General features: G+C 58.9%; 105 protein-coding genes and 1 tRNA gene (2 of these 106 only partly in view). 44 read left to right on the forward strand and 62 right to left on the reverse strand.

Annotated features, from left to right (window positions below; genetic code table 11):
• Window positions 1–61, reverse strand: the 5' end (the start) of a protein-coding gene (locus tag ABH912_RS14580; protein ID WP_033057435.1) for an APC family permease. 1,265 nt of this gene lie to the left of the window's left edge; only the first 61 of its 1,326 coding nucleotides appear in the window; its start codon is at window positions 59–61; its stop codon lies beyond the left edge, outside the window.
• Between the two features lie 242 nt (window positions 62–303).
• Entirely contained in the window at window positions 304–1,125 is an 822-nt protein-coding gene (locus tag ABH912_RS14585) for a carbon-nitrogen hydrolase family protein (protein WP_429510977.1), read from the reverse strand.
• A 125-nt stretch (window positions 1,126–1,250) separates the two neighbouring features.
• Between ABH912_RS14585 and ABH912_RS14590 the strand changes: the two genes are divergently transcribed.
• Together ABH912_RS14590 and ABH912_RS14595 are read left to right on the forward strand one after the other, a co-directional pair.
• Window positions 1,251–2,051 carry a helix-turn-helix transcriptional regulator gene (locus ABH912_RS14590; protein WP_008147857.1) on the forward strand — a complete coding sequence of 267 codons (801 nt, stop codon included), beginning with the start codon at window positions 1,251–1,253 and terminating at the stop codon, window positions 2,049–2,051.
• 163 nt (window positions 2,052–2,214) lie between these two features.
• Complete coding sequence (locus ABH912_RS14595) at window positions 2,215–3,834, forward strand: FMN-binding glutamate synthase family protein (RefSeq protein WP_429510978.1); 1,620 nt, start codon at window positions 2,215–2,217, stop codon at window positions 3,832–3,834.
• Between the two features lie 25 nt (window positions 3,835–3,859).
• Here the strand turns inward: ABH912_RS14595 and ABH912_RS14600 are convergent, their stop codons facing one another.
• The 3 genes from ABH912_RS14600 to ABH912_RS14610 are packed head-to-tail and all read right to left on the reverse strand — an operon-like array spanning window position 3,860 to window position 6,688.
• A complete protein-coding gene (locus tag ABH912_RS14600) occupies window positions 3,860–5,374 on the reverse strand; it encodes a glucosyltransferase domain-containing protein (RefSeq protein ID WP_429510979.1) in 1,515 nt (504 codons plus the stop codon).
• A gap of 1 nt (window position 5,375) precedes the next feature.
• Window positions 5,376–6,317, reverse strand: a complete 942-nt coding sequence (locus ABH912_RS14605) for a glycosyltransferase family 2 protein (RefSeq protein ID WP_429510980.1) — start codon at window positions 6,315–6,317, stop codon at window positions 5,376–5,378.
• Window positions 6,314–6,688, reverse strand: coding sequence for a GtrA family protein (locus ABH912_RS14610; RefSeq protein WP_429510981.1), 375 nt, complete (start codon window positions 6,686–6,688; stop codon window positions 6,314–6,316). Before ABH912_RS14610 ends, ABH912_RS14605 begins: the two co-directional genes overlap by 4 nt.
• Window positions 6,689–6,925: 237 nt before the next feature.
• Between ABH912_RS14610 and ABH912_RS14615 the strand changes: the two genes are divergently transcribed.
• Window positions 6,926–8,050 (forward strand): OpgC family protein, encoded by a 1,125-nt coding sequence (locus tag ABH912_RS14615; protein ID WP_429510982.1) that lies wholly within the window; start codon window positions 6,926–6,928, stop codon window positions 8,048–8,050.
• Window positions 8,051–8,110: 60 nt separating this feature from the next.
• On the opposite strand, the gene ABH912_RS14620 is transcribed toward ABH912_RS14615, so the two are convergent.
• Entirely contained in the window at window positions 8,111–9,529 is a 1,419-nt protein-coding gene (locus ABH912_RS14620; protein ID WP_429510983.1) for an amino acid permease, read from the reverse strand.
• Window positions 9,530–10,144: 615 nt separating this feature from the next.
• On the opposite strand from ABH912_RS14620, the gene ABH912_RS14625 reads away from it, so the two are divergent.
• Both ABH912_RS14625 and ABH912_RS14630 read left to right on the forward strand, forming a co-directional pair.
• Window positions 10,145–10,603, forward strand: coding sequence for an REP-associated tyrosine transposase (locus tag ABH912_RS14625; RefSeq protein ID WP_033057423.1), 459 nt, complete (start codon window positions 10,145–10,147; stop codon window positions 10,601–10,603).
• Between the two features lie 268 nt (window positions 10,604–10,871).
• Window positions 10,872–14,009 carry a transglycosylase domain-containing protein gene (locus tag ABH912_RS14630; RefSeq protein ID WP_033057421.1) on the forward strand — a complete coding sequence of 1,046 codons (3,138 nt, stop codon included), beginning with the start codon at window positions 10,872–10,874 and terminating at the stop codon, window positions 14,007–14,009.
• A 109-nt stretch (window positions 14,010–14,118) separates the two neighbouring features.
• Here the strand turns inward: ABH912_RS14630 and ABH912_RS14635 are convergent, their stop codons facing one another.
• The 5 genes from ABH912_RS14635 to ABH912_RS14655 all read right to left on the reverse strand — a co-directional run bounded on the left by ABH912_RS14635 (window position 14,119) and on the right by ABH912_RS14655 (window position 19,774).
• The gene (locus tag ABH912_RS14635) at window positions 14,119–14,577 is read right to left on the reverse strand and encodes a CS1 type fimbrial major subunit (RefSeq protein WP_429510984.1); all 459 of its coding nucleotides are present in this window, start codon (window positions 14,575–14,577) and stop codon (window positions 14,119–14,121) included.
• 29 nt (window positions 14,578–14,606) lie between these two features.
• On the reverse strand, window positions 14,607–15,347 hold the full coding sequence (locus tag ABH912_RS14640) for a molecular chaperone (protein WP_429510985.1): 741 nt from the start codon (window positions 15,345–15,347) through the stop codon (window positions 14,607–14,609).
• Window positions 15,348–15,400: 53 nt separating this feature from the next.
• A complete protein-coding gene (locus ABH912_RS14645) occupies window positions 15,401–16,636 on the reverse strand; it encodes a hypothetical protein (RefSeq protein WP_429510986.1) in 1,236 nt (411 codons plus the stop codon).
• 2 nt (window positions 16,637–16,638) lie between these two features.
• Window positions 16,639–19,167, reverse strand: coding sequence for a CS1-pili formation C-terminal domain-containing protein (locus ABH912_RS14650; RefSeq protein WP_429513111.1), 2,529 nt, complete (start codon window positions 19,165–19,167; stop codon window positions 16,639–16,641).
• A gap of 100 nt (window positions 19,168–19,267) precedes the next feature.
• Complete coding sequence (locus ABH912_RS14655) at window positions 19,268–19,774, reverse strand: CS1 type fimbrial major subunit (protein WP_429510987.1); 507 nt, start codon at window positions 19,772–19,774, stop codon at window positions 19,268–19,270.
• Window positions 19,775–20,293: 519 nt separating this feature from the next.
• Here ABH912_RS14655 and ABH912_RS14660 point away from each other — a divergent pair.
• Entirely contained in the window at window positions 20,294–20,875 is a 582-nt protein-coding gene (locus ABH912_RS14660; protein WP_429510988.1) for a PadR family transcriptional regulator, read from the forward strand.
• The gene (locus ABH912_RS14665; RefSeq protein WP_429510989.1) at window positions 20,872–21,657 is read left to right on the forward strand and encodes a siderophore-interacting protein; all 786 of its coding nucleotides are present in this window, start codon (window positions 20,872–20,874) and stop codon (window positions 21,655–21,657) included. The genes ABH912_RS14660 and ABH912_RS14665 overlap by 4 nt, the downstream gene beginning before the upstream one ends.
• Before the next feature lie 15 nt (window positions 21,658–21,672).
• On the opposite strand, the gene ABH912_RS14670 is transcribed toward ABH912_RS14665, so the two are convergent.
• Together ABH912_RS14670 and ABH912_RS14675 are read right to left on the reverse strand one after the other, a co-directional pair.
• Window positions 21,673–22,329: a Pr6Pr family membrane protein gene (locus ABH912_RS14670; protein WP_429510990.1), complete on the reverse strand. Its 657-nt coding sequence runs from the start codon at window positions 22,327–22,329 to the stop codon at window positions 21,673–21,675.
• Between the two features lie 2 nt (window positions 22,330–22,331).
• Window positions 22,332–22,562, reverse strand: a complete 231-nt coding sequence (locus ABH912_RS14675) for a VF530 family DNA-binding protein (protein ID WP_007944895.1) — start codon at window positions 22,560–22,562, stop codon at window positions 22,332–22,334.
• A gap of 283 nt (window positions 22,563–22,845) precedes the next feature.
• Between ABH912_RS14675 and ABH912_RS14680 the strand changes: the two genes are divergently transcribed.
• Window positions 22,846–24,228 (forward strand): carbohydrate porin, encoded by a 1,383-nt coding sequence (locus tag ABH912_RS14680; protein WP_429510991.1) that lies wholly within the window; start codon window positions 22,846–22,848, stop codon window positions 24,226–24,228.
• A 212-nt stretch (window positions 24,229–24,440) separates the two neighbouring features.
• On the forward strand, window positions 24,441–26,852 hold the full coding sequence (locus ABH912_RS14685; RefSeq protein WP_429510992.1) for a glucose/quinate/shikimate family membrane-bound PQQ-dependent dehydrogenase: 2,412 nt from the start codon (window positions 24,441–24,443) through the stop codon (window positions 26,850–26,852).
• Between the two features lie 303 nt (window positions 26,853–27,155).
• Here the strand turns inward: ABH912_RS14685 and ABH912_RS14690 are convergent, their stop codons facing one another.
• On the reverse strand, window positions 27,156–27,557 hold the full coding sequence (locus ABH912_RS14690) for a hypothetical protein (RefSeq protein WP_033057405.1): 402 nt from the start codon (window positions 27,555–27,557) through the stop codon (window positions 27,156–27,158).
• Window positions 27,558–28,338: 781 nt separating this feature from the next.
• Here ABH912_RS14690 and lon point away from each other — a divergent pair.
• The 6 genes from lon to cmoB all read left to right on the forward strand — a co-directional run bounded on the left by lon (window position 28,339) and on the right by cmoB (window position 34,435).
• Window positions 28,339–30,756, forward strand: a complete 2,418-nt coding sequence (gene lon, locus ABH912_RS14695) for an endopeptidase La (protein WP_429510993.1) — start codon at window positions 28,339–28,341, stop codon at window positions 30,754–30,756.
• 122 nt (window positions 30,757–30,878) lie between these two features.
• On the forward strand, window positions 30,879–31,271 hold the full coding sequence (locus ABH912_RS14700; protein ID WP_429510994.1) for a protease inhibitor I42 family protein: 393 nt from the start codon (window positions 30,879–30,881) through the stop codon (window positions 31,269–31,271).
• Window positions 31,272–31,273: 2 nt separating this feature from the next.
• Window positions 31,274–31,927: a lysoplasmalogenase gene (locus ABH912_RS14705; RefSeq protein ID WP_429510995.1), complete on the forward strand. Its 654-nt coding sequence runs from the start codon at window positions 31,274–31,276 to the stop codon at window positions 31,925–31,927.
• Window positions 31,928–32,057: 130 nt separating this feature from the next.
• The gene (locus tag ABH912_RS14710) at window positions 32,058–32,543 is read left to right on the forward strand and encodes a hypothetical protein (protein WP_033061509.1); all 486 of its coding nucleotides are present in this window, start codon (window positions 32,058–32,060) and stop codon (window positions 32,541–32,543) included.
• 159 nt (window positions 32,544–32,702) lie between these two features.
• Window positions 32,703–33,482: a carboxy-S-adenosyl-L-methionine synthase CmoA gene (cmoA, locus tag ABH912_RS14715; RefSeq protein ID WP_176471601.1), complete on the forward strand. Its 780-nt coding sequence runs from the start codon at window positions 32,703–32,705 to the stop codon at window positions 33,480–33,482.
• The gene (cmoB, locus tag ABH912_RS14720; protein ID WP_033061506.1) at window positions 33,479–34,435 is read left to right on the forward strand and encodes a tRNA 5-methoxyuridine(34)/uridine 5-oxyacetic acid(34) synthase CmoB; all 957 of its coding nucleotides are present in this window, start codon (window positions 33,479–33,481) and stop codon (window positions 34,433–34,435) included. The genes cmoA and cmoB overlap by 4 nt, the downstream gene beginning before the upstream one ends.
• A 131-nt stretch (window positions 34,436–34,566) precedes the next feature.
• Here cmoB and tadA read toward each other — a convergent pair whose 3' ends face one another.
• The 7 genes from tadA to treP form a co-directional block, all read right to left on the reverse strand.
• Window positions 34,567–35,064 (reverse strand): tRNA adenosine(34) deaminase TadA, encoded by a 498-nt coding sequence (gene tadA, locus ABH912_RS14725; protein WP_033061505.1) that lies wholly within the window; start codon window positions 35,062–35,064, stop codon window positions 34,567–34,569.
• On the reverse strand, window positions 35,064–36,440 hold the full coding sequence (locus tag ABH912_RS14730) for a multicopper oxidase family protein (RefSeq protein ID WP_429510996.1): 1,377 nt from the start codon (window positions 36,438–36,440) through the stop codon (window positions 35,064–35,066). Before ABH912_RS14730 ends, tadA begins: the two co-directional genes overlap by 1 nt.
• Before the next feature lie 333 nt (window positions 36,441–36,773).
• Window positions 36,774–37,073: a PTS transporter subunit EIIB gene (locus tag ABH912_RS14735; protein ID WP_429510997.1), complete on the reverse strand. Its 300-nt coding sequence runs from the start codon at window positions 37,071–37,073 to the stop codon at window positions 36,774–36,776.
• Window positions 37,074–37,075: 2 nt separating this feature from the next.
• On the reverse strand, window positions 37,076–39,604 hold the full coding sequence (gene ptsP, locus ABH912_RS14740) for a phosphoenolpyruvate--protein phosphotransferase (protein WP_429510998.1): 2,529 nt from the start codon (window positions 39,602–39,604) through the stop codon (window positions 37,076–37,078).
• A 62-nt stretch (window positions 39,605–39,666) separates the two neighbouring features.
• Entirely contained in the window at window positions 39,667–40,890 is a 1,224-nt protein-coding gene (locus ABH912_RS14745; RefSeq protein WP_429510999.1) for a maltoporin, read from the reverse strand.
• A 106-nt stretch (window positions 40,891–40,996) separates the two neighbouring features.
• Window positions 40,997–42,643 (reverse strand): alpha,alpha-phosphotrehalase, encoded by a 1,647-nt coding sequence (treC, locus tag ABH912_RS14750; RefSeq protein ID WP_429511000.1) that lies wholly within the window; start codon window positions 42,641–42,643, stop codon window positions 40,997–40,999.
• Between the two features lie 34 nt (window positions 42,644–42,677).
• Window positions 42,678–44,120, reverse strand: coding sequence for a PTS system trehalose-specific EIIBC component (treP, locus tag ABH912_RS14755; RefSeq protein WP_033061494.1), 1,443 nt, complete (start codon window positions 44,118–44,120; stop codon window positions 42,678–42,680).
• 237 nt (window positions 44,121–44,357) lie between these two features.
• On the opposite strand from treP, the gene treR reads away from it, so the two are divergent.
• Window positions 44,358–45,062: a trehalose operon repressor gene (gene treR / locus ABH912_RS14760; RefSeq protein ID WP_429511001.1), complete on the forward strand. Its 705-nt coding sequence runs from the start codon at window positions 44,358–44,360 to the stop codon at window positions 45,060–45,062.
• Window positions 45,063–45,199: 137 nt separating this feature from the next.
• Window positions 45,200–48,250: a membrane-targeted effector domain-containing toxin gene (locus ABH912_RS14765; protein ID WP_429511002.1), complete on the forward strand. Its 3,051-nt coding sequence runs from the start codon at window positions 45,200–45,202 to the stop codon at window positions 48,248–48,250.
• Between the two features lie 79 nt (window positions 48,251–48,329).
• Here the strand turns inward: ABH912_RS14765 and guaA are convergent, their stop codons facing one another.
• The 4 genes from guaA to ABH912_RS14785 form a co-directional block, all read right to left on the reverse strand.
• Complete coding sequence (gene guaA / locus ABH912_RS14770; RefSeq protein ID WP_033061488.1) at window positions 48,330–49,907, reverse strand: glutamine-hydrolyzing GMP synthase; 1,578 nt, start codon at window positions 49,905–49,907, stop codon at window positions 48,330–48,332.
• A gap of 94 nt (window positions 49,908–50,001) precedes the next feature.
• Entirely contained in the window at window positions 50,002–51,471 is a 1,470-nt protein-coding gene (guaB, locus tag ABH912_RS14775) for an IMP dehydrogenase (protein WP_008147785.1), read from the reverse strand.
• Between the two features lie 117 nt (window positions 51,472–51,588).
• Entirely contained in the window at window positions 51,589–52,137 is a 549-nt protein-coding gene (locus ABH912_RS14780; RefSeq protein ID WP_033061486.1) for a hypothetical protein, read from the reverse strand.
• A gap of 60 nt (window positions 52,138–52,197) precedes the next feature.
• Complete coding sequence (locus tag ABH912_RS14785) at window positions 52,198–52,965, reverse strand: sulfite exporter TauE/SafE family protein (RefSeq protein WP_033061485.1); 768 nt, start codon at window positions 52,963–52,965, stop codon at window positions 52,198–52,200.
• Window positions 52,966–53,163: 198 nt separating this feature from the next.
• On the opposite strand from ABH912_RS14785, the gene xseA reads away from it, so the two are divergent.
• Window positions 53,164–54,543 (forward strand): exodeoxyribonuclease VII large subunit, encoded by a 1,380-nt coding sequence (gene xseA / locus ABH912_RS14790; protein WP_033061484.1) that lies wholly within the window; start codon window positions 53,164–53,166, stop codon window positions 54,541–54,543.
• Between the two features lie 3 nt (window positions 54,544–54,546).
• Entirely contained in the window at window positions 54,547–55,368 is an 822-nt protein-coding gene (locus tag ABH912_RS14795; RefSeq protein ID WP_033061482.1) for a peptidoglycan DD-metalloendopeptidase family protein, read from the forward strand.
• 119 nt (window positions 55,369–55,487) lie between these two features.
• Here ABH912_RS14795 and ABH912_RS14800 read toward each other — a convergent pair whose 3' ends face one another.
• Window positions 55,488–55,844, reverse strand: a complete 357-nt coding sequence (locus ABH912_RS14800; RefSeq protein WP_033061481.1) for a hypothetical protein — start codon at window positions 55,842–55,844, stop codon at window positions 55,488–55,490.
• 398 nt (window positions 55,845–56,242) lie between these two features.
• Between ABH912_RS14800 and leuA the strand changes: the two genes are divergently transcribed.
• On the forward strand, window positions 56,243–57,922 hold the full coding sequence (gene leuA, locus ABH912_RS14805) for a 2-isopropylmalate synthase (protein ID WP_033061480.1): 1,680 nt from the start codon (window positions 56,243–56,245) through the stop codon (window positions 57,920–57,922).
• Between the two features lie 203 nt (window positions 57,923–58,125).
• Here the strand turns inward: leuA and ABH912_RS14810 are convergent, their stop codons facing one another.
• From ABH912_RS14810 to trmJ, 21 genes are all read right to left on the reverse strand, one after another.
• A complete protein-coding gene (locus ABH912_RS14810; RefSeq protein ID WP_429511003.1) occupies window positions 58,126–58,917 on the reverse strand; it encodes an amidohydrolase in 792 nt (263 codons plus the stop codon).
• Window positions 58,905–60,053 (reverse strand): pyridoxal phosphate-dependent aminotransferase, encoded by a 1,149-nt coding sequence (locus tag ABH912_RS14815; protein WP_429511004.1) that lies wholly within the window; start codon window positions 60,051–60,053, stop codon window positions 58,905–58,907. The genes ABH912_RS14810 and ABH912_RS14815 overlap by 13 nt, the downstream gene beginning before the upstream one ends.
• A gap of 291 nt (window positions 60,054–60,344) precedes the next feature.
• Window positions 60,345–61,814, reverse strand: a complete 1,470-nt coding sequence (gene der, locus ABH912_RS14820) for a ribosome biogenesis GTPase Der (protein ID WP_033061477.1) — start codon at window positions 61,812–61,814, stop codon at window positions 60,345–60,347.
• 139 nt (window positions 61,815–61,953) lie between these two features.
• Window positions 61,954–63,105: an outer membrane protein assembly factor BamB gene (gene bamB / locus ABH912_RS14825; protein WP_429511005.1), complete on the reverse strand. Its 1,152-nt coding sequence runs from the start codon at window positions 63,103–63,105 to the stop codon at window positions 61,954–61,956.
• Window positions 63,098–63,739 carry a tetratricopeptide repeat protein gene (locus ABH912_RS14830; protein ID WP_033061474.1) on the reverse strand — a complete coding sequence of 214 codons (642 nt, stop codon included), beginning with the start codon at window positions 63,737–63,739 and terminating at the stop codon, window positions 63,098–63,100. Before ABH912_RS14830 ends, bamB begins: the two co-directional genes overlap by 8 nt.
• 40 nt (window positions 63,740–63,779) lie before the next feature.
• The gene (gene hisS / locus ABH912_RS14835; RefSeq protein WP_033061472.1) at window positions 63,780–65,069 is read right to left on the reverse strand and encodes a histidine--tRNA ligase; all 1,290 of its coding nucleotides are present in this window, start codon (window positions 65,067–65,069) and stop codon (window positions 63,780–63,782) included.
• A 37-nt stretch (window positions 65,070–65,106) separates the two neighbouring features.
• Window positions 65,107–66,216 carry a flavodoxin-dependent (E)-4-hydroxy-3-methylbut-2-enyl-diphosphate synthase gene (ispG, locus tag ABH912_RS14840; protein ID WP_008147751.1) on the reverse strand — a complete coding sequence of 370 codons (1,110 nt, stop codon included), beginning with the start codon at window positions 66,214–66,216 and terminating at the stop codon, window positions 65,107–65,109.
• Window positions 66,217–66,219: 3 nt separating this feature from the next.
• Complete coding sequence (locus ABH912_RS14845) at window positions 66,220–67,248, reverse strand: RodZ domain-containing protein (protein WP_429511006.1); 1,029 nt, start codon at window positions 67,246–67,248, stop codon at window positions 66,220–66,222.
• Complete coding sequence (gene pilW, locus ABH912_RS14850) at window positions 67,248–68,006, reverse strand: type IV pilus biogenesis/stability protein PilW (protein WP_033061470.1); 759 nt, start codon at window positions 68,004–68,006, stop codon at window positions 67,248–67,250. Before pilW ends, ABH912_RS14845 begins: the two co-directional genes overlap by 1 nt.
• Window positions 68,007–68,018: 12 nt before the next feature.
• The gene (gene rlmN / locus ABH912_RS14855; protein ID WP_059403385.1) at window positions 68,019–69,167 is read right to left on the reverse strand and encodes a 23S rRNA (adenine(2503)-C(2))-methyltransferase RlmN; all 1,149 of its coding nucleotides are present in this window, start codon (window positions 69,165–69,167) and stop codon (window positions 68,019–68,021) included.
• Window positions 69,168–69,195: 28 nt separating this feature from the next.
• The gene (gene ndk / locus ABH912_RS14860) at window positions 69,196–69,621 is read right to left on the reverse strand and encodes a nucleoside-diphosphate kinase (protein WP_007903599.1); all 426 of its coding nucleotides are present in this window, start codon (window positions 69,619–69,621) and stop codon (window positions 69,196–69,198) included.
• Window positions 69,622–69,713: 92 nt separating this feature from the next.
• Window positions 69,714–69,914 carry a Fe-S cluster assembly protein IscX gene (iscX, locus tag ABH912_RS14865; RefSeq protein WP_429511007.1) on the reverse strand — a complete coding sequence of 67 codons (201 nt, stop codon included), beginning with the start codon at window positions 69,912–69,914 and terminating at the stop codon, window positions 69,714–69,716.
• A gap of 14 nt (window positions 69,915–69,928) precedes the next feature.
• Window positions 69,929–70,270 (reverse strand): ISC system 2Fe-2S type ferredoxin, encoded by a 342-nt coding sequence (fdx, locus tag ABH912_RS14870; protein ID WP_033061467.1) that lies wholly within the window; start codon window positions 70,268–70,270, stop codon window positions 69,929–69,931.
• A 2-nt stretch (window positions 70,271–70,272) separates the two neighbouring features.
• A complete protein-coding gene (hscA, locus tag ABH912_RS14875) occupies window positions 70,273–72,135 on the reverse strand; it encodes a Fe-S protein assembly chaperone HscA (RefSeq protein ID WP_429511008.1) in 1,863 nt (620 codons plus the stop codon).
• Between the two features lie 51 nt (window positions 72,136–72,186).
• Window positions 72,187–72,708 (reverse strand): co-chaperone HscB, encoded by a 522-nt coding sequence (gene hscB, locus ABH912_RS14880; RefSeq protein ID WP_008070981.1) that lies wholly within the window; start codon window positions 72,706–72,708, stop codon window positions 72,187–72,189.
• Between the two features lie 8 nt (window positions 72,709–72,716).
• Window positions 72,717–73,040, reverse strand: coding sequence for an iron-sulfur cluster assembly protein IscA (iscA, locus tag ABH912_RS14885; RefSeq protein WP_007903589.1), 324 nt, complete (start codon window positions 73,038–73,040; stop codon window positions 72,717–72,719).
• 34 nt (window positions 73,041–73,074) lie between these two features.
• Window positions 73,075–73,461 carry a Fe-S cluster assembly scaffold IscU gene (gene iscU, locus ABH912_RS14890; protein ID WP_003443374.1) on the reverse strand — a complete coding sequence of 129 codons (387 nt, stop codon included), beginning with the start codon at window positions 73,459–73,461 and terminating at the stop codon, window positions 73,075–73,077.
• Between the two features lie 84 nt (window positions 73,462–73,545).
• A complete protein-coding gene (locus ABH912_RS14895) occupies window positions 73,546–74,760 on the reverse strand; it encodes an IscS subfamily cysteine desulfurase (protein ID WP_033061463.1) in 1,215 nt (404 codons plus the stop codon).
• A 50-nt stretch (window positions 74,761–74,810) separates the two neighbouring features.
• Window positions 74,811–75,302 carry a Fe-S cluster assembly transcriptional regulator IscR gene (gene iscR, locus ABH912_RS14900; RefSeq protein WP_007903581.1) on the reverse strand — a complete coding sequence of 164 codons (492 nt, stop codon included), beginning with the start codon at window positions 75,300–75,302 and terminating at the stop codon, window positions 74,811–74,813.
• A 239-nt stretch (window positions 75,303–75,541) separates the two neighbouring features.
• Window positions 75,542–76,318 carry a serine O-acetyltransferase gene (gene cysE / locus ABH912_RS14905; RefSeq protein ID WP_033061461.1) on the reverse strand — a complete coding sequence of 259 codons (777 nt, stop codon included), beginning with the start codon at window positions 76,316–76,318 and terminating at the stop codon, window positions 75,542–75,544.
• Between the two features lie 2 nt (window positions 76,319–76,320).
• Window positions 76,321–77,091: a tRNA (cytosine(32)/uridine(32)-2'-O)-methyltransferase TrmJ gene (gene trmJ, locus ABH912_RS14910; RefSeq protein WP_429511009.1), complete on the reverse strand. Its 771-nt coding sequence runs from the start codon at window positions 77,089–77,091 to the stop codon at window positions 76,321–76,323.
• Between the two features lie 145 nt (window positions 77,092–77,236).
• Between trmJ and suhB the strand changes: the two genes are divergently transcribed.
• On the forward strand, window positions 77,237–78,052 hold the full coding sequence (gene suhB, locus ABH912_RS14915) for a type III secretion system regulator SuhB (RefSeq protein WP_033061458.1): 816 nt from the start codon (window positions 77,237–77,239) through the stop codon (window positions 78,050–78,052).
• A 252-nt stretch (window positions 78,053–78,304) separates the two neighbouring features.
• Here suhB and ABH912_RS14920 read toward each other — a convergent pair whose 3' ends face one another.
• The 6 genes from ABH912_RS14920 to queA all read right to left on the reverse strand — a co-directional run bounded on the left by ABH912_RS14920 (window position 78,305) and on the right by queA (window position 84,390).
• Entirely contained in the window at window positions 78,305–78,853 is a 549-nt protein-coding gene (locus ABH912_RS14920) for a glycine zipper 2TM domain-containing protein (protein ID WP_033061457.1), read from the reverse strand.
• 119 nt (window positions 78,854–78,972) lie between these two features.
• On the reverse strand, window positions 78,973–79,887 hold the full coding sequence (secF, locus tag ABH912_RS14925) for a protein translocase subunit SecF (RefSeq protein ID WP_033061455.1): 915 nt from the start codon (window positions 79,885–79,887) through the stop codon (window positions 78,973–78,975).
• 9 nt (window positions 79,888–79,896) lie between these two features.
• Entirely contained in the window at window positions 79,897–81,765 is a 1,869-nt protein-coding gene (gene secD, locus ABH912_RS14930) for a protein translocase subunit SecD (RefSeq protein ID WP_033061453.1), read from the reverse strand.
• Between the two features lie 63 nt (window positions 81,766–81,828).
• Complete coding sequence (gene yajC, locus ABH912_RS14935) at window positions 81,829–82,167, reverse strand: preprotein translocase subunit YajC (RefSeq protein ID WP_111450288.1); 339 nt, start codon at window positions 82,165–82,167, stop codon at window positions 81,829–81,831.
• A 43-nt stretch (window positions 82,168–82,210) separates the two neighbouring features.
• Complete coding sequence (gene tgt / locus ABH912_RS14940; protein WP_161990833.1) at window positions 82,211–83,326, reverse strand: tRNA guanosine(34) transglycosylase Tgt; 1,116 nt, start codon at window positions 83,324–83,326, stop codon at window positions 82,211–82,213.
• Between the two features lie 14 nt (window positions 83,327–83,340).
• On the reverse strand, window positions 83,341–84,390 hold the full coding sequence (queA, locus tag ABH912_RS14945; RefSeq protein WP_429511010.1) for a tRNA preQ1(34) S-adenosylmethionine ribosyltransferase-isomerase QueA: 1,050 nt from the start codon (window positions 84,388–84,390) through the stop codon (window positions 83,341–83,343).
• Between the two features lie 107 nt (window positions 84,391–84,497).
• Between queA and ABH912_RS14950 the strand changes: the two genes are divergently transcribed.
• From ABH912_RS14950 to ABH912_RS14960, 3 genes are all read left to right on the forward strand, one after another.
• Window positions 84,498–84,582, forward strand: a tRNA-Leu gene (locus ABH912_RS14950).
• Between the two features lie 152 nt (window positions 84,583–84,734).
• A complete protein-coding gene (locus tag ABH912_RS14955) occupies window positions 84,735–85,064 on the forward strand; it encodes a hypothetical protein (RefSeq protein ID WP_429511011.1) in 330 nt (109 codons plus the stop codon).
• Between the two features lie 148 nt (window positions 85,065–85,212).
• On the forward strand, window positions 85,213–85,713 hold the full coding sequence (locus ABH912_RS14960; RefSeq protein ID WP_429511012.1) for a DUF3916 domain-containing protein: 501 nt from the start codon (window positions 85,213–85,215) through the stop codon (window positions 85,711–85,713).
• 181 nt (window positions 85,714–85,894) lie between these two features.
• On the opposite strand, the gene ABH912_RS14965 is transcribed toward ABH912_RS14960, so the two are convergent.
• Both ABH912_RS14965 and ABH912_RS14970 read right to left on the reverse strand, forming a co-directional pair.
• Complete coding sequence (locus tag ABH912_RS14965) at window positions 85,895–86,392, reverse strand: DUF4411 family protein (protein ID WP_429511013.1); 498 nt, start codon at window positions 86,390–86,392, stop codon at window positions 85,895–85,897.
• Window positions 86,389–87,525 (reverse strand): ImmA/IrrE family metallo-endopeptidase, encoded by a 1,137-nt coding sequence (locus ABH912_RS14970; RefSeq protein WP_429511014.1) that lies wholly within the window; start codon window positions 87,523–87,525, stop codon window positions 86,389–86,391. Before ABH912_RS14970 ends, ABH912_RS14965 begins: the two co-directional genes overlap by 4 nt.
• 658 nt (window positions 87,526–88,183) lie before the next feature.
• On the opposite strand from ABH912_RS14970, the gene ABH912_RS14975 reads away from it, so the two are divergent.
• On the forward strand, window positions 88,184–88,495 hold the full coding sequence (locus ABH912_RS14975) for a DUF3077 domain-containing protein (RefSeq protein ID WP_429511015.1): 312 nt from the start codon (window positions 88,184–88,186) through the stop codon (window positions 88,493–88,495).
• Between the two features lie 271 nt (window positions 88,496–88,766).
• Here the strand turns inward: ABH912_RS14975 and ABH912_RS14980 are convergent, their stop codons facing one another.
• Window positions 88,767–89,126: a potassium channel family protein gene (locus ABH912_RS14980; RefSeq protein WP_429511017.1), complete on the reverse strand. Its 360-nt coding sequence runs from the start codon at window positions 89,124–89,126 to the stop codon at window positions 88,767–88,769.
• A 436-nt stretch (window positions 89,127–89,562) separates the two neighbouring features.
• Here ABH912_RS14980 and ABH912_RS14985 point away from each other — a divergent pair, with 436 nt between their 5' ends.
• The 4 genes from ABH912_RS14985 to ABH912_RS15000 are packed head-to-tail and all read left to right on the forward strand — an operon-like array spanning window position 89,563 to window position 94,695.
• Complete coding sequence (locus ABH912_RS14985) at window positions 89,563–90,039, forward strand: formate dehydrogenase subunit gamma (protein WP_429511019.1); 477 nt, start codon at window positions 89,563–89,565, stop codon at window positions 90,037–90,039.
• Window positions 90,036–91,598: a formate dehydrogenase beta subunit gene (locus ABH912_RS14990; protein ID WP_429511020.1), complete on the forward strand. Its 1,563-nt coding sequence runs from the start codon at window positions 90,036–90,038 to the stop codon at window positions 91,596–91,598. The genes ABH912_RS14985 and ABH912_RS14990 overlap by 4 nt, the downstream gene beginning before the upstream one ends.
• Complete coding sequence (fdhF, locus tag ABH912_RS14995; protein WP_429511021.1) at window positions 91,595–94,477, forward strand: formate dehydrogenase subunit alpha; 2,883 nt, start codon at window positions 91,595–91,597, stop codon at window positions 94,475–94,477. Before ABH912_RS14990 ends, fdhF begins: the two co-directional genes overlap by 4 nt.
• The gene (locus tag ABH912_RS15000; protein WP_033061439.1) at window positions 94,474–94,695 is read left to right on the forward strand and encodes a formate dehydrogenase subunit delta; all 222 of its coding nucleotides are present in this window, start codon (window positions 94,474–94,476) and stop codon (window positions 94,693–94,695) included. The genes fdhF and ABH912_RS15000 overlap by 4 nt, the downstream gene beginning before the upstream one ends.
• Window positions 94,696–94,887: 192 nt before the next feature.
• On the opposite strand, the gene ABH912_RS15005 is transcribed toward ABH912_RS15000, so the two are convergent.
• Together ABH912_RS15005 and ABH912_RS15010 are read right to left on the reverse strand one after the other, a co-directional pair.
• Window positions 94,888–96,240 carry an ATP-binding protein gene (locus tag ABH912_RS15005; RefSeq protein ID WP_429511022.1) on the reverse strand — a complete coding sequence of 451 codons (1,353 nt, stop codon included), beginning with the start codon at window positions 96,238–96,240 and terminating at the stop codon, window positions 94,888–94,890.
• Window positions 96,237–96,947 carry a response regulator gene (locus ABH912_RS15010; RefSeq protein WP_033061436.1) on the reverse strand — a complete coding sequence of 237 codons (711 nt, stop codon included), beginning with the start codon at window positions 96,945–96,947 and terminating at the stop codon, window positions 96,237–96,239. The genes ABH912_RS15005 and ABH912_RS15010 overlap by 4 nt, the downstream gene beginning before the upstream one ends.
• A gap of 147 nt (window positions 96,948–97,094) precedes the next feature.
• Between ABH912_RS15010 and ABH912_RS15015 the strand changes: the two genes are divergently transcribed.
• The 6 genes from ABH912_RS15015 to ABH912_RS15040 all read left to right on the forward strand — a co-directional run bounded on the left by ABH912_RS15015 (window position 97,095) and on the right by ABH912_RS15040 (window position 101,382).
• A complete protein-coding gene (locus tag ABH912_RS15015; protein WP_429511023.1) occupies window positions 97,095–97,886 on the forward strand; it encodes an MlaA family lipoprotein in 792 nt (263 codons plus the stop codon).
• Complete coding sequence (locus ABH912_RS15020; RefSeq protein ID WP_046056936.1) at window positions 97,876–98,139, forward strand: hypothetical protein; 264 nt, start codon at window positions 97,876–97,878, stop codon at window positions 98,137–98,139. Before ABH912_RS15015 ends, ABH912_RS15020 begins: the two co-directional genes overlap by 11 nt.
• Before the next feature lie 84 nt (window positions 98,140–98,223).
• On the forward strand, window positions 98,224–100,140 hold the full coding sequence (locus tag ABH912_RS15025) for an alkaline phosphatase D family protein (protein WP_429511024.1): 1,917 nt from the start codon (window positions 98,224–98,226) through the stop codon (window positions 100,138–100,140).
• A 44-nt stretch (window positions 100,141–100,184) separates the two neighbouring features.
• On the forward strand, window positions 100,185–100,694 hold the full coding sequence (locus tag ABH912_RS15030; protein ID WP_033061431.1) for an adenylate kinase: 510 nt from the start codon (window positions 100,185–100,187) through the stop codon (window positions 100,692–100,694).
• A gap of 182 nt (window positions 100,695–100,876) precedes the next feature.
• Window positions 100,877–101,131, forward strand: coding sequence for a type II toxin-antitoxin system prevent-host-death family antitoxin (locus tag ABH912_RS15035; RefSeq protein ID WP_082069261.1), 255 nt, complete (start codon window positions 100,877–100,879; stop codon window positions 101,129–101,131).
• Window positions 101,128–101,382 (forward strand): Txe/YoeB family addiction module toxin, encoded by a 255-nt coding sequence (locus ABH912_RS15040; protein ID WP_033061429.1) that lies wholly within the window; start codon window positions 101,128–101,130, stop codon window positions 101,380–101,382. Before ABH912_RS15035 ends, ABH912_RS15040 begins: the two co-directional genes overlap by 4 nt.
• Before the next feature lie 8 nt (window positions 101,383–101,390).
• Here the strand turns inward: ABH912_RS15040 and ABH912_RS15045 are convergent, their stop codons facing one another.
• Entirely contained in the window at window positions 101,391–102,566 is a 1,176-nt protein-coding gene (locus ABH912_RS15045; protein WP_429511025.1) for an aspartate aminotransferase family protein, read from the reverse strand.
• Window positions 102,567–102,668: 102 nt separating this feature from the next.
• On the opposite strand from ABH912_RS15045, the gene ABH912_RS15050 reads away from it, so the two are divergent.
• From ABH912_RS15050 to ABH912_RS15060, 3 genes are all read left to right on the forward strand, one after another.
• Window positions 102,669–103,574: a LysR family transcriptional regulator gene (locus ABH912_RS15050; protein ID WP_429511026.1), complete on the forward strand. Its 906-nt coding sequence runs from the start codon at window positions 102,669–102,671 to the stop codon at window positions 103,572–103,574.
• A 75-nt stretch (window positions 103,575–103,649) separates the two neighbouring features.
• On the forward strand, window positions 103,650–104,663 hold the full coding sequence (locus tag ABH912_RS15055) for a sensor domain-containing diguanylate cyclase (RefSeq protein WP_429511027.1): 1,014 nt from the start codon (window positions 103,650–103,652) through the stop codon (window positions 104,661–104,663).
• Window positions 104,660–105,064, forward strand: a complete 405-nt coding sequence (locus tag ABH912_RS15060) for a GNAT family N-acetyltransferase (protein ID WP_429511028.1) — start codon at window positions 104,660–104,662, stop codon at window positions 105,062–105,064. Before ABH912_RS15055 ends, ABH912_RS15060 begins: the two co-directional genes overlap by 4 nt.
• A gap of 12 nt (window positions 105,065–105,076) precedes the next feature.
• Here the strand turns inward: ABH912_RS15060 and msrA are convergent, their stop codons facing one another.
• The 3 genes from msrA to msrB are packed head-to-tail and all read right to left on the reverse strand — an operon-like array spanning window position 105,077 to window position 108,152.
• Window positions 105,077–105,784 (reverse strand): peptide-methionine (S)-S-oxide reductase MsrA, encoded by a 708-nt coding sequence (msrA, locus tag ABH912_RS15065; protein ID WP_429511029.1) that lies wholly within the window; start codon window positions 105,782–105,784, stop codon window positions 105,077–105,079.
• 31 nt (window positions 105,785–105,815) lie between these two features.
• A complete protein-coding gene (locus ABH912_RS15070; protein WP_429511030.1) occupies window positions 105,816–107,591 on the reverse strand; it encodes a cytochrome c biogenesis protein DipZ in 1,776 nt (591 codons plus the stop codon).
• A gap of 42 nt (window positions 107,592–107,633) precedes the next feature.
• Window positions 107,634–108,152, reverse strand: a complete 519-nt coding sequence (gene msrB, locus ABH912_RS15075; RefSeq protein WP_429511031.1) for a peptide-methionine (R)-S-oxide reductase MsrB — start codon at window positions 108,150–108,152, stop codon at window positions 107,634–107,636.
• Window positions 108,153–108,303: 151 nt separating this feature from the next.
• On the opposite strand from msrB, the gene ABH912_RS15080 reads away from it, so the two are divergent.
• The 6 genes from ABH912_RS15080 to ABH912_RS15105 all read left to right on the forward strand — a co-directional run.
• Window positions 108,304–109,020 carry a response regulator transcription factor gene (locus ABH912_RS15080; protein ID WP_033061418.1) on the forward strand — a complete coding sequence of 239 codons (717 nt, stop codon included), beginning with the start codon at window positions 108,304–108,306 and terminating at the stop codon, window positions 109,018–109,020.
• Window positions 109,017–110,534 (forward strand): sensor histidine kinase, encoded by a 1,518-nt coding sequence (locus ABH912_RS15085; protein ID WP_429511032.1) that lies wholly within the window; start codon window positions 109,017–109,019, stop codon window positions 110,532–110,534. Before ABH912_RS15080 ends, ABH912_RS15085 begins: the two co-directional genes overlap by 4 nt.
• A gap of 64 nt (window positions 110,535–110,598) precedes the next feature.
• Window positions 110,599–110,781: a hypothetical protein gene (locus ABH912_RS15090; RefSeq protein ID WP_429511033.1), complete on the forward strand. Its 183-nt coding sequence runs from the start codon at window positions 110,599–110,601 to the stop codon at window positions 110,779–110,781.
• Window positions 110,782–111,042: 261 nt separating this feature from the next.
• Window positions 111,043–111,747 carry a hypothetical protein gene (locus tag ABH912_RS15095; RefSeq protein ID WP_429511034.1) on the forward strand — a complete coding sequence of 235 codons (705 nt, stop codon included), beginning with the start codon at window positions 111,043–111,045 and terminating at the stop codon, window positions 111,745–111,747.
• 165 nt (window positions 111,748–111,912) lie between these two features.
• The gene (locus tag ABH912_RS15100) at window positions 111,913–113,118 is read left to right on the forward strand and encodes an ISL3 family transposase (protein ID WP_429510463.1); all 1,206 of its coding nucleotides are present in this window, start codon (window positions 111,913–111,915) and stop codon (window positions 113,116–113,118) included.
• A 246-nt stretch (window positions 113,119–113,364) separates the two neighbouring features.
• Window positions 113,365–114,673 carry the 5' portion of a PLP-dependent aminotransferase family protein gene (locus ABH912_RS15105; RefSeq protein WP_429511035.1) on the forward strand. Its footprint extends 122 nt past the window's final position, so 1,309 of the gene's 1,431 nt are visible here — the first part of the coding sequence; the start codon lies at window positions 113,365–113,367; the stop codon falls past the right edge of the window.

Below are 114,673 nucleotides of genomic sequence, written 5' to 3' on the forward strand. Positions count from 1 at the left end.
TGTAGGCGATGCCGAACAGCACCACCGAACCCAATGACAGGGTGCGTTGCAAACGAGCCATGAGCGACTACTCCGAATTTATTAGATTTATGGCAGAGCCGAGTTCGGCGCTAAATTTCGGGTGTTTCGTTGTTGTAATTGGGTGAACTATTAAACAGGTGTGACGACCGGGCGGGCCTCTTCGCGAGCAAGCCCGCTCCCACAGGTGTTATGTGTCGTTTACAAATGCTGTGTCCGCTGAAGATCCCCTGTGGGAGCGGGCTTGCTCGCGAAGAGGCCTGCCCTGACAACACAGGATCCGGATCAGCTCTGAGGAATCATCAGCTCCCGCAATCCACAAGCATGCTCAACAATCTCCCCCGGCAACCGCAGCCGCTGATCATCCAGATACCGATAATCCTGCCGCGCCGCCGTCAGCTGATTCAGGTCCAGCTCCACTGCAAACTGCCCTTCCTCGCGCCCGGCCTCGAACAACAAAGTCCCCAGCGGATCCACCAGCGCACTGCCGCCCGCGAACACCAACCCGCCATCGCCCTCTTCCACCCGGTTGACCATCAGCGCAAACGCCTGGTTTTCCTGGGCACGGGCCATGATCGCGGTGCGGTGAGTCGGGCCGTATGGGTCCATGTTGCCGTTGGTGACGATCAGCAGTTCGGCCCCCAATTGCGCCAGGGCCCGGGCGGTTTCAGGGAATTCGATGTCGTAGCAAATCAACAGGCCAACACGCACACCGTTCCACTCACACGTGGCGTAACGGTCTCCGGCCTCGAACACACCGCGATCCGACGCCCACAGGTGCGTCTTGCGATATTTCAGCGCGATACCTTCGGGGGTGATCAGCAGCGTGGTGTTGTAGAAGCGGCCGTTGTCGTTCTCTGCCATGCCGATCACCACGGCGATGCTGCGTTCACGGGCCGCAGCGAGCACCGCGCTGACGGTCGGACCGTCCAGCGGTTCGGCGGTTTCGGCCAGCGCCTCGAGGGACGGGAAGCCCATCAGGTGGGTTTCGGGAAACACGATCAGCTGCGTATCGGCAGCACAGGCAGCCATCGCCTTCAGAGCGCGTTCGAGGTTGTAAGCCGTGTCGTTGTCACGGCCCGCCAACTGGGCGAGTTCGACTTTCATGGGTATTCCTTGTTCTTAACCAGGCTGGCAGAAAGATTGCCCGGTCGGTGTCTGTGCGCCAGTATGCGCAGCAAGCCACCGGCCGGGAAATCACGCCGCTGGGGTAACCCGATAGGGGTAGAGGCATGACACTTTCGTTAGACGACATCGCGTGGCACCGCTCGGTCGGGCAACTGATCGACGCCCTGGACAAGCCCAATTTCTGGACGCAGCTGGTACGGTTGCTTGATCAGTACGTGACCTTCGACAGCTGGGTGGCGCTGCTTTTCAGCGCCGATCAGCACCCGCAAGTGTTCGCCGAATGCCCGGGCGCGGACGGCAGTCCCGATCAGTTGTTCCAGGATTACCTGCGCGGTTTGTACCTGCTCGATCCGTTCTACATCGCCTGTCGCGAGCAGTCGCGCACCGGGCTTTATCGCCTGTCGGAAGTGGCGCCGGAGCATTTCGAGTTGACCGAGTATTACCAGCGCTACTTTCGTCTGAATGTGGTGGCCGATGAAATCCAGTTCAATTGCCAACTCGAAGGCGACCGCACGCTGTGCCTGTCACTGGGCAGCAAGCAACGTTTCAGCGGCCAGCAGATTGCCTTGCTGTCGCTGATCCAGCCCTGGGTGCTCGGCCTGTTGCGCCAACGCCTGCCCTATGAAATCAACGAAGTCGTGGCCCTCGCACCGGCACCACCGCAAGTCGACTGGCGCGTGCAGCTGGAGGCGTCGGTGCAGCAACTCAAAGGCGCGCAATTGACCGCCCGAGAGCTGGATGTCGGGCGCTTGATGCTCAGCGGTTGCTCCAGTAAAGAAATCGCCCGCAAGCTGGAAATCTCTGTCGAAACCGTGAAAGTCCATAAGAAACACATGTACAGCAAACTGGGGATCAAATCCCAGTCAGAGCTGTTTTCGATTTTTCTCCAGGCACAGAACGCCTGACATTTTCTGTAGGAGCGAAGCTTGCTCGCGAAGAGGCCATCACATTCAACATTGATGCTGGCTGATATACCGCTTTCGCGAGCAAGCTTCGCTCCTACAGAGATTGATGTATCCAGGTTATGTAACGCGCCGACACAACCGAGTCCGAACCCAAGGAAACCGTATGAGCCTGTCACTCCTGAGCCGCTACGCCTTCTTTGCCGTCTGTGTGATGTTCACCCTCGCCAGCCTGCCCTTCCTGGAACACGACTGGCTCTGGCCAATCACAGCCGTCACCGGTGTGCTCAGCTTGATCGGCATTTTCGATCTGCTGCAAAGCCCTCACGCCGTGCGCCGCAATTACCCGATCCTCGGCAACATCCGTTATCTGGTGGAGGGTATCCGCCCGGAAATCCGCCAGTACCTGCTTGAATCCGACAGTGACGCCCTGCCCTTCTCCCGGGCCCAGCGTTCGCTGGTCTATTCACGGGCCAAGAACGAAAGCGCCGACAAACCCTTCGGCACGTTGATCGATGTGTATCAGTCGGGTTTCGAATTCATCGGCCACTCCATGCGCCCGGCGCCATTGAGCGACCCGAACAGTTTTCGGGTAACGGTCGGCGGCCCGCAGTGCACGCAGCCGTACTCGGCGTCCGTGTTCAACATCTCGGCCATGAGCTTCGGCTCCCTCAGCGCCAACGCCATTCGCGCGTTGAACCAGGGGGCAAAACTCGGCAACTTCGCCCACGACACCGGCGAAGGCAGCATCAGCGCCTATCACCGGGAAAACGGCGGCGACCTGACCTGGGAACTTGGCAGCGGCTACTTCGGCTGCCGCACCGCTGACGGGCGCTTCGACCCGGAACGCTTCGCCGCCCAAGCGCAGACACCCCAAGTGCGGATGATCGAAATCAAGATGAGCCAAGGCGCCAAGCCCGGCCATGGCGGGATTCTGCCCAAACACAAAGTCACCCAGGAAATCGCCGAAACCCGCGGCATCCTGATGGGCGAGGATTGCATCTCACCATCGCGGCACAGCGCGTTTTCCACGCCGATCGAACTGATGCACTTCATCCAGCAGTTGCGTGAACTGTCCGGCGGCAAACCGGTGGGTTTCAAGTTCTGCCTGGGCCACCCGTGGGAATTCATGGGCATCGCCAAGGCCATGCTGGAAACCGGCATCCTCCCGGACTTCATCGTGGTCGATGGCAAGGAAGGCGGCACCGGCGCCGCGCCCGTGGAATTCACCGACCACATTGGTGTGCCGATGCGCGAAGGCCTGCTGTTCGTGCACAACACGCTGGTCGGCCTGAACCTGCGGGACAAAATCAAACTCGGCGCCAGCGGCAAGATCGTCAGCGCCTTCGACATTGCCAGCGTCCTGGCCATCGGCGCCGACTGGGCCAACTCGGCGCGCGGCTTCATGTTCGCCATCGGTTGCATCCAGTCGCAAAGCTGCCACACCAACAAATGCCCGACCGGCGTCGCCACCCAGGACACCCTGCGCCAACGCGCACTCGTCGTCCCGGACAAGGCCCAACGCGTCTTCAACTTCCACCGCAACACGCTCAAGGCCCTGGCCGAAATGCTCGCCGCTGCCGGGTTGGAACATCCTTCGCAGCTATCAGCCAAACATTTGGTACGGCGCATGTCGGCAACCGAGATCAAATTGTTCTCGCAGTTGCATGTGTTCTTGAAGCCGGGAGAGTTGCTGACCGGTGAAGTGAATGGCGAGTTTTACTCGCGGATGTGGCAGATGGCGCGGGCGGACAGTTTTGAACCGAATGAGGTCGTAGCGGCCTGAACCCGACGGCCCCTGTCATCGCGCTTCACCAGTGAAGCGACTTAATCGGGGCCGGCTCTTTCATGACAATAAAACCGTAATCGCCGAGCAGATAAATCCGGTAGTACTGGCGCTCCAGCACCGGTGGATAGCCCTGATAACCCACCCTCGTCGCATTACGTCGCTCCTTCTCCGCAACGACGTTGGTGATCCCCACTTTCGGCAGGTTCTCGGCCAGCATGTAGAAGTCGATGTTCAGCAGATAGTGCAACACCGGCATCTGCTTGAACGAGCCCGCCGCCCCCAGCAGCCAGTGATCGGAATAGGTCACTGACATGTAAATGCGCTTGGCCTCGAGCAGCTGTCGATTCGACGCGATGTCGTGTTCAAGACTTAACAACGCGCTGGACGCGAAGGCTTTCTGCACGGTCAGCACACGCCCATAGGCATACGAAATTGAAAGCATTGCCAACAATGGCACCATCAACAACAGCGGTAATCGCTGGTGGATTCGTGCCAGCGCCAGATGGCTCAAATAGAACAACAGCACCAACAGAACCGCGAAGCCCATCAGGGTCCTGGCCCCTTCATTGAAGTCCCGGAAAAACAGCGCGACACCCGACACCAGCAGCGTCACGACCGGCAATGTCAGTAGACACACCAGGCCGATCAGGATTTTCTTCAGCCCTGTGTCCTGACGCTCCCGCACGTTCAGCCCCAGCCGGACACTGCCGGCAATGGCACACAGCAGCAGTGCGGCGAACACCCAGGTAAATCCGCCGTGAAACAGCAGCACGACTTTTTCCAGCACCCGGCCGATATTGATTTGAAGTTGCAGCAAGGGCTGCGCCGTCCAGTTCAACAACAAGGTGCGATTTCCACTCATGAACGGATAAGCACTGACGCTGTAAATCAACCAGCCCAGGATGGCCTGCGATATTTTCCAGCCGATCAACTCGCACCACTGCGGCCAGGCCAGCTTGTCATTCGCGTTCCTGAGCAGTTCCAGGCAACACAGGCCCAGAAACACATTGAAGCTCACTTGATAGAGCCCCAACCCCAGCGCAATCAGGAACGACGGCACCAGCCAATGAACGATGCGCGAGGGATGACGGAAGGTGATCGCATAGATGACCGCCACCACGCTCAACGCCATGGCGGGCCCGTCGTATTGATAGGACAGGTTTTGCAGAAAGAACGGGTTGTACCAGAGCGGCAACGGCACCAGGCAGCAGGCAATCGTCGGTTGCGGGTAGTAATGAAACGTCAGGCTGGTCAGTGCCGCGGCCATGGCCAGCGTGACGATCAACAGCGGCAACGGAAAGATGTTCGGCGCGGCATTGCTGAAGGTCAGCAGGTTGTAGAACAGCTCGGTGAATAACCGTCCCTGCTCCGCCCAGGCCGAACCGGCCGCAGCCGACAACGAGCGCCAGTTGTCATCGATATACGGATAGTCCGCAAGGATCAGCGGCACCACATACACAAAGGTCGCCAACAGAAAAAACAGCCAGACTTGTCGACGCCCGAGTTCCTTGCTGAAAAAGTCGCTGAACCTGCCCATGCTAAATCCCGAGCCGGTCTTTGCCGCCGACGATGTCTTTCACCACATAACGCGGCCGATGTTTGGCTTCGATGTAGATGCGGCCGACGTACTCACCGAGGATGCCGATGCCGATCAATTGCACGCCGCCGAGAAACAGAATGGCCGTCATCAGCGACGGGTAACCGGGGACGCTGTTGCCGAAGAAAATCTTGTCCAGCACCATGTAAACCGCGTAGAGCACCGCGAAGATCGAAATGCCGCCACCGATGTAAGTCCATAAGCGCAACGGCACCGTACTGAACGAGGTCACGCCTTCCAGCGCCAGGTTCCAGAGCTTCCAGCCATTGAACTTGCTGGTGCCCGCCACTCGCTCGGCTCGCTCGTACTCCACCACCACGGTGGTGAACCCGGCCCATGACAGCACGCCTTTCATGAACAACTGGTGCTCGGGAAGCGCGCGAATCACGTCGACCACCTTGCGGTCCATCAGACGAAAATCCCCGACGTTTTCTTCGATGCGGGTGTAAGCGATACGGTTCAGCACACGGTAGAACAGCGATGCGCTGTGGCGTTTCAGGTAACTATCGGCGGTGCGATTCCGGCGTTTGGCGAGCACCACATCCGCGCCTTTTTGCCATTCGCCAATCAATCGCGGGATGACGCTGATCGGGTCCTGCAAATCGACATCCATGGGAATCACCGCATCGCCGGTGGCATATTCCAGGCCGGCGAACAACGCCGGTTCCTTGCCGAAGTTGCGCGAGAAGTTGATCAGTAGAACTTGTTCATCGGCTTGCGCCAGGGCCTTGACCTCTTCAGCCGTGCGGTCGGAACTGCCATCGTTGATGAACACGATCTCGACCTCAGCCTGGTCAAGCCTCAACTCGCGACGCACGGCCTGATAGAACAGGCTGATCGCCTGTTCTTCATTGAATACCGGAACGATCAACGAGACTTTCATGCGTTACGCTCGCGAAAGACCACGTACTTTGAAAACAGAAAGCCGAGCATCAGGCTCAATGCTGAAAAGATAGCCACCGTCAGCAGGCCGTGAAGTCTCCACACGTCGCCTGCATGGCCGACGCCCAGACTCAGCGCCCCCATGGCTCCCAAGAATAGAAGATAACCGCCGACCGACGCCTTGGCATCGAAGGTGTACAGCGCGTTCATATAGAAGGAAAACGAGGCGGCAACGCAGAAGGCTGCCAGGTTGCTGACAGCCTGACTGAAGCCGGCCCCCACGCTCAGCAGGAAGAAGATTTGCCAGTGGATCAGGGTGTTGGCGACCCCGACCACCGTGTAGCTGGAAAATCCTTTCCACAAAAGTTTCATGGTGAGCCTCCTGTTTCACGTCATAAAACTTTGAACCTGTCTACTGTCAGAAATCACAGGTTGGACCGCCTTTCAGACCAGCGGTCAGGGCTTGCCTCAACGCCAGGAGACATCCCGTAATATCCCGGTTTTGCAATTACCCGCGAATCACGCCACCCTGCGCGCCGCCGATGTGCCGCGCTACCTTTGGCACCTCGGTTACTCCTTATCTCAACACCCGTTCACGAGCCCGCCGTCATGACGTTTGAGCGCGATCACCGAATCGACTTTTTTCGCGGCCTGGCACTGATTTTCATTTTTTGGGATCACGTGCCTCAAAACCCCCTTGGCCAAATCACCCTGCGCAATGTCGGATTCAGCGATGCCGCAGAAATATTCGTGTTTCTCGCCGGCTACGCGGCCGTTCTGGCCTACGGCAAAATCCTTGGGCGCGATGGTTACCTGATCGCCTGCGTGAAGATTCTGCGGCGCGCCTGGGTGCTCTACGTGGTCCATATTTTCCTGCTGGCCATGCTGATGGGCATCGTGTTCTTCGCCAACAGCCATGTGGAAACCCGCGATCTGGTGGAGGAAATGGGCCTGCATCACTTCATCACCAACCCCCAGCAAGCGTTGACGGATGAGTTACTGCTGCGCTTCAAGCCGAACCTGATGGACCCACTGCCGCTGTACATCGTGCTGCTGGCGGGATTGCCACTGGTCCTGCCGTTGCTGGTGCGCAAGCCGTGGGCGGTCGTCGCGGTGTCATTGGCGGTGTACTTGCTGGCACCGCGGTTTGGCTGGAACCTTGCGGCCATCAAGGACGGTGTGTGGTACTTCAACCCCGTCACCTGGCAACTGCTGTTTATCCTCGGCGGCTTTGCGGCGATTCACGGGCTGCGGCCACGGTTGCCCGACACTCGCCCGCTGTTGCGCCAGCCCTTGTTTGTCAGCGCCGCGGTGTACGTGGTGGTGACCGGCGTGATTACCGTCTCCTGGCGCTGGCCGGAAATACACGATGCCGTGATGCCCGCCAGCCTGAGTAACCTGCTGTACCCGATCAGCAAGACCGATCTGTCGCCGGTCCGTCTGCTGCACTTCCTGGCGCTGGCTTATGTCACCGCCAGGCTCTTGCCCGGCAACGGCTGGACGCAAAACTGGCTGGCGCAACAATGCTGCCGAATGGGGCGCTACTCACTGGAAGTTTTCTGCCTCGGCGTGCTGTTGGCGCCCTTGGCGGACATGCTCAACGCCCTGACGGACGATGCGTTTGCCATGCAGGTTTTCACAGCGTTGGTGGGTGCCGTGGTGATGGCGTTGCTGGGGGCGTGGCTGGATTTCAACAAGCGGTTGAATCGGCCAATGTCGGTGGCGGCCGCTTAAGATCCAAACGCAAAAGCCCCGGCCAATGGACCGGGGCTTTTTCATTTCAGGCGTTACGTCTTACGAAGCCGAACGCACCGCACCCTGCGACACATTGGTCGGTTGCAGCTTGAACACGTAGAACAACACCGTCAGCAGGACCAGGAACGCCGGGCCCACATAGAGCGCCACGCGAGTGTCCGGGAAGTACGCCATCAGGCCGACCACCAGCACCAAAAACGCCAGCGCCAGGTACGAGCTGACCGGGTACAGCCACATCTTGTATTTCAGGCCGGCACGTTCGCTGGCGCTCAGGCCTTGGCGGAACTTGAGCTGGGCCAGCAGGATCATCACCCAAGTCCAGATCGCGCCGAAGGTGGCAATCGCCGTCACCCAGACGAAGACTTTTTCAGGCACCAGGTAGTTGAGCAGCACGCCCAGCAACAAGGCACCGATCGACAGCAGCAAGGCGCGACGCGGCACGCCGTTGTTCGAGGTCTTGGCGAAGCCGGCCGGGGCCTGACCGTTCTGCGCCAGGCTGTAGAGCATGCGCCCGGTGCTGAAGATGCCGCCGTTGCAGGACGACAGTGCCGCGGTGATCACCACGAAGTTGATGATGCCGGCGGCGGTCTTGATGCCCAGGCGCTCGAAGGTCATCACGAACGGGCTGCCCTGGGTGCCGATTTCGTTCCACGGGTAGATCGACAGGATCACGAACAGCGCGCCGACGTAGAACAGCAGAATCCGCCAGAACACCGAGCCGATCGCATTGGGAATGGTCTTCTGCGGGTTCTTCGCTTCACCGGCAGTCAGGCCGATCATCTCGACGCCGAGGTAGGCGAACATCACCATTTGCAGGGACATCAACACGCCTTGCACGCCGTTGGGCATGAAGCCGCCGTGTGCCCAGAGATTGGAAATCCCCAGCGCCACGCCGTCGTTGCCGAAGCCGAAAGCGATCACGCCGATACCGCCGATCACCATCGCAACGATGGTGACGATCTTGATCAGGGCGAACCAGAACTCGAACTCACCGAAGGCTTTCACCGCGATCAGGTTGATCGAGCCCATGCTGATCAACGCGGCGAGTGCCCAGATCCAGCGCGGCACATCGGGGAACCAGACGCCCATGTACACCGCCACCGCGGTGATTTCCGCCACACAGGTCACCAACCACAGGAACCAGTAATTCCAACCGGTCAGGAAGCCCGCCAATGGGCCGAGGTAGTCTTGAGCATAACGGCTGAAGGAGCCGGCGACCGGGTTGTGCACCGCCATTTCGCCGAGGGCGCGCATGATCACCAGGATCGCCAGACCGCCGATGATGTAGGACAGCATGATTGCCGGGCCAGCCATCTCGATGGCCTTGGCCGAACCGAGGAACAGACCGACGCCGATACAGGCACCGAGCGCCATCAAGCGAATATGCCGTTCGCCGAGTTCGCGTTTGAGCGGGCCGCCTTGAGCGGTCTCGCCATGGGGCAGGTGATTGCCTGGCATAGGGGTACAACCTCGTCTTGTTATTGGATATGACCACCGAGTGTCGAAGCGTTGACCGGTAAGCCAATGCTTTTCTGAAACCGGGCCTGCTTCGTGGGCAAACCCGTCTTGTAGGACAAAACCTGCAAGATCAGCGGGGCGTGCAGTATAAAAAGCTTCTTACAGGGTTTTTCACTCTATAAACCACAACATTCAGCGAGAACTCTCGGGAAAAGCGCGGTTTACGGAGGGGCATTACCTGCCTAAAGCGGGATTATTCGTAACTTAAACGGCGCGGAGTATTGCACGGTAATGGTGCATCGTCATGCCCCTATCCAGCCAGCATTCGCACGGTGATGGCTCTAGCTCAACCATTCCAGCACACATCAATACTGTGGCGAGGGAGCTTGCTCCCGCTCGACTGCGCAGCAGTCGCAACACCTGTAATCCATATTTGTCAGACCGATCACGATTGCAGGGTTTAGGGCCGCTTCGCAGCCCAGCGGGAGCAAGCTCCCTCGCCACAGGAATCTCCTTCGAAAGTTTCAGAAATTTCACTCAGGAGTTGCAGCCACTTGGGAATGATTGGATAGCTAAGGTGAATTCGAACAAATACTTAAATAAGGACGCAAAGGAATGCATCCACGCCCAAATTCACATCTGTTACGCCATGGACGCTGTTCAGAACAGGGTCGGGCCTATCTGATTACTGCGGTTACTCATCAGCGCTGCTGCATTTTCACCGATTGGCGGTTGGGTCGTTTGCTGGTCGCCGAACTCAGGCGAGCTCATGAACAGGAATGGGTCAACTCGATAGCCTGGGTCGTCATGCCGGATCACTTCCATTGGCTGGTGCAACTCGAACAACGCACCTTGGCGCAACTCATGCAGGCCATCAAATCACGCAGTACTCTCACAATTAACCAAGCGTCAAACCGCCGAGGGGCCTTCTGGCAAACCGGCTATCACGACCGGGCAATTCGAGATGGCGAAGAACTCCTGCCGTTCGCTCGATACATCGTCGCAAATCCATTACGTGCAGGCCTGGTGGAAAAAATCGGTGATTACCCGCTCTGGGATGCCTGCTGGCTCTAAACACTTCCTGAAGATTACTTTGCATTGTGGCGAGGGAGCTTGCTCCCGCTCGGCTGCGCAGCAGTCGCAAAATCTGTGAACCGCATTTATCAGACCAACCGCGGTTGCAGGGTTTAGGACCGCTTCGCGACCCAGCGGGAGCAAGCTCCCTCACCACAAGGAATGATGGGAATTCGATATTTGTGTATTCACAATTTTTTCACCGAGGCCAACCACCGTCTAAGCTTCAGACAAGTCCTCTCAATCTGCGTGAATGGATCAGTCGACTATGGGCGTTTTGTGGCAAACAGATCCGAGAAAGAATGTGGTTCCGACTGAATGTGTGGATGAAGCGCCTATACCTGAAAAACCCCCTCGCAGTCGCACAAAGCACGGGTGGGGGGCGTTCTGGTTGTTGTTGCTGATAATACTGATTGTCCTGGGGCTGGCCGCGGCCAAGGAAATGCGCACGTCAAAGTTTCAATCCCGGGAACTCAGCCAATACGCCGCCACCCTGAGCTACGAGCTGAAACCCGGTCCCAGCGATGCCATTCACTATCCCGGTGCCGGTCCTTTCGACCTGCGTCTGGGTTATAGCTCCCTGGGTGAATTCCTGCCGCGACTGATCAAGCGTGACTACGTCGTGGAGTCCCAGACCCGGTTTTCCAAAAAGTTGATGGACTACACCGACAAGGGCTTTTTCGTGCCCTACGCGGAGAAAATCCAGGCTGGGTTGTCGATCACCGATTGCCGTGCGGCACCGCTTTACCAGTACAAATACCCACAACAACTGTATTCAAGCTTTGCAGCGATCCCCCCGGTGGTGGTCAACAGTTTGCTGTTCATCGAAAACCGCTTTCTGCTCGATCCCCGTCAGCCCCGGGCCAACCCTGCCGTGGATTGGCCTCGGTTCGGCATGGCGGCGTGGTCACAGGTCGCCAAGTTAATGCACTTGCCGGGCCAGTCGGCGGGCGGCAGTACCCTGGCAACGCAACTTGAGAAGTACCGGCACTCACCCGATGGCCTGACCGTGTCCGGTGCGGAAAAAATCCGTCAGATGATTTCTGCCAGTGTGCGCGCCTATCAGGCCGGACCGGACACCCTCGAAGCCCGGCAGAACGTGATTCGCGATTACCTCAACAGCGTGCCCCTGTCGGCAGTACCGGGCCACGGTGAAGTGCATGGCATGGCCGAAGGTTTGCGCGTCTGGTACGGCGCCGATTTCAACCAGGCGAACGAGCGGCTGGCCAGCAAGGAGACAGATCCGAAAAGCATGTCGGAAAAAGGTCTGGCCCTGCGTGAGATGCTGTCTTTGATGATTGCCCAGCGCCGTCCTTCCCACTACCTGACCAAGGGCCGCGATGAACTGGCCGAACTCACCGACAGCCACATTCGCCTGCTGGCACTGAATGGCGTGATCGATGCGCCACTCGCCGCATCGGCATTGGCCAGCAAAGTGACCTATCGCGACTGGCAGACACAGCCGACCATTCAGCCGATCGAAACCAACAAGGGCATCAGCGTGGCACGCAGTCGTCTGGGCGGGTTGCTCAACCGTCCGCTGTACGACCTCGATCGCCTTGATCTCTCCGCCACCAGCACCCTGCAAGGCGAGTTGCAAGCCCAGGCTACCGAGTACCTGAAGCATCTGGCCGACCCTGTGTTTGCGGCGCAGATCGGCTTGATGGGCGAACGCCTGCTGACCCCCACCAGTACCGCCCAAGTGCGCTACAGCTTCACGCTGTTCGAACTGACCCCGGACGGCTCGCGGGTGCGGGTACAGACCGACAGCACCGACCAGCCGTTCGATATCAATGAAGGCAGCAAGCTGGAACTGGGCTCCACCGCCAAGATGCGTGTGCTGACCACCTATTTGCAGATCATGGCCGAGTTGCACGATAAATACGCAACGATGACCGTCCCGGAATTGAAGAAGGTCGACGTCCCTGAACAGGACCGACTGAGTCGCTGGGCCGTCGATTACCTGATCCAGAACAAAGACCGCAACTTGCCAGCCATGCTCGGCGCGGCCCTGGATCGCAAATACTCGGCCAGCCCCGGCGAAGCTTTTTTCACCGGTGGCGGGCTGCACACATTCGTTAACTTTCGCAAAGAAGACAACGGCCGCCTCCCTACCCTGCGTGATGCCCTGCGGGAGTCGATCAACCTGCCGTTCATTCGGTTGATGCGTGACCTGGTGCGCTACACCACGTATTCCGGCCCCAGCAGCAGCGCCGAACTGCTCAAGGACGACCGCGACCCTCGGCGTCAGGAATACCTGGCCTCGTTCGCCGACCGCGAAGGCACGTCGTTCCTGCTGAAGTTCTGGAAGAGGTACAAGAACAAGGACACCCAGGCGCGGCTCGAGACCTTCCTCGACGGCATGCGCCCGACCCCGATCCGCATGGCCGCGGTGCATCGTTATCTGTTGCCACAGGCCAGTCAGGAAAGCTTCAACATGTTCGTGCGCTCGCACCTCTCCGGCGCCAAGCTCACCGAGAAACTGACCGACGAACGCCTTCAACGGCTCTACGAAAGCTACGGCCCTGGCGCCTACGATCTGCCGGACCAGGGCTTCATCGCCAAGGTTCACCCGCTGGATCTATGGTTGATCGGCTACTTGTTGAACAACCCCGACGCCAAGTTCAGCCAGATCGTCAAAGCCAGCCAGTTCGAACGCCAGGAAGTCTACAGCTGGCTGTTCAAAAGCCGTCACAAGGGTGCCCGCGACAGCCGCATTCGCACCATTCTGGAGATCGAGGCGTTCCTCGACATTCACCAGCGCTGGCAGAAAGTCGGCTACCCGTTCGATCACCTGGTGCCGTCGCTGGCCACCGCCATCGGCAGTTCCGGCGATCGCCCCGCAGCCTTGGCGGAACTGATCGGTACCATCCTCAATGACGGCGTGCGCATGCCGACGTTGCGCATCGACAGCCTGCACTTCGCAGCGAACACGCCGTACGAAACCAAACTGATCAATGACCCGGATGTCGGTAAACGAGTGATGCCTTCCGAGGTCGCCGCCGCCATGCGCGAAGCGTTGTCGCAGGTGGTGGATGCCGGCACAGCCAAACGCATCTCCGGCAGCTTCGTAACGCCCGATGGCAAACCGTTGGCCATGGGCGGCAAAACCGGTACGGGCGATAACCGCATCGAAGCCTTCGGTTCGGGTGGGCGAATTCTGAGTTCGAAATCCATTAACCGCACCGCGACTTTCGTGTTCTACATCGGCGATCGTCACTTCGGCACGATGACGGCGTTCGTGCCCGGGCAATCGGCCGAAACGTTCAAGTTCACCTCGGCCCTGCCCGTGCAAGTGCTCAAGGGGATGGCGCCGATCCTCACGCCCTATTTGCAACCGGGCAGCGCGTCACGCTGTCTCCCGGTTGAAGCGTCGAAAGTAGCCGCAGCGGATAAACAGCATTGAATAATGGGTATGCATTGCAATATTAAATGAGTCCCTTGTTTCACCCAGCACCGGTGTGGTCGCCATGCCAAGCACCGCCGCTATGGCCCCCCGGTTAGATGCCACACACTCATGGATTCACCGCTTCGAACATCAGGTGCACCGTCCCGAAGTACGAACCGGGGACGTAACCATCGGCCGGCTTCACCGCCTCGATCTCCAGCTGTACCCGCTGCCCGGCACGCGCCTGTTCGTCATTGATCACCGGCGTATCGAGCAACGACAACAACTCCCGGTTGAACCGCACGTTCAGCTCGATACGCTCGCGCCCATTGAACAGGTAAGGCATCGCCGCCAACCGTGCAGAAATGCTGCCGTTCACATTCTTCACATCGAACGGTTCGCGCAACGAACGCAATTGGGCGGTTACCGGATTCCAGTGCATGACCTGTTCCTGCTCCAGAAACCCCGCGTTCACCGGCAGCACATAGAACGCATGGGTGGGGATGGTGACCGAGACATGAAATTCCTCTTCTTCACGGATGCCCCACGCCAGGCTGCTGACCAGCAGCAAGGCTGCCCCCACCATCGCTCTAATCCCTGGGCCGGGGTAACGATTCACCCTTTCACCTCATGCTTTTTCTGCTCACTACCTTCCACCAGCGTGAAGTTGTAGTGCCGGCCAGCCTGTTTCTCGAAGCTAAAGGCCTTGCCTGGCATCACATGACTTTTGATCACAGGACGGCAGTCGTTTTCATCTTTGGCTGCGCAGTCCTTGAACTCGTCGACCACCACCACCGAATTACCCTTATTGGTCACCGTATAGTTAACGGCGCCGTCGTCAATTTGAGTGCTATAGCGTGTGTCCTTGGGGCGCACGAAAAAAATCGTGCCGTAGCCCGCCAGCACATTGACCCCGGCCGACAGTGATTGCTTGTATTGCTCCCGCTCTTCGGCGGGGATCGCGAATTCGTCTTCTTTTTCGGGGACGACCGGGACAAAGCGCACCCGAAAATAGCGCTCGCGATCACGCGGGCCCATGAACAGCAGTCGCGTACCCTGCATGCCGTTGGCCGGGACAATCAACCGCGCCGGGCTGGCCATCAGGCCGTCTCGGGAAGCCGCGTCGCTTTGCGGCTTGAGCTCCACTTCTTGGGGTTTACCCTGGGCGTCGTAGATGATTTCCAGAATGTTGACCTTGACGAAGGCCGTACTGTCACCGCCATTGAATACCCGTTTCAGGTAAGTACTTTTATCCCCGTCCAGGTAGTCGTAAACCACCCCTACATTGATTGCCGGTCCGGCGTGGGCGATCAGCGGCAACAATCCTGCAAACGGCAGTGCCCATCGATAGTTCATGTGCTTGTCCTCTTGGTCATATAACAGGGGGCGGGTGCAGGCGGTCTGGATAATCAGATTTCAGAATCCCAGATCACCGTGACGTTGCCGGAGTAGGTTTTGGCGGAACCGGTGAGCATTTCCTCGACGGCCGGGCGGGCGATTTCGAAGTGCAGGGTGCCCGGTTTTCGATCAACGTAATGACCGGGTTGAAAGAGTTCGGTGCCGCTGCCATCAAGCAACAACCGGCGTCGGTTGACCGGTTGACCAGCCGCGTCGGTCATGCCGTTGGGCAGCGTGACGGCGATATCCACAGGCACCGCGCCCCCGGAGTTCGGCTCATACAACATGCAGGTATTGCCACCGTCGCCGTACTGACACTCGAGGCGCATCTTGAAACGGCTGGACGCCGACAGATTGAAGGTCTGGTCGCGGAACAGGCGCTCCGGTTTGCGGTTGCGTTGCAACCAGGCCTGCCAGCCACCTTGAGGGACCAACTCAACCCGGTTACCACCCGGAGGCACTTCCACCTTGAGGGTGTGCTCAACATTCAGGGTGAAGTTGAAGGTCATTTGGCTATCCACCGGGATCATGATGTCGCCAAAATCGAAATCGCCCCCTGGGACCATCGTGTAGGTCAGGCTGCCGACATATTGCCCGGTGGACATTTCCAGCGGCTTGGGTGTTTTAAGTTCGTAGGCATATTCGAGCGTACGATATTCCAGAGACGGGATTTCGATTCCTGGAGTGACCGTACAAGCGCCGGCACCTTCCGGCACCACCCAGAAAAAGTTGGCATTTTTGATATCCGCCGTAAAGAAGCCCGTTGCAACACAGGGCGATGGCGGCGCCCGCCAGGGTCGGTCCCAACTAACGCCAGGCCAAGCCCAAACCCCTACGCCAGGTGATCTCCAATGGCTTCCAATCCCGGCAATACGCACCTCAACCGTCGCCACTTCGCCGGTACCGACATGGGTGACTTGCACAGGTCGAAATTCCGACGGCACCTTGAACATTGCCGCACGTCGAGAATCAGGCCCCGCCGCCAGTGCAGGCATCGGTCCAGAGGCCAGCGCCCTAAAGGCCTCATCTCGCAGACTGAAAATCCCCAGCCGCTCGCATTGAGTCGGAATATGCCCCCGGCAAATGGAACTGATGGGGGTGGTGTTCTTGAATTTATTCACCTGAGGATTATTAGGATCTGGCCGAAACACTGCCGTGATCTCATGGGTCACGGCGCGTGCTGGGTCAGCGAACAGCATGCCGATTAACAGCAAGCCCCGAATGCCTTGCTCAAACTGCTTTTTCATCATCACCCCGCCTTTTGAACATTGAGAGTCGAGTCGGCGAGCGTGTCCGGCGTGCAACGCAAGTCGCCAATCATCAGAACATCCTGCTCGACGCGGGCCTTGCCCGGATCAAGACGGAACTGACACAGCAGTTGATTGCCTGAACGCACTTCCAGCGTCGGCGAACCGGCGTTCATTTCCATCGAAAAGAACCCGTCGACCTCGGTCACACCCCGACTGGCGTGGTTGATGATGTGATGCCCTCTGAGCGGTTGGCCCTGAGGGTCGACCAAGCGACCGAGCACGCTCACGGTTCTCATCACCTGCACCTTGCGATAAGCCACGCCGCCCTTGTTCAGGTGGTAGTTCATGCGGGCCGGTTGAATGGTGGCGGCCGGCACGTGATTGCCTTCGAAATCGAAGCTCACGGAGCTGTTCTTGTAAGCCGTAATCGGCACAAAGTTGCGCCCTGGGCGCAGGGCCGTGCTGGCGCCGCTCAGGTCGTCGGCACGCAGGGCGATGCCATCCACGTCCGACTCCACATCGATAATCATCCCGGCGCCGCGTCCAGTGTGCTGGCTGGTGAGAGCGATTTTCTGACCGCCCACGGCCAAGGTGCTGTTCAAGTTCAGGCCGCCGGTGAAGTCGTCGCTGAAAGAAGAGCGTTGGACGAAGGCGTCGCCTATCAGGGTGTCCGTCATGAAATTCGCGGTGCCGGACACGCCCACACCGTAAGTGTCGGTAATACCGGTGGCCGAGACGCTTTGCAGCACATGGTTTTGCAGGTCTTTGCGGTAAGTCAGCGATGCATTGTTGTCGCGCCCGCCATCGCGCGACGTACGCGAACCGATGCTGCCGGAGATTTGCTCCCCCGGTGCCCCAAGGGCCAGGCTGACGCTCAGGTCCACGCCCCGGTTGCGGTCATTGCCGCTGCTGACACTGCCCGGTCGATCAAATACGGTAAATCGCCAATTGGCATCGCTGCCAAACAGGTTGCCGCGCTGACTCCATCCCAGGTCCAGGCCCATGCCCTCGATGTTGCCTTCGCTATGCGACACGCGGGCGTTGAGCGAGGTGCGCTGGCTCAAACGATGGCTCAGCGATAACGACGAATTGCTGGTTTGGCCGTTGAAAACATTACGCTGACGAATGCGCGTACCGTCGGGCAGGGTTTCGTAAGTGTTGCGCGTATCCAGCCAACTACGATTGTGACTGGCCACCACGTTGCCCGAGCCATAGCTGTAGAGCGTTTGTAAATCGAGGCCAGTGCCGTGGTTCTGGGTTTGATAGACGTTGGCGAACAGGCTGGCGTTGTTGGCCACCGTCCAGTCGACCGAGGTGCCCAATTGCAATGAGTCGCGAACCTGACGCCCCGACATCCCAAGGATCACCCGTGGGTGCAACAGGAAGTTGAACGCGGCACCGGCCGTCATGTCGCCCTCGGCCTGTTGCTCCCAGTTGCTCAGCAGTTTGCTTTCGCGACCGGCAAACAGGTTGTAGCGCCAGCGTTCATCGTGGTTACGCCAGTTGTTGGGCTTGTACACCAGTTCCTGGGTGGTGGAGGTGATCTGGCCGTCTTCGATCAGGCGTATTTCGACTTCATAAATACCGCCGGGCAATGGCCGGGTATCGAGGGTCTGTAAACCGGCAGGTACCGGCTGGGTATTGATCAACAAACCGTTGCGATAGATTTCCACCGACCCCAGACGATTGGCCGTGACGTAAATCGGGTAGAGGCTGGGTGTGGGGGTGTTGACCGCCAGGCTGTCGGAACTGCCGTACATCACGCCGATCGCGGTATCCGGGCTGGCACCAAACGCACGCGGCTGGCGACTCAAACCCTCGGAGTTAGGGGTGAAATACCCCAGGCGCACAAACGTGCCCTGCAATTCGCGCTGGCTGTAGAGTTCGTACACCGCGTGATAGAGCTTGTCATCCTGGCCCCCCAGGCGAGCCAGTTGCATGTTCACGCTTTGGGTCCAGTTGCCCAGGCTGCCGCTGGCCTCAAGACCATAACGACCGCCCAGATCCTGCCCCTGCCCACCGTTGAGGTTCACCTGGTTGTGCACGATCAGGCCGCTGCTGCCGCCTTCGGGCAACTCGTAGTGGCGTTTGGCTTCAGTGTCGCGCTCAGCGTTTTCAGTAACGATCGATACCAGCGAATTAGCCAGGTTGTAATGCACGGCCAGCATCTGCTCTGGGCAACTGCCTTCGCAGGCGCCCAAGGCCACGCCTTTTTGCAAGTAAGCCGACCAGACTTCACGTTCACTGGCATTGAAGTGACTGTCGCTGCTATCGGTGAATTCAAGCAAGGTGATGCGATCATCGCGCGTTAACACAATCATCGCCTCACCCAGATTTTGTTGGTCCAGTTCCACCCGAACAGCCAGCGGCACGTCAAAAAAGTGCTCTTCGAATTCCGCAGGCAAACCTTTGGCTTGTGCGAGCAAACCTCTAGGAGTTGTACTGTCTTTAGTGGGCGCAGCTAATGCACTTGCACTTGCGCACGCCCACAAAATAAGCGCAGCCGCGATCGGCGTCATCGGGAACATGAACGAAATACTCAAGTTTCGGAAACTTAAAAAAGATCCGACAGGCCGCCGATAACGACGACCTTTCGGTTTACACCATCAAACAACTAATGCGTGTAAATCACGGCTTGATGACAGGTTCATAAACGACGGTGAACGTCCCGGCAAAGTTACCGGTCTGGCTTTTCGTCGGCGTGGCGGTCCTGATCGACATTGCGCGTTGTACGCCGGCGACGGAGTCCGTTTCGTTGACGATTTCCACAGAGTCGTCAGTCAACATAACACCGCCCATGTAAACCGCCATTGGAATACCGCTAGTGCCATTGTAGAGGGTCGCAGCAGCCTGACCACCCTCGATGTAAGCATTAATCGCGCCTTTCGGATCGGTGTGCTTGAGGTTATGAACGGCACTCACAGGTCGAAAACCGGCACTGCTGTCGTTGTTATCGACCAGGACAATTTCCAGGTCCTTGCCGAAGTCGACATCCTGCGGCGCAACGTTAAAGGTGGCCGTCGGAACGAATGCACGTACGTTAATGGATTGCGAGATGGGCTCAACAGCAAATGCCATGGAAGTGTTCAGTGCCAACACAGCCAGCGGGGAGACGATTGCGAGTTTCTTGAACATTATTCTTTACCTGTTTTTCAAATTGATCGGGCCGTCGAATTGAACAAGCTGCCTTAGCCGCCACCGCTTACGAGATGATGGTGATTTGCCTCATTTCGACGCCGGGAATAGTCGATCAATTGTTCCGGAAAGTAAGCCGGAAAGTTCCTAAACCCCTGTAACCATAGTGCTATAACGCCCGAGTGAAAAAACTCTAAATAACGCAAAAGAGAAAGTACTGCTGTAAGAGACAGACTACAAAGCGCGGAGACTCGGCAATTAATGGTTCACACTCACTAACTAGCATCTGTAAGACAAGTACCACATCTACCGCAAATATTGGCTCCGATGAATCAATTAGAGAGTTTGCACTAATTCAACTTATTTACTTCAACTAAAAGCGCTGACTTTTCCAATCAATAGGTTTTTCGGCGGGGCCTGCCGGGCAAGCGGGTGGAAAGCCATTCGTCGGGGGGCATTGATCTTCTCGCAAGATATATCTTAAGTTGTATCTAAATACGACGAGAGCTGCGAAAAAAAATGAGAGACCATCATTCCCCCCACCGCGAACACGGTGACGGCCGCGACGGCTTCGAAAAACGCCCAGGCCCCGGCCGCGAACGGGGTGGCCGAGGCCCGCGGGTGTTCGCCCCAGGCGATCTGAAACTGCTACTGCTGGCGCTGATCGCCGAGCAGCCCTGCCATGGCTACGACCTGATCCGCCAGATCGAAAGCATGTTCGACGGCGCGTACAGCCCCAGCCCCGGTGTGATTTACCCGACCCTGACCTTCCTTGAAGAAAGCGAAATGATCCAGGGCGACGCCGAGGGCGGAAAAAAACGCTACACCATCACCGACGCCGGCCGACTGTCGTTAAGCGACCAGGCGATCGCACTGGATGGCGTACGGATGCGCATCGAGGTCAGCAAGCGCTCATTGCGCGGCCATGACCGCCCCGCCGAGATCCACGAAGCGGTGCATAACTTGCGTCATGCCTTGCAGATGCATCACGGCCGCTGGAGCCCGGAAGAAATCCTGCGGGTGCGCGACCTGCTCAACAACACCGCTAAAGCCATCGTCGATGGCTCTGCCGTTCAACCCGCTCAGGAGCAAGCCGAATGACTGAAGTGATCGTGCAAACCATTCACCGCGTCATGCATGAAATCAAACGCCGTCGTCTGGAAGTGTTGCGGGTGGTCGACCTGACGCCGCGCATGCGCCGCATCACGCTGGGTGGACCGGAGTTGGCGGGCTTCGTCAGTCTCGGCACGGACGACCACGTCAAACTGTTGTTCCCTCAAAACGCGGCGGAACAAGCCGCCCTGGAAACCCTGGTGCTCGGTGCCGGCAAAGACAACGGGCCGATGCCGGCGATGCGTGATTACACCCCGCGGCGCATTGACCTCGACGCATTGGAACTGGACATCGACTTCGTGCTGCACGGCGACGGCCCTGCCGCGACGTGGGCCGAGCAGGCCAAACCCGGCCAATTCCTGCACATCGGCGGCCCACGGGGCTCGATGATCGTGCCGGACATCTTCGACAGCTACTTGCTGATCGGTGACGAAACCGCCCTGCCCGCGATCGCTCGACGGCTGGAAGGCCTGGCGGCCAATCGCCGCGCATTGGTGATCGTGGAAGTCGAGAACGGCGCCGAACAGCAGCTTCTGGAAAGCGCCGCGCAGGTCAATGTGATCTGGGTATTGCGCGAGGGCGGCAAGGACAACCTGCTCAAGACCGTGAAGCAGCTGCAAGTGCCCAGCGGCAATCTGTACGCATGGGTGGCGACCGAGAGCAAAGTATCGCGGCAGATACGCCGGGTGTTGCTGGATGAACACGGGCTTAACGAGCAGTCCGTCAAAGCCGTCGGCTACTGGCGGCTGGATGACAGCGACGAAGATTGATTCTGGCTGGCGGCGCTATCGGCGCCGCCCAAGCTGACGGTCGCCCCCCATCACTAGCAAGGCAATCACCACAAACCCCACCAATAACCCCCCGGCATTCACAAACACCTGTGGATAACCCAGCTTGGCGACATCAATGAACGGATAGGGATAAACCGCCAGCAGATGCCCGCGCCACAACGAGTACGCGAAATACACCACGGGATAGATCACCCACGCCGCGACATGCCGCAGTCGCAACGTGCCTTTCGGCACACAGCACCACCAATACGCCAGAAACAGCAGTGGCATGACGTCATGCATCAGCTCATCGGCCAGCCATTGCCAGCCTTGCGGATGCCATAAATGGCGCAACAACACGTTGTACCCCAGGCCGACCACGGCGATGCTCACGGCAATGCCGCTACTGACCCACGGCTGTAAAAACCAGCGTCGCGCGGCCGACTCGCGGGACGTCAGCTCACACGTCAGCACGGTCGCCACCAGCGTATTGCTCAGCACGGTGAAATAGCTGAAGAAGCTGATCAGCCCACCGAGCAGGCTGGCTGCCAGCGTCCAGCGTGAGTAGAAAATCAGGTACAGCTGAATGGCCAGTCCCGCCCAGCCGAGCACCGCCGCCACAGCGACAAAACGACGCCTCGCGGCAGAACCTGGCGTCGGTGGGCTGACCATGCTCAGACCGGTCGCTTGGTGCGCATCAACTTCACGTACAAGCGTTCGACCTTCTCCCGCGCCCACGGAGTTTTGCGCAGGAAGGTCAGGCTCGACTTGATGCTCGGATCACTCTTGAAGCAGCGGATATCGATGCGCTCGGCCAGCCCCGACCATTCGTAGTGTTCAACCAGCGCGTTGAGGATTTGCTCCAGCGTCACGCCGTGCAGCGGGTTGTTGTTCTGTTCGGTCATGCCGGGCCTTCGAGCGGTGAAAGAATGGGAAGCCGCGCACCTTAGCCGAGGGGCTGGTCAGGTGGAAGGGCTCTGTGCGCTATCTGTTAAATGTAGGTGAACCCGCAAAGATCGCCTCCCGGCACTGTTACCGAATACGAAAGAATTCATGTCGTTAAAAGCGCTTTCTCTATTTGTAACAGGACATTATCCTTGCGCCCGTCAAGCTGAAACGCTTCCGCTGCCCGCGACATACTGCCGCTTCAGTTCACCCCCCAGAAAAAGACCCAGAATTACTTCCCCTATGCCTTATTTTCAAACTCCGCGAGACAGCGCTGTCTGCACCGCTATTGCCCATCGAAAAGCCCTGAACCTGATCGGCGGATTCACCGCGCTGGGCCTCGCTACTTGCACCCAGGCCGCTCCGGCTTTCGATAGTGATTCGCCGTGGATGCTCGGCGACTGGAACGGCACGCGCACCGAACTTTCGGAAAAAGGCTACGACTTCAAAGTCGATTACACCGGCGAAATGGGCAGCAATCTGCACGGCGGCTACGACCATCACCGCACCGCTCGCTACAGCGACCAGTTTGGCCTCGGCACCCACATGGACCTGCAGAAGATTCTGGGCTGGGACGACGCCGAATTTCAGCTGACCATCACCGAGCGCAACGGCAACAACATCAGCAACGACCGCATCAATGATCCGCGCGTAGGCGGGTTCACCTCGGCTCAGGAAGTCTGGGGTCGCGGACAAACCTGGCGCCTGACGCAGATGTGGTATCAGCAGAAATTCTTCGATCAAAAGCTCGACATCAAGGTCGGTCGTTTTGGCGAAGGCGAAGACTTCAACAGCTTCCCTTGCGACTTCCAGAACCTCGCGTTCTGCGGCTCGCAGGTCGGCAACTGGGTCGGCGGCATCTGGTACAACTGGCCGGTCAGCCAGTGGGCGATGCGGGTCAAATATCACCTGACGCCGGAGCTGTATGCGCAGATCGGAGCCTACGAGCAAAACCCGTCGAACCTCGATCGCGACAATGGTTTCAAGCTCAGCGGCAGTGGCACCCAGGGTGCGATCCTGCCGGTGGAACTGGTGTGGTCGCCGAAGCTCAACGGCCTGCCGGGTGAATACCGCGCCGGCTATTACTACAGCAGTGCCAACGCCACCGACGTTTACAAAGACAGCAACGGTCAGCCGGCAGCCCTGAGCGGCGAGGCTTACCGCAGCGCGTCGAGCAAACACGGGGTGTGGCTGGGTGTGCAGCAACAATTGACCAGCCGCGCCAGCGACAACTCCCGCGGCCTGAGCGTGTTCGCCAACGGCACGATGCACGACAAGAAGACCAACGCCATCGACAACTATGTCCAGGCAGGCGTCGTCTACAAAGGCTTGTTCGATGCACGCGCCAAGGACGACATCGGTTTCGCGCTGGCCCGCGTTCACGTCAACCCGGCCTTTCGCAAGAACGCCGAGGCGACCAATCAGGCCCGCGCCGTTTTCGACTACAACGACCCGTCCTTCCTGCCACCGCAGGACACCGAATACAGCGCCGAACTCTATTACGGCGTGCACGTCACGAACTGGCTGACCGTGCGCCCGAACCTGCAATACATCCGCCACCCCGGTGGCGTGGACCAGGTCGATGACGCGCTGATTGGCGGGATCAAGATCCAGTCCTCGTTCTAACCAACACCACAAACCCTGTGGGAGCGAGCTTGCTCGCGATAAGGCCAGCACAGCCAATATTGATGTTGTCTGACCCAACGCTATCGCGAGCAGGCTCACTCCTACAGGGAATGCATCAACCCAACCATTTTTATATGAACCCTGCCCGCACCGGATCGTCATCTACAGTGAACTTGCGCGGGACTACTTAAAACGTCACGGAGAACCACACTATGAGCACTGATGGTGCTTTGAGTCGAAGCCGTCTGCTGCCGAGCCTGCTCGGTATCCTGCTTCTGCTAATGGGCCTGGCCATGCTGGCCGGGGGGATCAAGCTGAGCATGCTCGGCGGCTCGCTGTATTACCTGCTGGCCGGTATCGGCCTCGCGCTGACAGGGGGGCTGCTGATCGCTGCCCGCCGCTCTGCGCTGGGGCTGTATGCAGTGGTGCTGTTCGCCAGCACCGTCTGGGCCCTGTGGGAAGTCGGCCTCGATTGGTGGCAACTGGTGCCGCGTCTGGCGATGTTGTTTGCCCTCGGTATCGTCCTGCTGCTGCCGTGGGTCCGCCGCCCGCTGCATCTCGGTGAGTTCAATCCGGTCGGCACGGGTGCGCTGAGCGCTGCCGTGGTGATTGCCGGTGTTGCCGCGCTGGCCAGCCAGTTCACCAACCCCGGTGAAATCAAAGGCCAACTGGACCGCGACAGCGTGCCGGGCATGACCAACACCGCCCCGGCCATGCCCGACGGTGACTGGAATTCCTACGGCCGCAGCGCTCACGGCGATCGTTACTCGCCACTGGCGCAGATCACCCCGCAGAACGCGAACAAGCTCGTTCCGGCCTGGACCTTCCGCACCGGCGACCTGCCAGGGCCGAACGACCCGGGCGAAACCACTGCCGAAAACACCCCGCTGAAAGTCAACGGCATGCTCTACGTCTGCACGCCGCACAGCCAGGTGATCGCACTGGACCCGGACACCGGCAAGGAAATCTGGCGTTTCGATCCGAAGCTCTCCACGCAAAACGCGGCGAACTTCAAGGGTTGGGCGCACATGACCTGCCGTGGCGTGACCTATCACGATGACGCCGCCTACGCCTCCGAGCAAAGCCCGACCGGCACTGCCAGCCCTGCGCCGGTCAGCAACGTCTGCCCACGCCGGATCTTCCTGCCGACTGCCGACACCCGTCTGATCGCCCTCGACGCCGACACCGGCAAGATGTGCGAAGACTTTGGCGACAAGGGCCAGGTTGATCTGCGCGCCAACATTGGCGGCTTCACTGCGGGCGGTTACTACTCCACCTCACCTCCAGCGGTCACTAAAGACCTGGTGGTGATTGGCGGCCACGTGACCGACAACGTTTCCACCGACGAGCCAAGCGGCGTGATCCGCGCGTTCGACGTGCACACCGGCAAACTGGTGTGGAACTGGGACAGCGGCAACCCGGACGACACCACGCCGATTGCCGAAGGCAAGGTTTACACCCGTAACTCGCCGAACATGTGGTCCATGTTCGCGGTCGACGAAAAACTCGGCATGCTTTACCTGCCGATGGGCAACCAGACCCCGGACCAGTTCGGTGGCGCACGCACCCCTGAATCGGAATTGCACGCCGCCGGCCTGACCGCCCTCGACATCGGCACCGGCAAGGTGCGCTGGCACTTCCAGTTCACCCACCATGACCTGTGGGACATGGACGTCGGCGGCCAGCCAACCCTGATGGACCTGAAAACGGCTGATGGCGTGAAGCCAGCGGTACTCGCGTCCACCAAGCAAGGCAGCATCTACGTGCTGGACCGCAGCACCGGCAAGGCCATCGTGCCGATCAACGAAGTGCCGGTGCCGCAAGGCGCTGTCGAAGGTGATCACACTTCGCCAACCCAGCCGAAGTCCGACCTGAACCTGATGCCGCCGCCGCTGAAAGAGCACGACATGTGGGGCGTCACCCCGTTCGACCAACTGATCTGCCGGATCGACTTCAAATCCATGCGTTACGACGGCCCGTTCACGCCGCCATCGCTGCAAGGTTCGATCGTTTATCCAGGCAACTTCGGCGTGTTCGACTGGGGCGGCATCTCGGTTGACCCGGTGCGTCAGATTGCTTTCATGAACCCGGACTACATGGCGTTCAAATCGAAATTGATCCCGGCCGCCGAAATCGCCGCCCAAGGCCCGCGCAAAAGCGAAACCGAAGGCGTGCAGCCCAACAAAGGCGCGCCATACGGCGTCATCCTCGAACCCCTGCTCTCGCCACTGGGCCTGCCGTGCCAGGCACCGGCCTGGGGTTACGTGACAGCGGTCGACCTGACCACCAGCAAAATCATCTGGAAACACAAAAACGGCACCGTGCGCGACAGCTCGCCGGTTCCGATCCCGTTGAGCATGGGCGTGCCTAGCCTGGGCGGTACCTTCGTCACGGCTGGCGGCGTTGGTTTCCTGAGCGGCACCCTCGACCAGTACCTGCGCGCCTATGACGTGAAAAATGGCAAGCAACTGTGGGAAGGCCGCCTGCCAGCCGGCGCGCAAACCACACCGATGACCTACACCGGCAAGGACGGCAAGCAATACGTGCTGGTCGTTGCAGGCGGTCATGGGTCGCTGGGCACCAAGCAAGGTGACTATGTGATTGCGTACAAACTGTCCGAGTAGGTTTTAGCGGCGGTTAAAGGAAAGGCGACTCCTGTGAGGGGGTCGCCTTTTTTTGTGGCCGCAGTTTTCGCCACGCTGCACATCAAAATGTGGGTTGGTCTGAAGAAATTTGCAAACGTCCTATGGAGTTGGCTGTTCTGGAGGAGGATTCCAACAGGTTCCCTCGGTTGTTGTGTCAGAACATCGGGAGATAGGCTTTTCCCGTCGCTGCACATTCAGCGACCGGGTTTGTTCGATCAACCTGTGTACGGTTCGCCCCCCAACTGCTGGGTCTCAGCAGTGGCGGGCGCCCTTTCTGAGTCGTCATTCCTGACGCAGGTCAAAGCTGCCAAGGATGTCTACATCGGGGATCCCCGGGCCTTTGGCCACGACATGGAAAGACATTTTGTAGTGTTGAACACTTTCATCGAAATTGACGGTAAAGGTGCCTTCATTCGCGATGGCCTTATCCCGAATCGGCCCTGAGCCGGTGACATATAACAGCTTATGAAAAGTCAGTGATAAGTCCGTTTGGTTCCGTTTAACGAGAATGTAGATGACTCTGAAATCACTGGCTGGATCGTTGCCCCCTTCTCTCCCGCTGCAGTGATAAAACTCGCCATCAAAAAAAACGCCGACCTTATCCGCGTCGAAGTCACGCTGGCTCTGGACTTTTGCGGCGTAGGTTCCAGTTGTACTGGAAGTTACTGTGCGTTCGGTTGTCATATTCAGCTCCATTGAATTGCAAGGTGGAGCGTCAAATCGTACGAGTCGATCGCTAAAAGCGTAACTGACAGAACTGACAGGTTTTTAGACCGATACCTTTGAAATGACCGCGAGGCTTATGCTTTTTGCTTCGTCGCGAAAGCTGCGTCACACAAACGAGCGGTAACTGGCTTGCCTGGAATGGAGGCTACACAGTCGAAATTGATTGCGACTGACACTCCGCCATCGTCGGAACGCCGCCCGGACCAAGCCCGCTCCCACAGTGGGACGGTGTACACCCGAGGCTTCTCACCACTCAACAGGCCGAGCGTTAGCTCGCCTGCAGCTCTTGATCTTGATCCACCCGCCCCCTCGGAAGGCTGAGTGGAGGTGTTCATCCGGGGAGTGGCGCGCAGCGCCGTTCGACGCAGTCGAACACGCTGCATGTAGGTCGTCGCGAAGCAGACCGGAGGGCAGTGTCCCCGGATGGATACCGGAGCGAAGGAACGCCGAGCCTCAGCGAGGGGCCGGACGCTCGGGGCGAGCGCTTTTGGTTACTTTTGACTGGGCCGGCATTCCGGGCGTTTGTTAAAAGTGACTCGCCGTAAGGGCGAAACCCTAAGCCGCCGTTACCGCGGCAACGGATATGTACACCATCAACCCAGAACATGGTCGGCCCAAAGGCCGCCAAGTCAAACGCACCTGTCAAAACCCTGAACACACACCCAGAAATATCCCAAGCCATTGAAACCACCCCCCACCTGCCCCATCTAAGACCCATACCCCATTGCGCAGGTGCCCCATGAGCGACCAGCAAGAATTCCCCGAAGACCCGAGCGAATACGCCGACCCAGAGAACGCCGAACACCACTCCACCGGCAAAGGCCTCGCCCTGCCAGGCCAGAACCTGCCGGACAAGGTCTACATCATCCCGATCCACAACCGCCCGTTCTTCCCGGCCCAAGTACTGCCGGTCATCGTCAATGAAGAACCGTGGGCCGAAACCCTCGACCTGGTGAGCAAATCCGATCACCACTCCCTGGCCCTGTTCTACATGGACACGCCTCAGGAAGATCCGCGCCATTTCGACACCTCGGCCCTGCCGCTCTACGGCACCCTGGTCAAGGTGCATCACGCCAGTCGCGAAAACGGCAAACTGCAATTCGTCGCCCAAGGCCTCACTCGCGTGCGCATCCGCACCTGGCTCAAGCACCATCGCCCGCCGTACCTGGTGGAAGTCGAATACCCGCACCAGCCCACCGAGCCGACCGACGAGGTCAAGGCCTACGGCATGGCGCTGATCAACGCGATCAAGGAACTGCTGCCGCTCAACCCGCTGTACAGCGAAGAGCTGAAAAACTACCTCAACCGCTTCAGCCCCAACGATCCGTCACCGCTGACCGACTTCGCCGCGGCCCTGACATCGGCCACCGGCAGCGAGCTGCAAGAAGTGCTCGACTGCGTCCCCATGCTCAAACGCATGGAAAAAGTCCTGCCGATGCTGCGCAAGGAAGTCGAAGTCGCGCGCCTGCAGAAAGAAATTTCCGCCGAAGTTAACCGCAAGATCGGCGAGCATCAGCGCGAGTTCTTCCTCAAGGAACAACTCAAGGTCATCCAGCAAGAGCTGGGCCTGACCAAGGACGACCGCAGCGCCGACATTGAGCAGTTCGAACAACGCCTGGAAGGCAAGGTTTTGCCGGCTCAAGCGCAAAAACGCATTGAAGAGGAAATGAACAAGCTGTCGATCCTCGAAACCGGTTCGCCGGAGTATGCGGTCACCCGCAACTACCTCGACTGGGCGACCTCGGTGCCGTGGGGCGTGTACGGTGAGGACAAACTCGACCTCAAGCACGCGCGCAAGGTCTTGGACAAACACCATGCCGGCCTCGACGACATCAAGGACCGCATCCTCGAGTTCCTCGCCGTCGGTGCCTACAAAGGCGAGATCAGCGGCTCCATCGTGCTGCTGGTCGGCCCGCCGGGCGTGGGTAAAACCAGCGTCGGCAAATCCATCGCCGAATCCCTCGGCCGGCCGTTCTACCGCTTCAGCCTCGGTGGCATGCGCGACGAAGCCGAGATCAAGGGCCATCGCCGCACGTACATCGGCGCGCAGCCGGGCAAACTCGTCCATGCGCTGAAAGATGTCGAAGTGATGAACCCGGTGATCATGCTCGACGAGATCGACAAGATGGGCCAGAGCTACCAGGGCGACCCGGCCTCGGCGCTGCTGGAAACCCTCGACCCGGAACAGAACGTCGAATTCCTCGACCACTACCTGGACTTGCGTCTGGACCTGTCGAAAGTGCTGTTCATCTGCACCGCCAACACCCTGGATTCGATCCCCGGCCCGTTGCTCGACCGGATGGAAGTGATTCGCCTGTCGGGTTACATCACCGAAGAAAAAATCGCCATCGCCAAGCGTCACCTGTGGCCAAAGCAGCTGGAAAAGGCCGGCGTGTCCAAAGGCAGCCTGAGCATCAGCGACAGCGCCCTCAAAGCGTTGATCGACGGATACGCCCGTGAAGCCGGCGTGCGGCAGTTGGAAAAACAACTGGGCAAACTGGTGCGCAAAGCCGTTGTGAAACTGATCGACGAGCCGAAAGCGGTGATCAAGCTCGGCCCGAAAGACCTCGAAGCCTCACTCGGCCATCCGGTGTTCCGTAACGAGCAAGTGCTGTCCGGTACCGGCGTCATCACCGGGCTGGCCTGGACCAGCATGGGCGGCGCGACCTTGCCGATTGAAGCCACGCGTATCCACACTTTGAACCGTGGTTTCAAACTCACCGGGCAATTGGGTGACGTGATGAAAGAGTCGGCAGAAATCGCCTACAGCTACGTCAGCTCCAACCTGAAGTCGTTTGGCGGTGATCCGAAGTTCTTCGATGAAGCCTTCGTTCACCTGCACGTCCCGGAAGGCGCCACCCCGAAAGACGGCCCAAGCGCCGGCGTGACCATGGCCAGCGCCCTGCTCTCGCTCGCCCGAAACCAGGCGCCGAAAAAAGGCATCGCCATGACCGGCGAACTGACGCTGACCGGGCATGTACTGCCAATTGGCGGGGTGCGCGAGAAGGTGATTGCGGCGCGGCGGCAGAAGATCTTTGAATTGATTCTGCCGGAGCCAAACCGCGGTAGCTTTGAAGAACTGCCGGATTATCTGAAGGAAGGGATTACGGTGCACTTTGCCAAGCGCTTTGCGGATGTGGCGAAAATTCTGTTCTAACCCCTTTAACTGATCGTTCCCACGCTCTGCGTGGGAACGATCATCTCCCGTAGCGCCGTCACAATTTGTCTCATCTTCGGTTATGCTCGCCGTTCGTCGTGAATGCCGGAGCCACTGACCTTATGTCCCCCACCCGCCTGTTTGTCCCCCTCGCCCTCTCCTTGCTGGCCGCGTGCGCCACGCAACCGAAACAGAACGTGACCGTGGAAAAACAAAGCGAATGCCCGGTGCAACTGCACAACGGGCAAAACCTGATTCTGACCCTGCCAAGCAACCCGACCACGGGTTACCGCTGGGCGATCCAGGATTCGGCCGGTGGCGTATTGCGCGCACTCAGCCCCGAGGTTTACAGCAATCCGGAAGACGTGGGGATCGTCGGCAGCGCCGGCCTCTCGACCTGGCGCTTCCAGTCCTTTGCCGCTGGCACGGGCCGTTTGCGCCTGACTTACTCACAGCCATGGGCACCTGAAGTACCGGCAGTGCAAACCTTCGACTGCGCGATCTCGGTTAACTGATTGTGGGCTGGCTGATTCTGGCGCTGATGGGCGCGGTGACGTTCCTCTACGGCGTCAGTGTGCATGCGGCGTTGCTGTGCCTGCTGGTCAAGCCGCTGCCGGTTTTGGCCTTGCTCGGCTGGTTACATGATGCACCGCCCACCGAGTATCGACGCTGGATCAGCCTTGGATTGATTTTCTCCCTGCTCGGCGATGTGCTGCTGGCGTGGCCGGGGGATTTGTTTGTGTTCGGTCTCGGGGCGTTTTTGGTTGCCCACTTGGCGTATCTGAAGGCCTATTTGAGCGATTGCCGGCGGGTGGCGCTTTTACCGTTGATCATCGCTTTGGGCGTCGGCGCGGTGTTGTTGGGGATCTTGATTTCCAATGGGCTGGGTCCATTGCTCATCCCGGTGATCGTCTACGGTCTGGCCATCAGCGCAATGCTTTGGCGGGCGCTGGCCCGGCTCGGTACCGACGTGCCCAAACGCTCGGCGCTGCTGGCGGCGGCAGGTGCGGTGGCGTTTGTGTTTTCCGACAGCGTGATTGGCATCAATCGATTCGTCGCGCCGTTTCATGCCGCGCCTTACGTGATAATCCTCAGCTATTGGTTGGGGCAATGGGGGATTGCAGCCTCGGCATTTAATAAAGAAAAATATCAACTCGGGCAGATTTCATAACCATAAAATCGACAAGCTATCTCGAAACGTTATAAAAACCTGTCAGATCTGACAGTAGCTCAGACTTTCTAACCTACTTACTCTCCCAGTGGCGTTATCCAACCACGAAAGTAAACCAAGGAAGAAAATCATGAGTCTTTTTAAAAGCAAAAATTCGACACTTTCTTTTGACCCCTTTGTCAGCGTTAACTGCGATATTGAAGCCAAGATTTCAAACCGCGTAAAGTTTCATACTCAAAACATTCAGTTCGAAAAAGACACTAACAGCAATTTGATTGCTTATATCGGTCGAAGCTATGAAAACGGCTTTAGAGACTCCCAAAAAGGGATGATGTTTATTTTTCCAAGTGACATTCAGTCCGGCACCTATTCACCCAAAGACTCTAACTTTCCATTTGACACATTCCAATATTATGAATCTGGAGCTAACGACGATTTTTCGACTTCTTACACCTACAAACCCGAAAGCGGCACTATTACCGTCGAAGTAGTCCAGAGCGACTCCGAGACATTGCGCTATCTCATCAACTTTGACTTCAAAGGCAAAGACAGCAGGACCGAAGCGCTGCACATCGTTGGCAGAGCCGAACTCAATGTATTCATGCGTAATTTATGATCTCGCTCTAAACAAAGAATGACCAAGTCTTGCTTCTCGACCTGGTCATTCATTTGTCTTTTCCACATGCTCTCTGCAGCCAAGGCCCCACCTGCCTCCTTCGCAAATCCCCCACGCTTTATCAGACAACCCGCGCATCCCCCCGTCAATTTGGCTAAAATGCCGGCCTTTTCCACCTATGCCGCTGGAACCGCCGTGAGCAAAGAACCCGATCGCCTTTTCGCCCAGCCTTTGGCCCAGGTGCCTGACTTCGCCTTTAACGAGGACGTGGTGCGGGTGTTCCCGGACATGATCAAACGCTCGGTGCCGGGTTATCCAACCATCGTTGAAAACCTTGGCGTGCTTGCCGCGCAGTTCGCCCAGCCCAACAGCGTGCTTTACGACCTGGGTTCGTCTCTCGGCGCCGTGACTCAGGCCCTGCGCCGTCACGTACGCACCGACGGCTGCCGGGTGATCGCTGTGGATAACTCGGCGGCGATGGTTGAACGCTGCCGCGAGTACCTCAACGGTCAGGACTCGATGTTCCAGGAGTTGCTGCCGGTGGAAGTGATCGAAGGCGACATCCTCGCACTCGAATTCCAGCCAGCCTCGGTGGTGGCGCTGAACTTCACCCTGCAATTCATCGCCCCGGAACAGCGCACGGCGTTGCTCTCGCGCATCCGCCAATCGCTGTTGCCCGGTGGCGCGCTGATTCTGTCGGAGAAGCTGCGCTTCAACGATCCCGAAGAACACGCGCTGCTCACTGATCTGCACGTCGCGTTCAAACGCGCCAACGGCTACAGCGAACTGGAAATCGCCCAAAAGCGCAGCGCCATTGAAAACGTCATGAAGCCCGACAGCCTCGAAGAACACCGCGAGCGCCTGTTGGCCGCCGGTTTCTCGAAAGTCGTGCCGTGGTTCCAGTGTCTTAACTTTGCCTCGTTGATTGCCTTGCCATGATTGATCTGTCCCCCCTCGCCCGCCGTTTGGCCGGCACCCCGCTGGCCGATTGGGCCAACACTCTGCAAGCTCAGCTCGACAAGAAAATGGAAAAGGGTCATGGCGACCTGGAGCGCTGGCAGAGTGCGCTGGATGCTTTGCCGAAAATTCAGCCGAGCGAAGTCGACTTGCTCAATGGTCTGACGCTAGACACCGATTGCGACGACGAAACCCGCGTTCAGATGCGCACTGCGCTGATGGGTTTGTCGCCATGGCGCAAAGGGCCGTTCGATCTGTTTGGTGTGCATGTCGACACTGAATGGCGTTCGGACTGGAAGTGGTCGCGGGTTGCACCGCATCTGGATCTGAAGGGCAAACGCATCCTCGATGTCGGTTGCGGCAACGGCTACTACATGTGGCGCATGCTCGGCGCGGGTGCCGACAGCGTGATCGGCGTCGATCCGAACTGGCTGTTTTTCTGTCAGTTCCAGGCAGTGCAGCGTTACTTGTCCGAGCCCAATGCCTGGCACCTGCCGTTCCCTTTCGAAGACTTGCCGCCGAACCTGGAAGGCTTTGACACGGTGTTTTCCATGGGCGTGTTCTATCACCGTCGCTCGCCGATCGAGCATCTGCTGGCGCTGAAGGATTGCCTGGTCAAGGGCGGCGAACTGGTGCTGGAGACCTTGGTGATCGAGGGCGATCAGCAGCAGGTATTGGTGCCGGAAGACCGTTACGCGCAGATGCGAAACGTGTGGTTCCTGCCGTCGGTGCCGGCGCTGGAATTGTGGTTGCGCCGGGCAGGGTTCACTGATGTTCGTTGTGTGGACGTGAGCGTGACGACGGTCGAGGAACAGCGCGGGACAGAGTGGATGAAGTATCAGTCGTTGAGCGATTTCCTTGACCCGGAAGATCACAGCAAAACGGTTGAAGGGCTGCCGGCGCCGATGCGTGCCGTGATCGTCGCCCGTAAGTAGTCGTTACTTGCCCAGACGCTGAAGATCCCCTGTAGGAGTGAGCCTGCTCGCGATAGCGGAGTATCAGTCAATAGTGATGTCGACTGACACACCGCTATCGCGAGCAGGCTCACTCCTACAGGGGTCGGTGTTTAGTCTGTGGGTTTGGCTCTACGGGCCTTGAAAAATTCACTGAGAACAGCCCCGCACTCCTCGGCCAACACCCCGCCTTCGTACAGCACCCGGTGATTCAAAAAGCCCTGGGTAAAAAACTGCCCCTGACTCTGCACAATCCCGGCCTTCGGCTCCAACGCGCCATACACCACCCGCGCAATCCGCGAATGCACGATCAGCCCGGCGCACATGCTGCACGGCTCAAGCGTCACGTACAGCGTGCTGCCCGGCAGGCGATAGTTACTGGCCGCCAACGCCGCCGCGCGGATCGCGACCATTTCGGCGTGAGCACTCGGGTCGTTGCCGCTGATCGGGCAGTTGAACCCCCGGCCAATGATTTCACCGTCCTGCACCAGCACCGCGCCCACCGGCACTTCACCGAGCGCCGCGCCTTGAGCGGCCAGGGCCAGGGCTTCGCGCATGAAGTCACGGTCACGGCTGCGGTCGATGATTGCTGTCGGGCGTATCTGACGCATCACGCCACCTCGATGGCGGCCATCAGGCCGGTTTCCATATGGTCGATCACATGGCAGTGGAACATCCAGATCCCCGGGTTATCCGCCACCAGTGCCACTTGCGCGCGCTCGTTTTTGCCCAACAGGTAAGTGTCGGTGAAGTACGGGATGACCTTGCGCCGGTTCGAGGCGATGACCTTGAAACTCATGCCGTGCAGGTGAATCGGGTGTTGATACTGAGTCATGTTCTTCAATTCGAAAATGTAGCTCTTGCCCTTCTCGAGCTTGGCAATCGGGCGGTCGGCGCAGGTTTTGTCGGTGATGTCCCAGGCCTTGCCGTTGATCTGCCACAGGCTCGGCGGCTTGCCATTGTCGACGTTCACCGACACCGAGCCTACCCATTCGAAATTGAAGTTGAGTTTCTCGGCATTGGCCAGGTCCGGCTCGGCCACCGGGTTGGCGGGCAGCGCGGGCGGCCATTCGGTTGGTGAGTCGGTGTTAGCCACCGAACGGAACGTGCCAAGGCGAACCGGGCCGTTGCGCAGGGCCAGCTCTTCACCGGCCGGCGGTGCCTTGATCGCCAGGCAAATGCGCATGCCCGGGCCGAGCCAGTATTCCTTGCCCAACGGGCGCGGTTCGATGGGGTTGCCGTCCAGCGCATAGATCTGCGCTTCGACGCCAGGAATGTTGAGTCGGTAGGTCAGGGTGTTATCGAGGTTGAGCAGGCGCACCCGGGTGATCTGCCCGGCGGGCAAGTCGATCACCGCTTGCGAGACGCCATTGATCGTCGACAGGCGCCCCGCCGTACCTCCACGGGCCGCTTCGCGAGGAACGCTGAACGCGACAAAAGCGCCCTCTTCATCGACGTGCCAGCTCTTCAGGCTCAGGGTCTTCTCGTACTTGAAACCGGTAGGCTCGCGCTCTTCGATGATCAGCGGGCCGACCAGCCCGCGACCGAGTTCTTCGCTGCTGTTCACATGCGGGTGATACCAGTAGCTGCCGGCGTCGGGCACGCGGAATTTGTAGTCGAAGTATTCGCCCGGCAGCACTGGAAGCTGCGAGACGTAGGGCACACCATCCATTTCCAGCGGCAGGCGAATGCCATGCCAGTGAATGGTGGTGGCGACCGGCAGGTGGTTGATGAAACGCACCCGCAGCCATTCGCCCTGACGCACCCGCAACTCGGTACCCGGCGCCGACGGGCCGAACGCCCAGGCTTCGGTCTTGTGCCCGGCCACCAGCTCGACGTCCAGCGGTGCGGCGATCAGCTCGTAGTCGTGGCCCGCGTCGGCGTCGGCCATTTTGCCCAACCAGTACCGCGACGCGCCGCCCGCTCCGACACCAACGACAACAAGACCGGCCAGGCCACCGAGGATTTGGCGACGGGTAAAGGACATGAACTCAACTACCTCTCGTATCAGCGACAGGCGCGGGGGCCTGCAAAAGGCGAATACGATACACCTGCGGATGAGAAACAGTAAGGGCAGCGCGGCGTTCTGGGACAAGTTCAAAGGCCACCCCTCACCCTAACCCTCTCCCCAGGGGGTAGAGGGGACTGACCGAGTTGTTCTTGGAGCTACATCGACCTGAAAAATCGAGTCGAACTCAGGTTTTTTCCTCGCGATTTCATGCCGAACTTTAAACCTGAAAACTATGGAGATCTGCTCCCTTCCCCCCTCTCCCCCGTGGGGAGAGGGCTGGGGTGAGGGGTGGATCTTGAATCTGATCAACTAGCGTCCGGCGACCACCGCCCCCATCAACAAATGCACAACGCCTTCGTCCAGCATCATGACTCCCGGCACACCGGCCATATTCAAAGCCTGCCGATCCATCCGCCCCACATCCCGCAACTCCACTCGCACCCTGGTCAACGCCACAGGCTGCTGCGACTTGAGGTTATCCACTCCGCCCAGTGCGGCGACGATATCCGGGGCCAGACCAGAGACAGGCTGAGCAACCACTTTCGGTTCATCCACCACCAGATCCGGGGTCAACGCTTTCCAGAACGCTCGCTGCATTTTCTCGAACATGCTCAGTTCTCCAGTACCAGTGAAGTATCGACCGTCGCCTCGTGATACAGCCGCAGCGCCTCGCGCACTTGATCGGCGCTTTCCAGGCCCAGCACTTGCTGGGCGATGGCCTGGCAGTCCAGCAGATCCACTTCGCGAACCGTCGCCTTGATCGCCGGAATCAGCGGCACGCTCACCGACAGTTCATCCACCCCAAGTCCCAGCAACAACGGCACCGCCAGCGTTTCGGACGCCATGGCGCCACACACACCGACCCATTTGCCATGGGCGTGGGCGGCCTTCACGGTGCTGGCAATCAAACGCAGCACCGACGGATGAAAACTGTCAGCCTGACTGGCCAGGCGCGGGTGATCGCGGTCCATGGCCAGGGTGTATTGGGTCAGGTCGTTGGTGCCGATCGAGAAAAAATCCACTTCAGGCGCAAACAGATCGGCCATCAGGGCTGCTGCCGGCACTTCGATCATGATCCCCAGTTTCGGCAGCTCGGTAAGGCCCAATACCAGCGCCTCTTCCTCAAGCAGTTGCCGGGCCTGTCGCAACTCCGACAGCTGCGTGACCATGGGCAACATGATGTGCAGACGGGCCAGCCCGGCGCTGCTCAGGATCGCCTTGAACTGATCGCGCAACAGCTGCGGGCGCTCCAGGCACAAACGAATCCCGCGCATGCCGAGGAACGGGTTGGTTTCGCGGTCCATCGGCACGTAGGCCAACGGTTTGTCGCCGCCGACATCCAGAGTCCGCACCACCAGATTGCGCGCCGGCCCGAGTGCTTTGGCGATGGCGCTGTAGGTTGATGTTTGCTCGTCATGGCTCGGCGCATGATTGCGATCCAGATAAAGAAACTCCGAACGCAGCAAGCCGACGCCCTCGCCTCCCAGTGCCACGGCCTGCTCCGCTTCAGCCAGCGAGGCGATGTTGGCTGTCACTTCAAAGTGGTGACCATCGCGGGTACAAGCCGCCAGCGCAGCGTGCGACAGTTCATGTTGATGGCGCTTCTGCTGACGCTGACGATTGGCTTGCAGCTGCTCGATGGCCGCCAGATCCGGGTCCAGATGCAGCTCGCCCTTGTCGGCGTCGAGCAACACTTGGGTGCCGTTGGCCAGCCCCAGGACCTGAACGGGCAACCCGCAGATCACCGGCAAACCGGACGCCCGAGCGAGGATCGCGACGTGGCTGGTAGCGCCGCCACCGACCGTGGCGAACCCCAGTACCTTGCGGGTATCGAGCCCGGCGGTCTGTGACGGCGTCAGTTGATCGGCGATCAGGATCGCCCCTTCAGGCAGCTCCATCGCCTGATCCTGTACGCCGAGGATCAGCTTGAGCACTCGCTGGCCGACATCGGCCAGGTCTGCCGCCCGCTCCGCCAGCAAGGCATTGCCCAGGCTTTTGAACAGGGTTGCCACCGACTCGGTGGCCGCGCGCCAGGCGAACCCGGCACTTTTGCCTTCGATGATCAGCGCCTCGGTCTGATCCAGCAGGCTCGGGTCTTCGAGCAGTTCTTGATGCGCCTTGAAAATCTCTGCCTGGGCATCCCCGGTGGCGTTGTCACGCAGCTGCTGCAAGGCCAGCACCGCTGCGGCCAAGGCCCGAGACAGATGCTCTCGCTCAACCTGCGGACCGACGCCGAACTCGCTGACTTCAAGTGTTTGCTCGGCGATCTGCACAACCTGGCCAAACGCCGAACCCGCCGAGGCACAGACTCCGCGCAAAACGTTCAGCGATGACGCTTCAACCGTCTCAACTTCTGCCATCGCGGCGACCGTCTCGCCACACCCGGCGGTCAGCAATTCGGACAGCGTCTTGATCGCCGCTTCAGCGTCCGGCCCCGCCGCGCTGACTTGCACAACGTCACCGTGAGCCGTCTGCAAACCCATGATCGCCACCAAGGATTTGGCGTTCGCACTCGCCTGCTGTTTATGCAGGTAAATGCTCGCCGAAAAACCTTTCGCCGCCTGAGCGAATACCGCTGCCGGTCGGGCGTGCAAGCCGTTCGGATTGGCCAGCGTCACTGGTTTGGAAAACAGTGCTTCACCCTCTTCCGGCACCGGCTCATCCGTTGCCTGCTCGATAGGCTTCAAATTCAGTAGCGGCTGACCACTGTCGACCAAACCCGCTTCCGGTGTCAGCCAAGTGAATGGCTCACCGCTGACCACCAGCATCAACGTCAGCAGGCTGCGGGCATTCAATGCAATAAAGTCGGCATCGAATTCGATCAGCGACTGCCCCACGTCAACCTGCTGGCCCTCCTCCACCAACCGCGTGAAACCCTTCCCCGCCAGGTTCACCGTGTCGAGCCCAATGTGCATCAACACCTGCACACCGTTTTCGTCGGTGATGCTGATCGCATGCCCGCTGGCCTGCACATTGCTGACAACCCCTGCCAGCGGCGCGCACAACGTCGTTGAAGTCGGATCGATGCACAGGCCATCGCCGATCACGCGGCTGGAAAACACCGGATCGGGCACAACGTCCAGTGGCATCAATACGCCGGACAGGGGCGCGTGCAGTTGCAATTGTTGGGGTGTGGCCATGACGTCACCTGCTGTTTTGTTCTTTGAAGTGCCGATGGAGCGCGAGGCTCCGACAGCATCGCTTATTTCCACCAGTACTCGACCTGCAATCCGACGTTCGAACCGTGTCGCGCCGTGCCAAAGGTGCCGGTGTCGGACAATGCCGAACCCGCCGCCAGTTCATTGGCCGCCCGTTTGGCCGCCTCGTTCCAACTGGCATAGGTGTAATACAGACGCACCTCGGGGCGCGCCCAGAATTCCGGGCCTTTGGGCGACCAGGTCGGGGCGAAGGTGACCTTGCTCAGCTTGCGGGTGCCGCCCGTGGCTTCGACCTGATCGTGACCCAGTTCGGTCACCAGTTTGAACTGCTCGGTGATCGCATAGGTCGGGCGCACGCCCAGGGAAATCCAGTTCTGATCACTGCCGTCCTGGCGAATGTCTTTCTGATAGACCGCCTCGACTTGCCCGCCAAATCGCGGCGTCACTTGCCAGTCGAAGAACTCCACCACCCGGTAACTTTTGTTGCTGTCGTCCAGCTTCACGTTACCGGTATAGCCCAACCCGGTGCCGGGGCCTTCGCCGTACTGGAAGGCCAGTTTGTTCTTGCCGCCCAGAAAACCTTTCTGCACATGCTGGGTGGTGATCGCCCAGCCACGGTGAGCGTCGCGGCTGTCGGGTTTGTCGATGTAACTCAGGCCGAACTCCAACGCACCGCCAGGGTTGGTGTTGAAGCCGGCGACGTTGAAATCGTGTCGGTTGATGTAGTCCTTCTGGTACAGGTTGTCCTTGCGCGAGAAGGCATAGCTGTATTTCAGATCGCCGATCAGTACGTCCTCAATACCGCCGCCGGTGGCGCTCTGGTTCCAATAGTAGAAATCGGAAATGTGGATGTCGTTCCGTTTGTAGTAGCGCCGGCCAGCCCACAACGAACCGCCGTTCAGGCTGGGCATGTTCGACCATTGCGCGTACGCCTGCGGCAGGCGCACCGAGCCGTTGTCACCGTTGAAGGTCAGGTCCTTGTCGTACTGGTTGTACAACGAAGCCATGCCATCGACGCTCAGCACCGAACCGTCATCCAGGGTGTACAAATCCTGGCGCAACTCCAGTTCAGCGTACTGCTCACATTCGTTGCCCAAGCGGTATTTGGTCTGAGCGCCCGGTAGCTGGAAACACTGCTGTTTACCGCTGTTGACCGAGGTCCCAACGCCGCTGCGCAAGTAACCGGCGAACTCCAGCGCGTGTGCCGAAAGAGGCAAAGCCAGGCACAGGCCCGCCACTACAAGGCTGCGATTTATTGTTGTTTTCAAGAGCTACCCCATTATTTTTATTGTGTGCAGCGGCAAAATCGGCGCGCAAAACTCCCCCGCGCAGCGTGCTGCGTATTTTTTTGAGTCGGTGTTTTTTTGCGGTCGGTCAGTCGGTCATGTGCAGCACGAACGACTCATAAGGCCGTAAGAGGACCTGACTATTTCGCACCGGACAGTCCGGGTAATTGCTGATGACCAGACGTTGGGCCATCGCTTCGCTGATCACTTCATCCGGCAGTTCGACTTCGCATGGCGTGCCGTAGAAATTGTTCAGCACCAGCAACCGTTCGCCATTGCCCTCACGCACGTACGCCCAGATTTGCGTGTGCTCTGGCAACAACTGCCGATAGACACCCTCGGACATCAGCGCCTCAGTGCGACGCAAGGCGATCAGTTGACGGTAGTGATGCAGCACCGAATCCGGGTCATCGAGCTGAGCGGCAACGTTGATCTGCCCGGCGTTCGCCGGCACCCCGATCCACGGTGCGACAGCGCTGAAACCCGCATTGGGTTCGGCATTCCAGTGCATCGGCGTACGGCCGTTATCCCGGGACTTCTGCATGATCGCCGCCATGTTGTCGGCATCACTGACTCCGGCGTCGCGCTTGAGGCGATGGATGTTCAGCGTCTCGACATCGCGGTACTGATCGATGTGATCGAAGCCCGGATTGGTCATGCCCAGTTCCTCGCCCTGGTACACGAACGGCGTGCCCTGGAGGAAGTGCAGCGCCGTGCCGAGCATCTTCGCCGAGAGCACCCGATATTCACCGTCATGACCAAAACGCGAGACCACCCGTGGCTGGTCGTGGTTACACCAGAACAACGCGTTCCAGCCACCGCCGGCCTGCATGCCGGTTTGCCAATCGGAGAGAATGCGCTTGAGTTCGAGGAAATCGAAATCAGCGCGGACCCACTTCTGCAGGTTCGGGTAATCGACCTTCAGATGATGGAAGTTGAAGGTCATCGACAATTCTTTCGACTCTGGCCGCGAGTAGCGGATGCAGTGTTCGAGGCTGGTGGAAGACATCTCACCGACGTTGATCAGGTCATGGCCTTCGAACACTTCGCGGTGCATCTGCTGCAAGTATTCGTGCACGTTCGGGCCATCGGTGTAGAAGCGTCGACCGTCGGTATTGTCCTCGGGAAAATCCGCCGGTTTGGAGATCAGGTTGATCACGTCCAGACGGAACCCGCCTACGCCCTTGTCGCGCCAGAAACGCATCATCTTGAAGACTTCGGCGCGCACCTTGGGGTTATCCCAGTTCAGGTCGGCCTGAGTGTGATCGAACAGGTGCAGGTAATACTGACCGGTCTGGGCTTCGTATTCCCAGGCCGAACCACCGAACTTGGACTCCCAGTTGTTCGGCTGGTCGCGCCAGATGTAGAAATCCCGGTATGGGTTGTCGAGGCTGCTGCGGGCCTGCTGGAACCAGGGGTGCTCGATGGAGGTGTGGTTGACCACGATGTCGAGCATCAACTTGATCCCGCGCTTGCCGGCCTCGGCGATCAGCAATTCGCAATCGGCCATGGTCCCGTAACTCGGATCGATGGCGTAGTAATCACTGATGTCGTAGCCGTTGTCGCGCTGGGGCGAACGCAGGAACGGCGTGATCCACAGGCAATCGACACCCAGCCAGTGCAGGTAATCGAGCTTGGCCACAACGCCCAGCAAATCACCCGTGGGGTTGCCGGCGTGGCTGTGAAAACTCTTCGGGTAGATCTGGTAGATCACCGAACGTTGCCAGTCTTGCATGGCGGATTCCTTCAACAAATTGATGTGGCGACCGTCAGGCAACCCGATATCCCGGCCGAACAATCTTCATGCTCAACCCGCAGGTCAGAACAAACGGCACGACCATGGCAATGACCATCCCGATCACGAACATCGGAATGAACTGCGGAATGATCGAGATAAAACCGGGCAAGCCGCCGACGCCGATCGCCGATGCCTGGACCTTGTTCAGCGACAGGAAAATGCAGCCCAGGGCCGAACCGATCAGGGCTGCATAAAACGGAAATTTGTAACGCAGGTTGACCCCGAACATGGCCGGTTCGGTGATGCCGAAATAAGCGGAAATCGCCGAGGTCGAGGCCATGCTTTTGTCCCGCACATTACGGGTCATGTAGAACACCGCCAGTGCCGCGCTGCCCTGGGCAAGGTTGGACATGACGATCATCGGCCAGATGAAGGTCCCGCCCTGGGTGGAGATCAGCTGCAAGTCGACCGCGAGAAACATGTGGTGCATGCCGGTGATCACCAGCGGTGCGTAGAGCAAACCGAAAATCGCCCCGCCGACCATTGGCGCCAGGTCAAACAGCATGACCACGCCTTCGGTGATCAGAATCCCCAGATGCCGGGTCACCGGGCCGATCACCGCCAGCGCCAGCACGCCGGTCACAACGATGGTGGTGATCGGCACCACCAGCAATTGCACCGCGTTCGGCACCCGCGCCCGCAGCCATTTCTCGATGACGCTCATCACATAGGCCGCCATCAGGATCGGCAGGATCTGCCCTTGGTAACCGACCTTCTCGATCTGGAACAACCCCAGGATGTCGAAGTACGGCAGGCTCTGCCCGTCCAGCCCGGCCACCGCTTTACCGTAGTTCCAGGCATTGAGCAGATCGGGGTGCACCAGCATCAGGCCAAGCACGATGCCAAGGATTTCGCTGCCGCCAAACCGCTTGGCCGCCGACCAGCCCACCAGCGCCGGGAGGAACACAAACGAGGTGTTGGCCATGAGGTTGATCAGGCTCCAGAGCCCGTCAAGCTTCGGGTAGGCGTCCAGCAAGGTCTGGCCCTCGATGAACATACCCTTGGCGCCAATCAGGTTGTTGATGCCCATCAACAGGCCGGCAATGATCAGTGCCGGCAGAATCGGCATGAACACATCGGAAAACACCCGCACCAGACGCTGCATCGCGTTGATCTTGTCGGCACTTTTTTGTTTAACGTCGGCGATGGTCGAGGCCGCGAGACCGGTTTGACGGCGCAGTTCGGCGTAGACCTTTTCGACTTCACCTGGGCCGATGACCACTTGGAACAGGCCGCCGGTGAAGAACGAGCCTTTGACCAGATCGATCTGGTTCAACGTGGCGCTGTTGACCAGGCTTGGGTCCTTGAGGGCCAGGCGCAAGCGAGTGACACAGTGCGCGGCCTGCTCGAGGTTGTCGCTGCCACCGAGGCTTTGCAGCAGCTCGCTGGCGATATTCGGGTAGTCGTGGCTCATGATTGTCCTTGCGCTGTAGTTTTTTGTTATTGGCAGCACGCCGAAACGAAAAGTACTCGTCTGTACGAGTTAAAGCAACAACTCGTACAGACGAGTTTGATTTTGTTTATCCTGAACCCGACAGGCGGCGAACTTTCCTACCTCAAAAGTCAAAGAAACCTAACGCCGCATGGACAAACCCCTACCCTGCCCTTAAGGTTCGAAACCTTGAGCACAGCGCGGTACAGAGCCATCCCCATGAGTAAATACAACCAGATCTACAGCGATCTGCTTGCCAGCATCACGACCGAACGTCTGGAACGCGGCGCCCGGTTGCCTTCCGAAACGGAACTGATGGACAGCTATCAGGCCAGCCGCGGCACCGTGCGCAAGGCCATCGAGCAATTGCAGGAGCGCGGTTTCGCCCAGAAAGTCCACGGCAAAGGTACGTTCGTGCTGTCGACCAACCCGATCGAATTCCAGTTGGGCGGCATCGTCAGCTTCCAGGAGACGTACCCGCGCCTGGGCAACGACGTCAGCACCGACGTGGTCGAGTTCACTCAAATCCCCCTCGGAGGCCCCTTGCTTGAACACATCAAGGCCGAAGAAGGCAGCCTGATCACACGGATCAAACGAGTGCGGCGGATCGACGGCAAACGCGTGATCCTCGACATCAACCATTTCGTCAGTGATGTGATTCCAGGCCTGTCCCGCGACATCGCCGAGCACTCGATCTACGCCTTCATCGAGCAGACCTTGCAACTGCAAATCGCCTACGCCCAGCGCACTATTGAAGCGGTGCCCCGGAGCAAGGACGACCAGCAACACCTGGACCTCGACGGCCAGAGCCATGTGATCGTGGTCAGTAACCAGACGTTTTTGCAGGACGGGCGGCAGTTCGAGTACACCGAATCGCGGCACACCCTGGACAAGTTTTACTTTTCCGACATTGCACGGCGCTGAGCCTGATTCTGGTACTCGCCAACTCCTACGTCTTCCGTCAGCAACTGACCACCGACAGCTAGCCTGTGCCTTACAGATGGAATCGATGCCCCTTGAGATAGTGAGCACCCTCTTGGCAACCTCTCAAGGCGAGCATCATGGACGATACTCAAGACATAACCCTGCCCGACGCTACCGATGCGTTGGCCCTCCTGGCCCTGATCCCTGATCTGGTAACCGATTGCCCCGACCTGCACGCCATGGCGTATCAGGTCGCCAAGGACATTCTCGTCCAGCACAGCATCACCGATATCGAACCCGACAAAGTCTACTGGCATCGGTTTAATGCCGCTCAAAGCAGCTCGAAGACCTTTACCGGCTGGCAGCATGTGTTTGAAACCCCCAGGGAGTCGATGACCTTCCCGCAACTGGTCATGCAGCGTTTCAGTGTCCACGACCAGGACAACGGGGACCTGCTGGACGTTGACAGCGGTTTCTACCGTGCCGACGGCAATGCCGGAAACTACGACGAAACCAACGAGATTCGCCTGCATGCCCGGGATGTGTTGAACACCTTTTGGGATGTCAATTTCGCTGAGCGTTACAAAACGGCCATCGCGACGTTCTGGGAAAAGCACAGTGACAACTTCCGTGCGTTGGCCAAGTGCACGTTCATTGCCAAAGCCATTGAAGACTACGAGAAGGGTCACTTGACCCGAGAACACTTCACCACCGTGCTCAGGGCTGTCGTCGGTAATGTCAGCAGGCCGCTCACCTGGCAAATGCTGCTGGACGAGGCGCCAGCGGGCAGCGGTTTATCGATTCGCACGTTTTGCATTGACCACTTCGTGTCGACGGACATCCTCAGCATCACTGACGACAGTGACCTGAACATTCTCTACGTTCCGGGCGAACCCAGAGGGTTTCACTGTTTTAACAAGGTCGAGGAACTGCACGAATGGCTGGTCAACGAGGTCAAGGACGCTGAAGGCCGCGAACGCATGCTCATGCACTTCAAACAGGAAGAGCGGGATACCCTTCAGGAAAAGCCTGCTTCGCTGGGGCATAAGCTGGCCAACTTCACCGGCATTGGTCTGATCGCTCATTTCCTGGAGAACACGGAATATGAAAATGTCGGCCTCACCCACGCCTATGACGTTCTAACGAGTGACAATGAAGCCGCGAACGTTCATTTGCTCTATTACCGTGGCGAGAAGATTGCCGGTGATGCGTTCACCCACCTGAACCGGTCCACTCATGAGCGCATGCTCAGCGACGCCAATTACCTGCTGCACTCCAACGGCGAGATCAGAAAAAAGCTGTGGATAGGCTATCTCAATGCCTTCAACCACACCTTCGGGCCGATGGCCGCCCTTGCATGGCCGGCAGCACTGGTTGTCGTTGGCGCGGGCATTGCCAATGTCGGCCTGCACATCGATCAAGCCATCAACGCGACTACCCCTGCGGAACGCAAGGCAGCCATTACCGGTGCCATTCTCGGTAGCGTGGACGTACTGTTCAACTTGCCATTTTTACGAGGGGCGGCCGAACTCGCAGAAGCAGCGGAAGCCGAGGAGGTACTCACGGCCGAGAAAGATCCAGCAGAGTCGGGCGTAACAGTAAATCCCCCCGTCGAAGCCATTGCCCCCCGCCCAAGCGATTCCGACATATTGGCGCCTTTTGAAACCAATGAAATTCTCGATGGCGATTCCCCAACCAACGCCGAAGGCAAGTTTCAAGGTATCTATCAGCCTGAGACAGGCGGTAATTACATTGCCGTCGGTGACAGTTTCTACCTGGTGCGCTACAGCAATGACATGAGGGCCTGGACAATCGTCGACCCGGTCAACCCCTACTCCTTTTACCGCAACATACCGGTGCGCCTGAATGAACAGGGTGAATGGACGGCCCTCACGCGTCCCGGCCTGGCGGGAGGTGGCAGGTTTTCAGATTTTTTTGCCAGGGCCGAGCCGTCACTCCCGGACTTCGATGCACCGGCGACTGCATACGATGTTCCGCAGGACATCAAGCCAGCCCTCAAACAGGCGGCCAAGGGTATGGCCGCGAAGGGGGATTTGAAGGACGGATTTGTCAATCTCAACAATCCGAACAATGAGCTGGAAGCCTTCAAGAGACTGCGCCGAACGCTGCACGACGACGCCGTGACCTTCTATTCGCAACCGCCGCTGCGACCCAGACCGCCCCTTCCATCGTTCATCGCGAATGCAAAGATCAAGGACATCATCAAGACGCTTTTCAAGCGGTCACAGAGTCTGGTCATCGGTGAAAACCACTCCAGCGTGGGCAGCAAACAGTTTCTGATCGAGAACATGAGCGTGCTGCGCAAACAAAAGGTCAAAACCTTGTACATGGAGCATCTGCTAACCGATTTCCATCAAGCTGACCTGGACGTGTTCAATCGCACCGGGGTGATGTCCGAGGACCTGCAAAGCTATCTCAAGAACCTTGACGCAGGTTTTTCGACTGACCCCAGCGAACAATTCACCTTTGAGCAGGTGGTCAGGACAGCACAAAAAAACAACATACGCGTTCAGGCCATCGACTGCCTGGCCAGTTACCGCAGCACCGGTATTACACCGGCCAGTATCAATTTTCGGCAAAAAATGATGAATTTTTTCGCCCGACAAGTCATCGGCGCCGACCAGACCGCCAGAGGCGCACATAACTGGGTGGCGTTGGTCGGGAACTCCCACGCCAATACCTATGACGGCGTGGCGGGAATCAGCGAGCTTGAAGGCAGCATCGGGCTGCGTATTGAAAGCGTAGGCCCGGACGAGCTCGGCGGTATCAAGGTCGACCCGGGGGTGTCCGACGGGCCCCGCCCGGGGCAAGCAGCCGGTTTTGCCAAAAATGACTTGTTGCTGCAAATCCCGACGCCGAAAAGCGTGATCCTGGCGCAAAGGCTCGAGGATGGGCTACCCAGGCCTGGCACGTACACCCTCAGCACCAGTACCGGCGAACCCTTGCTGGTTCACCGCAGCAGAACCCTCACCAACAGAATCATCACCAGTAACGGCATCATCACTCGGGGAAAACTCCTCCGAACGCCCATAAAACATGATGCCGCCGGGTACTACGTCGAACGGGATACCTGGCAGATCAACGGCCGACGCTTTCAAACGCTAGAGAACTTGAGTTCAGCCTTGCACAGAATGGGCATGACCCCTGTCCGACTACCCGGCGTCTAAAACGCAAAAAGGCCGTGTGAACAGTGTTCACACGGCCTTTTCAGTTACCTGCGATCAAGCCATCAAGGCTAGTGCAGGATCATTCCCACTCAATCGTCGCCGGCGGCTTGCTCGACACGTCATAAGTAACGCGGGAGATGCCTTCGATTTCGTTGATGATGCGGCCGGAAACAGTCTCCAGCAGTTCGTAAGGCAGGTGTGCCCAACGCGCGGTCATGAAGTCGATGGTTTCCACGGCACGCAGGGCAACAACCCAGGCGTAACGACGGCCATCGCCGACAACGCCAACCGATTTCACCGGCTGGAACACCACGAATGCCTGGCTGACCTTGTGGTACCAGTCGGCCTTGCGCAGTTCTTCGATGAAGATGTGGTCGGCGCGACGCAGCAGGTCGGCGTATTCCTTCTTCACTTCACCGAGGATCCGCACGCCCAGGCCCGGGCCCGGGAACGGGTGACGGTAGACCATGTCGTACGGCAGGCCGAGTTCCAGGCCCAGACGACGGACTTCGTCCTTGAACAGCTCGCGCAGGGGTTCAACCAGCTTGAGGTTCATTTCTTCCGGCAGGCCACCCACGTTGTGGTGCGACTTGATCACGTGCGCCTTGCCGCTTTTGGCGCCAGCCGACTCGATCACGTCCGGGTAGATGGTGCCTTGGGCGAGGTACTTGATGTTGTCCAGTTTGTTGGACTGGGCATCGAATACGTCGATGAAGGTACGGCCGATGATTTTGCGCTTTTTCTCTGGATCGCTTTCGCCAGCCAGGTTGTTCAGGAACTGTTCTTCGGCGTTGGCGCGGATCACTTTGACGCCCATGTTCTCGGCGAACATGGCCATCACTTGCTCGCCTTCGTGCAGACGCAGCAGGCCGTTGTCGACGAAGACGCAGGTCAGCTGGTCGCCGATGGCTTTGTGCAGCAGCGCGGCAACCACCGAGGAGTCAACGCCGCCGGACAGGCCGAGCAGTACGTTGTCGGTGCCGACCTGGGCGCGAATGTTGGCGATGGCGTCTTCAGCAATCTTCGAAGGCGTCCACAAGGCTTCGCAGCCGCAGATGTCGAGGATAAAGCGCGAGAGGATGCGACCGCCCTGCTTGGTGTGGGTCACTTCCGGGTGGAACTGCACGCCGTAGTAGCCACGAGCATCGTCGAACATGCCAGCGATCGGGCAGCTTGGGGTGCTGGCCAGGATGTGGAATTCCTGAGGCATCTTGGTGACCTTGTCACCGTGACTCATCCACACGTCGAGGCCGAACAGGCCGTCGGCGTCGATGTGGTCTTCGATGCCGTCGAGCAGACGGCTTTTGCCGACCACGTCGACACGGGCGTAACCGAACTCACGCAGCTCGGAACCTTCAACCTTGCCACCCAGCTGTTCAGCCATGGTCTGCATGCCGTAGCAGATACCGAAGACCGGTACGCCCAGGTCAAACACCGCTTGCGGGCAGCGAGGGCTGTTGGCTTCGTGCACGGACTCGGGGCCGCCGGCGAGAATGACGCCTTTTGGAGCGAATTCGCGAATCGCGTCTTCATCCATATCGAACGGATGCAGTTCGCAGTACACGCCGATTTCACGCACGCGGCGGGCAATCAGCTGGGTGTACTGGGAACCGAAATCGAGGATCAGGATGCGGTGAGCGTGAATGTCGAGGGCCATGTGGTCAGTCTCGTCTATGCAGTTCGGTGAAGAGAATTCAGAAACAACTCGGGGCTGAAAACAGCCCCGGTTACTTAACTTATTGCTGGAAGGCTCAACCTACGCGGTAGTTTGGCGCTTCTTTGGTGATCTGTACGTCGTGAACGTGGGATTCGGCCATGCCAGCGCCGGTGATCCGCACGAACTCAGGCTTGGTGCGCATTTCTTCGATGTCGGCACTGCCGGTGTAACCCATCGAGGAACGCAGGCCGCCCATCAGTTGATGGATGATGGCGCTCAGTGTGCCCTTGTAAGGAACACGCCCTTCGATACCTTCCGGAACCAGTTTCTCGGCGCCTGCCGAGGAGTCCTGGAAGTAACGGTCGGAGGAGCCTTGAGCCTGGGACATGGCGCCCAGCGAACCCATGCCGCGGTAAGCCTTGTACGAACGACCCTGGAACAGTTCGATCTCGCCCGGTGCTTCTTCAGTACCGGCGAACATCGAGCCCATCATCACGCAGGAAGCACCGGCAACGATGGCCTTGGACAGGTCACCGGAGAAACGGATGCCGCCGTCGGCGATCAACGGAACACCAGTGCCTTCGAGGGCAGCGGCGACGTTGGCGATGGCGCTGATTTGCGGGACGCCGACACCGGCGACGATACGGGTGGTGCAGATCGAGCCTGGGCCGATACCGACCTTGACCGCATCGGCGCCCGCTTCGGCCAGAGCCTTGGCGGCAGCGCCGGTGGCGATGTTGCCGCCGATGACCTGCACTTCAGGGAAATTCTGTTTGACCCAGCGAACGCGGTCGATCACACCTTTGGAGTGACCGTGAGCGGTGTCGACCACCACCACGTCAACGCCGGCATTGACCAGGGCGGCTACGCGATCACCGGTGTCTTTACCGGTACCGACAGCAGCGCCAACACGCAGACGACCTTGGTCGTCCTTGCTGGCCAGCGGGTATGCCTTGGCTTTTTCGATGTCGTTGACGGTCATCATGCCTTTGAGGGCAAATTTGTCGTCGACGATCAGCACGCGTTCGATGCGGTGTTTGTGCAACAGCTCACGGACGTCGTTCTTGTCGGCGCCTTCCTTGACCGTGACCAGACGCTCTTTAGGCGTCATCACTTCACGGACGGAGGCGTCCAGACGGTTTTCGAAACGTACGTCACGGGAAGTGACGATGCCGACCAAGTCGCCATCGTGCAGTACCGGAACGCCGGAGATGTTGTGCATGCGGGTCAGTTCGAACAGTTCACGAACCGTGGCGTCAGCCTCGATGGTGATCGGGTCCTTGACCACGCCGGCTTCATAACGCTTGACCTTGCGCACTTCGGCAGCTTGCTGCTCGATGGTCATGTTCTTGTGGATAATGCCGATGCCACCTTCCTGAGCCATGGCAATTGCCAGACGGGCTTCAGTAACGGTGTCCATGGCGGCAGAAACCAGAGGAATATTCAGCTCGATGCCACGGGTTAGGCGGGTCTTGAGACTGACTTCGTTAGGAAGCACCTCGGAATAACCAGGCACTAGGAGAATGTCGTCGAATGTCAGAGCTTCTTGGCTGATACGCAGCATCGCGGGGGCTCCCGAGCGGGAAAATGGAAGCGCGCCATTATAGTCAGACACCCCCTCGGGTTCAATGTAAAACTCTGTCTATTATTAGCATTACTGATATACGGGGATTGTCGCCTCCTACAGCTCGACTTTCACCCAACTGACAGGCTGATCGAGCCAATCGGCAAATTCGTCGATAAAGCTCTGTTTGAACCCGGCCTCGGCCCAGTTGTTGAAGATAAAGCCCAGGTTGGAAAAGCCGCATTCCTGCAAGAAAAGAAAGCCGTTGATGTCATCTTCATGCCCGCACTCCGGACACGTGAAGTTATCGGTGCGCCCCGGCATCCAGTCTTCCAGGCTTTCGAACAGCGCTTCGCCGACTTCCTTGCGGCACTCGGCGCAACCCGCCTCTTCAAGGAACCCCTTGGCCGGCGTATAGATGCAGCGCTTGGTGATGATTTCCAGGCCATTGACCGGTTCGCCGAACGGCAGCGCTTCAGGATGCAGCACGACAGCGCGGGCACCGTCGGCGATGGCATGAGCCATGCGGTTGCCAGTGCGACCACACGTGGTCAGTTCTTCTTTGATGATGTTCTTGCGCACTAGCCAACGCACGACCGCCCGGGCCCGGGGTTCGTGTACCGGCAGTGTGGAGATTTTCGGGACAATAATGCTTTGCGAATTCATGGTGCGGCCTGCTGCAACGCTTTAACGAAGCCCGGCAGCATAAGCACCCGGCTTCAGAGGTCAAGCACTCAAATAACGTCCGATCAAGGCAATTCCGCTGGCCAGCACCAACCAGGTCACCAGCCGCACAAACGCCTCGCGGGACAATCTCATGGTCAACCGCCGGCCGATCCACAGCCCCAATGCCATGGCCGGCAACAAACACAGCGCTAATAACAATAAGGGTAGCTCGGCATACACACCCGCGACAGCAAACAGGCTCAAGCGCACCACGGTGCTGCAACTGATCAGCGCACTCTGGGTCGCCCGGGCCGCCTCTTTGGGCAGGCGACTGTTCAAATAGATCGCATATAAAAAGCCGCCACTGCCAAACAATGCCCCGAACATCCCGCCCACCGTGCCCATCGGCACGGCCCAACCGGCGGACAATTGTGTCGGACGGGTTTTGACCCACAAGCTGTAAATCGCGTAAGCGCTGATAAACAGCCCCATCAACAGCAACAACACATCGGATTTCAGATTCAGTAAAAAAATCACCCCCAACGTGCAGCCCACCGCCATGCACGGCAGCAGCCGCAGCAACTCAGGCTTCGCCACATCCCGTCGCGAAGGCAGCAAATTGCCAAACGCCGCGACGAAATCCAGCAGCACCAGCAAGGGAATGATCTTCGACAGCGGCATGAACAGGATCAATATCGGCCCCGCAACCAACGCGGTGCCGAAACCGGCTATGCCGAACACGATGTAGGCCAGGGCAATGCCCAGGCCGATTACCAGCCAATCCGTAGCGCCGAATGGCCATTGGTTCAACAACTCGAATGCATTCATTGCATGTCTTCCTTGAGTCCGGGCCCCGACTTTACCCTTGTAGGAGTGAGCCGGCTCCGGGCGGCGTTCCGACGATAGCGGTTTAGCATTCAATACTGTTGTCGACTGATACACCGCTATCGCGAGCAGGCTCACTCCTACAGGGGAATTTCGCTGATTCATGGAGATTGATCGTCGAATGCCTTTAAACTGCGCCCCATGATTAAAGATCCCTTTGCAAGACTCGGCCTGGACCGTGAAGTCCTCACTGTCAGCCAGCTCAATGGCCGCGCGCGGGTGTTGCTCGAAGACGTGTTCAGCAACATCTGGGTCGAAGGCGAAATCTCCAACCTCGCCCGCCCGGCGTCCGGCCACGTGTATTTCACCCTCAAGGACAGCGGTGCCCAAGTGCGTTGCGCACTGTTCCGGCAGAACGCGGCGCGGGTTCGCCAGGCCTTGAAGGATGGCCTTGCGGTCAAGGTCCGCGGCAAGGTTTCACTGTTCGAGGGCCGCGGCGACTATCAGCTGATCCTCGACACCGTGGAGCCGGCCGGTGACGGTGCGCTGCGTCTGGCGTTCGATGCGTTGAAGGAAAAACTCAGCGCCGAAGGCCTGTTCAGCGCCGAACGCAAAGTGCCGCTGCCGGCGCATCCGCAACGCATCGGCATCATCAGCTCGCCCACCGGCGCGGTGATTCGCGACATCATCAGCGTATTCCGCCGCCGTGCGCCGCAGATTCAACTCACGTTGATCCCCACTGCCGTGCAGGGCCGCGAAGCCACTGCGCAGATTGTCCGCGCCTTGAAACTGGCGGACGCCCGTGGTTTCGACGCGTTGATCCTGGCCCGTGGCGGCGGCTCGCTGGAAGACCTCTGGTGCTTCAACGAAGAAGCCGTAGCCCGCGCCGTCGATGCCTGCGTGACGCCGATTGTCAGCGCCGTCGGCCATGAAACCGATGTGTCGATCAGTGACTTCGTGGCCGACGTCCGCGCCCCGACGCCGTCCGCCGCCGCCGAACTGCTCGCGCCGGATTCCAGCGACCTGGTCCGTCGGGTCGAAAGCCTGCACCGACGGCTGGTGATGCGTATCCGCGATCGCTTGATGCGTGATCGGCTGCGCCTGGAAGGCATGTCCCGCCGCCTGCGCCATCCTGGCGAACGTCTGCGCCAGCAAGCGCAACGCCTGGATGATCTGGACATGCGCATGCGCCGCGCGTTCGAACGCAGCCTCAATACCCGTCGCGAACGCTTGATCCGTCTGGAAACCCGCCTCGCCGGGCAACACCCGGGACGGCAACTGGCGATGCTCCGTCAGCGCCTCGACAGCCTTGCCGAACGCCTGCCCCGTGCCATGCGCGAAGGGCTCAAATCCCGTCGCCTGCAACTGCAAAGCCAGATGCAGACGCTGCATGTGGTCAGCCCTTTGGCGACCCTTGGCCGTGGCTACAGTATTTTGCTGGACGAACGCGGCAACGCGATCCGCAACGCCGCGCAAACCCACAACGGTCAGCGCCTGAAAGCCAGACTTGGCGAAGGCGAACTGCAAGTGCGGGTCGAAGACAATCACCTGACGCCTGTCACCCTTTCTTTACTGGATTGATCCATGCCGCGTTTTTTAGCTCCGCTGCTGTTGCTGTGCCTGACCTTCAACGCCCACGCCGACAGTTACATCACCCGCCTGTTGAACAAACCGGTGCCGGGCGGCGTGGCCGTGGTGGATCTGGGGGCCGCTGCGCAGGCGCCGAAGGCCAGTTATCAAGGCAAGCCTGTGTTGGTGATCAAGGAACAGAACAATTGGCTGGCGATTGTCGGTGTGCCGCTGACGGTTAAACCGGGCACGCAGCAGGTCAGCAGTGGCGGTCGCACTCTGAATTTCAATGTGGGTAACAAGAAATACCCGGAACAGCACATCACGTTGAAGAATACGCAGCAGGTCAATCCGAACCCGGAGAATCTCAAGCGCATCGAGGGTGAGTTGGCCGAACAGATCCAGGCTTATCGCAGCTTCAGCCCGAACACCCCGAGCAACCTGTTGCTGGACAAACCGGTCAACGGTCCGCTGTCGAGCAAGTTCGGTGTGCGCCGCTTCTTCAATGGTGAAGAGCGTAATCCTCACGCCGGCCTGGACTTCGCCGTGCCGGCCGGTACGCCGATCAAGACCCCGGCTGCCGGCAAGGTGATCCTGATCGGCAACTACTTTTTCAACGGCAACACGGTGTTTGTCGATCACGGACAGGGCTTTATCAGCATGTTCTGCCACATGTCCAAAATCGACGTGAAGGTGGGCCAGCAATTGGCCCGTGGTGGAGTGGTCGGCAAAGTGGGTGCCACCGGGCGCGCGACCGGGCCGCATATGCACTGGAACGTCAGCCTGAATGATGCACGGGTGGATCCGGCCATCTTTATAGGTGCATTTCAGCCATAAATAGTTGTTGAGGCTGCCGGCCTCATCGCGAGCAGGCTCACTCCTACATTGGATTTGTGTACGCCATAGATCACCTGTAGGAGTGAGCCTGCTCGCGAAGGCTGCATCACAGGCACCACTTATTCAGCCTCAAGATCCTCAATCCCATGAATTTCCCGGTGCGCCAGGCATTCCTTGATCCAGGCCTGGGTTTCCGCCGAGAAGCCCGCCAACTCTTCAGCGCTGATCAACTCATGAGTACACAGCCCCAGCAAGTGAGCCGGCGCCTCATTGCGTGAGTGACGGAAAACACCAAACGCCCAATACAGCTCCTGCTGACCCGCCTTCAGCCTTTCCTCACTGGTTTCAATACGCTCGTAAGGCGCAATGCTTTTATCCAGCACGATGCGCTCGACCTCGTCCATGATCCGGATGCATAGCCGCTCATGGGCCAACGGACGCAATGCGCTATAAAGCTTCCAATCTGACTCGTTCATGGTCGACTCCTGCCTGCCAGTAGTCCTTGGGTAGGCTTTAAGAATAGCCGCGCTGACACACCCCAACACCGAAAACCTTCAATTGCGCATCGCTCAAACCTCGCGCAAACATAAAAACAATCACCGCCATTCACCGCAATAAAATCTCGATAACCACGACTTTTAGAGGATTCCTCTCAATTTTTTTCGACCGCTTGCCATCCTTCACCCTCGCGGTTAGGGTTGAAGGCATGAAAACCTCTCACACCCTCATTCAGCTTCGCCAGCACCGCAGCCTGTGCCTTGTCAGTGCACGACTGCCAGGCTGAATCGCGGTGCCTCGTCCTACGCTTTATCCCCAGAACATTTGATCCACCGGCAGGCCGCCTTTTTTCGGCCCACACAATAAGGATTTCCCGATGAGCATGCTCAAAGACCCGTCTTCGAAATACCGCGCGTTCCCGACCATCGACATCCCGGACCGCACCTGGCCGTCGAAGACCATTACCGCCGCGCCGATCTGGTGCAGCTCCGACCTCCGTGACGGCAACCAGTCGCTGATCGAGCCAATGGACGCGGTCAAGAAGCTGCGTTTCTGGAAAACCCTGGTGTCGGTCGGTGTGAAAGAAATCGAAGCGTCGTTCCCGGCGGCTTCGCAAACCGACTTCGACTTCGTGCGCACCCTGATCGAAGGCAACCACATCCCGGACGACACCACCATTCAGGTGCTGACCCAGGGCCGTGAAGATTTGATCGAGCGCACCTTCGAATCCCTGCGCGGGGCGAAAAAAGCCATCGTTCACCTGTACAACGCCACCTCTCCTTCCTTCCGCCGCATTGTCTTCAATCAGGACAAGGAAGGGGTCAAGGCCATCGCCGTGAACGCGGCCAAGCTGTTCGTCAAATATGCCGCCCAGCAGCCCAACACCGAGTGGACGTTCGAGTATTCGCCAGAAACCTTCAGCGCTACCGAGCTCGAGTTCGCCAAAGAAGTCTGTGACGCCGTCATCGAAGTCTGGAACCCGACGCCTGAGCACAAGGTGATTCTCAACCTGCCAGCCACCGTCGAATGCGCGACCCCGAACATCTATGCCGACCAGATCGAATGGTTCGGCCGTCACATCAACCGTCGTGACAGCGTGATCATCAGCCTGCACACCCACAACGACCGTGGCACTGGCGTTGCGGCGACCGAACTGGGCCTGATGGCCGGTGCCGACCGTGTCGAAGGCTGCCTGTTCGGCAACGGCGAACGTACCGGTAACGTCGACCTCGTGACCGTGGCATTGAACCTCTACACCCAGGGCATTCACCCTGAGCTGGACTTCTCCGACATCGACGGCGTGCGCAAAGTCGTCGAAGAATGCAACCAGATCCAGGTGCACCCACGTCACCCGTACGTCGGCGACCTGGTTCACACCGCGTTCTCCGGCTCCCACCAGGACGCCATCCGCAAGGGCTTCGCCCAGCAGAAACCGGACGCCCTGTGGGAAGTGCCGTACTTGCCGATCGACCCGGCCGATATCGGCCGCAGCTACGAGGCGGTCATCCGCGTCAACAGCCAGTCGGGCAAGGGCGGTATCGCTTACCTGCTGGAACAGGAATACGGCATCAGCTTGCCGCGTCGCATGCAGATCGAGTTCAGCCAGGTTGTACAGCGTGAAACCGACCGTCTGGGCCTCGAGATGACGGCTCAGCAGATCCACGCGCTGCTGCACAGCGAGTACTTGCAGGCCAACACCCCGTACGCGCTGGTCAGCCATCGCCTGCAGGAAGAAAACGGTCACAGCGCCGTCGAAGTGGAAGTCTCGGGCAAAGGCCAGGGCGAAACCAACCTGCACTGGCGTGGCAAGGGCAACGGTGCTTTGGAAGCGCTGGTGGCCGGTCTGCCGATTCCGGTTGAAATCATGGACTACAACGAACACGCCATCGGTGCGGGCACCAACGCCAAAGCGGCGGCCTACATTGAACTGCGTGTGAACGGTGAACGTGCGGTGCACGGCGTCGGTATCGATGAAAACATCACCACCGCCAGCTTCAAGGCCCTGTTCAGCGCGCTGAACCGTTCCCTGAGCCAGCCGGAAGCGAAAGCGGCGTAAGCCTTCGCTGAAACGCAAAAGGCCCCGAGGTGCGAACCTCGGGGCCTTTTTGTTTGCCTGTATTTTTTGTGTCGCCTGTCATGGCCTCATCGCGGGCAAGCCCGCTCCCACATGGGATTGTGGTGTACACAAAATCTATGTCACACCGGACAACTGTGGGAGCGGGCTTGCCCGCGATGAGGCCCTGTCAGGCAGCGAATATCTCAGGTGAACTCAAACGTATCGGCATCCAGGTTCGCTGGAAAGCGTGTTCGATAAGCCTGAAGATCTGCAGCGTTCAGAACAACCTGGAACACGCCATCGGCTTCGCCCGCACTGAGTAACGTCTCACCCTGGAAATCCAGCACCTGGCTGTCGCCGGTGTAGGCAAAACCTTTGCCGTCAGTACCAATGCGATTCACCGCCGCCACGTAGCAAAGGTTTTCGATCGCCCGCGCTGGCAGCAAACGGTTCCAGTGCTGACGCCGTGCTCCCGGCCAGTTCGCGGTGTACAGCAGCAAATCGGTGTCCTGAGCGTCGCGGCTCCACACCGGGAAGCGCAGGTCGTAGCAAATCAGCGGACGCACCCGCCAGCCCTTGAGTTCGAACTGCACCTGCCGCTCGCCGGGGGTGAAGTGGTTGTGCTCGCCGGCCATGCGAAACAGATGGCGCTTGTCGTAGTGCCACACCTCCCCGTCCGGCCGCGCCCACAACAGGCGATTGCGATGGCTGCCGTCAGCTGCCTGGACGATCAGGCTGCCGGTGATCACCGCATCCAGTTTCGCTGCCTGAACCCGCAGCCATTTGCTGGTCGGACCATTTTCCGACTCGGCGAGGGTCTCGGACTCCATCGAAAAACCGGTGGTGAACATCTCCGGCAGGATGATCAGGTCAGCCCCGCGAGCCTGTTCCAGCAACGACTCGAAATGCTCCAGATTGGCCTGACGATCGTGCCAGGCCAAAGTGGTCTGGATCAGCGCGATGTTCAGATTGGGCAGTGCACTCAGATCACGCATAATTTTGCCGCTGCTTCACGCAGGGTCTCCTCGCGTTTGGCGAAGCACAGGCGCACCAGGCGCTGGCCTTCGGGCGGGGTCTGGTAGAACACCGAGATCGGGATGCTCGCCACGCCATGTTCGCGGGTCATCCACAACGCCATCTCGACATCATTGAGATCCGGGCGGATCTGCGAGTAATCGACCAACTGGAAATACGTGCCGGTCACTCGGGTGAAACTGAAACGCGACGGCGCCAACAGATCGCAGAACAGATCGCGCTTGGCCTGATAGAAAGCCGGCAGTTCTTCGACGTGTTCCGGATGCTCGGCCATGTAGTCGGCCAAGGCATATTGCAGTGGCGTCACGCCACAGAAACTGACGTATTGGTGAACCTTGCGCAGCTCGGCGGTGAGGGCCGGCGGTGCGACCACGTAGCCGGTTTTCCAGCCAGTGACGTGATAGGTCTTGCCGAAGGAGCTGACCACGAAAGCACGCGGGTACAGCTCTTCGTGATTCAGCACGCTGACGTGAGGCAGGCCATCGAACACCAGGTGTTCGTAGACCTCATCGCTGATGACATAGATGTCGCGGTCGCGGATCAACGCCGCCAGCTGATCCAGTTCGGCACGATTGATCAGCGCGCCGCTTGGGTTATGCGGGGTGTTGAGGATGATCATCCGCGTGCGTGGGGTAATGGCGTCACCGAGCTTCTGGAAGTCGATGGCGAAGTCATTCAGGCCCAACTGCACGTGAACGCAGCGACCACCGGCCAGTTCAACCGAAGGTTCATAACTGTCGTAGGCCGGATCGAAGACGATCACTTCGTCGCCGCTATGGATAACTGCTTGAATGGCGCAAAAGATCGCCTGGGTGGCACCCGGCGTGACGGTCACTTCATGGTCGGCATCCACATTGACGCCATAGCTGCGGGCGACCTTCACCGCAATCTGCTGACGCAATGCCGGAAGGCCGGTCATCGGCGAATACTGGTTGTGGCCATTGGCGACATGCCGACCGACCGCATCGCACAGGGCCTGCGGGGCATCGAAATCGGGAAAACCCTGGGACAGGTTCAGCGCCCCGGTTTGCGCCGCGAGCTGAGACATCTGAGTGAAGATAGTGATGCCGACATTCGGCAGCTTACTGGTGATCATCGGTGATTCCCTGCTCTACACCCGGCTCTACGGCGGCACGGGAGAGCCCGAGAATAGCCCAAACGACAGGCATGAAAAAGGGCGCCATTGGCGCCCTTCTTCTAAAACATTCACCGCATACCTGTGGCGAGGGAGCTTGCTCCCGCTGGACCGCGAAGCGGCCCCAATATCTGCAACCGAGATTGTTCAGTCAGAACGAGTCGGCCGGTTTTTTACGACTGCTGCGCAGCCGAGCGGGAGCAAGCTCCCTCGCCACAACAGCCCCCACACACAAAGGTGTGGGGTTGTGAATCAACGCTTGTCGCGGCGCTTTTTGTCGGCTTTCTTGTGGTGCGACATCATGCGACGCTTCTTGTTGACCTGACGGTCGGTGAGCGAGGTCTTGTTACCTTCGTACGGGTTCTCGCCGCCCTTGAACTCGATGCGGATCGGCGTACCGACCAGCTTCAACACGCGACGGTAAGTGTTTTCCAGGTAACGGACGTACGACTTCGGCACCTTCTCGATCTGGTTACCGTGAATCACGATGATCGGCGGGTTCGCACCACCCAAGTGGGCATAACGCAGCTTGATCCGGCGGTTGTTGACCATCGGTGGCGCGTGCTCACCAACCGCATCTTCCAGAATCGTGGTCAGGCGGTTGGTTGGCCAGCGGGTGACCGCAGACTTGAACGAGTTCTGTACGGAGGCGTAGAGGTTGCCCACGCCCGTGCCGTGCAGGGCCGAGATGAAGTGAATGTCGGCGTAGTCAACGAAGAACAGTCGACGTTGCAGCTCGACCTTCACGAAGTCGCGTTCGCTCGGCGTCATGCCGTCCCACTTGTTGATCGCGATCACCAGAGCACGACCCGACTCAATGGCGAAGCCCAGCAGGTTGAGATCGTGATCGACCACACCTTCGCGGGCGTCCATCACAAAGATCACCACGTTGGCGTCTTTGATCGCCTGCAGGGTTTTCACCACGGAGAATTTTTCGACTTCTTCGTGGATCTTGCCGCGCTTGCGCACACCGGCGGTGTCGATCAGCGTGTACTTCTCGTCGTTACGCTCGAACGGGATGTAGATACTGTCGCGGGTGGTGCCGGGCTCGTCATAGACGATTACCCGGTCTTCACCGAGCATGCGATTGACCAGGGTCGACTTGCCGACGTTCGGGCGTCCGATGATCGCGATCTTGATCCCGTCTTTTTCGCTAGGGCCAGGAATGCGCTTGGCTTCCTCACCTTCGGCAACGATCTCTTCCTCGCCTTCTTCCAGCTCGTCAGCGTCTTTCGGGAAGTCGCTGAGGGCGATTTCCAGCATCTGGGTGATGCCACGACCATGAGCACCAGCGATCGGAATCGCGTGGCCCATGCCCAACGGGGCGAATTCGGCGCGGGCCATTTCAGGGTCGATGTTGTCGACCTTGTTGGCAACCACGTAAGAACGCTTGTTACGCTTGCGCAAATGCTCGGCGATCATCTGGTCGGCGGCGGTGAAACCGGCCTTGGCATCTACCAGGAACAGAACGACATCCGCTTCTTCAATGGCCAGCAGCGACTGCTCGGCCATTTTTTCGTCCATACCGTGCTCGTCACCGGAGATACCGCCGGTGTCGACCAGAATGTAGGAACGCCCTTGCCACTTGGCCTCACCGTATTGGCGATCACGGGTCAGACCGGACAAGTCGCCAACGATGGCGTCACGAGTCCTGGTCAGGCGGTTGAACAAGGTGGACTTGCCGACGTTCGGTCGGCCCACCAGGGCGATTACGGGAACCATGCGGCTCTCCACTTCGTTATTTCAGAAAATACAAAAGCCGCTGCGAGGCAGCGGCTGGTGCTCGGGGCAGCGCTTGAGGGCGCTGCGAACCCCGTGTTATGGGGCTGCCTGGGGGTTAACCCCAAGCATAGTCAAACCTTTACTTAATGGTCAGGGCTTCCAGTTTGCCGCTGTTGCCATACAGATAAATCGTGTCACCCACCACCAGCGGACGGGCACGCAGGCCGTCGCTGTCGATGCGCTCGCGGCCGACGAAACGACCGTCCACCTGGCTCAGCAGATGCAGGTAACCTTCCATATCACCGACTGCAACATAGCTGGAGAACACTTCCGGAGCCGACAGTTGACGACGGGCCAGCGAATCATTGCTCCACAAGGCTGTGGTGGAACGTTCGTCGACGCCTTCAACGGTGCCCGAAGACAGGCTCACGTAGACGTTGCCAAAACCCTGGGCGACACCGGCATAGCTGGAAGCATCACGCTGCCAGAGCTGACGACCGCTTTCCAGGTCCAGTGCCGCAACGCGACCCTGATAGCTGGCGACATACAGCGTACCGCCGGACAGCAGCAGGCCGCCGTCGATATCGACAACGCGCTCCAGTTCCGAACGACCTTGCGGAATCGCTACACGTTGTTCCCATACCGGCACGCCGTTGGAAATATCGAGAGCGACCACTTTACCAGTCGACAGGCCAGCCACCGCGAGGCGGTTGGTGACGATCGGCGCACTGGTGCCGCGCAGGGTCAATACCGCCGGAGTGCTGTCATACAACCAGCGCTGGGTGCCGGTAGCGGCATCCAGACCGATCAGACGGTCATCCTGAGTCTGAACAACAACGACATCACCGTTGTTGGCCGGCGGTGCGAGGACTTCACTGGACACGCGAGCGCGCCATTTCTCTTCACCGTTGATGGCGTCCAGGGCAACGATTTCACCCTTGATCGTACCGATCAGGAGCAGACCGTAACTGACGCCGACAGCGCCGGAAACAGGCAGTTCGAGATCTTTCTTCCATTTGACGTCGCCATTGCTGCGATCCATCGCCATCACCACACCGGTGACGTCGGCGGCATAGATGGTATCGCCATCGATCGCCGGAACCAGCATGTTGTACGAATCGCCCTGACCGTTACCGATCGAACGACTCCACTGCTTTTGCAGAACTACTTCTTCTTTGAAGTCGGTCAACTCGGCCGGTGGCAGTTCTTTTTTGCTGTTGCTGCTGCAACCCGCGGCCAATATGGCCAGAGCCAGCAATGCTGCATGTTTCCAACGAATCACGTCACGCATCCCCTTTGGCCAGGTCGTCCAGCTTGATTTGTAGGCCACCCACTGCCGCTTCATCCGACAGTGCCGCCTTGGCTTTTTGATACGCCGCGTTCGCTTCGTCTGTACGACCCAACTGCACCAGCAGGTCGCCTTTGAGTTCTTCACGAGTGGCCAGGAATGCTTTATCGGCATCGCCTTCGAGCAGTTTCAGGGCTTCATCGGCCTTGTTCTGCGCGGCCAGCACCTGGGCCAGACGCTGACGAGCAATTTCGCCCAGCGCCGGGTTGGCCGGTTTGGCAACAATGGCTTTCAGCTCGCTGGCTGCGTCATCCAGCTTGCCGCTGTCGACCGCGACTTTTGCCACGAACAGGCTGCCGTACTGCGCGTAAGCGCTACCGCCGAACTCGCTGTTGAGCTTGCCGGCCAGGTCCGCAACACGGGCGGCATCAGGCTTGCCGTCTGGCGTCAGCGTGGTTTCCAGCAGTTGCTGATAGAGCATCGAGGCGCCTTGCGACTGATTGCTCTGATACTTGTGAAAGGCCTGCCAGCCGAACACGATGACCAGCGCCAACAGGCCGCCAGTGACCAGGGGCTTGCCGTTGCGTGTCCACCAGTCCTTCAAATCCGACAGCTGTTCGTCTTCGGTACTCGACACCCCAATACTCCTTAATCGCTAAATCGGCTGTTTGACAGCTTCAACCCTGCACGACGCAGGTGGCCAGGTGTGCAGCAAGCGCATCCCAGGCAATGCTTTGTTGTTCGCCCTGGCCACGCAGGGGTTTGAAACCTACCACTTGCTGGGCCATTTCGTCGTCACCGAGGATCAGCGCGTACAACGCACCGCTCTTGTCGGCTTTCTTGAATTGGCTTTTGAAGCTGCCGGCGCCGGCATTCACTTGCAGGCGCAGGTTGGGCAATTGATCACGAACACGTTCACTCAGGGCCAGACCGGCCAGCTCGGCGGCTTCACCGAAGGCGCAGAGGTAAACGTCGACCTGACGGGAAATCTCTTCCGGGATCTGCTCCAGGGTTTCAAGCAACAGCACCAGGCGCTCGATGCCCATGGCGAAACCAACGCCAGGGGTCGGCTTGCCGCCCATCTGCTCAACCAGACCGTCGTAACGACCACCGGCACACACGGTGCCCTGGGCGCCCAGCTTGTCGGTGACCCATTCGAAAACGGTCTTGCTGTAGTAATCCAGCCCGCGAACCAGCTTCGGGTTGATCACGTAAGGAATGCCGGCGGCGTCCAGGCGAGCCTTGAGGCCCTCGAAGTGCACGCGGGATTCTTCGTCGAGGTAGTCGGCCATTTTCGGCGCGTCGACCAACACGGCTTGAGTGTCAGCGTTCTTGGTATCCAGAACCCGCAAAGGGTTGGTCTTCAGGCGGCGCTGGCTGTCTTCGTCCAGCTTGTCCAGGTGGGCCGAGAGGAACTCGACCAACGCTTCGCGATAACGACCGCGGGACTCGGCAGTGCCCAGGCTGTTGAGTTCGAGCTTGACCGCATCACGGATGCCCAGCTCGCCCCACAGGCGCCAGGTCAGCACGATCAGCTCGGCGTCGATGTCCGGACCGTCGAGGTTGAAGACTTCGCAACCGATCTGGTGGAACTGGCGATAACGGCCTTTCTGCGGACGTTCGTGGCGGAACATCGGGCCGATGTACCAGAGTTTCTGCACCTGGCCACCGCCGGTGATGCCGTGCTCGAGCACTGCACGCACACAGGCCGCTGTACCCTCGGGGCGCAGGGTCAGGGAGTCGCCGTTGCGGTCGTCGAAGGTGTACATCTCTTTTTCGACGATGTCGGTTACTTCACCGATGGAACGCTTGAACAGCTCGGTGAACTCGACGATCGGCATGCGGATCTGCTTGTAACCGTAGTTATCCAGCAAACGCGAGACGGTGCCTTCGAAATGACGCCACAGGGGAGTCTGCTCGGGCAGGATGTCGTTCATGCCACGTATGGCTTGCAGAGACTTGCTCACTATAAATCCTTAAATTCGTTCGGCTCTTCAGTCGGGCTCAGCCGCGCGCGATAACCGCTGCGTCAGCTTCGACCTTTTCGGCCGCTTTCTGGCGGATCAAGCGTTCAAGCTCATCCACCAGATTGTCATTCGTCAGTTTCTGCGACGGTTTGCCGTCGATGTAAATCAGGTTGGGTGTGCCGCCGGTCAAGCCGATATGGGCTTCCTTGGCTTCACCCGGCCCGTTGACCACGCAACCGATGACCGCGACATCCAGCGGCACCAGCAGGTCTTCGAGGCGCCCTTCCAGCTCGTTCATGGTCTTGACCACATCAAAATTCTGCCGCGAGCAGCTCGGGCAGGCGATGAAGTTGATGCCACGGGAACGCAGATGCAGGGACTTGAGAATGTCGTAGCCGACTTTCACTTCCTCGACCGGGTCGGCCGCCAACGAGATGCGAATAGTATCGCCAATCCCTTCGGCGAGCAGCATACCGAGGCCCACGGCGGATTTCACCGTGCCTGAACGCAAACCACCGGCTTCGGTGATGCCCAGGTGCAGCGGCTGGACGATTTCCTTGGCCAGCAAGCGGTAAGCAGCGACGGCCATGAACACGTCGGAGGCTTTCACGCTGACCTTGAAGTCCTGGAAGTTCAGACGCTCAAGGTGCTCGACGTGACGCAGGGCAGACTCAACCAGTGCAGCCGGGGTCGGCTCGCCGTATTTCTTTTGCAGGTCTTTTTCCAGGGAACCGGCGTTCACGCCGATGCGGATCGGAATCCCGCGATCACGGGCGGCATCGACTACCGCACGCACGCGGTCTTCGCGACCGATGTTGCCCGGGTTGATGCGCAGGCAGTCAACACCCAGTTCGGCTACACGCAGAGCGATCTTGTAGTCGAAGTGGATGTCGGCAACCAAAGGGACTTTGACCAGTTTCTTGATCTTGCCGAAGGCTTCGGCGGCATCCATGTCGGGCACGGAAATTCGCACGATATCGACGCCAGCCGCTTCCAGACGATTGATCTGGGCCACGGTGGCGGCTACGTCATTGGTGTCGCTGTTGGTCATGCTCTGCACAGCGATAGGCGCATCGCCGCCAACGGGCACGTTACCGACCCAGATCTTGCGGGATTCGCGACGTTTGATTGGAGATTCGCCGTGCATGACTTATTGACCCAACTTCAGGCGAGCAGTCTCGCCACTGGTGAACGGAGCGACATCAACCACCTTGCCGTTGTAGCTGACCTGCGCGCCACGGGCGAAGCCCAGACGCACGGTAAACGGTGGCTTGCCGCTCACGGAAACGTTTTCGCCTTTGCGCTTGAGACCGCTCAACAACACCTTGCCAGTGCCATCGGTCACTTGCGTCCAGCAATCGGAAGTGAATTGCAGTTGAACCTGGCCTTGGCCGGCAACCGGAGCCGCCGCTGCTGGAGCGGGGATGGTCGGAGTCACCGAAGCGCTCGCCGGCGGGGTTGATACAACCGGAGCCGTCGCGGCTGGCGCGGCCGGAGTCGCGACAACCGGAGCGGTGCTGTGGGCAGGTGCAACAGGCGTTGGCGCTGGTGCTACCGGTGCAGCAGGCGTAGTCGCTTCAGCTTCGGCCGGTGCTTCACTCGAATTCTCGGCTTGCGGCAACGCAAGAGCGGTTGTGCCTTCAGTCTGTCCTTCCGCGACAGCCTGGTCTTCCGGCTCGTCCAGCGGATGGATCTGGGTGGTGCCGTCAGCGCCTTCGACTTCAACGTGTTCCGGGCTCAGGCTGGTCAGGTCTTTGGTGCGCAATGAGGTTTGATCCTGCCACCAGACAAAACCACCACCAATCACCGCGATCAGCAACAGCAGGCTGACAATTCGCAAAATGGTGTGGGAAACCCGAACCGGTTCTTCGATACGTCCCAGGCTATGAACGTTGCTGCCCTGGGAGTCGGTGCCGGTGGATTGGTCGAACTGTTGGACCAGTACGGCTTGATCCATGCCGAGCAATTTCGCGTAGGCGCGAATATAACCGCGAGCAAAGGTATGCCCAGGCAGCTTGTCGAAAGCGCCGGCTTCCAGATTGCTCAGGGAATTGACGGTGAGGTTGAGCTTGAGGGCCACTTCGGCCAGCGACCAGCCATTGCTTTCGCGAGCCTGGCGCAAAGTCTCACCGGGATTAACGCGATTCGCTGCTACAACTTCGGGATGCGCCGCTTTCATCATTGCTCCGACAGGTATTGCTGATATTCCGGCGTACCGGGATAGAGTCGTTTTAGTTGCAGGCCAAAACTGGCGGCCTTGTCGCGATCTTCAAACACTTTTGCCAGCCGAACGCCGAGCAATAGACTACGTGCATTTTGCTCGGTGAGCAGGCTAAAACGATCGTAATAGTCACGCGCGGGCACATAATGCCTGTCTTCGAAGGACAACTCAGCCATTTCCAGCAATGCACGTGGCTGTTGGCGATTCAAACGCAGGGCTTTTTCCAGCTGCTGCTGGGCCAGATCACGCTGCCCCAGCTTCGAAGCGGTCATTCCGAGGTTCTCGAACACCCGCGAACGCTCAGGATACAAGGTATCGGCGGCGGCCTGTTCAAAGCGCTCGTAAGCTTCTTTGTAGCGTTTCTCTTCGTAAAGAAAACTGCCGTAGTTGTTCAGGATTCGCGCATCGTTGGGGCGGGAAGACAACGCCTTGCGAAAATGCTGATCCGCCAGCTCCGGTTCCATCTCGGCCTGGAATACCAGGCCCAGCGCAGCGTTGGCATCCGGATCCGAGTCATCCAGATCCAGCGCTTTCTTCAACGGTACTTTCGCCCGTTCGGTCATGCCCTGCTGCAAGTACCCCAAGCCCAGCTGCACATAGGCAACGCGCGCCTCATCGCGGCCCTTGCTGGTCTTCATCGGGTTGAAATCGCCCGACAGGACACAACCAGCACACAGGCTGGCCAACAGCAAAAGCAGCGCTAAGCGCAGGGACATAGAGATCCTCTCTTAATTATTGTTCGCAGCGTTCTGTGCGATATCGTTTTCGGCGCTTAACTCACGCACGGCGATATAACGCTCGCTGCGACGGGTGCGATCCAGCACCTGCCCTACCAATTGGCCACACGCGGCATCGATGTCTTCACCGCGGGTGGTGCGTACGGTGACATTGAAGCCGGCATGGTGAAGCTGATCCTGGAAACGACGAATCGCGTTGTTGCTCGGGCGCTCGTATCCGGAATGCGGGAACGGGTTGAACGGAATCAGGTTGATCTTGCACGGGATGTTCTTGAGCAACTCGATCATTTCGACCGCGTGTTCGACCTTGTCGTTGATGTCCTTGAGCAACGTGTACTCAATGGTCAGGACGCGCTTCTCGCCCAGGGACGACATGTAGCGCTGGCACGACTCGAGCAGCATCTTAAGCGGATACTTCTTGTTGATCGGCACCAATTGGTTACGCAATGCGTCGTTCGGTGCGTGCAGGGACAACGCCAGGGAGACGTCGATGTGCTTGGACAGCTCATCGATCATCGGCACCACACCCGAGGTAGACAGGGTTACGCGGCGCTTGGAGATCCCGTAGCCCAGGTCATCCATCATCAGGTGCATGGCGGCCACGACGTTGTCGAAGTTCAGCAGCGGCTCACCCATGCCCATCATCACCACGTTGGTGATGGCACGGTCGGCGGTCGCCGGGATGCTGCCGAACGATTTATTGGCAATCCACACCTGGCCGATGACTTCGGCGGCCGTGAGGTTGCTGTTGAATCCTTGCTTGCCGGTGGAGCAGAAACTGCAATCCAGGGCACAGCCTGCCTGGGACGAAACGCACAAAGTGCCGCGTTTGCCCTGGGGAATGTACACGGTCTCGACGCAGCTGCCGGACGCCACGCGCACCACCCACTTACGGGTGCCGTCGGTGGAGATGTCCTCGCTGACCACTTCAGGACCACGAACCTCGGCAATAGCCTTGAGCTTGTCGCGCAAGGCCTTGCTGACGTTCGTCATGGCGTCGAAATCATCGACGCCAAGGTGGTGAATCCATTTCATTACCTGACCGGCACGGAAACGCTTCTCCCCGATTGAGTCGAAGAATTTTTCCATTTCCAGCTGAGTCAGACCCAGCAGGTTGGTTTTTACAGTCGATGTAGTCATGGATTCACCTTCACTCTTAAGCCAATGCTTAGCGAGTGGTTACTTCAGTAGCTGCGAAGAAGTACGAGATTTCGCGAGCAGCAGCGGCTTCGGAGTCCGAACCGTGTACAGCGTTGGCGTCGATCGAATCAGCGAAGTCAGCGCGGATGGTACCGGCAGCAGCTTCTTTAGGGTTGGTAGCGCCCATCAGCTCACGGTTCAGAGCGATAGCGTTTTCGCCTTCCAGAACCTGAACGACAACCGGACCGGAGATCATGAAAGCAACCAGGTCGTTGAAGAAACCACGAGCGCTGTGCTCAGCGTAGAAGCCTTCAGCTTCAGCTTTGGACAGTTGCTTCAGTTTCGAAGCTACAACGCGCAGGCCAGCTTTTTCGAAACGAGTGGTGATCTCGCCGATAACGTTTTTTGCAACAGCGTCAGGCTTGATGATGGAGAAAGTACGTTGAACAGCCATGGTGTAACTCCAGAAACGGTAATTTGCGAAAAATTAAACCCGCGAATTATACGCGGGTTCTTTGGTATTGCCTAACTGCGTACGGCGCAGACTCAGTCTGCTTCTTCGATCCAGGCGGCCTGAATGGCTTCAAGCACCTTCTCGCCACCGCGGGTCGGATCATCACTGAACTCCGGCAATGCCAGCACCCATTGGTGCAGATCGACGAAGTTCACGAAACGCGGGTCCACATCTGGCTTGGATTCAGCCAGCTGGATCGCGATTTCCAGCACATCAACCCACTTCAGACTCATTTCAGTTCCTTGAATCAGTGCGGCGCTTCAGCCGCATGGTTGACCGAGTATTTCGGAATTTCGACAGTCAGGTCTTCATTCCCGACGATCGCCTGACAGCCTAGACGCGATTGCGCCTCCAGACCCCAGGCACGATCCAGAAAATCTTCTTCCAGCTCATCCGCTTCTTCCAGCGAGTCAAAGCCTTCACGAATGATGCAATGACAGGTGGTGCAGGCGCAGACGCCACCACAGGCGCTTTCCATCTCGATATGGTGTTCGTGGGCCAGCTCGAGAATGGATGTGCCAGGCTCAGCCTCCACAACCATACCTTCCGGGCAGAACTTCTCGTGTGGCAGAAAAATGACCTGTGGCATCGTTATTCCTCAATCTCATTCAGGTTGCGCCCCGCCAGCGCGGCTTTCACCGTCGAGTCCAGGCGGCGGGCAGCAAAGGCGTCGGTCACTTGCGACAGACGTTTGGTCTGCTGCTCGATGGCGTAACCATCGGTGCCTTTCATCAATTCGGTCAGTTCCTGCATCTGCAATTCGATGACCATGCGCTCTTCGGCGTCGAGCAAACGCTCGCCATCAACATCGAGGGCACCCTGCACCGCTTCGATCAGGCGCTGGGCATCGACCTGCTGTTCACGCAACACTCGAGCGACTTTGTCGTCGTTGGCGTGCTGGAACGAGTCCTTGAGCATTTTGGCGATTTCGCCATCCGTCAGACCGTAGGACGGCTTGACCTGGATGCTGGCCTCAATGCCCGAGCCCAGCTCGCGGGCAGAAACACTGAGCAGACCGTCGGCATCAACCTGGAAGGTCACGCGAATTTTCGCCGCACCAGCCACCATCGCCGGAATGCCGCGCAATTCGAAGCGCGCCAGGGATCGGCAGTCGCTGATCAGCTCGCGCTCACCCTGCAATACGTGGATCGCCATGGCCGACTGGCCATCTTTATAAGTCGTGAAGTCCTGGGCGCGGGCGACAGGGATGGTGGTGTTGCGTGGGATCACCTTCTCCATCAGGCCGCCCATGGTTTCCAGCCCCAGGGACAACGGAATCACGTCAAGCAACAACAACTCATCGCCATCACGCTTGTTGCCAGCCAGGGTATCGGCCTGGATCGCGGCACCAATGGCCACCACTTGATCCGGATCGATTTCGGTCAGCGGCTCGCGACCGAAGGCTTCTGCGACAGCTTCGCGGACGCGAGGCACACGAGTCGAACCGCCGACCATGACCACTGCGTGCACTTCTTCCAGCTCGACGCCGGAATCACGTACAGCGCGACGGCAGGCTTTCAGGCTGCGAGCAACCATCGGCTCGATCAGCGCATTGAAGGCTTCACGGGTCAGCTCGGCTTTCCAGTCGCCATAAGCGACTTCAACGGTCGAGGCATTGGTCAGGGCTTCTTTGGCCGCGCAAGCGGTTTGCAGCAGATGGCGTTGCGCACCGGGATCAAGGTCGGCGGACAAACCGGCGCTCTCGATGATCCAGCCAGCGATTGCGTGGTCGAAGTCATCGCCGCCCAGCGCACTGTCGCCGCCGGTAGCCAAAACCTCAAACACACCGCCGGTCAGGCGCAGAATCGAAATATCGAAGGTGCCGCCACCCAGGTCATAAATAGCGACCAGGCCTTCAGCGTGTTGATCCAGACCGTAAGCCACAGCGGCGGCGGTCGGCTCATTGAGCAGACGCAGCACATTAAGACCGGCCAGTTTGGCCGCATCCTTGGTGGCTTGACGCTGAGCATCGTCGAAATAGGCCGGAACGGTGATCACCGCGCCTACCAGTTCGCCACCCAACGTCGCTTCGGCGCGCTGACGCAGCACTTTCAGGATATCGGCAGAGACTTCGACCGGGCTTTTCGGGCCCTGGATCGTGTCGATGAACGGCATGTGCGATTCGCCGCCGACAAAGCGGTACGGCAGTTGGTCGCCCAATTGCTTGACGTCGGACAGACCACGACCCATCAAGCGCTTGACCGACAGCACGGTGTTCAAAGGATCAGTGGCGGCAGCCAGCTTGGCCGACTCGCCGACTTCAACGCGGTCCGCGTGGTAGCGCACGGCAGACGGCAGGATGACCTGCCCGTCAGCGTCAGCCAGAGGTTCGGAAAGACCACTGCGCAACGCAGCGACCAGCGAATTGGTAGTACCCAAGTCGATCCCCACAGCCAGACGACGCTGGTGCGGTTGAGGACTTTGGCCGGGTTCGGCGATCTGCAGTAGGGCCATCGTTATCAGGACTTATCTGTATATCAGGCGTGCGACCGGAGCGGCACTGGGTTAATCGTCGAGGCGCTCTTCTAACTGGCGCACTTCGTAGGTGAGCTTGTCGAGGAACTGCATGCGCCGCATCAGGCGTTCGGCCTGTTCACGTTGCGCTGCATCATCCCAACAGGCTGCGAAGCTTTCGTTCAGTTCATCCTGCGCAGTCTTCAGGCGACGCTTGAACACTGCAACACCCGCCAGGTCGGCGCTGTCTTGCAGGTCTTCGAGCTCTTCACGCAGCTCCATCTGCTGCAGAAGAAACTCCGGATCATGCACCGTGACCTCCAGCGGCAGCTCGCGACCACCCATGGCGAGCAAGTAACGCGCGCGCTTCGGGGGACTTTTGAGCGTCTGGTAGGCCTCGTTGAGGCTCGCGGATTGCTCTAGCGCCAGCCGCTGCTCGCGCTCGGAAGCGTCTGCAAAGCGGTCCGGATGAACACCGCGCGCCAACTCACGGTAGCGCGTGGCCAACTGATCGAGATCCAGACGGAAGCTCGGTTTCAGCTCAAATAAAGCGAAATGACAAGGAGTACCCACGCGCAGCCTCAGATGTTGAAGCTTTCGCCGCAGCCACATTCACCGCGCACGTTGGGATTGTTGAACTTGAAGCCTTCGTTCAACCCTTCCTTGACGAAATCGAGTTCGGTGCCGTCCAGGTAGGCCAGGCTTTTCGGGTCGATGATCACTTTCTCGCCGTGACTTTCGAACACCTGATCCTCTGCAACCACCTCGTCGACAAACTCCAGCACGTAGGCAAGGCCGGAACAGCCTGTGGTGCGAACACCCAGACGAATCCCTTCACCTTTGCCGCGCCCGTTGAGGGAGCGTCGCACGTGTTGAGCAGCCGCTTCTGTCATGCTGATAGCCATCGGTGACTCCTTACTCGTCGCCAAATCTTGAAAGTCAGATCAAGCCTTTCTTCTGCTTGTAGTCGCGAACGGCCGCTTTGATAGCGTCTTCAGCAAGTACGGAGCAGTGAATTTTTACTGGCGGCAGAGCCAGTTCTTCGGCCAGCTGAGTGTTTTTGATGGTCTCTGCTTCATCCAGAGTCTTGCCTTTCATCCACTCGGTCGCCAGGGAGCTGGAGGCGATAGCCGAACCGCAACCGTAGGTCTTGAACTTGGCGTCTTCGATGATGCCTTGCTCGTTGACCTTGATCTGCAGACGCATCACGTCGCCGCACGCCGGAGCGCCGACCATGCCGGTGCCGACATCAGGGTCTTCCGCGTCCATCTTGCCGACGTTGCGCGGGTTCTCGTAGTGGTCGATGACCTTTTCGCTGTAAGCCATGATTCTTAATCCTCACTCATCAGAGAGTCGCTCTTGAGCCCTGAAGACCTGCGTCTTACTGGGCCGGTTTGCGGCGACTTGAAATCAGTGTGCCGCCCACTCGATTTTCGAAATGTCGACACCGTCTTTGTACATGTCCCACAGCGGCGACAGAGTGCGCAGCTTGGTAACGGCCTCGCAGACTTTCTGCGCGGCGTAGTCGATTTCTTCTTCGGTGGTGAAACGGCCGAAGGTGAAGCGAATCGAGCTGTGTGCCAGTTCGTCGTTGCGGCCCAGGGCGCGCAGTACGTACGAAGGCTCAAGGGAAGCCGAGGTGCAGGCCGAACCGGACGAAACCGCCAGATCCTTGAGCGCCATGATCAGCGACTCGCCTTCAACGTAGTTGAAGCTCAGGTTCAGGTTGTGCGGAACGCGGGCGGTCATGCTGCCGTTGACGTACAGCTCTTCCAGGCCTTCGACCTGTTTGAAGAAGCGATCGCTCAAGGCCTTGATGCGGATGTTCTCGGCAGCCATGTCTTCCTTGGCTACGCGGAAGGCTTCGCCCATGCCGACGATCTGGTGGGTCGCCAGGGTGCCGGAACGCATGCCACGTTCGTGACCGCCGCCGTGCATGGTCGCTTCGATGCGAACACGCGGCTTGCGGCTCACGTACAGTGCGCCGATGCCTTTAGGGCCGTAGGTTTTGTGGGCAGAGAACGACATCATGTCGACTTTCAGCTTCGACAGGTCGATATCAACCTTGCCGGTGGACTGAGCAGCGTCAACGTGGAACAGGATGCCCTTGGAACGGGTCAGTTCGCCGATGGCTGCGATGTCGTTGATGGTGCCGATTTCGTTGTTCACGTGCATGACCGAAACCAGGATGGTGTCGTCGCGCAGGGCAGCTTCGATCATCTCTGGAGTGACCAGACCATCAGTGCGAGGCTCGATGTAGGTAACTTCGAAGCCTTCACGCTCCAGTTGGCGCATGGTGTCGAGGACAGCCTTGTGCTCAATCTTGGTGGTAATCAGGTGTTTGCCTTTGGTGGCATAGAAATGCGCCGCACCCTTGATTGCCAGGTTGTCGGACTCGGTGGCACCGGAGGTCCAGACGATTTCACGCGGATCGGCGTTGACCAGGTCTGCGACCTGACGACGAGCGTTTTCGACGGACTCTTCAGCTTTCCAGCCGAACACGTGGGAACGGGACGCCGGGTTACCGAAGTTTCCGTCAACCAGCAGGCATTCACTCATTTTTTGCGCTACACGCGGATCAACCGGGGTGGTCGCAGAGTAATCAAGGTAAATCGGCAATTTCATGGACTATCTCCTAAATCAGGCTGGCTGGCGTGCCGCTAGCTCTTTGGCTGTCATTCGACGGCGGACGCTTCAATCTTGTCCAGGCGCGGCGCTTTGCTGTTGCAACGGCGCTGATCCTGACGCTGGGCTACTTCTTGTACCTCACGGCGAGTGACAAGGTCAGCCAAGCTGATACCGCTGAGAAATTCGTGAATCTGCAGGCTCAGATCGCACCACAAGTGGTGGGTCAGACAGGTGTCGCCTTGATGGCAATCACCTTGGCCCTGGCATTTGGTGGCATCGACCGATTCGTTCACCGCATCGATCACCTGAGCGACCTGGATACCCTGCATGTCGCGCGACAGCTGATAGCCGCCGCCTGGACCACGGACGCTGGACACCAGATTGCTGCGGCGCAATTTGGCGAAGAGCTGCTCGAGGTAGGACAGGGAGATGCCTTGGCGCTCGGAGATATCGGCCAGGGACACCGGCCCGTGCTGCGCGTGTAACGCCAGGTCAAGCATGGCAGTCACGGCGTATCGGCCTTTTGTAGTCAGTCGCATGGACAATTACCACGGAGTTCGGAATGGGGCGAGTATGCAATTCCCGAGTATTTAAGTCAACTATAAGACCTAGTGCTTTAGTCAGGAATACCCGCAAAAGAGCGGGCGCATCATAGCAAAGGCTGGCCGGTTACAGCCAGCAAATGCGCGTTATCGTTCTTCGCGAGCAGGCTCACTCCTACAGGGAAACGCATTTCAAATGTAGGAGTGAGCCTGCTCGCGATTGAAGTCGACTCGATTTAGCTGGCCTGGCTCTGATCCTTGTCCTTTACACAGGCGAAGTCTTCTTCGCGCAACTCAGGCAGATCTTTCGCACAGTAATTGCTGCCCAAGTCCTTCAGCGCCCCGCACATCCCTTCCAGACGGCCATCAACCGCCTGCAAATGATCGAGCAACTGATTGATGGCACGCGCCACCGGGTCCGGCATGTCTTCGCCAACACCGTAGGCATCGAATCCGATCTTCTCGGCCATGGCCTTGCGCTTGGCGTCCTGCTCTTCATCGGATTTGACGATGATTCGCCCCGGTATACCGACCACTGTCGCCCCGGCCGGCACAGCCTTGGTAACCACAGCGTTGGAACCGACCTTGGCCCCGGCGCCGACCGTAAACGGGCCAAGCACCTTGGCGCCCGCCCCCACTACAACGCCATCTTCAAGCGTCGGGTGACGCTTGCCCTTGTTCCAGCTAGTACCACCCAGGGTCACGCCCTGATAAAGGGTAACGTCATTGCCGATCTCAGCGGTTTCACCGATGACAATGCCCATGCCATGGTCAATAAAGAAGCGACGGCCGACCTTGGCGCCCGGATGAATCTCGATCCCGGTCAACCAGCGACCGAAGTTCGACACCAGTCGCGCCAGCCACTTCCAGCCCATGCCCCACAGGGCCGACGACAAGCGGTGGATCCAGATGGCGTGCATGCCCGGGTAGCACGTCAGAACTTCAAAGGCGTTGCGCGCTGCCGGATCACGATGGAAAACACTCTGGATATCTTCACGCAAACGCTCGAACATTTTTAATCCTTCCGCTTAAGAAGCTCACCACGGGCCGCTTTCTGGGTTTCCGTGAGGATGCCACGCAATATATTCATTTCCGCCCGGCTGACCGAGCTGCGTCCGTACAACCGGCGCAGGCGCGCCATCAAGTGCCGTGGTTTTTCCGGATCGAGGAATTCAATGGCCACCAGGGTTTGCTCCAGGTGCTCATAGAATCGCTCCAGCTCATCCATGGTCGCCAGCTCACCACTTTTGGTGGACGCCACTTCATCCTTCTCGATCTTGCTCGGCTGGCCTTGGGCCGCGAGCCAGGACATACGCACTTCATAACTCAACACCTGCACCGCCGCCCCAAGGTTCAGCGAGCTGAACTCAGGGTCTGATGGGATGTGCACGTGATAATGACATCGCTGCAGCTCTTCATTGGTCAGGCCAGAATCTTCACGACCAAAGACCAAGGCAATCTCGGCTCCCGACGCAGCTTCCTCGACCACTTTCGTTCCGCATTCGCGGGGATCGAGCAACGGCCAGGGAATGCGACGGTCACGGGCGCTGGTGCCGAGCACCAGATTGCAGCCGACCAAGGCATCTTCCAAGGTGGCGACGATTTGCGCGTTTTCAAGGATGTCACCGGCACCGGAAGCACGAGCATCGGCTTCGTGATGCGGGAACAGCCGCGGTTCGACCAGCACCAGCCGCGACAGGCCCATGTTCTTCATGGCACGCGCAGCCCCGCCGATATTCCCGGGATGGCTGGTATTGACCAGGACGACACGAATGTTATGCAGCACGGGAGGCGTTCTCGAACACAAATTTGGGAGCCGAATCTTACAGTTCATCCTACCGTTAAGCTATGAAAGCGAACACTGACCTTCACCTGTAGAAAAGTTCTGATAGAATGCCCGGCTTTCTTTAACAACCTTAGGTGACACATCCATGCAGCCCATGCTGAATATCGCGCTGCGCGCCGCCCGCAGCGCCAGTGAATTGATCTTCCGCTCCATCGAGCGCCTGGATACCATCAAGGTCGACGAAAAAGACGCCAAGGATTACGTATCCGAGGTGGATCGCGCCGCCGAACAGAAAATCATCGACGCGCTGCGCAAGGCCTACCCTACCCACGGCATTCTCGGCGAAGAAACCGGCATGCACCCGGGCAGCGGCGAAGGCGAAGACTACCTGTGGATCATCGACCCACTGGACGGCACCACCAACTTCCTGCGCGGCATTCCTCACTTCGCTGTCAGCATCGCCTGCAAATACCGCGGTCGCCTGGAACACGCTGTTGTTCTGGACCCGGTTCGCCAGGAAGAATTCACCGCCAGCCGTGGTCGCGGCGCCCAACTGAACGGTCGTCGTCTGCGCGTCAGCGGCCGCACCAGCCTGGACGGCGCCCTGCTGGGTACCGGCTTCCCGTTCCGCGATGACCAGATGGACAACCTCGACAACTACCTGGGCATGTTCCGCGCCCTGGTTGGCCAGACTGCCGGCATCCGCCGCGCTGGCTCGGCGAGCCTGGACCTGGCTTACGTAGCGGCCGGCCGTTTCGACGCATTCTGGGAGTCGGGCCTGTCCGAGTGGGACATGGCTGCAGGCGCCCTGCTGATTCAGGAAGCAGGCGGCCTGGTGAGCGACTTCACCGGCGGTCACGACTTCCTTGAGAAAGGCCACGTTGTTGCCGGTAACACCAAATGCTTCAAAGCAGTACTGACGGCCATCCAGCCGCACCTGCCGGCCTCGCTGAAGCGCTAAGCGAGCAGCCACAAAAAAGCACCCTCCGGGGTGCTTTTTTTATGCCTGGAATTTGCCCCTGCCACACCACAGACCCAATGTAGGAGTGAGCCTGCTCGCGATAGCGATGTATCAGTCACCACCTATTTCGAATGATAGATTGTTATCGCGAGCAGGCTCACTCCTACAGGGGTTTTGCCGTGTCGCTTAAATCGTGAGCACAAAAAAAGCACCCCGCAGGGTGCTTCTTTTTTTACTCTTGAACCCGAGTACTTAGCGATTCTGTTCGTTCTGCCCCAGGATCAGCTTGCCTTCCTTGTCGACCGGAATCTGGTTACCCGGATCGCGATCCATCCGCACCTTGCCTTCCTTGCCGTCCAGCGAATAACGGACGTCGTAACCCACGACCTTGTCACTGATGTCATTCACGGTGTTACACCGCGTCTGAGTCGTGGTGTAGGTGTCGCGTTCCTGCATGCCTTCCTGAACCTTGTTGCCGGCATAACCACCACCGACAGCGCCTGCAACCGTAGCAATCTTCTTGCCGGTGCCGCCGCCGATCTGATTACCCAACAGACCACCCGCCAACGCACCGACCACGGTACCGGCGATCTGGTGTTGATCTTTCACCGGCGCTTGCCGGGTTACTGCAACGTCCTTGCATACTTCACGTGGCGTCTTGATTTGTGTCTTGACCGGTTCAACGGCTAAAACCTGCGCATATTCAGGGCCGCTTTTAACCAGCTTGTAGGTGGCAACAGCACCACCGGCAGTTACACCGACAGCACCCAATACCGCACCAACCAGCAACGACTTGTTCACATGAACCTCCTGACCATCACATACGGGACAAGCCCGCGCTTCTCCTAGCCTTGGAGCAAAAAAAAAGGCGCGAGTTCAATACTCGCGCCTTTTCGACCGACAGCTGGAAAACGATGCCGTTATGGGCGGTCGTCGACTTCCTTATCGGTAGCCACTGTAGGAATCAGATCCTCAGTGCTCAGGTTCAGCCAGATCAGCACCACGTTGGCGATGTAGATCGACGAGTAGGTACCCGCCAGAACACCGACGAACAACGCAATGGAGAAGCCGAACAGGTTGTCGCCACCAAAGAACAGCAGCGCAGCAATCGCCAGCAAGGTGGAGATCGACGTCGCCATGGTCCGCAGCAGGGTTTGCGTAGTCGAGATATTGATGTTCTCGATCAGGCTGGCCTTGCGCAGCACACGGAAGTTCTCACGAACCCGGTCGAATACCACGATGGTGTCGTTGAGCGAGTAACCGATGATCGCCAATACCGCCGCCAGCACCGTCAGGTCGAAGGTGATCTGGAAGAACGACAGGATACCGATGGTCACGATCACGTCGTGGATCAGCGAAACGATGGCACCGACCGCGAACTTCCACTGAAAGCGGAAAGCCAGGTAGATCAGGATGCCGCCCAGCGCCATCAGCATGCCGAGGCCGCCCTGGTCGCGCAGCTCTTCACCGACCTGAGGGCCGACGAATTCGACGCGTTTGACCGTCGCCGGGTTGTCGCCGCCGACTTTCAGCAGCGCTTCTGCCACTTGATGACCCAGCTGCGGATCTTCACCCGGCATACGCACCAGCAAATCGGTAGTCGCACCGAAGCTCTGCACGATTGCCTCGTGATAACCCGAAGTGGCCAGTTGCTCACGCACTTTGGTGACGTCGGCCGGACGCTCGTAGGTCAGCTCAATGAGCGTACCGCCGGTGAAGTCCAGACCCCAGTTCATGCCCTTATGGAAGACACTGAATATTGCCAGTGCAGTAAGGAACAATGTGACGCCGAACGCAAAGTTGCGAACGCCCATGAAGTTGATTGTACGTAACATGGCAGCCCCTTAAATCCACAACTTCTTGAAGTCACGACCGCCGAAGATCAGGTTGACCATCGCGCGGGTCACCATGATGGCCGTGAACATCGAGGTAAAGATCCCGAGGGACATGGTCACTGCGAAGCCTTTGACCGGGCCGGTGCCCATCGCAAAGAGAATCCCGCCGACCAACAAGGTTGTCAGGTTGGCGTCGAGAATCGCGGTGAATGCCCGGCCGAAGCCTTCGTTGATTGCCCGTTGTACGGTCATGCCCGCCGCGATCTCTTCACGTATCCGCGAGAAGATCAGAACGTTGGCGTCGACAGCCATACCCATGGTCAACACGATACCGGCGATACCCGGCAGGGTCAGCGTTGCACCCAGCAGCGACATCAGGGCCAGCAACAGCACCATGTTCACCGCCAGAGCGACGGTGGCGATGATGCCGAAGAAGCGGTAGATGGCCATGATGAACAGCGAGACAAACAGCATGCCCCACAACGAAGCATCGATACCCTTGACGATGTTGTCAGCACCCAGGCTTGGACCAATGGTGCGCTCTTCAGCGAAGTACATCGGTGCAGCCAGACCACCGGCACGCAGCAGCAGCGCCAGTTCGGACGACTCGCCCTGGCCGTTCAGGCCAGTGATGCGGAACTGAGCCCCCAGCGGCGACTGAATGGTCGCCAGGCTGATGATCTTTTTCTCTTCCTTGAACGTCTGGACCGGCACGTCTTTCTCGACGCCGTTAACCACTTGCTTGACGTAAGTGGTAACCGGACGTTGCTCGATAAAGATCACCGCCATGCTGCGACCGACGTTGCTGCGAGTCGCACGACTCATCAGCTCGCCACCGTGGCCATCCAGACGGATGTTCACTTCTGGCGTGCCATGCTCGCCGAAGCCAGCCTTGGCGTCAGTTACCTGGTCACCAGTGATGATCAGGCCACGCTCGATCTGTGCTGGCGGACGCTTGCCTTCACGGAACTCGAAGGTTTCGGAAGTGGCTTTCGAAGCGCCTGGCTCAGCAGCCAGACGGAACTCAAGGTTGGCCGTCTTGCCGAGGATACGCTTGGCTTCGGCGGTGTCCTGCACGCCCGGCAGCTCAACCACGATGCGGTTAGCGCCCTGACGCTGAACGATTGGCTCGGCAACACCCAGCTCGTTGACGCGGTTACGTACCGTGGTCAAGTTCTGCTTGATGGAGTATTCGCGGATTTCCGCCAGCTTGGCCGGGGTCATCGCCAGACGCAGCACCGGTTGGCCATTAAGGTCGGCCGGAACAATGTCGAAATCGTTGAAGCTCTTGCGGATCAGCGCGCGGGCCTGTTCGCGGGAAGCTTCATCACTGAAACCCAGCTGAATGGCACCGTTGAGTTGCGGCAGGCTGCGATAGCGCAGTTTCTCTTTACGCAACAGGCTCTTCACATCGCCTTCGTAGACTTTCAGGCGCGCATCGAGCGCTTTGTCCATGTCCACTTCCAGCAGGAAGTGCACGCCACCGGACAAGTCCAGACCCAGCTTCATCGGGTGCGCGGCCAGGCTGCGCAGCCATTGCGGGGTGGTTTGTGCCAGGTTCAGTGCAACGACGTAGTCATCACCCAATGCCTTGCGCACGACGTCTTTGGCAGGTAGCTGATCTTCAGCCTTGGTCAGACGAATCAGACCGCCCTTGCCGTTTGCTGCCAGGGTGGCCGCCTTGACGTTGATCCCGGATTCCTTGAGCGCTGCGCTCACGCGATCCAGATCAGCCTGATTGACTTGCAGCGCAGTGCTTGCACCGCTGACCTGAATGGCCGGGTCATCAGGATATAGATTGGGAGCGGAATAAATCAGACCGACCGCCAGCACCGCCAGGATCAGAATGTATTTCCACAGAGGGTATTTGTTCAGCATCACGCCGCCCGCTTATGACGCGGGGCGCCTTGCGCGCCCCGTCGATTGAGTAGAAGTTGAAACTTAGATCGCTTTTAGCGTGCCTTTTGGCAGCGTGGCGGCGATGGCGCCTTTCTGGAACTTCATTTCGATGGTGTCGGAAACTTCCAGAACAACGAAGTCGTCTGCCACTTTAGTGATCTTGCCGGCGATACCACCGGTGGTCACAACTTCGTCGCCTTTCTGCAGGCTGCTCAGCAGGTTTTTCTGCTCTTTGGCGCGCTTGGCCTGTGGACGCCAGATCATCAGGTAGAAGATGACCAGGAAACCGACCAGGAAAATCCACTCGAAACCGCCACCCATTGGGCCTGCAGCTGCCGGTGCAGCAGCGTCAGCCATGGCATTAGAGATAAAAAAGCTCATTTAGCACTCCAGTTGCAAATGTTGAATCTTGGGGTCAGAAAACTCAGTCCAAAGGCGGAACAGGTAACCCGCGTTTGGCGTAGAAGGCATCGACAAAGGCGGCCAATGTACCCTGTTGAATAGCCTCGCGCAAACCAGCCATAAGCACCTGGTAATGGCGCAAATTGTGGATGGTATTCAACATGCTACCCAGCATTTCGCCGCACTTGTCCAGATGGTGCAGATAAGCACGGGAGAAGTTCTGGCAGGTGTAGCAATCGCAGGTCGGATCCAGCGGCGAATCATCATGGCGATGGAACGCGTTACGGATCTTCAGCACGCCTGTATCAATGAACAGATGCCCATTGCGGGCATTACGGGTTGGCATCACGCAATCGAACATGTCCACACCGCGGCGCACACCCTCAACCAGATCTTCCGGTTTGCCAACGCCCATAAGGTAACGAGGTTTGTCAGCCGGCATCTGACCCGGCAGGTAATCCAGGACCTTGATCATCTCGTGCTTCGGCTCGCCCACCGACAGACCGCCAATGGCCAGACCATCGAAGCCGATATTGTCGAGGCCTTCCAGGGAGCGCATGCGCAAATCCTGGTGCATGCCGCCCTGAACAATGCCGAACAGCGCCGCCGTGTTGTCGCCATGGGCTTCTTTCGAACGCTTGGCCCAACGCAACGACAGCTCCATCGATACCCGCGCGACGTCTTCGTCAGCCGGGTATGGGGTGCATTCGTCGAAAATCATCACGATGTCCGAGCCCAGATCGCGCTGGACCTGCATCGACTCTTCCGGGCCCATGAACACTTTGGCACCGTCGACAGGAGAGGCGAAGGTCACGCCCTCCTCCTTGATCTTGCGCATCGCGCCCAGGCTGAACACCTGGAAACCACCGGAGTCAGTCAGAATCGGGCCTTTCCACTGCATGAAATCGTGCAGGTCGCCGTGCTTCTTGATCACTTCGGTGCCAGGACGCAGCCACAAGTGGAAGGTGTTACCCAGAATGATTTCCGCGCCAGTGGCGGTGATATCCCGCGGCAACATGCCCTTCACCGTGCCGTACGTGCCCACCGGCATGAAGGCCGGGGTCTCGACGGTACCGCGAGGGAAGGTCAAACGACCGCGACGAGCCTTGCCGTCAGTAGCAAGCAACTCAAACGACATACGACTTTGGCGACTCATTCTGTTTCCTCAGGGCCACGTGGTGCGGGGTTACGGGTGATAAACATCGCATCACCGTAGCTGAAAAAGCGGTATTCGTTGTCAACGGCGGCTTTGTAAGCGGCCATGGTCTCGGGATAACCGGCGAACGCCGAAACCAGCATCAATAGCGTGGATTCGGGCAAATGGAAGTTGGTGACCAGGGCGTCGACCACATGAAACGGCCGGCCCGGGTAGATAAAGATGTCAGTGTCGCCACTGAACGGCTTGAGCACGCCATCGCGCGCGGCACTTTCCAGGGAACGCACGCTGGTGGTCCCCACCGCCACCACACGACCACCGCGAGCGCGGCAAGCCGCGACGGCATCAACCACGTCCTGGCCGACTTCCAGCCATTCGCTGTGCATGTGGTGATCTTCGATCTTCTCGACGCGCACCGGCTGGAAGGTGCCCGCACCAACGTGCAAGGTCACGAACGCAGTCTCGACGCCCTTGGCGGCAATCGCCTCCATCAGCGGCTGATCGAAATGCAGCCCCGCCGTCGGTGCGGCTACCGCGCCCAAACGCTCGGCGTAGACCGTCTGATAACGCTCGCGGTCCGAACCTTCATCCGGGCGGTCTATATAAGGAGGCAACGGCATGTGCCCGACGCGATCGAGCAGCGGCAACACCTCTTCGGCGAACCCCAGCTCGAACAACGCATCGTGACGCGCCAGCATCTCGGCTTCGCCACCGCCGTCGATCAGGATCTTCGACCCCGGCTTCGGTGACTTGCTGGAGCGCACATGCGCCAGCACGCGATGACTGTCGAGCACCCGCTCCACCAGGATTTCCAGCTTGCCGCCGGAAGCCTTCTGGCCAAACAGCCGCGCCGGAATCACCCGGGTATTGTTGAACACCATCAAATCGCCCGGGCGCAAATGCTCGAGCAAATCAGTGAATTGACGGTGTGCCAGGGCGCCGCTGACCCCATCAAGGGTCAACAGGCGACTGTTGCGACGCTCAGCCAAAGGATGGCGAGCGATCAGCGAATCAGGGAGTTCGAATGTAAAGTCAGCAACGCGCATGATGGGGTTCGTCTAGCAGGGGCCGGAAGTCTAGCCGAAATAGTGAAAATTCTCTATGTACCTGATTGACCGACGGTAATCTCATCTCTATACTTCGCCGCCATTGAGCCCTGATGGCGGAATTGGTAGACGCGGCGGATTCAAAATCCGTTTTCGCAAGAAGTGGGAGTTCGAGTCTCCCTCGGGGCACCAAAATTAAGAAAGGTCTTGCTTTGCAAGGCCTTTTTTTTCGCCTGCCAAAAAGTGCCTGACACCCCGTCGATCTGTAGGAGCCGGCTTGCTGGCAATTCTTTTGATCTCCTCGCTTGTTTTGGCGGGTACGACAATCCTCAAGGATTCATCCCATGGAACTGCTGCTGGAAACTGTTGCTCTGTTCTGTCTCAAGCTGACTTATGAGACGGAGGGGTCGAGTCCGATTCTGCGGGATGATCCGATCATGAGCGATTACGAGCGGGAGGTATTTGGGTTGCTGGTGCGTCGGGGGGATGTTGAGGGTATTCAGTTTAGAGTGGCACATTGTGTAAGTCTGGCGCTGGACGCTATAGGAGGGGCTGAAATGCCACTGGGGCGTGAGCTGCATCGGTTGTCAGCTGATTTCAGCAGTGCGCGGACAATGGAACAGCTTAATGCGCCGCTCATCGCGCTTAAGGATTACTTGAAAGACATTCAGTGAATGATCGGAGTGAGGCAAAGTTTAGTAACCCTTTACACCGACTAGTGCTGGCTAGGGACTTGGCTGATATGGAAATCTATCTGCCCACTTTTCAATTGCGTCAGCAGACAGCAACGAAAGATCTTTTCGGCATCACAAGGACGTACCAATGCGGCAAATCGCCCTCAGCAACAAGCCACTCAGAGGCATTCCCCGCCGCCTTCGCGCTCTGGAACGCTGGGCCTCCAGTTTTCGCGACGAGTTTTACCCGCGATCCGCGCACATGGAGCGCTACACACATTGGAAGATCCCGGTGCACGCGGCCTTGGTTCAAGGCCCTCAAGCCAGGATCGAAGTTCAGGCCTTCTGCATTCAGCAACTGCTCGAAGCCGCTAGCCACCTGTCCAACGCTGCTGACCACTCACAGGGTTACTACCGTGTCGCCTGCCTGCTGGTGTGGCCATGGGTTCATCAGAGCGAAGTCACTATCTTCTATGACCGGGACTATTATCTGGGTTTTCTCGGTGAAACTAACGCTCTGATGCCAGAGCGGATCAGTCATTATCTTGCGTTGCACACACCAGCGAACTTCATCGAGCACGGGCATGACGTAACTCAACCTGACGATGAGGTCGCAGTACAGTGGTGGTGCATCGGGGAACTCGCCTGACGGATTTGGCGAGCAGGCTCGCTCCGACAGAGATTGCGGTGAGCTGACAGGCATCGGTTGGCCCGAGTGTGTGAATAATAAATCTGCCCCCTTTTCCGTCCAAAATTGGACGGAAAATATATCCGTCGCCTTTCCCCCTCGCAATTAACGAAATCGCATCGAATTTCAGCCCGAATATCATTTATGCAAGTAAAACAAACCTTGCTTCAAGCTTGTGCAGCAACTCAAACGTATTTAGAAATGGAACGTTTAGCTGCTCACAAATATTCGGGATGATGAATTTTCGTCTGGCGTCGCGATTCAGCCTTTCGTGAGTGACTAAAGTCGCTCCTGTCGTCATAGCCTTTGCAATAAGCCAAGGGTCTGCTCCCGCTAAAAATTCGTCCATGGCGCCTATCTTCATACTCGGCGCTTGATTTGCGACAAGCTCAACTACTTGCGCGAATGCTTCTTGCGTAGCGTCATCGGTGGTGATGTGGAAGAAACCAGCGTTCTCCTTAGCCCAATCAGCCAGTTCGTCATTCCCTTTGGTTAGCTCATCCATTACGGGGGCGATGCTGGATAAAGCCAACGCTTCATTTTTCAGCAATAACCATTGCCAAAAGCCAGGACAGATCTTCATGCCGTAGTAACGGTTCTTGGCTTCGATCAGCGTGTTAGCGTCGAGTAGATGATTCATTCCGTGATCTTGCTGGCTAGGGTCCTTAATTTGGCAGGTTGCACGCCGAGCAAATGTCCCGCATCGCGCAGCAGCATCCGGCCACTCATTGCTTCAGTCAGCACTGCCTTACTTAGGCGAGGGCTATTTTTCGCGGTGGCGTTGCGGTAATAGTCACCCGCTCCACCTTTATCATCCTGAAAAGTTTTGAGGATCATTCGATAGTAAGCGCTGTATTGCGCCTGGCTTAAATATCCAAGATCCAATGCGCGGCGACCAATCGCCAATTTACTGATGTGAAACCGAGTTGCCAGCGGAGCCAGGTTGTCTTCCCAGCTAACATCAGCGTTCCACAGGGCGCGGAATTGGGCTTCGGGAGCCAGAAACTCGCCTGCAACTGCATTGCAGAATCGCTCCTCCTCTCGACCATTCGCGGTGCTCCCGTCGGACACTCCGCTGCTACCAATCCAGATATGGGCCAGTTCGTGGAGCAAAGTGAACAGCCGTGCGGTGGGGGCGTCGGAACTGTTGACGAATACAACGGGGGCGTAGGCGTTACTGATGGCGAAACCCCGAAACTCGCTCACTTCAAGTTTACGATGGGTGTTTCCTAGCGCAATGCCACTGCGCATCACCAAAATGCCAGCCGCTTCTGCGGCGTCAATCAAGGCACGACTGTATTTGTCGTAATCCAATCGAGCAGCGTCAGGGTTCACGCCGAGGGTCCGGCGGATGTCGTCCACCACCTCGGCGACTTGAGATCGGCTATTGAAGCGACCGACAAATGCCAACGGCTGATGATCTTGGTTTTGCAGATACTCCAGGTACCAATCCTGCTTTCGTATGGAATCCCTGACAGTGTCCAACAGTTCCAGACTGGGACGTTGAGGCGCAACCCCACCGACGGTCCGAAGATCAGGTAAAGGCAGTTGTTCGACGGGAGGCTGCTGAAGAAACAGGAAGCCAAAAGGAATGTGAGCGAGACTCGCCCACTTCTGAGCCTGGAGGAATGTTGGTTTGGTCTCGCCAGACTCCCATTCCTGTACTCGATAGGGTTTCACTGGCAACTTTTTAGCAACCTGCTCAGTGGAGAGACCTGCGCGCTCACGAGACCAGGTGAGCAGGCTTGGATTGACTAAGGCGGCTTGGCTCATAGGGTCGCAGGCAATTCAGACAGGGCTGGTAAACGTTCGAGAGCATCCTTGGCAGATGCATCCGACTGACGCTTGTTCCAGTTATCTGTCATTGCCTTTCTCCTTGGCTATTAAAAATCTGGTGGCAGCGGCTACAGATTAGTCGAAAAGCAGCGCTAACTAAGGTTGAAGCGCGCGATTATGGGGTAACTTCGCAACCACCCGAAGCGCAAATTTGTAACCCGCAGACAGAAGGTATTGACCTGTTTCAATGCATTTCATGATGCAAGTGCGACTCGCCCCGAAGGTTGCAGGAATTAGATCTCCACGATACCCTCCCACCGTCGCTGCCAATTCAGCGACCGGGTGTGGAAACCCGTGTAATTCAAGGCGCAACAGCGCCCCCATCACGTCTGCCGGCGCTTTTTTTGTGCCTGCGGCGTGAGTTATGGCGGCTGTGCGTGGGACGTCTTCGGGCGTGCCGGTTTCCTTGATTCCCGGTTTTCCACCCTGCGCACAGCTGTCACCCATTCGTGTGGAAACGAATGTGGCAGCTCCCCATATCAAGGAGTCTGATAATGCGCAGCATCAATCCGTACAAATTTTGGCTTTTCCCTCAACGCAATTCCCAATCGCGTAACACCCTCCCCGACCGCCTCTCCGTCATCGGAGGTGGCCAATGACCGAACAACCCGAACTCAAAACCATCGGCCTAACACCCGCCATCTACTGCGCGGATCTACCACTCTTCCACGTCACCCACGGCGTTCCCCTCGGTGATGCCCTATCCATGGCCTCTGACTTTCTGTTTCTCGCCAAGAAGCTGACCGAAGATGCTGCTTACGCCAGAGACACCGACCGCCACGCCTGGGCCGCGCATTATTTGACGGCGATGAGTAAGGCGGTTGTGGATGATGCGGTGAAGGTGCTGAATCGGGATCGGGATAATGAGCTGGCGTCTAAGCGGGCGGGGGCGAAGGCTGAGGGGTAGTGGGCGAAGCGCCGGGGTAACTTTCGGGTTCAAAAGTTAGGCGCGATGTTATGGGAGCGGGCTTGGTTGCGGTGGGTGGGGTATTCAGCGGGATAGGTGGATGCCTTGCGTTTTTCGCGAGCGAGCTCGTTCCTACAAGGGGTTGTGGTCACTTCAGGGTTTTGCGTTGGTTGGGCTGGCGCTTTCGCGAGCAGGCTCGCTTCCACAGGGGTTTTGTGGGTTGACTGGGATTGGGGATTTGCTCCCCTTCCAGTAGCAACCAAGCATGACTTCACGCCGTCGGCTTATCCGGCTCTTCCTGCCCCGCTGCCCGCACTGCAACTTCAATCGCTCGAACACTGATCGCTGCAAATATCGCTGTCATCAGCACCCCGTTGAACCCCAGCAAAATCGCCAGAATCCGCGAGACGCCAAGTTTCGGCACGAGCTCTCCATAGCCAATGGTCAAACCGGTCACGAAGCCGAAATAGATGCCGTCAAGAGGATCCCAGCCCTCCAGGTAGCTGATGATGAAGCCGAACAGCAGGATCAAAAAAAACAGTACGGAAAAGATCGGCCAGACAACACGCAAGTAGAACCCGATTGCTTTGAAGAATTCTCGACGGACGTGCGATGCATGAGTGGGCTTCATGTCATGGGCTTCCTGAGGGTTGCCTGAGCGGCAGGCGTATTAACACTTCATCAGCTTGGCACAAGCACTGGAAACTGGTGCATCAGCAGCGGATTGGGGTGGTTCAAGCATGATTCGCGATAACGCTGCACATTGTGCCCCGACCATTTAGGGACGACGTCTCGGGCCGCACTCTTCTAGACTTAATGGATAGTCGTAGGCAGAACCGAACACGTCGCTTTGGTGCAGATGAATCAAAAGCAGCGTGGCAAGCTGCCTTAATGCCCTTATTGAGGTGCGGCGAAGACCGTGCCGGGCACAACAAGATGCCCATTCAGGGTGCCCTGGCCACCGGCCTGAAATTGCCACGATACCGTGACGTGGTGTGAGTGCCGCAGCCGACACTTTCGGACGACCGACAACCATCTGGTTTGTCCGTGACCGTGAGGATTGCTGAATGCCTGATGAGAGTTTGCACCTGCCTGTGGTCAACACCCTGCTGGAGCGCCACAAGGGCACTCCGGGTGCACTGTTGCCCATTCTTCATGATATTCAGGAACGCATCGGTTACATCCCCGATGCGGCCATCCCCGAAATTGCTCACGCCCTCAATCTGAGTCAGGCGGAGGTTCGCGGGGTGATCAGTTTTTACCATGATTTCCGTACTGCGCCGCCGGCCAAGCATATCCTGCGGCTGTGCCGCGCCGAGTCCTGCAAAAGCCGCGGTGCCGAGCAGTTGGCGGCGCAGTTGCGCGAGCGCCTGCAACTGGATGACCACGGCAGCAGTGCCGATGGCAATATCAGTTTGCGTCCGGTGTATTGCCTTGGCGCTTGCGCCTGTTCGCCCGCTCTGGAGCTGGATGGCCGGGTGCATGCGCGGCTCAGTGCTGAGCGTCTGGATGCTTTGCTCGACGCTTGCCGGGAGGACGCATGATGCCGTCGCTCTATCTGCCTACTGATTCTCTTGCCCGTGCCGTGGGTGCCGATGAAGTCGCGGTGGCGCTGATCACTGCGGCTCAGGAACGCAATCTGCTCCTGGAGTTGCAGCGCACCAGCTCGCGCGGTCTGTACTGGCTGGAACCGCTGCTGGAAGTGGACAGCCCGCAAGGCCGTATCGGCTTCGGCCCGTTGACCGCCGATGATGTGCCGTCAGTGCTCGATGCCTTGCAAGGCGAGCCGTCCGCTCATCCACTGGCCTTGGGCCTGGTGGAAGAATTGCCTTATCTCAAGTCTCAACAACGCCTGCTGTTCGCCCGCGCCGGTATTACCCGACCGTTGTCCCTGGATGATTACCGGGCGCACGGTGGCTTCGAGGGCTTGACCCGTGCCATCGCAGTGGGCGGCGAGCAGGCCGCGACGGAAGTGTTCGATTCGGGCCTGCGTGGCCGTGGCGGCGCGGCCTTCCCGGCCGGGATCAAATGGCGCACGGTCCGCGCCACCCAAGCGGCGCAGAAATACATTGTGTGCAACGCCGACGAAGGTGACTCCGGCACTTTCGCCGACCGCATGCTGATGGAAGGCGACCCCTTCCTGTTGATCGAAGGCATGGCCATTGCCGGCATTACCGTCGGTGCCACTTACGGCTACATCTATGTGCGCTCGGAGTATCCGGATGCCGTGGCCACCCTGCGTCAGGCGCTGAACATCGCCCGGTCCAACGGTTACCTCGGCGCCAATGTCGGCGGCAGCGGTCAGGCTTTCGATATGGAAGTGCGGGTCGGTGCCGGCGCTTATATCTGCGGTGAGGAAACCGCGCTGCTGGATTCGCTCGAAGGCAAACGCGGGATTGTCCGCGCCAAGCCGCCGATCCCTGCGTTGCAAGGGCTGTTCGGCTTGCCGACGCTGGTGCACAACGTGCTGACTTTGGCCTCGGTGCCGCTGATTCTGGCCAAGGGTGCACAGTTTTATCGCGATTACGGCATGGGCCGCTCCCTCGGCACGATGCCCTTCCAGTTAGCGGGCAATATTCGTCACGGCGGGCTGGTGGAACGGGCCTTTGGCCTGACCCTGCGGGAACTGGTGGAAGACTACGGCGGCGGGACAGCCAGTGGCCGACCGCTGAAAGCTGCGCAGGTCGGCGGCCCGCTCGGCACATGGGTGCCGCCGTCGCAATTCGATACGCCGCTGGATTACGAAGCGTTCACCGCCATCGGCGCGATGCTCGGTCACGGTGGTGTGGTGGTGGCAGATGACACGGTGGATATGGCCCAAATGGCGCGTTTCGCCATGCAGTTTTGCGCCGAGGAATCCTGTGGCAAATGCACGCCGTGCCGCATCGGCTCTACCCGGGGCGTGGAGGTGATCGACCGCCTGCTCGCCGCGCCGGACCAGAGCGGTCGCGAAGAGCAGGTGATCATCCTCAAGGACCTGTGCGACACGATGCAATACGGTTCGCTGTGTGCGTTGGGCGGCATGGCCCCGTTTCCGGTGGCCAGCGCCCTCAAGTATTTTCCCGCTGACTTCGGTCTGCAGCCCTCGGAGGCTGACCAATGATCACTGTATTCGACCCGAAAACCGATATGGATCTGGGCACACCGGCCCGCGAAAGCCAGGTGCAAGTCACCCTGAACATCGACGGCCGCAGCATCAGCGTGCCCGAAGGCACCTCGGTGATGCGCGCCGCTGCGCTGCTGGGCACCACGATTCCCAAACTGTGTGCCACCGACAGCCTGGAAGCCTTTGGCTCCTGCCGCATGTGCCTGGTTGAAATCGACGGCATGCGCGGCTATCCCGCGTCCTGCACCACGCCGGTGACTGAAGGCATGACCGTGCACACCCAGACGCCGAAGCTTGCGACCCTGCGCCGCAACGTCATGGAGCTGTACATCTCCGATCACCCGCTGGACTGCCTGACCTGCTCGGCCAACGGCAACTGCGAGTTGCAAACCGTCGCCGGCCAGGTCGGCCTGCGGGAGGTGCGTTACGGCTATGAAGGCGAGAACCATCTGGACGACGTGAAGGACACGTCCAACCCCTACTTCGACTACGACCCGAGCAAGTGCATCGTCTGCAACCGCTGTGTGCGTGCCTGTGAAGAAACCCAGGGCACCTTTGCCCTGACGATTACCGGGCGCGGTTTCGAATCCCGCGTGGCCGCTGCTGGCGGTGATAATTTCCTCGACTCGGAATGCGTGTCCTGCGGCGCCTGTGTGCAAGCCTGCCCCACCGCGACCCTGATGGAAAAAAGCGTGGTCGAACTGGGTCAGCCCGAGCGCAGCGTGATCACCACCTGTGCCTATTGCGGCGTGGGCTGCTCGTTCCGCGCTGAGATGAAAGGCGACCAACTGGTGCGCATGGTTCCGGACAAAAACGGCCACGCCAACCACGGTCACTCCTGCGTCAAAGGGCGCTTTGCCTGGGGCTACGCCACCCACCCGGATCGCATCACCAAGCCGATGATCCGCAAAAACATCAACGATCCCTGGCAGGAAGTCAGCTGGGATGAGGCGGTGACCTACGCCGCCAGCGAATTCCGCCGGTTGCAGCAAAAATATGGCCGCGACTCCATTGGTGGCATCACCTCCAGCCGCTGCACCAACGAAGAAACCTACCTGGTGCAAAAACTGGTGCGCGCCGCGTTCGGCAACAACAACGTCGACACCTGTGCGCGGGTCTGCCACTCGCCGACCGGCTATGGTCTGAAACAAACCTTGGGCGAGTCCGCCGGCACCCAGAGTTTCGACTCGGTGATGCAGGCCGACGTGATCCTGGTGATGGGCGCCAACCCCAGCGACGCCCACCCGGTGTTCGCCTCCCAGCTCAAACGCCGCCTGCGTGAAGGCGCACGACTGATCGTCATCGACCCACGCCGCATTGATTTGGTGGACTCGGTGCATGCCCGCGCCGAACTGCACCTGGCCCTGCGCCCGGGCACAAACGTCGCCATGCTCAACGCGTTGGCCCATACCATCGTGACCGAAGGCCTGCTCAACCAGCCGTTTATCGACGCCCGTTGCGAGGGCAACGATTTTGCGCGCTGGAGCGAATTCGTCAGCCGCGCGGAAAACTCGCCGGAAACCCTTGGACCTGTCTGCGGCGTAGAACCTGCCGACATCCGCGCCGCCGCCCGCCTGTATGCAACCGGTGGCAATGCTGCGATCTATTACGGTCTGGGCGTCACCGAGCACAGCCAGGGCAGCACCGCTGTGATGGGCATCGCCAACCTGGCGATGGTCACTGGCAACATCGGGCGCGAAGGCGTGGGCGTGAACCCGCTGCGAGGGCAGAACAACGTTCAGGGTTCCTGCGACATGGGCTCCTTCCCCCACGAGTTACCCGGCTACCGCCACATTTCCAACGAAGTGGTACGGACGCAGTTCGAGCAGGCGTGGAATGTCACGCTGCAACCCGATCCGGGCCTGCGCATTCCCAACATGTTCGAGTCTGCGCTGGCCGGCAGTTTCAAGGGCTTGTATTGCCAGGGCGAAGACATCGCTCAGAGCGATCCGAATACCCAGCACGTCACCGCGGCGCTGTCGGCCATGGAGTGCGTGGTGGTGCAGGACATTTTCCTCAACGAAACCGCCAGGTTCGCCCACGTGTTCCTGCCGGGCGCTTCGTTCCTGGAAAAGGACGGCACCTTCACCAACGCCGAACGACGCATTTCGCGGGTACGCAAAGTCATGGACCCTCTGGGCGGCAAGGCCGACTGGGAAGGCACGGTGGCCCTGGCCAACGCCCTGGGCTACCCGATGAACTACAAACATCCATCGGAAATCATGGATGAAATCGCCAGCCTGACGCCGACCTTCACCAACGTCAGCTACGCCGCACTGGACAGCCACGGCAGCCTGCAATGGCCGTGCAACGCCGAGGCACCGGACGGCACGCCGACCATGCACATCGAGGAGTTCGTGCGCGGCAAAGGGCGTTTCATGCTCACCGGCTACGTGCCCACCGAGGAAAAGGTCAACAATCGCTATCCGCTGCTGCTGACCACCGGACGCATCCTCAGCCAGTACAACGTCGGCGCCCAGACTCGACGGACCGAGAACGTCGCCTGGCACGATGAAGACCGCCTGGAAATCCACCCGACCGACGCCGAGAGTCGTGGCATCAACGAAGGTGACTGGGTCGGCATCGGCAGCCGCGCTGGCCAGACCGTGCTGCGTGCGCGGGTCACCGAACGGGTTGCGCCGGGCGTGGTGTACACCACCTTCCACTTCCCGGAATCGGGGGCCAACGTCATCACCACCGACAACTCCGACTGGGCCACCAACTGTCCGGAGTACAAGGTCACCGCCGTGGAAGTCAGCCGCGTCTACCACCCTTCCGAGTGGCAAAAACGCTATCAGGCATTCAGCGACGAACAGGATCGTCTGCTTAAAGAACGCCGTCAGGCACGTGGTGCCAAAGCCGAGGTGCGCCGATGAGTACGGACAACCTGATCAAGATGGTCAACCAGATCGCCCAGTACTTCGCCACCGAACCCGACCAGCAACAGGCCGTGCTCGGTGTGCGTAATCATCTGCAGATGTACTGGACGCCCGGCATGCGCAAGGAACTGCTGGCCTGGCAGACGGAGCATCAGGGAGCAGACTTGCACCCACTGGCGCAGGCGGCGGTCAGTGGGGCGGGCTGGGAGGCTTAAGCTCCCACGATCCGTTAAGCCGTCACGCAATTTTTTGTAGCAGCTGGCGCAGCCTGCGTTCGGCTGCGCAGCAGTCGTAAAACCTGAGCTTGCGGTCTTCCTGTAACACCGCATCTTCTTATTTCACGACTGCTGCGCAGCCGAACGCAGGCTGCGCCAGCTGCTACAAGATTGCGTCATTGCAGAAATTACTTAACTGTCCGGGGTTGGATGCACTGGCAAAACGACCAACGCCTCCAACCCACCCTTCGACCGATTACGCAGGGTCAGCTCGCCTCCGTGCTCCAGCACAATCGCCCGCGCCGCCGATAACCCCAAACCAACGCCCCCCGTGCTTTTGTTCCGCGAGCCTTCCATGCGAAAGAACGGTGCAAAAACCTGTTCAAGACTGGCCTCCGGAATACCCGGCCCACGATCCAGCACTTTGATCCTCACCTCCCCGGCTCCGGGGATCAGTTCAATCGCCGGCTCACTCCCGTACTTGATCGCGTTATCCAGCAGATTGGTCATCACCCGCTTAAGCCCCAGCGGTCGCCCGAAATACACCCACCGCAGCGGCCCGCTGAAAGCAATCTCGACACCCTGATCACGGTAATCATCCAGCAGCGTTTGCAGCAGTTCCGCCAGATCAAACTGGGTCGCCGGCTCAAGCCGGGCATCATCGCGGAAGAACTCCAACGCCGAGTTGATCATCGCCTGCATTTCATCCACATCACGAAACAACCGCTGCTGTTGCTCGCTGTCTTCTATGAATTCGCCCCGCAAACGCATCCGCGTCAGAGGCGCGCGCAGGTCGTGGGAGATGGCGGCGAGCATTTGCGTGCGGTCGCGAATGAAGTGCTGCAACTGGGCTTGCATGGCGTTGAACGCGAGAATCGCCTGGCGGATTTCCTGTGGGCCCAGCGGCTCGATGGGCGGTGCGCGGAAGTCCACGCCGAAGCGTCGGGCACCTTCGGCAAAGTGCTGCAACGGCGTGGCAAGGCGCCGGGTGGCGATCAGCGCGACCAGGGCGGTGGAGATCAGTACCAGCAGGATCACGATCAGGTAGCGTGGCGTTTCATCGAGGCCCCAACTGCGCGAGGGCGCGGAGAACATCAGCCATGTCGAATCCGATAGCTCGATCAGCAGCGCGTAATGCGCGTCCGCCGTGTGCTCCGTCCAGTCGGCCGGTTCATAGGCTTCGATGCGCCGGTCTGGGGCTCTGAGCATCGGCTGCAGGATGGTCGAGCCGATGTCGGACTTCGGATCGTCCACGGCCGGCAGATTGAGATCATGCCGGTCCGGGTGCCAACTGACGGTGAAGCCGTTCTCGCTGGCGGCTTGCGCCAACGGGTTGCGCAGGGGCGCAGGAGCGGCCTCGATGACGCGGCTGATGGCGGCAGCTTTTTCCAGCAGGCCGGTTTCGGTCAGCGGCGGGCGCGCCCAGACGCCGGCCAGTTGAATAAACAGCCCGTTGAGCGCCAGTGAAATGAGCATGGCCAAAATGATTGTCAAGGCGATCCAGCGAGCCACCGTATCCCGACGAATCCGCTTCAACCAGCTCATCGCCGCGTCACGCTGGGGGTGAACAGGTAACCGCCGTTGCGCACGGTGCGTATCATCGCCGGCCGTTTGGTGTCGGACTCGAGTTTGCGCCGCAGGCGGCTGACTTGAACGTCGATGCTGCGATCGAACGCTTCATGGCAATGCCCACGCGCCAGGTCCAGCAATTGCTCGCGGGTGAGGATGCGCTGCGGGTGTTCGACGAAGACCAGCAGCAAGTCAAACTCACCGGCCGACAGCGGAATCATCACATTGTCCGGCGAACGCAGCTCCCGACGGGTGACGTCCAGGTGCCAGTCGGCGAAGTCGATCAGCGGCCGTGGCCGTTCCTGCGATACCGGACGGCGCTCGTCCACGCGGCGCAGCACGGCGCGCACTCTGGCCAGCAGCTCACGGGCGTCGAAGGGTTTGGTCAGGTAATCGTCGGCGCCCAGTTCCAGGCCGACTACCCGGTCGCTGAGTTCACCCATGGCGGTGAGCATGATCACCGGCATTGCGTAGCGAATCCGCAGTTGCTGGCACAGGATCAGGCCACTGTCCCCCGGCAACATCACATCAAGAATGATCAGGTCTGGCGGTTGGCGCTCGATGGCCGCCCACAGCGACGCGCCATCGGTGGCGACTTCGACGCTATAGCCGTGTTGCACGAAGAATTTTTTCAGTAGATCGAGGACCTCAAGGTCGTCGTCCACAATTAAAAGACTGTTCACCAAAGGTCACTTAAGGGGCGAATGGAACCGCCATCTAAAACTATTCACGGCAGCGCGTCATATATTTCAATCCTGCAATAAACCAGACATCTTTGAGCAAGGCTTAGGGCTCAGCATCTCGGCGAATTCCTCCCGAGAATCGCGTCCATGTTGCCTTTAAAGTGTGCTCCCTGGCTGACCCGCAACACCTCGATTGCCGTGCTGACCGCAGGGCTGGCGGGCTGCAGCAGTCAGCCGCCGTCCACCACCGAGGTGAGTTGCGCGGACATCGCCTATTCGGTGTACGACCCGGCGGAACCGTTCAATCGTGGGGTCTTCGCGTTTAACCGGGTGGTCGATGACTACGCCCTGGCGCCGGTCGCTCGCGGCTATCGCTACTCGCCGGACTTTTTCCAGACGGGTGTGCATAACTTTGTCACAAACTTTGGCGAGCCCAAGGTATTCATCAATGACCTGCTGCAAGGCAACCCGATGCGCTCGGCCAATACTCTGGGGCGTTTCGTGCTGAACACCACAGTGGGTGTGGTGGGCTTGATCGACGTCTCCGGCATGGCCGGCATCCCGCGTCACGACGCAGATTTCGGCCAGACATTCGGCGTGTGGGGCATCGGCGACGGGCCGATCGTCGAACTGCCTTTGCTCGGCACTTCCAACAGCCGCGACGCCGTCGGCCGCGTGCTCGGTTTTGTGATCGATCCGTTCGGCAGCAACAGTGACACCGTGGACACGCTGTCCACCATCAGCACGGTCGGCGGCATCGTCGATGATCGAGCAGAAGCCTTACCGCTGACCGACAGCCTGCAAAAACTGCCGGACTACTACAGCGCGTTACGCAACGTAGTCGCCGAGCATCGTGCCGCTTACGTGGTCGATGGCAAACAAGGTTCGGCGCAGACAACCAAACATCAATGCACAGGAGCACCGGCCGATGGTTTCTGAAGGCAATAGCCTGATTCTGCAGCAACGGGTCATCCAGCCCGACCCGGCCACTTTGAACTGTCGGGAAATTACCCTGCGCCTGTCAGCGGACTGTCGCCATCTGGTACTCACCCGCTACACCGAACACTATGGCCCGGCGCTGGTGCGATGGATCGAGCGCAGCCACACGGTGTCCGTGACGGAGCTGTTTCGCTGGCTCGTGGCCAATGGCGAGACGGATGTAATAAAGGCCGACAGCGAGCAGTTGCCTTGATTGTCAGATTCGGGCCCGTTGCGTTTCATTGACGTCAGCTGCGTTATCATCCCGCGCTTCTCTGTTCCAAAAACCCGGATATCCATGTCTTTGCCGCTGCCTGACAATCATCAATCCCTGCCACCCGTCCTGGTCGGGCCGCTGTTGCGGCGGCTGGAACCGACGCGGTTGGTGATGTGGCTGGTGGGGTCGCGGGCATTGTCGCTGACGTTGCGCTTGCAAGATCGCGACGATATCCACCTCGACGCGAGTCAGTGCACGGTCATTGCGGTGGGCACCCAGGCCTTTGTTCATTTGATCGATGTGTCGCTGGACACCGCCCTGCCCTGCGACACGTTAATCGAATACGACCTGCTGATTGACGACGCTGACGCCGGCATCGCCGTTTGGGCCCCGCACTTGCTGTACGGCGACGCCCGTTGCCCAAACTTCGTCCTGCGTAAACGGGCCGATCATCTGTTGCACGGCTCCTGCCGCAAACCTCACCATCCGGCCCCGGACGGTTTGCTGTGCGTCGATCGTTTGCTGGAGGCCGAGCCGGACGCACACAAACGCCCGGCGCTGTTGATGATGAGCGGCGATCAGGTTTATGCCGACGATGTCGCGGGCCCGATGCTGCGAGCCATCCATGCCTTGATCAAGCGACTGGGGCTGTTCGAAGAGCACCTCGAAGGCGCGGTGGTCAGCGACAGCGCCAAGCTCTACGAGCACCCCGCCAGCTACTACCATCGTGCGGATTTGTTACCGGCGCTGGAGAGCAACGAAACCCTGCGCGAGCGATTTTTCGGTGGGGCGCGTAAGCCGATTTTCACCAGCAGCAGTGCCGATAACCATCTGGTGACGTTCGCCGAAGTCATGGCCATGTACCTGCTGGTCTGGTCGCCGACACCCTGGACCTTGATCGCCCCGCAACCACCGGCACTGACGCCAGCAAGACGCGAGCGTTATGCCCTTGAGCAGACGCGCATCGATGGCTTCCAGGCCGGTCTGGGAGGCGTCGCCCGAGCACTCGCTCACCTGCCGTGCCTGATGATTTTCGACGACCACGATATTACCGATGACTGGAATCTTTCCGCGCAATGGGAGGAAACGGCCTACGGCCATCCGTTCTCCAGGCGCATCATCGGTAACGCGCTGATTGCTTACATGCTGTGCCAGGGCTGGGGCAACAACCCGGATGCGTTCGGCGCGGTGCTGAAGAAGGCCAGCGGACTGAGCGCGACCGGGCATGACCGCTACCTCGACAGTGACACTCAGGACGAGTTGATTGACGAACTGCTGAGGTTTCAGAACTGGCATTACGTGCTGCCCACCCGCCCGGCCATCGTCGTGCTCGACACCCGAACCCGACGCTGGCGCAGCGAGATGAACCTCAAGCAGCCTTCGGGTTTGCTGGACTGGGAAGCCCTCAGTGAACTGCAACAGGATCTGCTCGATCACCCTTCGGCCATCATCGTTTCGCCGGCACCGATCTTCGGCGTCAAACTGATCGAAACCGTGCAGCGCGTCTTCAGCTGGTGCGGTTATCCCCTGCTGGTGGATGCCGAAAACTGGATGGCCCATCGCGGTGCGGCCCAGGTGATCCTGAACATTTTCCGACACTCGCGCACACCCGGTAACTACGTGGTGCTGTCGGGCGATGTGCATTATTCCTTCGTCTACGAAGTACTGATCCGACACCGCAAGGCCGGCCCGCGCATCTGGCAGATCACCAGCAGCGGCATCAAAAACGAATTCCCGCCGGCGCTGCTCGAGTGGTTCGACCGCCTCAACCGCTGGCTCTACTCGCCCCGCTCGCCGCTCAACTGGCTGACCAAACGCCGACGCATGCGCATTGTTCCCCATGTCCCGGAACATGCTGAAGCGGGTGAACGGCTGTGGAATTCGGCGGGGATCGGGCAAGTGTTCTTTAATGAAAAAGGACAGCCGCAGGAGATCTATCAGCACAACTCAAACGGTTCGCCGAAGACCCGGATGGTTGCGCCTGAGAATGATGACTGAAGGCTGATCGTTCCCACGCTCTGCGTACAAGATCGGCGTTGCTCATGAACCTCACCCGAACCCTGATCATCGGCAACTCCGGTTCCGGCAAAAGCTGGCTGGCCGAACGTCTGGCCAACCGCCTGCAAGTGCCGTGGGTCGATCTCGATTCGATTCACTGGTTGTCCGACGAACACAGCATCGCCCGCCCCCGTGCCGAGGCGCTGGGCATGGCACGGGTGGTGGCCAGTGAAGAGCGCTGGGTGATCGAAGGCGTTTACGGCTGGATCATCAGCGAACTCTTGCCCCGGGCGACAGCACTGATCTGGCTGTGTGTTGAAGATGAGGAGTGTGTTGCCAATATTCGTCAGCGAGAAGCACAGCGGGACAAGAATGACGAGTTGTTGATTGCGTTGCTCGACTGGGCCGGCAGCTATCGCATGCGCGAAGAGTCCAGTGGATTTGCTGCGCATCAGCGTCTGTTCGATGGGTTTGGCGGTTCGAAACGGCAACTCGTGAGCCGAGCGCAAATGAATGATTTCATCCATTCTCCACCCCGCACCTGGCGCATTTGAGCGCTGGGGATGGCGTGTTAATCGGATCGGGATTACATCGATCACGGAAACGTCTCGAAGAATCATCGGCGATACTCAGTACAAACGTAGATGCATCGTCTGCGTAACGACCACTCGTAGGTATCACCTTGTCATCCTGTACTCATTTCTGTACGTTCTTTGCATTGAGCGAGGACTACAACATGCAAACCATTAACTACACCACAGCACGTGCACACCTTGCAGAAACCATGGATCGGGTAAATGAAGACCGCGCCCCATTGTTGGTAACGCGCCAGAAAGGCGAACCCGTGGTGATGATGTCTCTGGCGGAATACAACGCCCTCGAAGAGACAGCCTATCTGCTTCGTTCTCCTGCCAATGCTGAACGTCTGATCAAATCGATCGGCAACCTGCGAGCAGGGAAAACCAAAGCAAGGCAACTCATCGAAGAATGAATATCGAGTTCACTACAGAAGGTTGGGACGACTACCTATGGTTCCAACAAAACGACAAGGCCGGCCTCAAACGAATCAACCTGTTGATTAAAGCGATTCAGCGGGAGCCATTTGAAGGCGTGGGTAAACCTGAGCCGCTCAAACACAATTTGAGCGGCTTCTGGTCTCGGCGAATCACTGCCGAGCATCGCTTGGTCTACGCAGTCGAGGACGGTGAAATACGCATCGTGATGTGTAGATACCACTACTGAGATAAATCTCAGGCCACTTTCACCGCCCGACAAACCCCTCTGACAATCATCTCCACTTCCCGCTCATCAATCGTCAGCGGCGGCAGCAAGCGAATGGTCTTGCCCCTTGTCACGTTGATCAGCAAACCGTGATCCCGCGCTGCGATCAGGGTCAGGTCGCGAATCGGCTGTTTGAGTTCGATGCCAATCATCAATCCCAGGCCGCGGATCTCCAGGACGTTCGGGTCGTCCGCCAATTCAATGCGCAATCTGGCCAGCAAACGCTCGCCCTGAAGTTTGGCGTTTTCCAGCAGCCCTTGTTCTTCGATGATTTCCAGCACGGTGCAACCGACCCGGCAGGCCAGTGGATTGCCGCCGAAGGTGCTGCCGTGACTGCCGGGGGTAAAGAGGTCGGCGGCTTTGCCTCGGGCCAGGCAGGCGCCGATTGGAATACCGTTGCCGAGGCCTTTGGCCAGGGTCATGACGTCCGGAACGATGCCTTCGTGCTGAAAGGCGAACCACTGGCCGGTGCGGCCGATGCCGGTCTGGATTTCGTCGAGCATCAACAACCACGAGCGCCGAGTGCAGAGTTCGCGAATGGCTTTCAAATAACCGGGCGGGGCCATTTGGACACCACTTTCACCCTGAATCGGTTCCATCAGGATCGCCACAATGCGCGGGCCGTGGGCTTGTTGCACCTTGTCCAGCGCCTTGAGGTCACCGAATGGCACTTTGACGAAGTCCCCCGGCAACTCGTTGAAGCCCAGGCGCACGGCCGGGCCATCACTGGCGGACAAGGTGCCCAGGGTCCGGCCGTGAAAAGCGTTTTCCATGACCACCACCAGCGGTTGTTCAATGCCTTTTTGCCAGCCATACAACCGAGCGAGTTTCAGCGCCGTCTCGTTGGCTTCGGCACCGGAGTTGTTGAAGAAGGCTCGCTCCATGCCCGCCAATTGCGTCAATTTCTGCGCCAGCCGCTGTTGCCAATCAATGCTGTAGAGGTTGGAAGTGTGCAACAGCAACCCGGCCTGTTCGCTGATGGCCGAGACAATTTTCGGATGGGAGTGACCGACGTTGGTCACTGCCACGCCCGCCACCGCGTCCAGGTATTCACGACCGGCCTGATCCCACAGGCGTGTGCCCAGGCCCTTGCTGAAACTCAAGGGCAAGGGTTGGTAAGTGGTCATCAGGCAGGCGGCGGTCATGACATCAAGCTCCATCAATGGTCGGTGTTTTTGCAGTATGGTTAGCCACCTGAGCTAGATAAACGCTGCAACACTTCAATCATTTTAAAGCTGGGTTTGATAATGGATTTATTCCAGGCAATGACCGTTTACGTCAAAGTGGTGGAAACCGGCAGCATGACCGCCGCCGCGTTGCAGTGCGAAATGTCCACCACCATGGTCGGCAATCACCTGCGGGCGTTGGAGCAACGCCTGGGTGTGCGCCTGCTCCACCGAACGACACGACGCCAGCGGTTAACGGAATTCGGCACCGCTTATTACCAGCGTTGCCTCGAAGTGCTGGGGCTGGTGGCCGACTCCGAACGGTTGGCCGAGCAGGCCCTCGACGAACCCAGTGGCACCTTGCGCATCACCGCACCGCTGACGTTCGGCAGCGAAAAACTGGCACCGGCCCTGAGTGAATTCACCCTGCTGTGTCCACGCGTCAAATTGGATGTGGTCCTCACCAATCGCCGTCCGGACCTGATCGAAAACGGTTTCGACGTGGCATTTCGTCTGGGCAATACCGAGGAGGCCCACTTGATCGCCCGTCCACTCCTCGACTACAGCCTGACCATGTGTGCATCACCGGAGTACCTGGCGCGCAAAGGCACACCGCAGAAACCTGACGATCTGCAACACCACGACTGTCTGTCCTTTGCCTATCCGGCCGGGGATGACTGGCAGTCGGTGGAAAAACATTGGCGCCTGACCGGTCCCGAAGGCGAAGTGGCGGTAGCGGTCAATGGACCGATGCTGATCAACAGTTCGGCAGGACTGCATCAAGCGGCGCGAACCGGCATGGGCATCGTGGTGTTGCCTGATGCGTTGATGGAGCAAGATCTCAAGGACGGAAAACTGGTGGCATTGATGCCCAATTACTTGCCGCCGAGCCGACCGATGAACCTGATGTATGCCCAGGATCGCTACCGTTTGCCAAAACTGCGTAGTTTCGTCGACTTTGCCTTGCAGAGATGGGGCAAGCACTAGCCGGCTCAATACGCCATCGACTAATCTCCACGACAGGCGGGTCACTTAGATATCAGGGCGGCAAGGAGTGCGGAGATGGGTGAAGCGTCGAATATCGAGCCGTTGAAGTTCAATCTGTCGGATTTGAACGAAGACATGCTGCACACCATTCTGGAGCTGGTCAGCGACGGCATCTGGGACTGGAACGCCAACACAGGGTTCGTCTATCGCAACCCCGGGTGGTACGAGATGCTCGGCTACCCGCCTCATTCCCTGGATAACAACGTGTTGACCTGGGAAAACGTGATCCATCCCGACGATTACCAGCAGGTCATGACACTGTTCGATGACTACCTGAATCAGCGCGCTCCCGGCTATCAGGCCGAGTATCGCTGCCGCATGCAGGATGGCAGCTATACCTGGATCGAAGACCGTGGCTACGTACTGGCACGCAATGCCGACGGCTCGGTGGCGCGGATGGTCGGCGCGCACCGCAGCATTGAAGACAAGAAGCGCCTGTACGAAGCGCTTGAACGGCGCAACCAATCCCTGGAAGCGATCGTTGAAGAACGCACCCGAGAACTGTCTCGCGTCAATCAGCAACTGCAAATCCAACTCGAAGAAAACCGAAAACTGGCGGAAACCGACACGCTGACCTCAATCGCCAATCGCTACCTTCTGGAAAAAGCCCTGCCCCAGGAATGCGACCGCGCCCAACGCTTTCGACAACCGCTGTCGCTGATTGCGATGGACATCGACGACTTCAAGAACATCAACGATCACTATGGCCACGCGCTGGGCGATGCAGCATTGGTGCAGGTGATCGAGAGCGTGAAGCACTGCGTACGCGAGGGTGATCTGCTCGCCCGTTGGGGTGGCGATGAGTTCATCCTGATCCTTCCCAATACACCACTCGCCGACGCCCGGACCCTCGCCGAACGTATCCGCCATGACCTCGCAAGCCTGCTGCCAGTGGGGGACTTTCAAGTGACCATGAGTTTTGGCGTGGTTCAGCGCTTTGACGAAGAACAACAGACCGGACTGCTGGCCAGGGCCGATCAGGCGCTGTATCGGTCGAAGATCGCGGGCAAGAATGTGATTTCCGGATGAACAACGCCTTGCATGTCCGCGATGTACTCCCTTCGGAAGTCGAGTCCGTGCGCCTTTTCCTGGGGCAAAACGGATGGGCTCATCGCACAGGTTCCGCTGAACATTTTGCTCAGTTGATCACTCACTCCCAACGCACAGCCCTTGCTATGAAGGACTCCCAAATTATTGGTTTTGCCCGAGGCATCACAGACGGCCTATCAAACGGTTATCTGTCGATGGTCGTTGTCTGTGGACAACATCGACGTGAAGGTGTCGGGCGCGCGCTGGTCGAGCATGTCATGGGCGAGAACACCGACATGACCTGGGTTCTGCGAGCAGGCCGGGAAGGTGCTTCGGATTTCTTTTCAAGCCTGGGGTTTGAAACCTCGACCATTGCGATGGAGCGCCCGCGTCGTAAATAGCCAACCCGCCATTCACATCCCCGCCTTCACCAACACCGGTTTCTCCTGGTACCGATCCGGATAAAGCTTTTTCAGCTGCGCGACCTTCGGTAGATCGTTGATCACAATGTACGGATAGGTCGGGTGCTCGGTCAGAAAGTCCTGATGTTCCTCCTCCGCCGGGTAGAAACCGTTGTAGGTCTCCAGCTTGGTGACAATGGGTTTGTTGAACGAATGGGCGGCGTCGAGCTGGGCGACGTAGGCCTGGGCGACACGTTGCTGTTCGCTGTTTTCCGGGAAAAGCGCCGAGCGATACTGAGTGCCGTGGTCAGGTCCCTGACGGTTGAGTTCGGTAGGGTTGTGAGCTACCGAGAAGTAGATTTGCAGCAAGGTGCCGTAGCTGACCTGATGGGGGTCGAAGGTGACTTCGACGGATTCCGCATGACCGGTATCGCCACCGCTGACCCGCTCGTACTGAGCCGTGTTGGCTGCACCGCCGGCGTAACCGGAGACCGCTTTTTTCACCCCTTTGACATGTTGGAACACGCCTTGGACGCCCCAGAAACAACCGCCGGCAAAGACCGCCCTTTCGCTGGCGGCCTGGGTGGTTTCGTCGAGGGTGGGTGGAGGAATGATGACCGCGTCTTCCGTCGCACCGAAGGAGAACGCCAGGCATTGGCCGATGACGCCGGCAGCGGCCAGGCCCAACAGGGTGCGGCGCCAGGTGAATAGGGTTTTCATGAGGCTGATTCCTGAATGAATGGGATGACGATCAACCGAACGTAAACGCATACGCCGACACTCCGGAGTCGAGAAACTCGATGCTGAAGGTCCGATCCGTCACGCCGCCGGTCTGGCGCACCAATTGGTACAAGCGTTGTTCAGTCACGCTGCCGCTGCCGTCGGGCGCCACGTCGGTACCGTGGGCATCGCCGGGGACTTTTCCGTCAATCAACACTTTGAAACGCACCGGTTTACCGTCAGTGCCAGGCCCCAGCACCAGGTGTAGATCGCGGGCATGGAAGCGGTAGACGATGCGACTGGCCGGGGCGCTGGAAGTCGCTCGCTCCGAGCCGACATTCCATTGACCAGCCAGGCTCCAGTCGTTGAGTGCCAATTGTGATGGAGCGCTATAGGCCGACACCTTGTCCGGCACCAGGCTGGTTTCAGGCACGAAATTCTCGGCACGCTGGTAGCCGACATAGGTTTCCGGCGATTGCACTTCATTCATGTCCGGCGCCAGTTGAACACCCTCGGCGCTGGCATTGATCAGGCCGTCCGCGACCTTCGCGGCACCTGCTTCGCGCAGCAGTTGCTGGATCACCCGCTCCGATTCGGCGTACTCGCCCTCACCAAAATGGTGATAACGAATGCGACCTTGAGCGTCGGCAAAATAGTGGGCCGGCCAGTATTGGTTGTTGAACGCTCGCCAGACCTTGAAGTCATTATCGATGGCCACCGGGTAGTTGATGCCCAGGTCCTTCATGGCTTTGGTGACATTGCCGACGTCTCGTTCGAAAGCAAACTCGGGCGCATGGACGCCAATCACCACCAATCCCTGATCGCGGTACTTCTCGGCCCAAGCCTTCACATAGGGCAGTGTGCGCAGGCAGTTGATGCAGGAGTAAGTCCAGAAGTCCACCAACACGACTTTGCCTTTCAAGGCCTGCGCTGTGAGGGGTGGCGAGTTGAGCCATTGCACCGCGCCATCCAGCGGTGGAAGGTTGCCTTCAATCGGCAATGCGTCCGGCGCCTTGTCAGCCGCTTTCATTACACTTCCCGAACTCGGAACCTGCGCCATCATCGCCCCGCTACCATTTGGTGATTTGCCGGCCAGCCGCCCCACCAACGCCTGCTCGATACCGCCGGTGGACGCCGTCGAAACCCGCGCCAGAATCCCGGTGTCGAGCCCCAGGGCGATGGCCGCGACACCGGCCAGCATCATGGCGCCCAGACCTCGACGCAGCCACTCGCCAGCGCCGATGGAACGCTTCATTGCCGCAAAGACTTTACCGCCCAGCAGCAACGCCACCGCGAGGGAAGTTGCAGCACCCGCGGCGTAGGCCAGCAACAACAAGGTGGTTGCGATGCTTGCCCCTTGCAGCGCGGCCCCGGTCAGCAACAGACCCAGAATCGGCCCGGCGCACGGCGCCCAGAGCAGGCCCGTGGCGACGCCGATCAGGAACGAAGCGCCAGGACGCGGCCGTTTATCGGCGCCCGCGGCTTCCGACAACCGGCTACCCGCGGCCACCAGTGGTCGGGTCAGACGCTCGGCCAATCGAGGCAACAACAGCGTCAGCCCGAACAGTGCAACGAACAGCAACGCGAGCCAGCGACCATACTGATTGACTTGCACCACCCAACCGCCGCCCACCGCCGCCAACGAGGCGACGAGCGCGAAGGTCAGCGCCATTCCCGCCAAAAGCGGCAACCCGCTCTTCATAAACGGCTGCCCGGTGCGAGCGAAGACAAAGGGCAGCACCGGCAGGATGCACGGGCTGACAATCGTCAGCACACCACCGAGATAAGCGAGGACCAGAAGCCACATAACGTCGACCTGCAAAAATGAGTGGAAGGGAGTACCCGCGGATCAAGCCGTCTGCGGCACAAACGTCATCGCAAGGCCGTTCATGCAGTAACGCAAACCGGTGGGTTTTGGCCCATCGTCGAAAACATGGCCCAAATGACCGCCGCAACGCCGGCAGTGGACTTCTTCGCGCAGCACCCCGAAGGAACGGTCCTGACGAGTGGCCACCGCCTTGTCCAGCGGTGCCCAGAAACTCGGCCAACCGGTTCGGCTGTCGAACTTGGTCGCGGAAGAAAACAGCGGCAGCTCGCAACCGGCACAGGCAAACGTACCTTCGCGGTGCTCATTGTTCAGCGGGCTGCTGTAGGCCCGTTCAGTGCCCTCTTCGCGCAGGATTTCGTACTGCTCGGCGCTGAGCATGGCGCGCCATTCACTATCGCTGTGAGTCACCTCGAACACCTCCGCCGCGCCGGCATCACTGACCAGTGCAGAACGCGCGGCAAATTTTGGCAATACACCGATGACCAGGGCTGCAGCGCCTAGCCCGCCGCTTGCTACGAGAAACTGTCGCCGTGAAAACATGGTCGTCTCCGAAAATTCCAGGGGCCTGTCATGGAACACAGCCTAGGCTTGGGTTGATCGCCAAATCCTCACGAGAAGTTAAACAATTCGTGATAACTCAGGCCCCGAAAAACCCGCACAATGCGCTCATTGCGCCGAAGGATTGAGCTTGATGGAACAGACCAAACGCGTCCTTGTGGTCGAGGACGACCTGCATATCGCCGACCTTATCTGCCTGCATCTACGCGATGAGCAGTTCGAGGTGGTGCACTGCGCCGATGGCGATGAAGGCATGCGCCTGCTGCAGCAAGGAAGCTGGGACGCACTGATCCTCGACCTGATGCTGCCCGGCGTCGACGGCCTGGAAATCTGCCGCCGCGCCCGCGCCATGGCCCGCTACACACCGATCATCATTACCAGTGCGCGTTCCAGCGAAGTGCACCGGATTCTCGGGCTCGAACTCGGCGCCGACGATTACCTGGCCAAACCCTTTTCGATGCTCGAACTGGTGGCCCGGGTAAAAGCCCTGTTGCGACGGGTCGACGCCATGGCCCGCAACCTGAAAATGGACGCCGGCAGCCTGATCACGGACGGCCTCGCCATCGACCCGATCACGCGCGATGTGTCCCTTGACGGTCGCCGCCTCGACCTCACGCCACGGGAGTTCGACCTGTTGTATTTCTTCGCCCGTCAGCCCGGCAAAGTGTTCTCGCGCATGGACCTGCTCAACGCCGTCTGGGGCTACAGCCATGAAGGCTACGAGCACACGGTCAACACTCACATCAACCGCCTGCGGGCAAAGATCGAGGCCGATCCGGCGCAACCGGCGCGCATCCTCACGGTGTGGGGACGCGGCTACAAATTCGCGGCCAGGGAGGAGCAGACGTGAAACTGACCCTGACTCAGCGCCTGTCTCTGGTATTCGCCCTGTTGCTGCTGGTGTGCTGCGGCACGTCGGCCTGGATGCAGGTGCGGTCCAACAAGATGCATGAACTGGAAGTGGTGCAAGGGTTGTCGCGGGATCTGGCCCGGCACATCGCCCATGACACCGTGCTGATGGACACCCAAGGCCTGATGCCCGACGCCGTGCGCGACCTGTTCAGCCAACTGATGCTGGTCAATCCCAGTGTCGAGGTCTATCTGCTCGACCCCGAGGGCCGGATTGTCGGCAGTGCTGCGCCCGAGGGTCGGATACATCGGGAGCGGGTCGACCTGACGCCGATCCAGCGTCTGCTCAAGGGCGATGCCCTGCCGATTCTCGGCGACGATCCGCGCAGCGTCGATGGCCGCAAAGTGTTCAGCGCCGCGCCATTGCAGGTCAATGGCAAACAGGTGGGTTATCTCTATGTAGTGCTGCTCAGCGAAGAACACGACCGCTTCGCCGAACGCGGCGCCACCAGCGCCGCGCTGAATACCGCGCTGTTGTCCATCGGGCTGGTGGCGTTGCTGTGCCTGATTGCCGGTCTCACGGCATTCGCCCTCATCACCCGACCTTTGCGCCGTTTGACCGAAACCGTCAGCCGGTTCGACATTGATGGCGCTCCGGTAACGCCACCTGCATCCGCTCCGATGGAAAAAGCCGCCAGCCACGATGAAATTGCCATACTCGACGCCACCTTCCGGCAGATGCAGGCACGCCTCGGCGAGCAATGGCGCTCATTGACCCGCCAGGATCAGGAACGCCGCGAACTGGTGGCCAACATCTCCCACGACCTGCGCACGCCTCTGGCCTCGCTGCACGGTTATCTGGAAACCTTGTCGCTCAAGGACGCCACGTTGTCCCCCGCCGACCGCCGCCGTTACCTGGGCATCGCGCTGGATCAAAGCCGCAAGGTCGGTGGTCTGGCGCAATCGCTGCTGGAACTGGTGCGCCTGGAACATGGCTTCGTGCAACCGGTACTGGAGCGCTTCTCGCTGACCGATCTGGTGCAGGACATTTTCCAGAAGTTCGAACTGACGGCCGAGGCGCGTCACGTCGAACTCAAGGCCACCTTCGCATCCAATGTTTCGGCGGCCTGCGCCGACCTTGGCCTGATCGAGCGGGTGCTGACAAACCTGTTCGACAACGCCCTGCGTCACACCCCGCAAGGGGGAGAAGTCGAGCTCAGCCTGCGCCCTCAAGGACCTTTTATCGAAGTCACCGTCAGCGACACCGGCCCCGGCATTGCTGCCGAACTGCGCGAAGGTCTGTTCCTGCGCCCGTTCAACATTGGCGGCGCACGGCGTGACGGCGGACTGGGGTTGCGGATCGTGCACCGGATCCTGCAATTGCACGGCCGCGAGATCCAGCTGGTTGATGTTCCCGGCCGCGGCGCGACCTTCCGCTTTTCGTTGGCGGTGGATCAGCAAACGGCCGAGCAATTGGCGGTGCGGTCGATGAATCTGAATTCGCTGGGGAAATAGTCGACTGCCAGGGCTGCAGCAACGGCTAATATCCCGGCACCCATTTCGGCAAGGACGCTGCACGATGCTCAACACCCTGCAAAACACCCCATTGTGGGTGTACGCGATTTTTCTACTGCTGTGCTACTACGGTGTCAAAGCCCTGTCCCCGACCCGTGAAAGCAAAACTTCATTGTTCGTCACAGCGCCGATTTTGCTGGTCTGGTCACTGTATTCGCTGAACCTGACGCTGAACCGCCACTCTTGAGATGTTGCTGCTCAAGGCGTCGGCTTCGGGTTTTGTCTGTGGACTGATCAGCGGTCGGGCGTTGAAGTTTTATCGGCTGCTGCTGACACTTCAGGCAAATCGCCCCCCGATAGCCGCCGGTTAAAAGCCGCTGTGCCAAAAATGATGATCAGCCGCCTGTTCATCCGTGACAACGCCGCCTCGGTCCAATAGATTAGGCGGCCTGAAAAGGCCCAGAGCTTTCTCGCCTCAATCCAAGTTAAAAGAAGTAGTGAAATTTCAATGTCCGATTCCAATACCGCTGAATCCGTAGTCACCTTGTCGTCCAAAGCGGAATACGAAAACTCCATCAATCTTTCACAGCACGTGCCCCAGGCCAAGACCATCAGCGAGATGGTCCTGGACGCTTTCCAGTCCACCCGGGAAAGCGACCAGATCCGCGAGCTGCGCGCCGCGATTCGCCACGCTCACGACAGCTTCGACGACGATAAAGCCTACGATTTGATGGGCGAACTCAAGCAGCTCAAGGACGCCGAGGCTGCCGACATTGCCGCCCTGGAAGACTTGAGCAGCAAATTCCCGATCAGCCGGATTCTCTCCAGCTTCAAGGACGACCCGGCCTTTCAGGAATTGGTCTATGGCCTCGCACTGAAAGTGCTGAACCAGACCCACCAGGCCATCAGCAACCCGAGCAGTAGCAAAAGCAAGGCTGCTCGCGCCAAGAAAGATGTCGAAGTGTTCACCATCAGCAAAGACGGCATCAGCGTCACGCTGCCGCTGCGCACCCCGCGTTCGCGACTGAACGTTGACCGTGAGGCACTGGAGTTCCTGGGCTTTACCTTCGTCGGCGAAGGCGAAGAAGCGGAGCTGGAAAGCGAGACCTTCCTGGACAACGCCGGGGCCGAACAAGCAGTTAACCGCAAGAACATCATCACCGCGCTTCAGCAGCAAACCGCGTTCGATGGCTTCAGCATCGCCGCGCAGTAACACGTTCCATCAGTAGCGCTTTCAGCGCCACTGACCCAAGAGCCCCGCCCTAGAGCGGGGCTTTTTATTGGTTCTTCACGGAATCCCGGGAAACACAGAAACAAGAACGCCGATTTGATTGATGATGTTCGTGCGAGCAAACACATCTAACAAACCGGCGTTCTTATGCGCGATATTAATACTTTCCTTCCTTTTTGGGAGGGCTTTTCTGTCGTCACGATCAAGCCTGATGGTGACGCGCTACAGATCGACCTGATTCCCCACACCACCCGATTCCCTTCCTGTGGTGGCTGCCAAAAACCTTGTTCAACCACGCACGAGTATTGCGAGCGAACCGTTCGTGATTTGCCCATTCTCGGTCGCGCGGTGCGCCTCAGCGTTTTGCTCAGGCGGGTTGGCTGCCGCGATTGCGGCAAGCGCATGGAGGCCGTCAGTTGGCTGGATCGCTATGCCCGCATGACGCGCCGCCTGGCCGGTGCAGTCATTCAAGCCTGCGAGCGCCTTCCCACCCTACACGTGGCTCAGATGTTTGGGCTGCATTGGGACACCGTTCGGTTGCTGGAGCGTCGAGCCTTGCAAGCGGCGTTAAGCATTCTGCCGAAGGCGCAGCCGCGCCGCCTGGTGATGGACGAGTTCGCGCTGTTCAAAGGTCATCGTTACGCCAGCGTGGTGCTGGATGCCGATACACGACGGGTTCTGTGGATTGGCGAAGGCCGTAGCCGGGCGGCGGTCAGGCCATTTTTTGAAGAACTGGGGCCGGAGGGTTGCGCTCGAATCGAAGCGGTGGCGATGGACATGAACACCGCTTTTGACCTGGAGGTTCGTCAACACTGCCCGAACGCGCGAGTGGTCTACGACCTCTTCCATGTGGTGGCTAAATATGGCCGAGAGGTGATTGATCGGGTCCGCGTCGACGAAGCTAATCGGCTACGCCATGACAAGCCTGCTCGAAAGGTCATCAAACAAGCGCGCTGGCTGTTGCTGCGCAATCCGCAGAACCTGAAAACGCCGGAACAGCAGGTTCACTTGCAGGATTTGCTGGCGGCTAACCAATCGTTGATGACGGTCTATTTGATGAAGGCTGAACTCAAAACGCTCTGGACGCCGAGTACCGCCTGGGACTGGAGATCCGCTTGGAAGCAATGGCTGCGCCATGCCAATGAAAGTGAAATACCGGCTCTGATCCAGTTCGCCAAACGGCTAAAGGGTTACTGGAGGGGCATCGTAAGTCGCGTTCGCTGGCCGATGCATACGGGCCAACTGGAAGGAATAAACAATCGAATCAAAGTCATCAAACGGATGGCGTACGGCTACAGGGATAGCGAATTCTTTTTCATGAAGATCAAGAGCGTCTTTCCCGGTAATCCGTGAAGAACCTTTTTATTGCCCGTGATTTTATAAAATCCACAATTCCCCTTCCTGTCGTCATCGCCCACACCAAGACAGTTGCAAAGTGCCACCCCGTTCGGCAATCAATGCCCAAAGGCACTCATGCCACGGTGATTCGGCGCCAGAAAAACACTTTTCCTTAACCCTTCAGCACCACGGGTCCGCCTGCAGGGAGCGTCAACTCACTTTCCAGCCCAAGACTTCAGTGGTGCGATTGCTGAGGTCATCATGAACACAACTCCCCTTTACCGTCAGTTGGCCAACCACTACCTCGACGCGATCCGCAGCGGCACCTTGAAAACCGGTGAACGATTTCCCTCCATTCGGCTGATGATGGAAAAACACGCCGTCAGCCTGTCGACCGCCGTGCAGGTTTGTCGTGAACTCGAGGACTGTGGCGTGCTGGAAGCCCGGCCGCGCTCCGGCAACTACATTCGCCAGCCCGATACGTTGCGAAAACCCATCCCGATCACGTCTCCCCCGCCGCTGGACACCGGTGTCTACGTCGGCATTCACGAGCAGGTGTCATCGGTCCTCAAAGCCAGTCAGCGCGCGACGATCAAGGTCAATTTCGCCAGTGCCTTCTGCGCGTCGGAACTCTATCCGTTGAAGATCCTGCAAGATCATATGATCAAGGCGCTGCGTCACGATCCGCACTTGCTCGGCGCGGCGGGCTCCACCTGCGGCAACAGCACATTGCGCAGCATTCTTGCGCGACGGGCGCTGACCGCAAAGTCCAACCTGCCAGCGGAAAAGATCGTGATCACCAACGGCGCGACCGAAGCGATCAACCTGGCCTTGCGCGCGGTCACCCAACCGGGTGACACCGTGGCTGTGGAGTCACCGACCTTTTACGGCTTGCTGCAAATTCTCGAAAGTCTGAACCTGCGGGTGCTGGAAGTTCCGGCAACTGCGCACGCCGGAATCAATCTGTTCGCCCTTGAACAATTGCTCCAAGGCCCCGAACGGATTCAGGCGCTGATCGTCATTCCCAACCTGCAAAATCCGCTGGGCAGCATCATGCCCGACGCCAACAAGGCGCGGCTGGTACAACTGTGCGCCGAGCACGCCACGGTGTTGATCGAAGACGACACCTATGGCGATCTGGTGGATACCGAGCAGCCGCTGTCCACGCTCAAGCACTGGGACCGCACCGACAACGTGATCTATTGCGCCTCCCTGAACAAAACCCTGGCGCCGGGCATTCGCCTGGGCTGGATCAGCGCGGGGAAATGGCACGACCGCGTGGAAATGCTCAAACACACCCAGTCCCGGGGATGTGAGGCGTTGTCGCAATTGGCGGTCAGTGCGTTCATGAAGACACCGTCCTACGAACGTTACCTGCGCCGTTTGAGGAAAATCCTGACTCAACAACGCCAGCAAATGAGCGCGGCGATCATTCGCTACTTTCCCGCCGGCACCTGCGTGACCACCCCTCGAGGCGGTACGTTGTTATGGGTGGAACTGCCGCGCCACCATTCATCCATGGCGTTTTTCCATGAGGCATTGAAGGCCGGCATCCAGATTTCGCCTGGGG

The organism is Pseudomonas sp. BT76 TE3572, from assembly GCF_050435365.1.
GTDB classification, from domain to species: Bacteria; Pseudomonadota; Gammaproteobacteria; order Pseudomonadales; family Pseudomonadaceae; genus Aquipseudomonas; species Aquipseudomonas fluorescens_W.

Excerpts from the sequence above, each read along its gene's own strand:
- cmoB (WP_033061506.1), top strand. The coding sequence starts at position 33,479 with ATGATTGATCTGTCCCCCCTCGCCCGCCGTTTGGCCGGCACCCCGCTG.
- ABH912_RS15015 (WP_429511023.1), top strand. The coding sequence starts at position 97,095 with ATGTTGCCTTTAAAGTGTGCTCCCTGGCTGACCCGCAACACCTCGATT.
- bamB (WP_429511005.1), bottom strand. The coding sequence starts at position 63,105 with ATGCGTGACGTGATTCGTTGGAAACATGCAGCATTGCTGGCTCTGGCC.
- ABH912_RS14735 (WP_429510997.1), bottom strand. The coding sequence starts at position 37,073 with ATGTTCGAGAAAATGCAGCGAGCGTTCTGGAAAGCGTTGACCCCGGAT.
- ABH912_RS14600 (WP_429510979.1), bottom strand. The coding sequence starts at position 5,374 with ATGGGCAGGTTCAGCGACTTTTTCAGCAAGGAACTCGGGCGTCGACAA.
- ABH912_RS14800 (WP_033061481.1), bottom strand. The coding sequence starts at position 55,844 with ATGAACGAGTCAGATTGGAAGCTTTATAGCGCATTGCGTCCGTTGGCC.
- secF (WP_033061455.1), bottom strand. The coding sequence starts at position 79,887 with ATGTTACGTACAATCAACTTCATGGGCGTTCGCAACTTTGCGTTCGGC.
- tgt (WP_161990833.1), bottom strand. The coding sequence starts at position 83,326 with ATGTCGTTTGAGTTGCTTGCTACTGACGGCAAGGCTCGTCGCGGTCGT.
- ABH912_RS14615 (WP_429510982.1), top strand. The coding sequence starts at position 6,926 with ATGACGTTTGAGCGCGATCACCGAATCGACTTTTTTCGCGGCCTGGCA.
- tadA (WP_033061505.1), bottom strand. The coding sequence starts at position 35,064 with ATGCGTCAGATACGCCCGACAGCAATCATCGACCGCAGCCGTGACCGT.
- iscU (WP_003443374.1), bottom strand. The coding sequence starts at position 73,461 with ATGGCTTACAGCGAAAAGGTCATCGACCACTACGAGAACCCGCGCAAC.
- ispG (WP_008147751.1), bottom strand. The coding sequence starts at position 66,216 with ATGCACGGCGAATCTCCAATCAAACGTCGCGAATCCCGCAAGATCTGG.
- ABH912_RS14785 (WP_033061485.1), bottom strand. The coding sequence starts at position 52,965 with ATGAATGCATTCGAGTTGTTGAACCAATGGCCATTCGGCGCTACGGAT.
- ABH912_RS14605 (WP_429510980.1), bottom strand. The coding sequence starts at position 6,317 with ATGAAAGTCTCGTTGATCGTTCCGGTATTCAATGAAGAACAGGCGATC.
- ABH912_RS14595 (WP_429510978.1), top strand. The coding sequence starts at position 2,215 with ATGAGCCTGTCACTCCTGAGCCGCTACGCCTTCTTTGCCGTCTGTGTG.
- ABH912_RS14680 (WP_429510991.1), top strand. The coding sequence starts at position 22,846 with ATGCCTTATTTTCAAACTCCGCGAGACAGCGCTGTCTGCACCGCTATT.
- ABH912_RS14650 (WP_429513111.1), bottom strand. The coding sequence starts at position 19,167 with ATGTTCCCGATGACGCCGATCGCGGCTGCGCTTATTTTGTGGGCGTGC.
- ABH912_RS14965 (WP_429511013.1), bottom strand. The coding sequence starts at position 86,392 with ATGAATCATCTACTCGACGCTAACACGCTGATCGAAGCCAAGAACCGT.
- xseA (WP_033061484.1), top strand. The coding sequence starts at position 53,164 with ATGATTAAAGATCCCTTTGCAAGACTCGGCCTGGACCGTGAAGTCCTC.
- ABH912_RS14625 (WP_033057423.1), top strand. The coding sequence starts at position 10,145 with ATGCATCCACGCCCAAATTCACATCTGTTACGCCATGGACGCTGTTCA.
- ABH912_RS15100 (WP_429510463.1), top strand. The coding sequence starts at position 111,913 with ATGCGCGATATTAATACTTTCCTTCCTTTTTGGGAGGGCTTTTCTGTC.
- fdx (WP_033061467.1), bottom strand. The coding sequence starts at position 70,270 with ATGCCACAGGTCATTTTTCTGCCACACGAGAAGTTCTGCCCGGAAGGT.
- ABH912_RS14975 (WP_429511015.1), top strand. The coding sequence starts at position 88,184 with ATGACCGAACAACCCGAACTCAAAACCATCGGCCTAACACCCGCCATC.
- ABH912_RS14690 (WP_033057405.1), bottom strand. The coding sequence starts at position 27,557 with ATGACAACCGAACGCACAGTAACTTCCAGTACAACTGGAACCTACGCC.
- ABH912_RS14970 (WP_429511014.1), bottom strand. The coding sequence starts at position 87,525 with ATGAGCCAAGCCGCCTTAGTCAATCCAAGCCTGCTCACCTGGTCTCGT.
- ABH912_RS15020 (WP_046056936.1), top strand. The coding sequence starts at position 97,876 with ATGGTTTCTGAAGGCAATAGCCTGATTCTGCAGCAACGGGTCATCCAG.
- ABH912_RS14660 (WP_429510988.1), top strand. The coding sequence starts at position 20,294 with ATGAGAGACCATCATTCCCCCCACCGCGAACACGGTGACGGCCGCGAC.
- msrA (WP_429511029.1), bottom strand. The coding sequence starts at position 105,784 with ATGAAAACCCTATTCACCTGGCGCCGCACCCTGTTGGGCCTGGCCGCT.
- ptsP (WP_429510998.1), bottom strand. The coding sequence starts at position 39,604 with ATGGCCACACCCCAACAATTGCAACTGCACGCGCCCCTGTCCGGCGTA.
- ABH912_RS14955 (WP_429511011.1), top strand. The coding sequence starts at position 84,735 with ATGGAACTGCTGCTGGAAACTGTTGCTCTGTTCTGTCTCAAGCTGACT.
- ABH912_RS14665 (WP_429510989.1), top strand. The coding sequence starts at position 20,872 with ATGACTGAAGTGATCGTGCAAACCATTCACCGCGTCATGCATGAAATC.
- ABH912_RS14640 (WP_429510985.1), bottom strand. The coding sequence starts at position 15,347 with ATGAACTATCGATGGGCACTGCCGTTTGCAGGATTGTTGCCGCTGATC.
- pilW (WP_033061470.1), bottom strand. The coding sequence starts at position 68,006 with ATGTCCCTGCGCTTAGCGCTGCTTTTGCTGTTGGCCAGCCTGTGTGCT.
- ABH912_RS15050 (WP_429511026.1), top strand. The coding sequence starts at position 102,669 with ATGGATTTATTCCAGGCAATGACCGTTTACGTCAAAGTGGTGGAAACC.
- cmoA (WP_176471601.1), top strand. The coding sequence starts at position 32,703 with ATGCCGGCCTTTTCCACCTATGCCGCTGGAACCGCCGTGAGCAAAGAA.
- leuA (WP_033061480.1), top strand. The coding sequence starts at position 56,243 with ATGAGCATGCTCAAAGACCCGTCTTCGAAATACCGCGCGTTCCCGACC.
- ABH912_RS14610 (WP_429510981.1), bottom strand. The coding sequence starts at position 6,688 with ATGAAACTTTTGTGGAAAGGATTTTCCAGCTACACGGTGGTCGGGGTC.
- ABH912_RS15090 (WP_429511033.1), top strand. The coding sequence starts at position 110,599 with ATGCTCAACACCCTGCAAAACACCCCATTGTGGGTGTACGCGATTTTT.
- ABH912_RS14810 (WP_429511003.1), bottom strand. The coding sequence starts at position 58,917 with ATGCGTGATCTGAGTGCACTGCCCAATCTGAACATCGCGCTGATCCAG.
- ABH912_RS15070 (WP_429511030.1), bottom strand. The coding sequence starts at position 107,591 with ATGTGGCTTCTGGTCCTCGCTTATCTCGGTGGTGTGCTGACGATTGTC.
- ABH912_RS14585 (WP_429510977.1), bottom strand. The coding sequence starts at position 1,125 with ATGAAAGTCGAACTCGCCCAGTTGGCGGGCCGTGACAACGACACGGCT.
- ABH912_RS15030 (WP_033061431.1), top strand. The coding sequence starts at position 100,185 with ATGAACCTCACCCGAACCCTGATCATCGGCAACTCCGGTTCCGGCAAA.
- ABH912_RS14590 (WP_008147857.1), top strand. The coding sequence starts at position 1,251 with ATGACACTTTCGTTAGACGACATCGCGTGGCACCGCTCGGTCGGGCAA.
- ABH912_RS15040 (WP_033061429.1), top strand. The coding sequence starts at position 101,128 with ATGAATATCGAGTTCACTACAGAAGGTTGGGACGACTACCTATGGTTC.
- ABH912_RS14670 (WP_429510990.1), bottom strand. The coding sequence starts at position 22,329 with ATGGTCAGCCCACCGACGCCAGGTTCTGCCGCGAGGCGTCGTTTTGTC.
- msrB (WP_429511031.1), bottom strand. The coding sequence starts at position 108,152 with ATGTTTTCACGGCGACAGTTTCTCGTAGCAAGCGGCGGGCTAGGCGCT.
- ABH912_RS14730 (WP_429510996.1), bottom strand. The coding sequence starts at position 36,440 with ATGTCCTTTACCCGTCGCCAAATCCTCGGTGGCCTGGCCGGTCTTGTT.
- ABH912_RS14765 (WP_429511002.1), top strand. The coding sequence starts at position 45,200 with ATGGACGATACTCAAGACATAACCCTGCCCGACGCTACCGATGCGTTG.
- ABH912_RS14815 (WP_429511004.1), bottom strand. The coding sequence starts at position 60,053 with ATGATCACCAGTAAGCTGCCGAATGTCGGCATCACTATCTTCACTCAG.
- ABH912_RS14620 (WP_429510983.1), bottom strand. The coding sequence starts at position 9,529 with ATGCCAGGCAATCACCTGCCCCATGGCGAGACCGCTCAAGGCGGCCCG.
- ndk (WP_007903599.1), bottom strand. The coding sequence starts at position 69,621 with ATGGCTGTTCAACGTACTTTCTCCATCATCAAGCCTGACGCTGTTGCA.
- ABH912_RS14685 (WP_429510992.1), top strand. The coding sequence starts at position 24,441 with ATGAGCACTGATGGTGCTTTGAGTCGAAGCCGTCTGCTGCCGAGCCTG.
- treP (WP_033061494.1), bottom strand. The coding sequence starts at position 44,120 with ATGAGCCACGACTACCCGAATATCGCCAGCGAGCTGCTGCAAAGCCTC.
- ABH912_RS14700 (WP_429510994.1), top strand. The coding sequence starts at position 30,879 with ATGTCCCCCACCCGCCTGTTTGTCCCCCTCGCCCTCTCCTTGCTGGCC.
- ABH912_RS15045 (WP_429511025.1), bottom strand. The coding sequence starts at position 102,566 with ATGACCGCCGCCTGCCTGATGACCACTTACCAACCCTTGCCCTTGAGT.
- ABH912_RS14795 (WP_033061482.1), top strand. The coding sequence starts at position 54,547 with ATGCCGCGTTTTTTAGCTCCGCTGCTGTTGCTGTGCCTGACCTTCAAC.
- lon (WP_429510993.1), top strand. The coding sequence starts at position 28,339 with ATGAGCGACCAGCAAGAATTCCCCGAAGACCCGAGCGAATACGCCGAC.
- ABH912_RS14990 (WP_429511020.1), top strand. The coding sequence starts at position 90,036 with ATGATGCCGTCGCTCTATCTGCCTACTGATTCTCTTGCCCGTGCCGTG.
- ABH912_RS15000 (WP_033061439.1), top strand. The coding sequence starts at position 94,474 with ATGAGTACGGACAACCTGATCAAGATGGTCAACCAGATCGCCCAGTAC.
- ABH912_RS15005 (WP_429511022.1), bottom strand. The coding sequence starts at position 96,240 with ATGAGCTGGTTGAAGCGGATTCGTCGGGATACGGTGGCTCGCTGGATC.
- secD (WP_033061453.1), bottom strand. The coding sequence starts at position 81,765 with ATGCTGAACAAATACCCTCTGTGGAAATACATTCTGATCCTGGCGGTG.
- ABH912_RS14645 (WP_429510986.1), bottom strand. The coding sequence starts at position 16,636 with ATGAAAAAGCAGTTTGAGCAAGGCATTCGGGGCTTGCTGTTAATCGGC.
- iscR (WP_007903581.1), bottom strand. The coding sequence starts at position 75,302 with ATGCGACTGACTACAAAAGGCCGATACGCCGTGACTGCCATGCTTGAC.
- hscA (WP_429511008.1), bottom strand. The coding sequence starts at position 72,135 with ATGGCCCTACTGCAGATCGCCGAACCCGGCCAAAGTCCTCAACCGCAC.
- ABH912_RS15035 (WP_082069261.1), top strand. The coding sequence starts at position 100,877 with ATGCAAACCATTAACTACACCACAGCACGTGCACACCTTGCAGAAACC.
- ABH912_RS14780 (WP_033061486.1), bottom strand. The coding sequence starts at position 52,137 with ATGAATTCGCAAAGCATTATTGTCCCGAAAATCTCCACACTGCCGGTA.
- guaA (WP_033061488.1), bottom strand. The coding sequence starts at position 49,907 with ATGGCCCTCGACATTCACGCTCACCGCATCCTGATCCTCGATTTCGGT.
- ABH912_RS14675 (WP_007944895.1), bottom strand. The coding sequence starts at position 22,562 with ATGACCGAACAGAACAACAACCCGCTGCACGGCGTGACGCTGGAGCAA.
- fdhF (WP_429511021.1), top strand. The coding sequence starts at position 91,595 with ATGATCACTGTATTCGACCCGAAAACCGATATGGATCTGGGCACACCG.
- ABH912_RS14980 (WP_429511017.1), bottom strand. The coding sequence starts at position 89,126 with ATGAAGCCCACTCATGCATCGCACGTCCGTCGAGAATTCTTCAAAGCA.
- ABH912_RS14655 (WP_429510987.1), bottom strand. The coding sequence starts at position 19,774 with ATGTTCAAGAAACTCGCAATCGTCTCCCCGCTGGCTGTGTTGGCACTG.
- ABH912_RS14985 (WP_429511019.1), top strand. The coding sequence starts at position 89,563 with ATGCCTGATGAGAGTTTGCACCTGCCTGTGGTCAACACCCTGCTGGAG.
- iscX (WP_429511007.1), bottom strand. The coding sequence starts at position 69,914 with ATGAGTCTGAAGTGGGTTGATGTGCTGGAAATCGCGATCCAGCTGGCT.
- treR (WP_429511001.1), top strand. The coding sequence starts at position 44,358 with ATGAGTAAATACAACCAGATCTACAGCGATCTGCTTGCCAGCATCACG.
- ABH912_RS15025 (WP_429511024.1), top strand. The coding sequence starts at position 98,224 with ATGTCTTTGCCGCTGCCTGACAATCATCAATCCCTGCCACCCGTCCTG.
- guaB (WP_008147785.1), bottom strand. The coding sequence starts at position 51,471 with ATGCTGCGTATCAGCCAAGAAGCTCTGACATTCGACGACATTCTCCTA.
- queA (WP_429511010.1), bottom strand. The coding sequence starts at position 84,390 with ATGCGCGTTGCTGACTTTACATTCGAACTCCCTGATTCGCTGATCGCT.
- ABH912_RS15095 (WP_429511034.1), top strand. The coding sequence starts at position 111,043 with ATGTCCGATTCCAATACCGCTGAATCCGTAGTCACCTTGTCGTCCAAA.
- ABH912_RS14630 (WP_033057421.1), top strand. The coding sequence starts at position 10,872 with ATGGGCGTTTTGTGGCAAACAGATCCGAGAAAGAATGTGGTTCCGACT.
- yajC (WP_111450288.1), bottom strand. The coding sequence starts at position 82,167 with ATGAGCTTTTTTATCTCTAATGCCATGGCTGACGCTGCTGCACCGGCA.
- ABH912_RS14635 (WP_429510984.1), bottom strand. The coding sequence starts at position 14,577 with ATGGTGGGGGCAGCCTTGCTGCTGGTCAGCAGCCTGGCGTGGGGCATC.
- der (WP_033061477.1), bottom strand. The coding sequence starts at position 61,814 with ATGGTTCCCGTAATCGCCCTGGTGGGCCGACCGAACGTCGGCAAGTCC.
- ABH912_RS15080 (WP_033061418.1), top strand. The coding sequence starts at position 108,304 with ATGGAACAGACCAAACGCGTCCTTGTGGTCGAGGACGACCTGCATATC.
- treC (WP_429511000.1), bottom strand. The coding sequence starts at position 42,643 with ATGCAAGACTGGCAACGTTCGGTGATCTACCAGATCTACCCGAAGAGT.
- ABH912_RS15060 (WP_429511028.1), top strand. The coding sequence starts at position 104,660 with ATGAACAACGCCTTGCATGTCCGCGATGTACTCCCTTCGGAAGTCGAG.
- cysE (WP_033061461.1), bottom strand. The coding sequence starts at position 76,318 with ATGTTCGAGCGTTTGCGTGAAGATATCCAGAGTGTTTTCCATCGTGAT.
- ABH912_RS14845 (WP_429511006.1), bottom strand. The coding sequence starts at position 67,248 with ATGAAAGCGGCGCATCCCGAAGTTGTAGCAGCGAATCGCGTTAATCCC.
- ABH912_RS15055 (WP_429511027.1), top strand. The coding sequence starts at position 103,650 with ATGGGTGAAGCGTCGAATATCGAGCCGTTGAAGTTCAATCTGTCGGAT.
- rlmN (WP_059403385.1), bottom strand. The coding sequence starts at position 69,167 with ATGACTACATCGACTGTAAAAACCAACCTGCTGGGTCTGACTCAGCTG.
- ABH912_RS14710 (WP_033061509.1), top strand. The coding sequence starts at position 32,058 with ATGAGTCTTTTTAAAAGCAAAAATTCGACACTTTCTTTTGACCCCTTT.
- ABH912_RS14960 (WP_429511012.1), top strand. The coding sequence starts at position 85,213 with ATGCGGCAAATCGCCCTCAGCAACAAGCCACTCAGAGGCATTCCCCGC.
- ABH912_RS14895 (WP_033061463.1), bottom strand. The coding sequence starts at position 74,760 with ATGAAATTGCCGATTTACCTTGATTACTCTGCGACCACCCCGGTTGAT.
- iscA (WP_007903589.1), bottom strand. The coding sequence starts at position 73,040 with ATGGCTATCAGCATGACAGAAGCGGCTGCTCAACACGTGCGACGCTCC.
- suhB (WP_033061458.1), top strand. The coding sequence starts at position 77,237 with ATGCAGCCCATGCTGAATATCGCGCTGCGCGCCGCCCGCAGCGCCAGT.